Origin of the sequence: Dickeya ananatis, assembly GCF_019464615.1 — a bacterium.
Taxonomy (GTDB): Bacteria; Pseudomonadota; Gammaproteobacteria; order Enterobacterales; family Enterobacteriaceae; genus Dickeya; species Dickeya oryzae.
This window is the reverse complement of record NZ_CP040816.1, coordinates 634,388-748,382: the sequence shown is the minus strand read 5'-3', so window position 1 is coordinate 748,382 and position 113,995 is coordinate 634,388. Positions and strand designations below refer to the sequence as shown.

Annotated in this window: 116 protein-coding genes, 7 tRNA genes, 1 other RNA gene and 1 pseudogene (2 of these 125 cut by a window edge); 49 read left to right on the top strand and 76 right to left on the bottom strand. The window is 53.2% G+C overall.

Annotated elements, in window-relative coordinates:
* The 9 genes from FGI04_RS03370 to FGI04_RS03330 all read right to left on the bottom strand — a co-directional run.
* Positions 1 to 1,158, bottom strand: partial view of a phage tail protein gene (locus FGI04_RS03370; RefSeq protein WP_407336262.1) — the 5' portion only. Its footprint begins 114 nt before the window's first position; only the first 1,158 of its 1,272 coding nucleotides appear in the window; the start codon lies at positions 1,156 to 1,158; its stop codon lies beyond the left edge, outside the window.
* Positions 1,159 to 1,734, bottom strand: coding sequence for a phage tail protein (locus FGI04_RS03365; protein WP_407336261.1), 576 nt, complete (start codon positions 1,732 to 1,734; stop codon positions 1,159 to 1,161).
* Positions 1,727 to 2,839, bottom strand: a complete 1,113-nt coding sequence (locus FGI04_RS03360; protein WP_407336260.1) for a baseplate assembly protein — start codon at positions 2,837 to 2,839, stop codon at positions 1,727 to 1,729. The genes FGI04_RS03365 and FGI04_RS03360 overlap by 8 nt, the downstream gene beginning before the upstream one ends.
* A complete protein-coding gene (locus tag FGI04_RS03355) occupies positions 2,830 to 3,177 on the bottom strand; it encodes a GPW/gp25 family protein (RefSeq protein ID WP_407336259.1) in 348 nt (115 codons plus the stop codon). The genes FGI04_RS03360 and FGI04_RS03355 overlap by 10 nt, the downstream gene beginning before the upstream one ends.
* Before the next feature lie 46 nt (positions 3,178 to 3,223).
* Entirely contained in the window at positions 3,224 to 3,808 is a 585-nt protein-coding gene (locus FGI04_RS03350; protein WP_407336258.1) for a phage baseplate assembly protein V, read from the bottom strand.
* Entirely contained in the window at positions 3,805 to 4,905 is a 1,101-nt protein-coding gene (locus FGI04_RS03345) for a phage late control D family protein (RefSeq protein ID WP_407337383.1), read from the bottom strand. The genes FGI04_RS03350 and FGI04_RS03345 overlap by 4 nt, the downstream gene beginning before the upstream one ends.
* A 62-nt stretch (positions 4,906 to 4,967) precedes the next feature.
* Positions 4,968 to 5,180 carry a tail protein X gene (locus tag FGI04_RS03340; protein WP_407336257.1) on the bottom strand — a complete coding sequence of 71 codons (213 nt, stop codon included), beginning with the start codon at positions 5,178 to 5,180 and terminating at the stop codon, positions 4,968 to 4,970.
* Positions 5,181 to 5,183: 3 nt separating this feature from the next.
* A complete protein-coding gene (locus FGI04_RS03335; RefSeq protein ID WP_407336256.1) occupies positions 5,184 to 6,071 on the bottom strand; it encodes a phage tail protein in 888 nt (295 codons plus the stop codon).
* Positions 6,071 to 8,545: a phage tail tape measure protein gene (locus FGI04_RS03330; protein ID WP_407336255.1), complete on the bottom strand. Its 2,475-nt coding sequence runs from the start codon at positions 8,543 to 8,545 to the stop codon at positions 6,071 to 6,073. Before FGI04_RS03330 ends, FGI04_RS03335 begins: the two co-directional genes overlap by 1 nt.
* A 41-nt stretch (positions 8,546 to 8,586) precedes the next feature.
* Here FGI04_RS03330 and FGI04_RS03325 point away from each other — a divergent pair, with 41 nt between their 5' ends.
* Positions 8,587 to 8,865, top strand: coding sequence for a hypothetical protein (locus tag FGI04_RS03325; RefSeq protein ID WP_407336254.1), 279 nt, complete (start codon positions 8,587 to 8,589; stop codon positions 8,863 to 8,865).
* Here FGI04_RS03325 and FGI04_RS03320 read toward each other — a convergent pair.
* The 23 genes from FGI04_RS03320 to FGI04_RS03210 all read right to left on the bottom strand — a co-directional run bounded on the left by FGI04_RS03320 (position 8,828) and on the right by FGI04_RS03210 (position 24,138).
* The gene (locus FGI04_RS03320) at positions 8,828 to 8,974 is read right to left on the bottom strand and encodes a GpE family phage tail protein (protein ID WP_407336253.1); all 147 of its coding nucleotides are present in this window, start codon (positions 8,972 to 8,974) and stop codon (positions 8,828 to 8,830) included. The genes FGI04_RS03325 and FGI04_RS03320 overlap by 38 nt on opposite strands.
* The gene (locus FGI04_RS03315) at positions 8,925 to 9,245 is read right to left on the bottom strand and encodes a phage tail assembly protein (protein WP_407336252.1); all 321 of its coding nucleotides are present in this window, start codon (positions 9,243 to 9,245) and stop codon (positions 8,925 to 8,927) included. Before FGI04_RS03315 ends, FGI04_RS03320 begins: the two co-directional genes overlap by 50 nt.
* 121 nt (positions 9,246 to 9,366) lie before the next feature.
* Positions 9,367 to 9,888, bottom strand: a complete 522-nt coding sequence (locus tag FGI04_RS03310; RefSeq protein ID WP_024105325.1) for a phage major tail tube protein — start codon at positions 9,886 to 9,888, stop codon at positions 9,367 to 9,369.
* On the bottom strand, positions 9,888 to 11,309 hold the full coding sequence (locus FGI04_RS03305) for a phage tail sheath subtilisin-like domain-containing protein (protein ID WP_407339984.1): 1,422 nt from the start codon (positions 11,307 to 11,309) through the stop codon (positions 9,888 to 9,890). The genes FGI04_RS03310 and FGI04_RS03305 overlap by 1 nt, the downstream gene beginning before the upstream one ends.
* Entirely contained in the window at positions 11,299 to 11,523 is a 225-nt protein-coding gene (locus FGI04_RS03300; protein WP_407336251.1) for a hypothetical protein, read from the bottom strand. The genes FGI04_RS03305 and FGI04_RS03300 overlap by 11 nt, the downstream gene beginning before the upstream one ends.
* Positions 11,520 to 11,987 (bottom strand): Gp37 family protein, encoded by a 468-nt coding sequence (locus tag FGI04_RS03295; protein WP_407336250.1) that lies wholly within the window; start codon positions 11,985 to 11,987, stop codon positions 11,520 to 11,522. Before FGI04_RS03295 ends, FGI04_RS03300 begins: the two co-directional genes overlap by 4 nt.
* A complete protein-coding gene (locus FGI04_RS03290; protein WP_407336249.1) occupies positions 11,987 to 12,445 on the bottom strand; it encodes a gp436 family protein in 459 nt (152 codons plus the stop codon). The genes FGI04_RS03295 and FGI04_RS03290 overlap by 1 nt, the downstream gene beginning before the upstream one ends.
* A gap of 1 nt (position 12,446) precedes the next feature.
* A complete protein-coding gene (locus FGI04_RS03285) occupies positions 12,447 to 12,803 on the bottom strand; it encodes a DUF2190 family protein (protein WP_407336248.1) in 357 nt (118 codons plus the stop codon).
* 10 nt (positions 12,804 to 12,813) lie between these two features.
* Positions 12,814 to 13,749 carry a major capsid protein gene (locus FGI04_RS03280; protein ID WP_407336247.1) on the bottom strand — a complete coding sequence of 312 codons (936 nt, stop codon included), beginning with the start codon at positions 13,747 to 13,749 and terminating at the stop codon, positions 12,814 to 12,816.
* A gap of 17 nt (positions 13,750 to 13,766) precedes the next feature.
* The gene (locus tag FGI04_RS03275) at positions 13,767 to 14,855 is read right to left on the bottom strand and encodes a peptidase (RefSeq protein ID WP_407336246.1); all 1,089 of its coding nucleotides are present in this window, start codon (positions 14,853 to 14,855) and stop codon (positions 13,767 to 13,769) included.
* A 194-nt stretch (positions 14,856 to 15,049) separates the two neighbouring features.
* A complete protein-coding gene (locus FGI04_RS03270) occupies positions 15,050 to 15,499 on the bottom strand; it encodes a phage virion morphogenesis protein (RefSeq protein WP_407336245.1) in 450 nt (149 codons plus the stop codon).
* Entirely contained in the window at positions 15,496 to 16,317 is an 822-nt protein-coding gene (locus FGI04_RS03265) for a phage head morphogenesis protein (RefSeq protein ID WP_407336244.1), read from the bottom strand. Before FGI04_RS03265 ends, FGI04_RS03270 begins: the two co-directional genes overlap by 4 nt.
* Positions 16,298 to 17,791: a DUF935 domain-containing protein gene (locus tag FGI04_RS03260; protein ID WP_407336243.1), complete on the bottom strand. Its 1,494-nt coding sequence runs from the start codon at positions 17,789 to 17,791 to the stop codon at positions 16,298 to 16,300. Before FGI04_RS03260 ends, FGI04_RS03265 begins: the two co-directional genes overlap by 20 nt.
* Positions 17,791 to 19,395 carry a hypothetical protein gene (locus FGI04_RS03255; RefSeq protein WP_407336242.1) on the bottom strand — a complete coding sequence of 535 codons (1,605 nt, stop codon included), beginning with the start codon at positions 19,393 to 19,395 and terminating at the stop codon, positions 17,791 to 17,793. Before FGI04_RS03255 ends, FGI04_RS03260 begins: the two co-directional genes overlap by 1 nt.
* A complete protein-coding gene (locus FGI04_RS03250) occupies positions 19,392 to 19,949 on the bottom strand; it encodes a DUF3486 family protein (protein ID WP_407336241.1) in 558 nt (185 codons plus the stop codon). The genes FGI04_RS03255 and FGI04_RS03250 overlap by 4 nt, the downstream gene beginning before the upstream one ends.
* The gene (locus FGI04_RS03245; protein WP_407336240.1) at positions 19,949 to 20,260 is read right to left on the bottom strand and encodes a hypothetical protein; all 312 of its coding nucleotides are present in this window, start codon (positions 20,258 to 20,260) and stop codon (positions 19,949 to 19,951) included. Before FGI04_RS03245 ends, FGI04_RS03250 begins: the two co-directional genes overlap by 1 nt.
* A complete protein-coding gene (locus FGI04_RS03240; RefSeq protein WP_039558121.1) occupies positions 20,253 to 20,585 on the bottom strand; it encodes a hypothetical protein in 333 nt (110 codons plus the stop codon). Before FGI04_RS03240 ends, FGI04_RS03245 begins: the two co-directional genes overlap by 8 nt.
* Positions 20,582 to 21,223: a hypothetical protein gene (locus FGI04_RS03235; RefSeq protein WP_407336239.1), complete on the bottom strand. Its 642-nt coding sequence runs from the start codon at positions 21,221 to 21,223 to the stop codon at positions 20,582 to 20,584. Before FGI04_RS03235 ends, FGI04_RS03240 begins: the two co-directional genes overlap by 4 nt.
* On the bottom strand, positions 21,207 to 21,935 hold the full coding sequence (locus tag FGI04_RS03230) for a transglycosylase SLT domain-containing protein (protein WP_407336238.1): 729 nt from the start codon (positions 21,933 to 21,935) through the stop codon (positions 21,207 to 21,209). Before FGI04_RS03230 ends, FGI04_RS03235 begins: the two co-directional genes overlap by 17 nt.
* A gap of 1 nt (position 21,936) precedes the next feature.
* Positions 21,937 to 22,281 carry a putative holin gene (locus FGI04_RS03225; RefSeq protein WP_407336237.1) on the bottom strand — a complete coding sequence of 115 codons (345 nt, stop codon included), beginning with the start codon at positions 22,279 to 22,281 and terminating at the stop codon, positions 21,937 to 21,939.
* A gap of 78 nt (positions 22,282 to 22,359) precedes the next feature.
* On the bottom strand, positions 22,360 to 23,079 hold the full coding sequence (locus FGI04_RS03220) for a hypothetical protein (protein WP_434964877.1): 720 nt from the start codon (positions 23,077 to 23,079) through the stop codon (positions 22,360 to 22,362).
* 39 nt (positions 23,080 to 23,118) lie between these two features.
* Positions 23,119 to 23,700 carry a hypothetical protein gene (locus FGI04_RS03215; RefSeq protein WP_407336233.1) on the bottom strand — a complete coding sequence of 194 codons (582 nt, stop codon included), beginning with the start codon at positions 23,698 to 23,700 and terminating at the stop codon, positions 23,119 to 23,121.
* Between the two features lie 15 nt (positions 23,701 to 23,715).
* Entirely contained in the window at positions 23,716 to 24,138 is a 423-nt protein-coding gene (locus FGI04_RS03210) for a helix-turn-helix domain-containing protein (RefSeq protein WP_407339990.1), read from the bottom strand.
* Positions 24,139 to 24,230: 92 nt separating this feature from the next.
* Here FGI04_RS03210 and FGI04_RS03205 point away from each other — a divergent pair, with 92 nt between their 5' ends.
* The 15 genes from FGI04_RS03205 to pemA all read left to right on the top strand — a co-directional run bounded on the left by FGI04_RS03205 (position 24,231) and on the right by pemA (position 36,271).
* Positions 24,231 to 24,410: a BcepMu_gp16 family phage-derived protein gene (locus FGI04_RS03205; RefSeq protein ID WP_016941489.1), complete on the top strand. Its 180-nt coding sequence runs from the start codon at positions 24,231 to 24,233 to the stop codon at positions 24,408 to 24,410.
* A gap of 51 nt (positions 24,411 to 24,461) precedes the next feature.
* Positions 24,462 to 24,767 carry a helix-turn-helix domain-containing protein gene (locus FGI04_RS03200; protein ID WP_038907909.1) on the top strand — a complete coding sequence of 102 codons (306 nt, stop codon included), beginning with the start codon at positions 24,462 to 24,464 and terminating at the stop codon, positions 24,765 to 24,767.
* 15 nt (positions 24,768 to 24,782) lie between these two features.
* A complete protein-coding gene (locus FGI04_RS03195; RefSeq protein WP_407336231.1) occupies positions 24,783 to 25,709 on the top strand; it encodes a DUF3102 domain-containing protein in 927 nt (308 codons plus the stop codon).
* Positions 25,710 to 27,476 carry an integrase gene (locus tag FGI04_RS03190; protein WP_407336230.1) on the top strand — a complete coding sequence of 589 codons (1,767 nt, stop codon included), beginning with the start codon at positions 25,710 to 25,712 and terminating at the stop codon, positions 27,474 to 27,476.
* Between the two features lie 17 nt (positions 27,477 to 27,493).
* Positions 27,494 to 28,645 (top strand): ExeA family protein, encoded by a 1,152-nt coding sequence (locus tag FGI04_RS03185; protein ID WP_407336229.1) that lies wholly within the window; start codon positions 27,494 to 27,496, stop codon positions 28,643 to 28,645.
* Positions 28,646 to 28,647: 2 nt separating this feature from the next.
* On the top strand, positions 28,648 to 28,908 hold the full coding sequence (locus FGI04_RS03180) for a hypothetical protein (RefSeq protein ID WP_407336228.1): 261 nt from the start codon (positions 28,648 to 28,650) through the stop codon (positions 28,906 to 28,908).
* 49 nt (positions 28,909 to 28,957) lie between these two features.
* Positions 28,958 to 29,227: an HI_1482 family protein gene (locus tag FGI04_RS03175; RefSeq protein WP_407336227.1), complete on the top strand. Its 270-nt coding sequence runs from the start codon at positions 28,958 to 28,960 to the stop codon at positions 29,225 to 29,227.
* Positions 29,228 to 29,241: 14 nt separating this feature from the next.
* Complete coding sequence (locus tag FGI04_RS03170; RefSeq protein ID WP_407336226.1) at positions 29,242 to 29,853, top strand: DUF3164 family protein; 612 nt, start codon at positions 29,242 to 29,244, stop codon at positions 29,851 to 29,853.
* Between the two features lie 83 nt (positions 29,854 to 29,936).
* Positions 29,937 to 30,236 (top strand): nucleoside triphosphate pyrophosphohydrolase family protein, encoded by a 300-nt coding sequence (locus tag FGI04_RS03165; protein WP_024105296.1) that lies wholly within the window; start codon positions 29,937 to 29,939, stop codon positions 30,234 to 30,236.
* Complete coding sequence (locus FGI04_RS03160) at positions 30,220 to 30,930, top strand: DUF2786 domain-containing protein (protein ID WP_407336225.1); 711 nt, start codon at positions 30,220 to 30,222, stop codon at positions 30,928 to 30,930. Before FGI04_RS03165 ends, FGI04_RS03160 begins: the two co-directional genes overlap by 17 nt.
* On the top strand, positions 30,931 to 31,362 hold the full coding sequence (locus FGI04_RS03155; RefSeq protein ID WP_407336224.1) for a gp16 family protein: 432 nt from the start codon (positions 30,931 to 30,933) through the stop codon (positions 31,360 to 31,362).
* Positions 31,359 to 31,736, top strand: a complete 378-nt coding sequence (locus FGI04_RS03150) for a Mor transcription activator family protein (RefSeq protein ID WP_016941478.1) — start codon at positions 31,359 to 31,361, stop codon at positions 31,734 to 31,736. The genes FGI04_RS03155 and FGI04_RS03150 overlap by 4 nt, the downstream gene beginning before the upstream one ends.
* Before the next feature lie 443 nt (positions 31,737 to 32,179).
* On the top strand, positions 32,180 to 33,337 hold the full coding sequence (locus FGI04_RS03145; protein ID WP_407336223.1) for a polysaccharide lyase: 1,158 nt from the start codon (positions 32,180 to 32,182) through the stop codon (positions 33,335 to 33,337).
* A gap of 77 nt (positions 33,338 to 33,414) precedes the next feature.
* Positions 33,415 to 35,073, top strand: coding sequence for a pectin acetylesterase PaeY (paeY, locus tag FGI04_RS03140; protein WP_407336222.1), 1,659 nt, complete (start codon positions 33,415 to 33,417; stop codon positions 35,071 to 35,073).
* 100 nt (positions 35,074 to 35,173) lie between these two features.
* Positions 35,174 to 36,271, top strand: coding sequence for a pectinesterase PemA (gene pemA / locus FGI04_RS03135; protein ID WP_407336221.1), 1,098 nt, complete (start codon positions 35,174 to 35,176; stop codon positions 36,269 to 36,271).
* Positions 36,272 to 36,351: 80 nt separating this feature from the next.
* On the opposite strand, the gene glnB is transcribed toward pemA, so the two are convergent.
* The 5 genes from glnB to purL form a co-directional block, all read right to left on the bottom strand.
* On the bottom strand, positions 36,352 to 36,690 hold the full coding sequence (gene glnB, locus FGI04_RS03130; RefSeq protein WP_012768836.1) for a nitrogen regulatory protein P-II: 339 nt from the start codon (positions 36,688 to 36,690) through the stop codon (positions 36,352 to 36,354).
* Positions 36,691 to 36,775: 85 nt separating this feature from the next.
* Entirely contained in the window at positions 36,776 to 38,113 is a 1,338-nt protein-coding gene (gene glrR, locus FGI04_RS03125) for a two-component system response regulator GlrR (RefSeq protein ID WP_342700182.1), read from the bottom strand.
* A complete protein-coding gene (gene qseG, locus FGI04_RS03120; RefSeq protein ID WP_407336220.1) occupies positions 38,110 to 38,895 on the bottom strand; it encodes a two-component system QseEF-associated lipoprotein QseG in 786 nt (261 codons plus the stop codon). The genes glrR and qseG overlap by 4 nt, the downstream gene beginning before the upstream one ends.
* Before the next feature lie 2 nt (positions 38,896 to 38,897).
* Complete coding sequence (locus FGI04_RS03115) at positions 38,898 to 40,331, bottom strand: sensor histidine kinase (protein ID WP_407336219.1); 1,434 nt, start codon at positions 40,329 to 40,331, stop codon at positions 38,898 to 38,900.
* Between the two features lie 713 nt (positions 40,332 to 41,044).
* Entirely contained in the window at positions 41,045 to 44,932 is a 3,888-nt protein-coding gene (gene purL, locus FGI04_RS03110) for a phosphoribosylformylglycinamidine synthase (protein ID WP_498067678.1), read from the bottom strand.
* Between the two features lie 275 nt (positions 44,933 to 45,207).
* On the opposite strand from purL, the gene mltF reads away from it, so the two are divergent.
* Positions 45,208 to 46,665: a membrane-bound lytic murein transglycosylase MltF gene (gene mltF / locus FGI04_RS03105; RefSeq protein ID WP_407336218.1), complete on the top strand. Its 1,458-nt coding sequence runs from the start codon at positions 45,208 to 45,210 to the stop codon at positions 46,663 to 46,665.
* A 73-nt stretch (positions 46,666 to 46,738) separates the two neighbouring features.
* Here the strand turns inward: mltF and tadA are convergent, their stop codons facing one another.
* From tadA to FGI04_RS03090, 3 genes are all read right to left on the bottom strand, one after another.
* Positions 46,739 to 47,251 carry a tRNA adenosine(34) deaminase TadA gene (gene tadA / locus FGI04_RS03100; protein WP_342700178.1) on the bottom strand — a complete coding sequence of 171 codons (513 nt, stop codon included), beginning with the start codon at positions 47,249 to 47,251 and terminating at the stop codon, positions 46,739 to 46,741.
* The gene (gene murQ, locus FGI04_RS03095) at positions 47,251 to 48,189 is read right to left on the bottom strand and encodes an N-acetylmuramic acid 6-phosphate etherase (protein WP_342700177.1); all 939 of its coding nucleotides are present in this window, start codon (positions 48,187 to 48,189) and stop codon (positions 47,251 to 47,253) included. Before murQ ends, tadA begins: the two co-directional genes overlap by 1 nt.
* 128 nt (positions 48,190 to 48,317) lie before the next feature.
* A complete protein-coding gene (locus tag FGI04_RS03090; protein ID WP_012885740.1) occupies positions 48,318 to 48,659 on the bottom strand; it encodes a tryptophan synthase subunit beta in 342 nt (113 codons plus the stop codon).
* A gap of 760 nt (positions 48,660 to 49,419) precedes the next feature.
* Between FGI04_RS03090 and FGI04_RS03085 the strand changes: the two genes are divergently transcribed.
* On the top strand, positions 49,420 to 51,603 hold the full coding sequence (locus tag FGI04_RS03085; protein ID WP_407273891.1) for a type I secretion system permease/ATPase: 2,184 nt from the start codon (positions 49,420 to 49,422) through the stop codon (positions 51,601 to 51,603).
* Complete coding sequence (locus FGI04_RS03080; protein WP_407336217.1) at positions 51,590 to 52,426, top strand: beta-barrel domain-containing protein; 837 nt, start codon at positions 51,590 to 51,592, stop codon at positions 52,424 to 52,426. Before FGI04_RS03085 ends, FGI04_RS03080 begins: the two co-directional genes overlap by 14 nt.
* Positions 52,427 to 52,436: 10 nt before the next feature.
* Here FGI04_RS03080 and FGI04_RS03075 read toward each other — a convergent pair whose 3' ends face one another.
* Complete coding sequence (locus tag FGI04_RS03075; RefSeq protein ID WP_342700174.1) at positions 52,437 to 53,954, bottom strand: sensor domain-containing protein; 1,518 nt, start codon at positions 53,952 to 53,954, stop codon at positions 52,437 to 52,439.
* Between the two features lie 782 nt (positions 53,955 to 54,736).
* Positions 54,737 to 55,528 carry a cyclic-guanylate-specific phosphodiesterase gene (pdeH, locus tag FGI04_RS03070; RefSeq protein ID WP_342700173.1) on the bottom strand — a complete coding sequence of 264 codons (792 nt, stop codon included), beginning with the start codon at positions 55,526 to 55,528 and terminating at the stop codon, positions 54,737 to 54,739.
* Positions 55,529 to 55,875: 347 nt separating this feature from the next.
* On the opposite strand from pdeH, the gene FGI04_RS03065 reads away from it, so the two are divergent.
* Positions 55,876 to 56,136 carry a YfhL family 4Fe-4S dicluster ferredoxin gene (locus FGI04_RS03065; protein WP_019845901.1) on the top strand — a complete coding sequence of 87 codons (261 nt, stop codon included), beginning with the start codon at positions 55,876 to 55,878 and terminating at the stop codon, positions 56,134 to 56,136.
* A gap of 28 nt (positions 56,137 to 56,164) precedes the next feature.
* Here FGI04_RS03065 and acpS read toward each other — a convergent pair whose 3' ends face one another.
* The 11 genes from acpS to rpoE all read right to left on the bottom strand — a co-directional run bounded on the left by acpS (position 56,165) and on the right by rpoE (position 65,614).
* Positions 56,165 to 56,545 (bottom strand): holo-ACP synthase, encoded by a 381-nt coding sequence (gene acpS, locus FGI04_RS03060; protein ID WP_342700172.1) that lies wholly within the window; start codon positions 56,543 to 56,545, stop codon positions 56,165 to 56,167.
* On the bottom strand, positions 56,545 to 57,276 hold the full coding sequence (pdxJ, locus tag FGI04_RS03055) for a pyridoxine 5'-phosphate synthase (protein WP_342700171.1): 732 nt from the start codon (positions 57,274 to 57,276) through the stop codon (positions 56,545 to 56,547). The genes acpS and pdxJ overlap by 1 nt, the downstream gene beginning before the upstream one ends.
* A gap of 72 nt (positions 57,277 to 57,348) precedes the next feature.
* A complete protein-coding gene (recO, locus tag FGI04_RS03050) occupies positions 57,349 to 58,083 on the bottom strand; it encodes a DNA repair protein RecO (RefSeq protein WP_407336216.1) in 735 nt (244 codons plus the stop codon).
* An 11-nt stretch (positions 58,084 to 58,094) separates the two neighbouring features.
* Positions 58,095 to 59,000, bottom strand: coding sequence for a GTPase Era (era, locus tag FGI04_RS03045; protein ID WP_019845897.1), 906 nt, complete (start codon positions 58,998 to 59,000; stop codon positions 58,095 to 58,097).
* A complete protein-coding gene (gene rnc, locus FGI04_RS03040; protein WP_012885750.1) occupies positions 58,997 to 59,677 on the bottom strand; it encodes a ribonuclease III in 681 nt (226 codons plus the stop codon). Before rnc ends, era begins: the two co-directional genes overlap by 4 nt.
* 184 nt (positions 59,678 to 59,861) lie before the next feature.
* Entirely contained in the window at positions 59,862 to 60,830 is a 969-nt protein-coding gene (gene lepB, locus FGI04_RS03035; RefSeq protein WP_016941798.1) for a signal peptidase I, read from the bottom strand.
* A gap of 15 nt (positions 60,831 to 60,845) precedes the next feature.
* Positions 60,846 to 62,645 carry a translation elongation factor 4 gene (gene lepA, locus FGI04_RS03030; protein ID WP_342700170.1) on the bottom strand — a complete coding sequence of 600 codons (1,800 nt, stop codon included), beginning with the start codon at positions 62,643 to 62,645 and terminating at the stop codon, positions 60,846 to 60,848.
* A gap of 261 nt (positions 62,646 to 62,906) precedes the next feature.
* Positions 62,907 to 63,377, bottom strand: coding sequence for a SoxR-reducing system protein RseC (gene rseC, locus FGI04_RS03025; protein ID WP_407273894.1), 471 nt, complete (start codon positions 63,375 to 63,377; stop codon positions 62,907 to 62,909).
* Positions 63,374 to 64,324 carry a sigma-E factor regulatory protein RseB gene (rseB, locus tag FGI04_RS03020; RefSeq protein WP_023640494.1) on the bottom strand — a complete coding sequence of 317 codons (951 nt, stop codon included), beginning with the start codon at positions 64,322 to 64,324 and terminating at the stop codon, positions 63,374 to 63,376. The genes rseC and rseB overlap by 4 nt, the downstream gene beginning before the upstream one ends.
* The gene (gene rseA / locus FGI04_RS03015; RefSeq protein ID WP_407273896.1) at positions 64,324 to 64,989 is read right to left on the bottom strand and encodes an anti-sigma-E factor RseA; all 666 of its coding nucleotides are present in this window, start codon (positions 64,987 to 64,989) and stop codon (positions 64,324 to 64,326) included. The genes rseB and rseA overlap by 1 nt, the downstream gene beginning before the upstream one ends.
* Before the next feature lie 49 nt (positions 64,990 to 65,038).
* Positions 65,039 to 65,614 carry an RNA polymerase sigma factor RpoE gene (rpoE, locus tag FGI04_RS03010; protein ID WP_016941793.1) on the bottom strand — a complete coding sequence of 192 codons (576 nt, stop codon included), beginning with the start codon at positions 65,612 to 65,614 and terminating at the stop codon, positions 65,039 to 65,041.
* A gap of 355 nt (positions 65,615 to 65,969) precedes the next feature.
* Here rpoE and nadB point away from each other — a divergent pair, with 355 nt between their 5' ends.
* On the top strand, positions 65,970 to 67,574 hold the full coding sequence (nadB, locus tag FGI04_RS03005) for an L-aspartate oxidase (protein WP_407339992.1): 1,605 nt from the start codon (positions 65,970 to 65,972) through the stop codon (positions 67,572 to 67,574).
* Positions 67,575 to 67,678: 104 nt separating this feature from the next.
* Here nadB and trmN read toward each other — a convergent pair whose 3' ends face one another.
* On the bottom strand, positions 67,679 to 68,440 hold the full coding sequence (gene trmN / locus FGI04_RS03000; protein WP_407336215.1) for a tRNA(1)(Val) (adenine(37)-N(6))-methyltransferase TrmN: 762 nt from the start codon (positions 68,438 to 68,440) through the stop codon (positions 67,679 to 67,681).
* Between the two features lie 146 nt (positions 68,441 to 68,586).
* On the opposite strand from trmN, the gene srmB reads away from it, so the two are divergent.
* The gene (srmB, locus tag FGI04_RS02995; RefSeq protein ID WP_016941790.1) at positions 68,587 to 69,939 is read left to right on the top strand and encodes an ATP-dependent RNA helicase SrmB; all 1,353 of its coding nucleotides are present in this window, start codon (positions 68,587 to 68,589) and stop codon (positions 69,937 to 69,939) included.
* A gap of 227 nt (positions 69,940 to 70,166) precedes the next feature.
* Here srmB and grcA read toward each other — a convergent pair whose 3' ends face one another.
* Positions 70,167 to 70,550, bottom strand: coding sequence for an autonomous glycyl radical cofactor GrcA (gene grcA / locus FGI04_RS02990; protein ID WP_012885760.1), 384 nt, complete (start codon positions 70,548 to 70,550; stop codon positions 70,167 to 70,169).
* A 405-nt stretch (positions 70,551 to 70,955) separates the two neighbouring features.
* Between grcA and ung the strand changes: the two genes are divergently transcribed.
* Positions 70,956 to 71,645: a uracil-DNA glycosylase gene (gene ung / locus FGI04_RS02985; protein ID WP_038905280.1), complete on the top strand. Its 690-nt coding sequence runs from the start codon at positions 70,956 to 70,958 to the stop codon at positions 71,643 to 71,645.
* Between the two features lie 126 nt (positions 71,646 to 71,771).
* On the opposite strand, the gene FGI04_RS02980 is transcribed toward ung, so the two are convergent.
* Together FGI04_RS02980 and FGI04_RS02975 are read right to left on the bottom strand one after the other, a co-directional pair.
* Positions 71,772 to 71,847: transfer RNA gene (locus FGI04_RS02980), tRNA-Ala, on the bottom strand.
* Positions 71,848 to 71,893: 46 nt separating this feature from the next.
* Positions 71,894 to 71,969 (bottom strand) — tRNA-Ala (locus FGI04_RS02975).
* 268 nt (positions 71,970 to 72,237) lie between these two features.
* On the opposite strand from FGI04_RS02975, the gene FGI04_RS02970 reads away from it, so the two are divergent.
* Positions 72,238 to 73,506: an O-acetylhomoserine aminocarboxypropyltransferase/cysteine synthase family protein gene (locus FGI04_RS02970; RefSeq protein WP_407336214.1), complete on the top strand. Its 1,269-nt coding sequence runs from the start codon at positions 72,238 to 72,240 to the stop codon at positions 73,504 to 73,506.
* Positions 73,507 to 73,638: 132 nt separating this feature from the next.
* Here the strand turns inward: FGI04_RS02970 and gltX are convergent, their stop codons facing one another.
* Entirely contained in the window at positions 73,639 to 75,054 is a 1,416-nt protein-coding gene (gene gltX / locus FGI04_RS02965) for a glutamate--tRNA ligase (RefSeq protein ID WP_342700165.1), read from the bottom strand.
* 318 nt (positions 75,055 to 75,372) lie between these two features.
* On the opposite strand from gltX, the gene FGI04_RS02960 reads away from it, so the two are divergent.
* The 6 genes from FGI04_RS02960 (at position 75,373) to FGI04_RS02935 (ending at position 76,731) form a co-directional block, all read left to right on the top strand.
* Positions 75,373 to 75,448: transfer RNA gene (locus FGI04_RS02960), tRNA-Val, on the top strand.
* Positions 75,449 to 75,492: 44 nt separating this feature from the next.
* Positions 75,493 to 75,568 (top strand) — tRNA-Val (locus tag FGI04_RS02955).
* Positions 75,569 to 75,608: 40 nt separating this feature from the next.
* A tRNA-Val gene (locus FGI04_RS02950) sits at positions 75,609 to 75,684 on the top strand.
* 7 nt (positions 75,685 to 75,691) lie between these two features.
* A tRNA-Lys gene (locus FGI04_RS02945) sits at positions 75,692 to 75,767 on the top strand.
* Between the two features lie 46 nt (positions 75,768 to 75,813).
* Positions 75,814 to 75,938: non-coding RNA, RtT sRNA (locus tag FGI04_RS02940), on the top strand.
* A gap of 358 nt (positions 75,939 to 76,296) precedes the next feature.
* Complete coding sequence (locus FGI04_RS02935; protein WP_342700164.1) at positions 76,297 to 76,731, top strand: DoxX family protein; 435 nt, start codon at positions 76,297 to 76,299, stop codon at positions 76,729 to 76,731.
* Between the two features lie 46 nt (positions 76,732 to 76,777).
* On the opposite strand, the gene FGI04_RS02930 is transcribed toward FGI04_RS02935, so the two are convergent.
* The 7 genes and pseudogenes from FGI04_RS02930 to dgt form a co-directional block, all read right to left on the bottom strand.
* Positions 76,778 to 77,770 carry a sulfate/molybdate ABC transporter ATP-binding protein gene (locus FGI04_RS02930; protein WP_342700163.1) on the bottom strand — a complete coding sequence of 331 codons (993 nt, stop codon included), beginning with the start codon at positions 77,768 to 77,770 and terminating at the stop codon, positions 76,778 to 76,780.
* Positions 77,760 to 78,644, bottom strand: a complete 885-nt coding sequence (gene cysW / locus FGI04_RS02925; protein WP_342700162.1) for a sulfate ABC transporter permease subunit CysW — start codon at positions 78,642 to 78,644, stop codon at positions 77,760 to 77,762. Before cysW ends, FGI04_RS02930 begins: the two co-directional genes overlap by 11 nt.
* A gap of 17 nt (positions 78,645 to 78,661) precedes the next feature.
* Positions 78,662 to 79,474 (bottom strand): sulfate ABC transporter permease subunit CysT, encoded by an 813-nt coding sequence (gene cysT / locus FGI04_RS02920; protein ID WP_342700161.1) that lies wholly within the window; start codon positions 79,472 to 79,474, stop codon positions 78,662 to 78,664.
* A 97-nt stretch (positions 79,475 to 79,571) separates the two neighbouring features.
* Positions 79,572 to 80,582 (bottom strand): sulfate ABC transporter substrate-binding protein, encoded by a 1,011-nt coding sequence (locus FGI04_RS02915; protein WP_029456390.1) that lies wholly within the window; start codon positions 80,580 to 80,582, stop codon positions 79,572 to 79,574.
* Positions 80,583 to 80,878: 296 nt separating this feature from the next.
* A pseudogene (locus tag FGI04_RS02910) lies at positions 80,879 to 82,036 on the bottom strand (CdaR family transcriptional regulator).
* Between the two features lie 204 nt (positions 82,037 to 82,240).
* The gene (degP, locus tag FGI04_RS02905; RefSeq protein ID WP_342700159.1) at positions 82,241 to 83,692 is read right to left on the bottom strand and encodes a serine endoprotease DegP; all 1,452 of its coding nucleotides are present in this window, start codon (positions 83,690 to 83,692) and stop codon (positions 82,241 to 82,243) included.
* A 164-nt stretch (positions 83,693 to 83,856) separates the two neighbouring features.
* Entirely contained in the window at positions 83,857 to 85,374 is a 1,518-nt protein-coding gene (gene dgt, locus FGI04_RS02900; RefSeq protein ID WP_342700158.1) for a dGTPase, read from the bottom strand.
* Between the two features lie 182 nt (positions 85,375 to 85,556).
* On the opposite strand from dgt, the gene mtnN reads away from it, so the two are divergent.
* Together mtnN and btuF are read left to right on the top strand one after the other, a co-directional pair.
* A complete protein-coding gene (gene mtnN, locus FGI04_RS02895; RefSeq protein WP_342700157.1) occupies positions 85,557 to 86,258 on the top strand; it encodes a 5'-methylthioadenosine/S-adenosylhomocysteine nucleosidase in 702 nt (233 codons plus the stop codon).
* 55 nt (positions 86,259 to 86,313) lie between these two features.
* A complete protein-coding gene (gene btuF, locus FGI04_RS02890) occupies positions 86,314 to 87,147 on the top strand; it encodes a vitamin B12 ABC transporter substrate-binding protein BtuF (RefSeq protein ID WP_342700156.1) in 834 nt (277 codons plus the stop codon).
* Between the two features lie 134 nt (positions 87,148 to 87,281).
* On the opposite strand, the gene erpA is transcribed toward btuF, so the two are convergent.
* Positions 87,282 to 87,626, bottom strand: coding sequence for an iron-sulfur cluster insertion protein ErpA (gene erpA, locus FGI04_RS02885; protein WP_012885775.1), 345 nt, complete (start codon positions 87,624 to 87,626; stop codon positions 87,282 to 87,284).
* 79 nt (positions 87,627 to 87,705) lie between these two features.
* Positions 87,706 to 89,103 (bottom strand): H(+)/Cl(-) exchange transporter ClcA, encoded by a 1,398-nt coding sequence (gene clcA, locus FGI04_RS02880; RefSeq protein ID WP_407321669.1) that lies wholly within the window; start codon positions 89,101 to 89,103, stop codon positions 87,706 to 87,708.
* A 177-nt stretch (positions 89,104 to 89,280) separates the two neighbouring features.
* Here clcA and hemL point away from each other — a divergent pair, with 177 nt between their 5' ends.
* On the top strand, positions 89,281 to 90,561 hold the full coding sequence (hemL, locus tag FGI04_RS02875; RefSeq protein WP_407336213.1) for a glutamate-1-semialdehyde 2,1-aminomutase: 1,281 nt from the start codon (positions 89,281 to 89,283) through the stop codon (positions 90,559 to 90,561).
* A 64-nt stretch (positions 90,562 to 90,625) separates the two neighbouring features.
* Here hemL and mrcB read toward each other — a convergent pair whose 3' ends face one another.
* Both mrcB and hrpB read right to left on the bottom strand, forming a co-directional pair.
* Positions 90,626 to 93,160 carry a bifunctional glycosyl transferase/transpeptidase gene (mrcB, locus tag FGI04_RS02870; protein WP_407336211.1) on the bottom strand — a complete coding sequence of 845 codons (2,535 nt, stop codon included), beginning with the start codon at positions 93,158 to 93,160 and terminating at the stop codon, positions 90,626 to 90,628.
* Positions 93,161 to 93,263: 103 nt separating this feature from the next.
* Positions 93,264 to 95,750, bottom strand: a complete 2,487-nt coding sequence (gene hrpB, locus FGI04_RS02865; RefSeq protein ID WP_407336210.1) for an ATP-dependent helicase HrpB — start codon at positions 95,748 to 95,750, stop codon at positions 93,264 to 93,266.
* 204 nt (positions 95,751 to 95,954) lie between these two features.
* Here hrpB and thpR point away from each other — a divergent pair, with 204 nt between their 5' ends.
* The 9 genes from thpR to panD all read left to right on the top strand — a co-directional run bounded on the left by thpR (position 95,955) and on the right by panD (position 103,040).
* Positions 95,955 to 96,488, top strand: coding sequence for an RNA 2',3'-cyclic phosphodiesterase (gene thpR, locus FGI04_RS02860; RefSeq protein WP_342700151.1), 534 nt, complete (start codon positions 95,955 to 95,957; stop codon positions 96,486 to 96,488).
* A gap of 10 nt (positions 96,489 to 96,498) precedes the next feature.
* The gene (gene sfsA, locus FGI04_RS02855) at positions 96,499 to 97,218 is read left to right on the top strand and encodes a DNA/RNA nuclease SfsA (RefSeq protein WP_407321677.1); all 720 of its coding nucleotides are present in this window, start codon (positions 96,499 to 96,501) and stop codon (positions 97,216 to 97,218) included.
* Between the two features lie 168 nt (positions 97,219 to 97,386).
* On the top strand, positions 97,387 to 97,842 hold the full coding sequence (gene dksA, locus FGI04_RS02850) for an RNA polymerase-binding protein DksA (RefSeq protein ID WP_012768782.1): 456 nt from the start codon (positions 97,387 to 97,389) through the stop codon (positions 97,840 to 97,842).
* A 92-nt stretch (positions 97,843 to 97,934) separates the two neighbouring features.
* Positions 97,935 to 98,843 (top strand): tRNA glutamyl-Q(34) synthetase GluQRS, encoded by a 909-nt coding sequence (gene gluQRS, locus FGI04_RS02845; protein WP_407273908.1) that lies wholly within the window; start codon positions 97,935 to 97,937, stop codon positions 98,841 to 98,843.
* A 68-nt stretch (positions 98,844 to 98,911) separates the two neighbouring features.
* Positions 98,912 to 100,315 carry a polynucleotide adenylyltransferase PcnB gene (gene pcnB / locus FGI04_RS02840; RefSeq protein ID WP_407337380.1) on the top strand — a complete coding sequence of 468 codons (1,404 nt, stop codon included), beginning with the start codon at positions 98,912 to 98,914 and terminating at the stop codon, positions 100,313 to 100,315.
* Positions 100,312 to 100,800, top strand: a complete 489-nt coding sequence (folK, locus tag FGI04_RS02835) for a 2-amino-4-hydroxy-6-hydroxymethyldihydropteridine diphosphokinase (protein WP_342700148.1) — start codon at positions 100,312 to 100,314, stop codon at positions 100,798 to 100,800. The genes pcnB and folK overlap by 4 nt, the downstream gene beginning before the upstream one ends.
* 169 nt (positions 100,801 to 100,969) lie before the next feature.
* Complete coding sequence (gene panB, locus FGI04_RS02830) at positions 100,970 to 101,764, top strand: 3-methyl-2-oxobutanoate hydroxymethyltransferase (RefSeq protein WP_342700147.1); 795 nt, start codon at positions 100,970 to 100,972, stop codon at positions 101,762 to 101,764.
* Between the two features lie 15 nt (positions 101,765 to 101,779).
* On the top strand, positions 101,780 to 102,634 hold the full coding sequence (gene panC / locus FGI04_RS02825; protein WP_342700146.1) for a pantoate--beta-alanine ligase: 855 nt from the start codon (positions 101,780 to 101,782) through the stop codon (positions 102,632 to 102,634).
* A gap of 25 nt (positions 102,635 to 102,659) precedes the next feature.
* Positions 102,660 to 103,040: an aspartate 1-decarboxylase gene (panD, locus tag FGI04_RS02820; protein ID WP_012768777.1), complete on the top strand. Its 381-nt coding sequence runs from the start codon at positions 102,660 to 102,662 to the stop codon at positions 103,038 to 103,040.
* Positions 103,041 to 103,112: 72 nt separating this feature from the next.
* Here the strand turns inward: panD and FGI04_RS02815 are convergent, their stop codons facing one another.
* Both FGI04_RS02815 and FGI04_RS02810 read right to left on the bottom strand, forming a co-directional pair.
* Positions 103,113 to 103,883: an ABC transporter permease gene (locus FGI04_RS02815; protein ID WP_038905304.1), complete on the bottom strand. Its 771-nt coding sequence runs from the start codon at positions 103,881 to 103,883 to the stop codon at positions 103,113 to 103,115.
* Positions 103,880 to 104,803, bottom strand: a complete 924-nt coding sequence (locus FGI04_RS02810; RefSeq protein WP_038905306.1) for an ABC transporter ATP-binding protein — start codon at positions 104,801 to 104,803, stop codon at positions 103,880 to 103,882. The genes FGI04_RS02815 and FGI04_RS02810 overlap by 4 nt, the downstream gene beginning before the upstream one ends.
* 127 nt (positions 104,804 to 104,930) lie before the next feature.
* Here FGI04_RS02810 and can point away from each other — a divergent pair, with 127 nt between their 5' ends.
* Positions 104,931 to 105,572 (top strand): carbonate dehydratase, encoded by a 642-nt coding sequence (can, locus tag FGI04_RS02805; protein WP_012885789.1) that lies wholly within the window; start codon positions 104,931 to 104,933, stop codon positions 105,570 to 105,572.
* Between the two features lie 43 nt (positions 105,573 to 105,615).
* Here the strand turns inward: can and hpt are convergent, their stop codons facing one another.
* Positions 105,616 to 106,149 carry a hypoxanthine phosphoribosyltransferase gene (gene hpt, locus FGI04_RS02800; RefSeq protein WP_038905307.1) on the bottom strand — a complete coding sequence of 178 codons (534 nt, stop codon included), beginning with the start codon at positions 106,147 to 106,149 and terminating at the stop codon, positions 105,616 to 105,618.
* Between the two features lie 146 nt (positions 106,150 to 106,295).
* Between hpt and FGI04_RS02795 the strand changes: the two genes are divergently transcribed.
* Together FGI04_RS02795 and FGI04_RS02790 are read left to right on the top strand one after the other, a co-directional pair.
* Positions 106,296 to 106,766, top strand: coding sequence for a GNAT family N-acetyltransferase (locus tag FGI04_RS02795; protein ID WP_342700142.1), 471 nt, complete (start codon positions 106,296 to 106,298; stop codon positions 106,764 to 106,766).
* A 153-nt stretch (positions 106,767 to 106,919) separates the two neighbouring features.
* A complete protein-coding gene (locus tag FGI04_RS02790) occupies positions 106,920 to 107,273 on the top strand; it encodes a hypothetical protein (RefSeq protein WP_407273911.1) in 354 nt (117 codons plus the stop codon).
* A gap of 111 nt (positions 107,274 to 107,384) precedes the next feature.
* Here the strand turns inward: FGI04_RS02790 and FGI04_RS02785 are convergent, their stop codons facing one another.
* The gene (locus FGI04_RS02785; protein ID WP_407273912.1) at positions 107,385 to 108,452 is read right to left on the bottom strand and encodes an ABC transporter ATP-binding protein; all 1,068 of its coding nucleotides are present in this window, start codon (positions 108,450 to 108,452) and stop codon (positions 107,385 to 107,387) included.
* Between the two features lie 7 nt (positions 108,453 to 108,459).
* Positions 108,460 to 110,067: an ABC transporter permease gene (locus tag FGI04_RS02780; RefSeq protein ID WP_407336208.1), complete on the bottom strand. Its 1,608-nt coding sequence runs from the start codon at positions 110,065 to 110,067 to the stop codon at positions 108,460 to 108,462.
* A gap of 232 nt (positions 110,068 to 110,299) precedes the next feature.
* Between FGI04_RS02780 and FGI04_RS02775 the strand changes: the two genes are divergently transcribed.
* The 3 genes from FGI04_RS02775 to speD all read left to right on the top strand — a co-directional run bounded on the left by FGI04_RS02775 (position 110,300) and on the right by speD (position 112,444).
* Positions 110,300 to 110,647: a YacC family pilotin-like protein gene (locus FGI04_RS02775; protein ID WP_012885795.1), complete on the top strand. Its 348-nt coding sequence runs from the start codon at positions 110,300 to 110,302 to the stop codon at positions 110,645 to 110,647.
* Between the two features lie 108 nt (positions 110,648 to 110,755).
* Positions 110,756 to 111,619 (top strand): polyamine aminopropyltransferase, encoded by an 864-nt coding sequence (speE, locus tag FGI04_RS02770; RefSeq protein WP_342700138.1) that lies wholly within the window; start codon positions 110,756 to 110,758, stop codon positions 111,617 to 111,619.
* 30 nt (positions 111,620 to 111,649) lie between these two features.
* Entirely contained in the window at positions 111,650 to 112,444 is a 795-nt protein-coding gene (gene speD, locus FGI04_RS02765) for an adenosylmethionine decarboxylase (RefSeq protein WP_016942103.1), read from the top strand.
* Positions 112,445 to 112,601: 157 nt separating this feature from the next.
* Here the strand turns inward: speD and FGI04_RS02760 are convergent.
* Both FGI04_RS02760 and dnaQ read right to left on the bottom strand, forming a co-directional pair.
* Positions 112,602 to 112,678 (bottom strand) — tRNA-Asp (locus FGI04_RS02760).
* A 130-nt stretch (positions 112,679 to 112,808) separates the two neighbouring features.
* Complete coding sequence (gene dnaQ, locus FGI04_RS02755; RefSeq protein ID WP_019846489.1) at positions 112,809 to 113,543, bottom strand: DNA polymerase III subunit epsilon; 735 nt, start codon at positions 113,541 to 113,543, stop codon at positions 112,809 to 112,811.
* On the opposite strand from dnaQ, the gene rnhA reads away from it, so the two are divergent.
* Positions 113,497 to 113,995 carry the 5' portion of a ribonuclease HI gene (gene rnhA / locus FGI04_RS02750; protein WP_029456420.1) on the top strand. 68 nt of this gene lie beyond the right edge of the window, so 499 of the gene's 567 nt are visible here — the first part of the coding sequence; it begins with the start codon at positions 113,497 to 113,499; the stop codon falls past the right edge of the window. The two genes, dnaQ and rnhA, sit on opposite strands and share 47 nt — an antisense overlap.

Sequence of the window (113,995 nt, the reverse complement as noted above, 5' to 3'; positions counted from 1 at the left end):
TCCCACGCCGCCAGACATCAGAACACCATTGGGATAGCCCTGACTTGTAAAATTGACAGTGTTTACTGAACTGTCTGGGTCGGCATACCCGATACCGATATACACCCCGACGCTATCCGCATCACTACCGTTGTAATCCATTGCACCGGTTCGTAACGCTGTTGCACTCTGCTTGCTGATAACTGCACGTCCACTATCGACCCCGCGCCCATCATCCCAGCCGCGAATAAATTCGCCGCGCAGGTCCGGCAACACACCTGACGGGTAGACCTGAGCCAAACGCGTGTACACCGTTTTATCAAACGCCTGACCGTTGCATTTCAACCAGCCAGCCGGGGCCGTAGCCTGTGGCCACGGCAGTGGGATACCAACAACTTCACTGATATCCAGTTTTTGAGATAAACCCACTGTTGCAAAAGCGGTCGTTGCAATCTGGCTAGTATTGGTTCCCGGTGCAGCCGTGGGCGCTATTGGCGTGCCTGACAATATCGGGGAGACAAAATTTAGCCCAGTGGCATACTGTGTCGAGCTTGAACCGCCAAAAATGTCCCACTCGCCATTCCCCCTGGAAACGAGGTTGATGCCAGCCCCTGGCGGCAGCGACATGCTTGCAAGCGACCCGAAAATCGGGCCGCCGTATATGATATTTGCACCGCTGGTCGCAATTGTCTGAGACGTCGTTGAGTAGTTAACAAACTGGATGGTCTGCCCCAGAGCTACGACATCCCCCGGCGGCAGCGTGGTTGTGAACGTCGAGCTGCCGGTCATATAGACCAGCGACCCAGCAGCCGCTGGCGTTAGCGTGTTCGAGCCAGTCACTGAGTTCACACCGGACAGCGAGAATTTCGCCGCGTGCAGTGCGAACATGTTCGCAATTTGCGTTGATGTTGTGCCAAAACTCGCAGTCGGCGCAGTTGGTACACCAGTTAATGCCGGGCTAGCTAGCGGCGCATATTGCGGATGTGGATTTGCCGCTGTTGCATGTTGAGTCAGCGCATTTCCTGTTTGCTCGGCCTGCTGCTTCAGATATGCAGTTCTGTTTGCCAGTTGATTTGCCTGGCGGTTAGAAATGCCTCCCGGCCCACCCATTACGGGGTCTGAGGTTTCGAGCTGATAGATGCCGTCTACCCACGATATCGTTTCTGTTAACTCTGCCATCTAGGCGCTCCCGTAGTTGTAGCTGTTATCGTGATTGGCACTGCTGTTGTAGCGGATTGGGGCTGCGGTATATTCGATGCTGGCCAGCTTGCAGCGGGCCGGGGCAATCATGTTGAGCGTGTTGCGAAGTTGCTGCGCCTGGTCGTTTGTGATCGGCTGGCTCATTAGTACGCGGTAAATCGGCCATGCAGAAGAATCGCCATACACCATTAGACCATCGTAGTTGCGCTGGCCGTCGTAATTCAGCCTGCCGATGTGCTCAATCAGTTCGACTTCACCGAACCCCAGGCTGCGGAAAACCTGCCGGATGGCCCAGGGTGTGCCTTTAAAACGATGCAGTTCGATGGCGGTCTTGATCATCGACCGGCGTGCATCATCTGATTCCGCCAGCTCCCAGCCATCGCCTTTCAGCGAGAACTGATCTGCAAGCGCATCAAGCGCACTCTCATTAACGATATCGACCAGATACACCATCAGCACATCGAGACCCAGGTCATCAAATCGGCTGGTGAGATTGGCAAGCGCCGACAAACTGACGTCTGCCGCGATAACTGGCGGTAGCTGCATATCAGTCATCAGACCCCCCGCTGACGTTAATCGTGATACCCGTACAGTTGGCCCATTGGTGCTCTGCGACGGCCAACGATGCGACTGGTGACGCAACCACAACGTCATACACCCCGTTTACGGACAGCACTGCGATCAACTGACTGAGTACGATGTCGTTACCCAGCGTTGCGGTTTTCGTTGTTACCCATGCCATAACCGCGCTTTCTGCTGCCGTTTTCACCGTGTCTGCCAGTTCGCCGCGCCGAATAACCAGCGATGCCCGGATTTCGTAATTGACAGACACAGGGGCTGCAACAGAAACCGTATCGGTAAGCGGTCGCACTTTTTCGTCAGAGCAAATGCTTTCGACAAGCGAGAGAACGGCATCTGACGGCGTGCCGCCTGACATCAACGGATACAGCGCAACGGTGCCAGGAACCGGCGAAACCACAGCGACATCAACAATGTCCGGGTGTGCGCTCATGGCGTGATAACGATAGGCCAGCCGCGACCCGGCAGTGCTGAAAGCCTCAGGTGCCAGCATGATACGTTCACGCAGATGATCATTAGACTCGTCATCTGACCCACCACTGCTTGCAGTCAGGTTTTTGACTGTGAAATCCACATCATCCACTTCATCCAGCAGTGTGCTGACCTGCGCCGGTTGCCAGCCATTGCCGATGGTTCCGGCTTCCGTGCATGTTGCAGATACGGTGACGGAGAGCTGTCCAGCCTTCAGCACCACGTCAGTATCAGTCGCAAATATCACGCTGTCAGACGCGCTGACGCGAGTTCCAGCCGGAATGAGCACATCTGTCAGCAACGCGGTATCAACAGTAAATAGCAACTGCTTAATAATCGCAGCGATGGCCGACAGTCGGTATGTGCCAACCAGCTCGCCCAGATAATCCAGCATTGGTGCGTCGGCATACCGCACCAGGTTCTGCTTTGCAGCATTCTGAATTGCACTGCGCAACAACATTTCCCGGTACGCGATAATGTCCAGTAACAGCCGCTCAGCCTGGGCCGGATAGAGTGTTTTGCCGCTGTCTGCTTCATACTTCGCAATCATCTCTGCGGTGATTGCGTCTGCATCACGTTCGATGAAAACCGGCTCTGTCGTTACCGCCATAAGATATCTGTCCCCGTATCAGTACCTGTCGTGGTTTGCCACTGAACACGTAACGTCAGGTGTTCACCGTCAACCGTCGGTTTGACGGCCAGCAGCTTGCAACGCGGCTCCCAACGCTTTATTGCCTCAACGGATTCACGAACGACGTGCGGAATAGCGCGGTCAATTGGGTAATCAATATAAAGATGGAGATTGCTGCCAAACTCTGGTCGATGTGGATCACTGCCGCGCGGCGTGCGCAGAATGATGCTGATGGCCTGGGCAATATCGTCGGCCCCCTCGACCAGTTCGCCGGGGTTTTTGAGCTTCGGTTGCCAAAAAACAGAGTTCGTATTCATAGGGGGCAGTATCGCCCCCGGAGAGATAGCCGGATATTAAACGACTTTAATGAGAGTGGTGATTAGAGTTGCCACCAGCATCCATTACGCTGCCAGTGGCATTGATACTGCCGTCAACACTCACGTTCCCATGAATGACTGCCGCAGCACCACCACCGCCGGAACCGGCAAGCCCACCCTGGTATGTCAGTTTCCCTTTCACCAGCACATTGCCGGTCATTTCGGTTTCTGGTGCATCGAGTGTGACTTTCTGTGTTCTGACCGTCACATCTGCTGCACATTCAATCACGATATGCTCAATGCCGCCGTTAATCGTCAGCGTGTGCGCCTGCCTGTCATAGTAGAACGCTGCGCCGTCGGCGTGCGTCACACCCCGCGCCTCAGCGTTATTGACCGGCGGCGTATCGACGCTGGAATAGACCGCGCCGAGGATCACACCGTCTTCGCCGTGCTCATCAAGCAGCACTTTGACTTGCTCGCCCACGTCCGGGAGCCAGTAGTCTTTATTGTTTCGCGTGTTGCGCTGCACCACATCCAGCCAGCCGGTACGCATGTTATCCAGCTCCGGCAGACGAACTCGGGCGCGGCATGTCGCAGGGTCAACCGCGCTGACTGTACCAGTGCGCATCATTTCTTCTTCTCCTTGACGGTTGTGGACGTCGTGCCATCCGGGTGATACACGGTCAGTGTGGTCTTTTTCTTCGTCTTCGTCCCCTTGGTCAGCGGCCCGCGCACAATCTCCATTTCTGACACGTAACCGTTACTGCGCGTCAGCGTATGGCGCACTGCATTCAGCAACCAGTCCCCAGAGAACTTGCCGAACCCAACGAGCGTGACCTTATTGCCAGCCACCAGCGTAACGGCCCCCATCACGGTGATTTGCCCCTGTTCCTGGTATTCATTATGCGAATTCAGCGCGGCAGTAGCTTTACGTTCAGCCGTATCCTGATTGCTCGCCCGGCCATTGACTTTCAATGTGTCGGCGCTGGTGGTGTCGGCGTGTGTTTTGGCGGTCTTGGCCGTCTTTGTGCTCTGAGATACTGAGCCGTCCGCTTCATACACCACCAGTTTCTTGTCGCTGGCGTTCTGATGCTTCAGCTTTGCCGACTTATATACCTGGTTGATTGTGTCGCGCAGCGAATAGCTGGCGATATCTGTTCTGGCCAGCGTCATCACGCTCGGCAACCCGCGCAGTGTATCGAGATGAGAAAATACAATCTGTGTGGCCGTCACTTTGACTGCGTAGCCGTACTCTTTGCCGAGCCGTTTCAGGAAAGCAACATCGGTTTCATTATTCTGTGTCACACGGTCTAACTTGATAGGTTCAATGCTGCCGACCAGTTTCAGCTTGTGCTTTTTAGCGATGCGGCTGGCAATCGCGCCGAGCGTTGTGTTCTCAAATCCACGGTTTGATTTGGTGCGCAATGCCGTATTCACCGACGTCGCAACACCCTTTATAGAGACAGTTGACGGCGGGCCACGGCTTTCAATCTCGTCGATTGAAAAGGTGCCGCAATCCAGCATCTTTTCGCCGAGGTAGCCCATTTGTAGCGTCACGGTATCGCCTTTTCCCGGATACCACTGGTTTTCCCATTTCCCGTCTACGTCCTCCAGCTCGACTTCTATCGTGTCTGATTCGCTTTTGATGTTGTCTGTATAGGTCACGCGCAGCACATAGGGTGCAATATCTTGGGTAATGTTCTTCTTCAGATACGTCAGGGAAAACATCGGTATCAGCACATCACGTGCAGTATCGGATTGCTGTCGCTGCTGTGTCGTCGTTGTCGTCGTTAACGTAGCCACGGCGGGGTATCCTCCACGTTGTTGACGTCGGCCTGCTCGATGACGGGAATGGCAAGCACGATACCGGAAGGCAATACGGGCGTGATGGCCACATGCGGGTTGGCGGCAATAATCCGGTCATACCCCATAGGGTCGCTGTAATAGGTGTACGCGATGCTGTCCCAGCGTTCGCCAGCCTTTGTGATGTGTTCGATAAACATCGCTTAAACCCTCCTGGTGGCGATAGCCGAAGCCATACGGCTAATCGTCGGGGATGACGCGCTCATCATGCTGGTCGCTGACCCGAGCTGCATGCTCACTTCATTCATCGTTGCCGCGATGTTCCCGCTACCTACACCCATCAATGATGACCGTGCATTGTTGACGAATGACAGCGCCTGGCTTGACGAACGGACGGCGCGGGCGGCATCGGGGAACGCGCCAGTGACTGACGACAAAGCGGGAATGGAGTTAGAGAGCGGCGTGGCGACACCGCCCAGTTGAGTCATCAGCCCTGGCACGCGAGCTAATGCAACCGTTGGATTGGTCGCCATCTTTTGCACAAGACGAACGGTGCTGGTTGCTGTCTGTAACGCTGACTGCGCATTACGCGCATAACCGACGGCAGAGCGAACCATGGATGCCATGCCGGAGGGGGCAGCGGCAGTGGACTTTGCTACTGCCTTGGTATTCGGCACGGTTTGCGCGATGGCCGGGGCTTTGAGCGGCTTTTTCGGGTCGCCGACGTACTCACGCAGTGTCACCTGGGCATTTAAGGCCAGCACATTGCCGGAACGGTCGGTCTGCTCACTGGTCGCTCGAACGTCAGTCACCACAAACCAGCCGCGATAGTCGCCATTGCCGAACACAAGCGCCTGTGCTTTATGGGTGCGCATCAGATTTCTCAGCCGGGCCAGCTCAGTTTCCGGCGTGCAGTACAGCCAGTTAAACACCAGGCTAATGCTGATTTCGTCCAGTTTCTCACCGATGAACTGCAAACGGGGTTTGCCCATGATTAAGGCGTGCTCGGCATAATCAACGCCAAACTGGGCTTCAAACCCATCCCAGTAAGTAATCAGCTCAAACTCAATATCACCTAACACAGCAAACATCAGGCATACCCCCGGCGTTGTTGTTCTGCGACGATGCGCTGCAACATCTTCTCCAGCTCGTTGAGTGACAGATTTAGCGCACGGGCGATATCTGGCGAACCGCCATTTTGCGGCTGGCCGTTGATGTTAATGGTTGGCGAGAATGACACTTGGATACCCGGAGCCGATGCAGTACCTGACGCAGCATTATTGCCCCGGCGCAAATTAGCTGGGTCAAAGGACTGCGCAGAAGCAGGAAGTTTGGGCATGTCAGGTGTCAGCTCGGTTGCAAGACGTTGCCCAGCGGCGGCGGCAAGCGGGGTACTGCGGCTGATGCCAATCGCTGCACCCTGCGCAATATTGTCACCGAACCCCATAAACACCCGGCTGGGAGAGTGAATACCTAATTTCTCAGCAAACCAGCCCTTGATGTTGTCGCCCAGCTCGCCGACTTTCTCTTTGGCCTGATCCCAAGTTCGGCTAATACCGTTGACCAGCCCGTGGATCATATTTGCGCCGAAATCGGTAAACTTTTCGGGAATATCAATGCCGAAATATTTCAGCACAGCAGACATGGCGCGATAAAACACGCCAATTGGCGACCAATCGATGATTAGCTTCGTGATACTGCCGATCCCCCCCGAGAACGCCGCCCGCGCTTCCGCCCAGATTTTTTTGAAGAACGCACTAATCGGTTCCCAGTAGCGGTAAATGAGATACGCACCGACGGCAATACCGGTTATTAATAATCCGATGGGATTCATTAATAGCTCTCGGCCCATAATTAAGACCGCACGCCCGACCAATGTAATACCGCGTAATAATGTGCTGCCTAAAATCCGGCCAAGAGTCATGGCAGATTTTGCCAGATTGCCGAACATGCTGATCCACTGGCGAGCACGACCACCGGCGCTGAATGCCAGCCGCAATAGCGTCCATTTGGAGTGCAGCAACATAACACCCTTGTAGGTATCAACAATCGGGGATAACAGCAGATTCATCCCCAGCCTGGCACCAATCAAACCCGCTTTAAACGCCAGTAATCCTGCTGCACCGGTGACGATATTTTTCACCAGTACCGGGTTTTGAGATATCCACTGTCCCAATTGATCCATCAGGGGAGTAATGGCAGAACTGACCGAAATTAGGGCCGGGCGCAATGATTCACCCAGACCAATCGCTGAATCATTTGTTGCTATTTTGCTGCGCCGCCATTGCGCGTCTAATGTGTCGTTTTGTGAGTCGAAATCTTTATCTATTGAGCCTTGCGCCTCTTTACTACCCATCCCAGCTTTTGTTTTCTGATAATCATCCCACCGTTGCCGCATTGCTAATAAATGGTTCACGGTTTGAATATCAGTGAATATTTCGGCTAAACCGAAAGACTCCATTAATTTTTGCTGGCCGTCTTTGTCACCTTGTTTACCCGCTTTTTCCCACTGTTTCAGGAATGCATCACCTTTTCCTTTTACAAACCTGTCGGCAATCATCAGTGATGTTTCATATTGCGAGAAGCCCTGTGCGACATAGCTCTGCATCGATTTTTGATAATCGACCCCGGCTTTCGCATATTTTGAAATTGTGTCGCTGCGGTTCATTGCTGCCAGCCAGTTACGCATATTTGTCGCCGCTTCGCCTTCTGTGCCAGCGCCTTCACGGCCGACTTCGAGCGATGCAATAATCTGCGACACAGCTTCTTGACCGTATATCCCTTTTGCAGCAAATGCAGTCGCCATTTCCGGTAAATACTGCGCCAAATCTTTCAGCTCAAACCGTCCAGATTTCGCACCAAATACGGCGCGGTTGAACGCTTCTTTCATTGCGGCATCGCCAGATATTTTTAGCGACTCAAACGCCAGGCTCATTTTTGCCAGATCGTTGATGTTGGCTTTTGATGCTGTTGCGGTTTTCCCCAACAGATTCATGAAGCCTGATGCTTTGACTGGTTCCATCCCTGCCGCAACCAGCGTATTCATTCCTTCCATCAGCGTTTCCTGAAGCTGATTCGCCTCTTTTGCTGATTTGCGCAGGACATGGCCTATTTTCGTTTCTTGATCACGAGATAGATCGCCAGTCACAGAGATATCACGCAACCCAGATTCAAATGATGCGTACTTTGTGACGGCATCCATCACTGGGGCTGCTGCCGTTCTGGCCATCGCATAGGTTTCGACGCCCTGACCATAGAGCGCCATGCGATTTGTTTTTGCCGAATCGCTCATTGCAGCAGCCGACTGCAACCGCTTTTGCTGCTGTTGCAGTTGATCAAGTGTTCTGCCAACCCGCTGTAAATCAGCGTTCAGACGTTGAGCACTGCGTGAACCAACCTGGCCATATCGCTCCACGGCACGGGTCAGTGTGTTCTGCCGCTCAGTGAGCTGGCGTGAGACATCGCCAAGCGAATCAAGTGTGCGGCGCGTGCCGGACATCGCAGAGCGAAACGCACCGGATATCGCCCCGCCGATAATGACGCCTATTGAGAACTCGGTAGCCACCGTCTACACTCCATTTATTCAGTTGATACGGGATTACAGATATGGAAAACGCGCTGACGCTATTGAAAGGACTACTGGTGACAGCGATTGGCGGCCTGTACATCTATCTGCTGGTGCGGTGGGGCATCTATACCGCCCACACCAGTAGCGATACCCTGATGTGGGTGGTGATGATGCTCGTCGGCGCAGCGGTGCTGCCTGTAGCGATGGTGCCGGTTATCTTTATCCTGCAACCCGTTATAGCCCTGCTGTCCATAGTGTTTGCCGCTATCAGCGCGCTGGTCAGCCGCCTGAATCGTCGTCGCCGTTCTCACGCTTAATCTGCTGGCTGGCTATTTCCAGCCAGTCCTCAAACTCTTCCACCTCCAGCGCGTCTAATTCACTCGGTTGCCAGCGGAACCACCTCGCCAGCACCCCCTGCGACTGCATCAGCGTCCTGGGGTTGTTTAGCCAATCCAGTGAGTTGCTGAAATCGTTTCTGCAACTCCAGATAATCACCCAAATCCATACCATCAAAATCTTCAGGCACAAATCCAGAGGAACGGGCGATCAGCAGATCGTCCCAGTCAGCAGGCTCAGCACTGACCTTGCGCACAGCTTTCAGGTCTTTGACTTGCAGGCGTCGTAGCGTCAGCGATTCGATACGGACGCCAGCCGCAGTGGTGTACGGGATAGAAAGAGGGAAAATGACATCAGACATGTGGTGCTCCTGAATAAAAGGTTGGTATTCAGGAGCAGTATGCGCAGCAGGCTGTAAGCCAGATATTAAAGGGATTTAATGAAGAAAGGAGGGAAACCCTCCTTTATATATAGCGGGGGAATTACCCCCCGATGTTAATACGATAGTCAGTCAACTGGTCAACACCGCCGACCCTGAAGATATTCGCCAAATAATCGAGTTCCAGTAGTTCTTCGCCGTCCAATACCTGCTTGATGTACGTGCAGGTAAACGAGCTGGAGAACTCAGCGTTCTCATGCTGTTTGAATGTCCCTAACGGATTTTTTTTAAACATGATTGTCAAATAGGTGACCAGCGCCACTTCATCAATGCGCCCCTGGCTACTGTAACGCTCAACGTTAGAGCGGCACTGTAACGATAACGAACTGTACGGGTTTGCGGCAGACAGCATCGCATCACGATAGAAGCTGTTCCACTTGATTTCGCCCTCCAGCTTGTCGAACCCGGACGGCAGTTCGACTTTGCCCACCATCCCTAACGCCTTGTGCTCTTGCATTGTCATGGTGACGTCCGGCAATTTCACTTCTTCTGCGCGGCCCAGCAGGTTCGTGCCGTTCAGGTAAATGTTCGCATTAGTGATGCGGTTAACTTCAATCTTGGCCATTAGCTGTCACTCCCGGATGTCAGGTTTGCCAGGTATTCAGAGGTGATCTCCGTCTCGAACGTCAACCTCTCCAACGGTGGCGGCGGCGTAAACTTATAGCTGAGTAGCAGATGCCCGGATGACAGTTCGGTTTCTTCGTTCCGTGTCGAGTCATACCAGCACTTAAACCCCAGCAGTGCGCCGTCGCCAATTAACTTACGACCGTAAGCATTAACTGACTCCGTCAGCGAGTCGATAAGCGCCTGGGTGATCGGCATATCGATATATGGCAGGCTGAAATACCGAATCGACTCGTTGATCACATCCGCTGTCCTGCGCACGTTCTCAAAGTTCTTCATGTGCGTCACGGTTGGCCAGGCTGCCGAACGGTTCCCCCACAGGCGCAACCCTGTGCCGTAGGAATTGAACACGGTGGTAATGCCTTGCTCGTTCAGCAAATTGACCTCGCAACTCGGGTCATCAATCATCGCTGTCAACTGGCGCTCAGCGCCGGTAATGCCCTGGATTTCCTGGTTAGAACTGCTCCACCAGAAACCCATTTCCAGGTCAACCTTGGCACGCAAACCAGCCGCCCGCTGGCTCAGTGGCTCCAGCCGTTCGGCATTAGTCGCTGAGTCGTACACTTTGACGTGTGGATAAAACAGTCTGACCCGCGATGAGCTGGTGTTGAAATTGATGGTGCCAGCAGGGCCGCGCCCGGTGATCACTTGCTCGTATGTCGTGCCGATAGGTGCATCAACATATGCCATCGCCCCTAATTTTTCGGCAAGTGCTTGCAGCTCGACGCGGATACTGTTCTGTGTGCAGTAAACTGGTGCCAGCAGAATCTTTGCAAAGAAGCCGTATGCGTTATAGGTATCGTGCAACAGCTTCATACCTGTTCGATTTCCCGCTGCGTTGACGGCACCGATGATGTCTGCGGCGGTCACTTTCGTCGGGTCGGCGTAGTCGTAACTCGCCAGCGCCGTATCGATGGATTTATTCAACCGTGTAATGACGCCCGTCTGTTGATCCAGCGTGTAATCCGTATCGAGTACATACGGTGCAGAACCGGCGTCTTTCTTCAGCACAAGACTGGCCACAACGGGATTAGCCAGCGTTACAGAACCGTTGCTGTCGAACGTTACCGGTTCATTATCCACATGCGTTTTATGCACTGCCGGGTCGAGCACGTTGATAACAAGTACAGTGCCTGCCGCATGATCATAAATGGCATCCAGCGCCTGGGGTATCGTGAACCCTGTCAACTGACCGCCGAATTTCGCCGCCGCGGTGTCAGAGGTGCACAGCGTGACGGTATTGACCGGCCCCGCTGGCGCAGTGCCGATTAACCCGATGACGGCGGATTTTACGGCTTTGACGACGCGAGCGCCGGTTTCAACTTCTGTAGTTTCGACACCGTGAAGATAGTTAGCTGCCACTGTTCACCTCGTCTTTTGTCTTGTCTGTCTGCCGGTTTTTAGCCAGTGCGACAGGTTGGTCATCAATCTGTGTCAGGTGCTGCAATGCGACCAGCGTTTTCACGTAGTCGTTATCAGGCGGCAGCAAGACGTCTTTGCCGGGCCACAGCAGCACTTCAGTGCCGTCGGCAAGCGTGACGCCTGACGCCGGGCCGGTGTAGCGATAGTTTTTCATTCGTCCTGTTCCTCTGTATCAATCCCCGCCAGTAACGGGCCGTCAGGGAGATCGGTGTCTTCAATCAGTACGGCTTCGGTCGCGAAATCGAGGGCGTACTGCCACAACCCGGCGACGTTGCCGATAAATACATCCCGCACCAGCCAGATTTTCCGGTTGCAGCCTGGCGGCTTGTAACCGCACAGCACCCGGCGTAATACATCCAGTACCGCCACCGCGCCCTGGCGACCATTAAGCTGTCTGAATACTACCGTGGCGTTAAACGTCACGGTTTGGGCCTGCAACATCGCACCGATGTCTTCCGGCTTGCCGAACCTGGAACCGGCGTAGCTCACCAGAACCGCCCCGGTAGGATGGTTCAGCCGGTAGTCCGCCGGTTTCTCTGGGAAATACTCAATGTGCAACGTGGGCAGTTTTTCGCGCAGCCGGGATACCACGGCATCCACAATCGGTGAGACGTCCATCAGAATTTATCCAGTACGCCGTTACGTCCACCAAACGTGGGCTGACGCCCACGCACCCTGAACTCACCACGCTCTGGCGCATCGGTGCCGGTTGACTGCAACCCGAGCGTCAGCTTTGCATCACGTATCTGTTCAAGCTGTTTCAGCGCCGTTTTGTAATCATCCGCCACCAGGTCAGGCATCGCACCTTCCGCCCGACGGGTATACAGCCGGTAGCGAGTCAGCGTCACAGCAATGTCGCGCAGCACGGTCGGAATTTCGGCCAGCGGCAGGGTGTACCGCCCGCGCAGATGGGCGTCAATCAGCTCATCGGCATAGCGGACAGCGCTGTCAATGACTGTAGTATTCACTGGCAACGTTTCACCGTACATGGAGCCCGTAGCCATCTCGTCATTGGTCAACTGAATCAGCGTCGCTTCCGGCACAAGTTCGAGTAAATCCGCAAGGGTGCAGTACATGTCACACCCCGCGCAGGATACGGATGATGTCGCCCTCGGCGGTCGCCGCATCCAGTGCGATGCCGTTCGATACACCGGCAGGCGTTTCACCGGCAGCAGCGACTTGCGGGATAGCACGGGCGCTGGCGTCGGACTGGACAGCCTGGCCGCGTGCGATAGCTGCACCGGCTTCAACGGCAATAATCCCCAGCACATTGACCGGTATTGCCGTATCGGCATCACCGTCCACCTCAGCCACACCGAGCGCAATCGCCCCGGCCGCACACGGGGCATTATCTGCCCCGACAAACCGCTGTGCGGTCAGCGCGGCGGTGGCCACGATGGTGGTGGTCAAAACAGGTTGCTGTGTTGCACTCATGATGCCCCCGTTATTTCAGAATGTTGGTAAGGAGATACCCGGCATCGCCACCAACTACCGCAACTTTGTAGATATCGGTATACCGGCAGTAATTCACTTTGCCGCCCGCGCCGTTGTATTTATCGACAACCGGCATACCACGGCGGCGGAAGGTGTAGCCGAAAGAGGGTTCATTCTCGTCAGCACTTTCCGCCCCGGCGGTAACCGGTGCGACGTAATGCAGCATCAGTGAGTCACCCCAGATGTCAGACTGGTCTTTCCCGACAGCCGGGGAACTGACAGCGCCACCGACCAGCACTTTCGGGATATTGAAAATATCCGCCAGGATCTGCTCGGTGATGCGTTTACGTTCATTGGCCCCGATCTGCGCCTGGATAGCGGGGTGATAGCGCAACGCAGCCATGACGCTTGCGCCGAGTGTCATCACATTTGGACGCACTCCCATCGCGTTCCTGACCGCCTCAATGCCCTCTTCGATCAACGTGACGGGCTGGCCCTTACCACCCGCCCAGCGCTCTGCTGCCGCGAGTGATTTCTTTGACTTGTCGAGGTAGATTTTCGGGTCTTGCGCCAGGCGTGCCGCATACAGCTCGCGCTTTAAGTCGATACCGTTCGTTGCCCGGCGGGCGGCTTTCGCTTCTTCGTTGAACAGCGATTCCGCCTGTTCACGGTAATCAACCGGTGCCGCCAGGTCGTGCTCGTTCAGCACGATATCCATCGAGCTGGATTTCTCGCGCAGCAGCACGTTACTTTCCGCCCCGATAGCACGCTCGGTGTCGTACTCGACGAACGCCCCTTTCCCGAAAAGCGGCACGATAATGCCTTCTTTCTCGGCCAGAACGACCGGAAACAGGTTTTCGCCAATAAAGGCAGCATTGCGATACCCGCGTGCGACTGATGTCAGCACCGGGTCAACGATGCGTTTGCCTCTCAAATAGTCAGACATAGTTTCCTTTCCTTAAATTACAGGCAGCGGGTGACAGCAGCGTCGTAGCTGATGCCTTCGGCTTTAGCGAGTGCCTTAGCCTTGTTGTGCAGAGCCAGCCGAGCCGGGTCGGCTTCGGCGAACTCGGCTTCGACAGGTACGGCATTGTTGTCTTGCACACGCACCTTAGTTGCGCGCTCACCAAACAGCAGCACAGGCGTAGCGCCACTCAGCAGGTCTTTGAACGCCGTCGCAAGCGGTCGGGTCACGTCGCCTTCGGAGAACTCCATCGGCGTGGCGCCCGTTGAAACCGCATCCAGCAGCGCGACAACCACCGACTGTGCAGCCGGTGCCAGTGTGCCGTTCGCCACCAGAGTTTCTGCAAACGCCGCATTGCTGGTGTGAACCGTTTCCTGACGACGCTGCGCATCCGCTTTCGCCCGCGCGTCCGCGTCGGCTTTCAGCCGGGCGTTTTCGGCCTGCATCGCTTTAATTTCTTCTTCTGTCACTGTCGAATCCTCGTTTGATGGTAAATGTGGCGGCTCGCTAAACGCCGCCGGGGGGACTTTCGCGGCTTCATCGCGCAGGGCATCCAGTTGCCAGGGCGGCAACACCGTGTCTGCGTCTTCCAGACCGAACTTGCTGATGATGAAATCGCGCAATCTGCTGAACAGGCTGGCACTGGTCATCAGCCCCCAGTCTGCAAATTCCACAACGCCGGTTTCCTGCTCACCGAACGCCGCAGAGCGCAGTCCTTTGATTGACGGTGGCTGTGCGCCGAGAAAGCCAACGTGACGCAAATACAGCACGCCCGGTTTCGGGTTGTTCGGGCTGTCCGGGAGATAGAACGACGCGGAGATTTTTTTATAGCGCCCGGCGGTGACCAGCTCGGCGAACTGGGGGTCAACCTGCGCCGGTTCGGCCAGCAGGTCACTGCCCGTTGCCGACAGTGACGCGACCCAGCCATAGGCGGGATCATCCGTCTTCGGATGGCCCACCACAATCGGCGCTTCATGCACTGCCGAGTCATAGGCTGCTGCACACGCAGCCAAATCAGCAGGCGTAAACGGCAATGTCGTGCCGTGCATGTCGGTATGGGTGCCGGATTTGAAAATGTGTAAAGGCATAACACCGTCCTGTTTTCGTTAAACAGGGTCAGTGTCATCGATGGTGAGAAAAACGGATTTTAATGGCGTTTAGAAAACACTACCACATGGCGAGGTGAGAGGTGGGCAGAAAGCCAGCCTGTAAAGGCTTTATAAAGGATTTTCAGCCCGTATTGCCAGCACGCAGCACATCTGCGTACCGGCAATGCGAAAAATCAACTATGAGCCGCTGATTCCAGGTGCCGCTGTATCGTATCGAGAACCGAGCGGACTGTCTCAGGTTGCAGCTCACCGTCGGCATCAATCGGCAGGTACGGACGGGCAGGTAACTCGACCGACTCATTACGGCCAGTCTTGCCGCCAAACTGATGGATAGCGGCATAGACAACATTGGTGCCGATAGTCGCATGACTGGAATCATAGTCTGTCGATACTGACGCAGCCAGCCTGCCCGTGTCTCTCAGCGTCTGACCACTGCGGTCTTCTGCGGCCAATGACACCAGCCACTTCGGTCGCCCCTCATCGCCAAAATTCAGTGCAGTTTCAGTCTGCAACGTTCCGGAAATTTTACGCATCGCCGGGGTCATGTCGGTTGCCGCCATCTCCAGCGCACGCAACCCGCGCCGCAGCTCGCGGTCATTGATAGTGACAGAGACAGTACTCATGGTGTTAACTCCTGTTTTGCCAGCCCTGACAACGGGCCACGATACCGAGCGAGGTCAGGCCGGTACGCCGCACCCGGCGCATATGACCAGCCGACATCCGTTGACACCTCATGACCACCGCTTTTGAAAGTAGCGACCTGCTGCATTTCACCGGTTTTTTCGCTGACCAGTTTCAACGACCAGCCCATCATGTTGGCAGACTCAATAACCTTCAGGCCACGCGCCCGGATATCATCACGACTCAGTGCAATCACCGAACAGCGACAGCGCCACCCATTTGGCGGATAGAACGCCTGCCAGAACGGGTCATCGAACCTAAATACTTTGCCGTGCAGTTGCAGGTGGCTCTTCCGTGTATGGCTGTCGTTGATGCCGGTATACATCCAGAACGGACGGTCATCGACGTTTTCCATCTGCTCGGCCCAGCGGCCCGCACTGTAGAGCACAGACATATTGGTACGGAAGATGGTATCGAGCCGCCACGGGCTACCCTGCTGAATAGTGACCGGCTCACCCGTCACCGGGTCGGTCGTGTCTCGCGGCCCCCACCAACCTTTGCGCTGCAAAACAGGCTCAAGCTCCTTGCGGAACCAGTTGCCGGTCTTGCCCTCGTCCAGTGCCTGTTGTAAGGCGGCGCGGATATCTTCAAGGATATCCAGCCGGGTGACTTTGGCCACGGTGAACGCCCTTGCGTGGGCCTCCTGCCAGACTTCTTCCCAGTCCCAGCTAATCGCAAACCCTTTTTTACGCAGATACTGCATTGCACGCTTCGGCGGCAGGGTCATGCAGTACGCCAGGTCAGCCGCTGTTGCGCTCATGCAGCCGCCCCCAGATGTTAGCAACGAACAGAACCCTGGCCAGCCGCTCTTGCAGGTCATCACTGCCCATTTGCGGATACAGCTCAGCCAGTTCACCGAGCAAATCAACCGGACGAACGCCCGCCTGAACCCGCTCAAACAGCGGAGCCAGCACCGGCTCAAGCGTCGTAGTCAGCGTGCCCCCGTTCATCAAAATATCCAGTGCCTCATCCAGCGTATCCTGTGCGGTCATGTCAGCGGCCACGGCTTCGGCAAATTCGGGGGGGAGTGCCCCGGCCACCCCGGCAGCAGGCGTCTCGTCGATGTCGCCGTCCTGAAGCTGGTATTGCCGTTTCCAGTATTGTGGGGTGAATTTCGCCCCGGCACGGCTCAGTTTCTCGTCTCGCGTGGCGAGCACATCATCAACGGATTCCTGTTCCCACAGTTGATAAACGGGGCTGTCAACGCTACCGAAATTCAGCTCAACCACCCAGCGGATCATCTGGTTGATAGCACCTGTCACGATATCGGCATCACCGTCGCGGATATCCGCCGTCACTTCCAGTCCGGCCTGGGCGCTGGCTTTATTGCTACTGGCTTCTGTCGTCTGGTTCTGCCCCAGCAGCGCCATCGCAATTTCACTGCGTGATTCCCGGATCAGGTTCTGGAAAATCTCGCTGGAATCAGATTTGCCCGCCGCTTCTTTGATGTCCACGGACGAGTCATCCGGGATGGCAGCCACCGCGTCTTCAATCATCGCTTCCAGTGAATCCAGCAGCGTGTTGATTTCACTCTGAGCTGTACCGCGCGGGTGTTTGCCGATGACCCACGGCGAACCATATTTCTCAGCAAACCGCACCCAAAACTTCCAGCCGCCTTTCTTGAACGCCACTGGCCAGAAACACATCGACAAATCCGGGAAACCATACGGGTTGTCATAGCTGGCGTCCTGCCGGGGCAGCAGGAATTTGTACTGTGGTACGGCTTCACCATTCAGCCCCGCATCCCGCGCCCGGAAACGTAACTGGTTGGATGAATCGAACATGAACCATTCCGGCGGCTTGCCAACCACATCAGACACCGACCAGGCTTTCGCACTGCGTTGCCACATCAGTTCGCACGGCTGATAGCCGTAGAGCACAGCGTCCGTCATCTCGCCGATAATGCGCGACACATCCAAATCAGCCAGCATATCGCGCACAAAGTTAAATACCCGCACCGGGGCTGTGCCGCGCTCCAGACCGCGTTCCAGCGCTTTCACCGCCGCCTTCCGCCGACGAATACAGCCGCCGACCAGCGGGTCGGTGCGCAGTTCCCGATAGATTTTGATATCGCGCCCTTGCGCCTTCAGGATTGGGTCGGGGTTTGGCAGATACATGCCGAATGCAGCGAAATCCATTGACCGCTCACGCCCGGCAATCTGCGCTGTCAGCGACTGGCTCGGCTCGGCGAAATTGACAAATTCAGTGGGGGACACCCAGATGCCTCGTGCCATTAGTAATTCTCCAGTAAACGGGTGGACGAACGGCGGCGGCGTGAATTGACGGTGACCGGGCCAGCATTCATTGCGACAGAGGCATACCATGCTAAAACCAGAGCAATAGCCGTATCGCCATGACGATATAACTCAGGGTCTTTTAAATCTTCTTTACGAACTGGGGAAACCATCGGGATGCCGTCAATATCTTCGATGCTATGTAAATCCTGCTTCACGTTGTCGTCAGCGGGTACTGTGATCACACCATCCTCAAATGCTTGAATCAGCTTTGGCATCCATGTCCCATACCAGGAACGGTTGAGGTTAATCTGGGCGATACGATTTGTGCCAAATTCATCGGCAGTATATTCAGCCAGCGTTTGGCCAGGCCCAGTTGCATCCATTGCTCCCGTAAATCGTTGCAATGTGCGCAGTAAATACCAAAGAATTTGTTCCTGTTGTCGTGTGGGAACTTTATGCATTTCAATGATGAGTGGAACCCGTCGGTACAAATTGGGCATCACTGCCAACAATACGACGGATGAAAAATCACGGTGGCGGGCAAAGTCTTCACCTACGGCATAGCGCAGAGTCGGATCAAGTCTGGCAATAACTGGCTCCAGGTAACGAGTAATCCAGTCTGTTGCGAAGGCTTCACGCTCCTGACGAGACTTAGTAGAAAAGTCATCATCCAGAGTCAGGCGTAGCACTACCCGATCATTACCAGGAGGCATGGCCGCTTCAATCCAAATACCAGGAATACAAATACCGTTTCCGTCACGAGGTATTGCATCCAGCTCCTCGCGCATAGCTGCTTTTCTGGGGCCATAGGCGTTACGGATACGGCTGTACCACGCAGATTTCGCTTCGAGAGTGGGTTCTTCCCCCTTCATGAAACACACACGCTCAAACAGACCGTTCGCGACAGCATCATCAAACGTCACGGTATAGACCGCTGCGTCGTCCCCATAAAGCCCTTGCTCAATGTCGGTTACGAATGTATTGAACGGATTGGAGCGCCCGTTGTGTGAAGAGATAACAACGATACGCCCTCCCCAGATCAACAAAGCGGTAGCGGCGTCCAGCACACCCTGGACATCCTGATGGAATGCAGCCTCATCAATGATGACCATACCCTGCAAACCACGGATGTTAGCGGGTCGGGATGAAAGTGCGACAACCTGAAAACCGGAAGCATACCGGATTCGGTAAGCGGTTATACGGCGGGTATTTCCCTCGTCATCCTGATCTTCAAACAGAAACTCTTCGATTTTTGAGACAGAATCAGCTTGCTGTTCGGCAATGACGCGGGAAAATTTCGCGCAATAGCCAATGAACTCCAAACCTTTTTCTTTGGTATCGCCAATGTAATATACATCCATACCACCGCTGTTCTTTCTGGCCGCAGACGTCAGAACGGCATCAAAACCAAATGAGAACGTTATCCCGGTACGACGACCTTTTGGTACAGCCAGGATAGACTTCCGAATTTTCAATACACTCACCTGATGGGCCATCAAGACACCATCTGTCATAGGATTGAAACTTTCGGGAATATCTCTGGCTCGTGGTGGCAGCTCTTCCCATTCAACGATTCGTAATGTGCTACTGAGTTCTTTCATCGTATGCCCAGAACCTTCTCACGCCAGAATCGAACTTGCTCTTCACCCAACCCCTGGGCTTTCGCTGCTTTATCCAGCGCGGCAGCCTGTTCACGCAGTAATTCTTCGCGGGCTTCACGCCGAATATCAGCCTGGTACTTTTTGAGGTTGACGGAGGCACGCGAAAGTGTGGCCACGTTTTTTGCAACTTTCGACAAGAGAGCGACACGCTCCTTATGATCAATCTCTCCCTCTTCAGCTTCCTGCAACTGGACGATGCTCTCGAACAGCTCGGTCTGTATCAGCGCTATCACCGCTTCCGAACGCGCATCCTGATCATCAGTTGCACCCTCAGTCAGCATCCGGGCGGCTTCAGTTGCTGAACGAATTGCCGCAAAACGGCGCTCGATTTTCTGGCCATAACGATGGATGGCCGACCGGCTGATAACGTAACCCTGTTCACGCAGCAGGCTCTCCAGTTCGGCATAGCCACTGAAGCCCGATTCGGTCAGCGCACGCTCAAGCCAGCGGCGGGCATCATCCGGCAGTTTGTCGATAGTGCTGCGTCTGGCCATCACTCACTCCAGTATTTTTCCGGGCGGGCGATACCCGGCCCGCATTCCACGGTGTACTCGACGATATCAACGCCCAGGCGTGTCAGGTCTGCAAACCAGTCACCACTGGGGCGCTTGGTCAAATCGACCATCTTGCGGTCTGACAAGTAATCCAGCTCCCGGCGCAGTTCCAACGGGGTGGTATCCGGGTAAATAGCCTGCGCTACATCCAGTAACAGTGTTTCACTGGCGGTGTACGGCCGAGTTTTGTTGAGTGCAACCAGCAAACTCCAGCGCAGTCCCTCTCTGCGTGCACGGGCGATATCAACCATGTTGTCCTCCATTCATTCGGTGCTGTTGCACTAGTTCCAGTTTGTTGTAAACCGCATCCAGTTTGGCCTCGATCACCGTCTGTCCACGGATGTAATCCTCACGCCGGACATAGGTAACCGGCAGATCGGCGCGGAACTCCAGGAATTCACGCTCCAACCGCTGCCAACCTTTTTCGCTCTGAGAACGGGCCTGCTCCAGCGCACCAAAACGCTCGTTCAGGCGCTGTTCTATCTGCGCTAGCAGAATTTTTCCGGCAGCAAATACAAACCCTAAAAAACCCAGCAACAGGCCTACTAATTGCCAGAACTCGACTTCAATTTTCATTTTCCCTTCCTGTTTTGTAGCGCCTTGATGTAATCCAGCAGGCCGTTAATCTGCGCCACTAATTGCTGGTAGCGCTCGCCGGTGTCGATGCCGTGTGCGAGGACGTCGCGCTGTGTGACGCCTGATTCGCGTAACCGGGCGTCAGCGGAGCCAGCGGTTGCGGGCGCGTCGCCAGGCCAGCCGGTAGGGGCGGCAATTCCTGTTCCAGCGTCGAGACCAAAGGCGGCGTTGTATTGCTGCACGAAGCCAGCAGTAAACACGCACTGCACAGGGTGAGCCTGGCCGCGAGCATCAATCCAGAGTTGGGTAACATCGTCGATTTTCCTCTTCAGGTTTTCGTTCTGGGTACGCAGATTTTTAGTGACTGTGAGGTACTTCTGCTCGGCGTCATTCGCAGTCTGCACCTGCTGCTGGTAGCGCTGCTGTAATGCGACCAGCGCAGCGTTATCCCGCTCCGCGTGCTGCTGGGCCTGCCGGGTGTAGTCGGCCTGCAATGTGGCCAGCGCCGCTTTGCCCTCTGTCTCAGCCCGTGTAAAACCCTGCTGATAGCCGCGATGATGGATAAAACCCAACGCGACCAGCACGGCTGCGATGCAGAGCAGCAATTTCCAGGGAAGATTATTAAGCCCGGTCAACACAGCTACGGCCTCCCCAGGTGAGATAGCGCGGAGCCAGTTCCAGCAGAATGCGCTGCGGATAATGGCGGTTCTCCCGCCAGGCGGCGGCATGACGCCCGGCGTTAACGGTAGCGACCTGGCTGAACCAGCGCTGACTGTCCAGCCCGCGCTGGGCAGCCAGCTTCTGGTCGCGCTGTACCCAGCCCAGCCCGCCGTTATAGCTCGATAGCGTCATGGCCATCCGCTCGCAACTGTTGGCAGCACTGATGCGCTGCCAGAGCCAGCGGTCATAACTGGTCAGCGCCCGGATGGCCCACGCTGGGTTAAACGGCTGATTAGCTGCCAGGGCGGGAATAGCATTGCTGATCCACTCTGAGGTTGTCGGCATAAACTGCGCCAGGCCGCGAGCGCCAACGGGCGACACCGCTCGCGGGTTCCAGCCGGATTCCTGATGCAACTGGGCGGCAAAGTCAGCAACTGGGGCATTCAGCCCCCAGTCGAGGCGGGCGTTACGGATCACGTCGTTGCGGTATTGCTGTGCGGCAGCGGGCAGCTGTGCGGCATGAGCCTGGCTGAAGAAGCCGCCACACCAGAGCAGCCAGGCAATCACCAGATTGGCCACAAGCTGCCACCAGAAGCTGTATTTATCGTTGCGTGGTTCGCCATGTTTTATGGCTGTTACGCCCAGACCAAAGGCGAGCAGAATGATGAAAGTGATTTGCGGCCAGCCCATATTACAGCCCCATTGCCACAGCGAGACACACCGCCGCAACGATGATCGCCCGGCGAATCAGCGCAGCGGCAAACACCATGTGATGGCCGGGTTTGATGGGATACAGGCCGATATCCATCAGCGCGGGTTCGTGTTTCAGGTACTGGCCGATGGCTGCTTTGGGAAATAGCGAACGGTCAAGCCAGTACCCCAGCACTGCGGCAAGCGTAATCAGGGCGATTTTGTAGATGACGACGGGGAGTTGTTGCGGCGATACCAGTGCAATCACAGCCAGCAGCAGAACGGCGGTAATCTGCCAGCCGAAAAGACGCTCCAGACGTTTGATGCGGAATTTTTTGAGGTTCATAGCTGTCTCCTTTTATGTAGTGGAGACAGCATGACGGATTGTGTTACGTGGGGATTTTAAAGGGCATTAGGATAGTATTTATAATGGTTCAGCCGTGAGCAGGTTCCCTATCTCTTCACTCTTAACCAATGTGAATTTTATATTATTTAATATTTTAGATGCATCCCCAGATTCCTTTTTAAACAAGTCCAATACTAAATTCGCTGGCACTCCCGTGCCCAACTCGTTTTTACCCAGTAGTGCAGAATAGGCTGACGTTGCGATAGCAAACACATGTAACCCTGACTCTGCTGTGCCATCACCTGACAGCATCAATACTACACCAGCTAGTTTCCCATTCGATTTTGATACTGTTCCAACAATAGCAAGCCGATCATTAAACATGTAGTTAAACGTATCGTTAACCGGACCGGACGTAATAACCACTTTCAGCTTAAATGGTGATTGCAATTTGACCAGATTGGTATTCATGCGCTTCGCAAATTCTTGTGGCGTGATGTCGAAATATTTCTCTGGTTTTTTGACTGTATCGGCTTCAGCCTGCTCTGCTGGTGCTGGTGCTGGTGCTGGTGCTGGTGCTGGTGCTGGTGCTGGTGCTGGTGCTGGTGCTACTTTCTCGTTGGGTACATTAGGAATGACAGCTATTAAGAATGCGAAGGCAGCAACAAAACCCACACAAATACCACTGGCCTTGCTTAACCAGATTTTGTGACCTTTATTTATAAATCTGCGTGAAAGATACTTCGCGACAAAAACCCAGATAATGATAAAACCTATGAAAATAAACAAATCTTTCATAAAAATCCTTGTATCGATTATGTTTTACTCATCTAACAGCTATCTGAATAAGAATGACGAAAAAAAACCAGCTAGAAAGATGACAATAAATAATTTCGGGTACGACATGACGACTTTCTGCCATGGGGCACCCAGCTGTATCGCCCGTTCCTGGTAATGGGGCGAAGGTTCGTTATCGAAAAAATTAAATACAGCCTGTAACTGCTCGCGTGATAAATCATTGAGCATTTTTGTACCAAAAGTGCGCAAACAAAACCGATCACGCGCCACACTTTTGTTTTCTGCGGTTAACCGCAAAATCTCTGCAACTAAGCGCTTACACTCACGAGCTTGTTTTGCATCTGCCAAGCGCTTCTCTAAATATATCTCGGCTTTATGGAATTTTTGGGTTGTGATGAAGTGAACGCTACGCACATCAATATGAGCGTGAACAGCTCGCCAGAGGTCTTTTTTAGCCTCACCACTGATAGCGCTAATTTCATCTAATAGCTGGTGTAAACGCTGGCGCTGTGCTGGCAGCAATTGCTCATCTTCGGATACAGGCTCATTCTGATGATGAATGTTGATAATATCCCTGGCAGAAAATTGCCCGTTTGCTGTTCCATTAAACTCCTGATGCATCTAATCCCTCTGTGCTTAACGATTTTTTTTATTTTTTATCACGCCATTATTGATTATCTGGTTACCAGCAACTTGACCAGTAATGTCGCCATTAAATACCTGCCCATTAGGTGTGTGCGACGACACTCCAGCCTGCAATGCTGCCAACGCTGCTGCTTTGACTGCGAGTGGGGCATTGCGGAAATAACCCAACATCTCTTGTTCATCAGACGTCAGTTCTGGGCCATCCCCATCGCCAGTTAACAACCATGTGGGATCCACACCAAATTCTCTTAGTAGGCGAAGAATGACTAACGCATCTGGTGCGCGATCACCAGCCTCGTAGCGAGAAACACTTTTCCGTTCAATGCCTAGTCTGGATGCAAACTCAGTCTGAGAAAGATTTCCACGCACTTGACGAATTCGCACACCAATCGAAGCAAGCTCTAAATTATCCATGATACCCATTCGGTCCCTTGACTATGTACCCAATCGGTCGCATAATCTAACACATATCAATCAACAATCATTGCACAATCGGAGGCCATAACATGACGCCCGAACAGGTGAAACAACGCTTTCAGCAACACGGCATCACAGTCACCGCATGGGCCGCAGAAAACGGCTATTCACGCGAAGCGGTATACCGCGTTCTCAACGGCTTCGTAAAAGCCCGCTACGGCAAATCACACGAGATTGCAGTCAAGCTCGGCCTAAAGCCCGCAGCCTGACACCTTCCATTATAGGAAACAGATTATCACATATTAGAAAAAGGGGAATGTATGAGCAAACTGAACGTTTCCAGCGCTGGCACCCGCATTCTCAAGGTGTTTAAAGCCCTGAAAGGCCACACCCTCACGGGGCTGTCAAACAGCGAGTTAGCCGCTGCGTTAGACGACTCGCCAGCCAATATTAACCGCGCACTGAATACGCTGATCGAGGAAGGGTTAGCGCAAAAACTGGACAACGGACGCTTTGCCCTCTCTATGCAGACACTGCAAATAGCCCACGCGCACGCCAGCGAAGTGGCGCGTGCGCAGGACAGAATCAACGAAATGAACCAGCGCCTTCTCGCTGGCGGCCGCTAATAAGGAACAAGAACGATGGCACGTACAAAACAAGAACCGTCTCAATTAGTGGAAGACGCTCCGTTATCGGGCGAACTGAATGTAAAACTGAATGCAATGACCGAACACCGGATGCAGGTTATGCAGCAATTTGGTGATGGCCTGCCGTATGAACGTGATCGCATCATCCACGAAGCGCGTTTTTATATGGCGCAATCTGCGGAAGCCATGCTGGAGGCGGGTAAGAGACTGGTAATTCTCAAAGAGAATGAGCCTCATGGCGACTTTATTGAGATAGTTGAATCTCAATTGTCTCTGTCAAAGCGTACTGCACAGGTAATGATGCAGGCGTCTCTCAAATATCTTTCACCAAAACTTGAGTCAAAAGCGCAAGCGCTTGCGCTTTTGGGTAAAACGAAGCTCTTTGAGTTAATGACCGAAAGTGATGAAGAACTTATCGAGTTAACTGATGGAGGCACTATCGCTGGAATGACACTCGACGATATCGACCGCATGACCAGCCGGGAACTGAAAGCCGCTCTGCGCGAAGCCCGTGAAACCAACGCTGCACAGCAGCGCGTGCTGGCCGATAAAAACGAGAAAATTGACACACTTTCAACAAAGCTGGAAAAGAAATCCCGTCTCCAGCCCCCCAAGCCTGACGAGGAAGTCAAGCGCCTGCGTACCGAGGTTGCAGGCGTTGCTACCGATGCCGAATCGGCGATTACAGTTCGACTGGCCAATGCGTTTGAAACGCTTGTCGCCTATTGCGCTGAAAACTTTATTGATGTCCCCAAAAACTTTATGTCTGGGTTGCTCTGCGAGCTGGAAATGCAGGTTCGCTCTCTGCGGGAAACGTTTGACCTGCACGATTCGCCCACAGGTACTGACAGACCTGCATTTCTGGATGAACCCGAGCCGCAGATACAAAAACCGGACTGGATGAATAGCGAGGAAGCATAAATGAGTGCTGCCCTGCTCGAAAAACTGGTGGCCATCGCCCGCGCCGCCCGCGAGGCGGGGCACGGTGGACGTGGCGCTATTTATGACGCTGCCTGTGTGGAACTTGGGATGTCACGCGCCACGCTGTTACGCAAGATTAAGGAGGTCACAGTGACGGATAAACGCAAAAAGCGTACTGACGCCGGGCAAAGCACCCTGACGCGTGACGAAGCCGCCGTGATATCTGCCACACTGATGGAAGCCACCCGTAAGAACGGCAAGCGGTTGTATAGCATCGCGGATGCCGTTGAAGCACTGCGGGCCAACGGCATGATTACGGCAGGCCGCCTGGATGAATCCACCGGTGAGTTTATCCCGTTATCTGAAACTGCTATCAGCCGCGCCCTGCGCGGTTATGGATTGCACCCTGACCAGTTAAGCCAACCCGCCCCGGTGACTGAGATGGCCAGCCTCCACCCCAACCACGTATGGCAAATCGATGCCTCGCTCTGCACGCTGTACTACCTCAGCAACGGCAATCAGGGTTTGCAGGTGATGGACAGCGCCAAATTTTACAAGAACAAGCCGGGTAATGTGGCTCGTATCGCCAGTGATCGGGTATGGAGTTATGAAATCACTGACCACACCAGCGGCTGGATCTACGTCGAGTATGTGATGGGCGCTGAATCCGGCGAGAACCTGTGTTCTGTGTTGATTAACGCCATGCAAGAGCGCAGCGGTGCCGATGTACTGCACGGCGTGCCAAAAATCCTCTACCTCGACCCCGGCTCAGCTAACACCGCTGGTATGACAAAGAACCTGTGCCGGGCGCTGGGCATTGATTTGATGGCGCACAAGGCCCATGCGGCCCGCTCTACGGGGAGTGTTGAAAAGGCGCGTGACATTATCGAACGCAAGCTGGAACCGGGCCTGAAGTTCCAGCCTGTATTTAGCCTGGATGAGCTGAATACACTGGCAAAGAACTGGCGGGGGCATTTTAACGCCACCGCTAAACACAGCCGCCACGGTAAAACCCGCACCGACGTCTGGCTAAAAATCACCGCAGAGCAACTGGTAAAAGCGCCATCCATCGAAGTCTGCCGCGAGCTTGCTGTGGCAACGCCGGAAGAGCGCAAAATCACGCCAAAACTTCGCGTTTCATTCCGGGGCATTGAATACGACGTGTCTACCGTGCCCGGCGTGATGGTGGGCGAGAAATTGTTGATCACCCGCAACCCGTGGCGCACTGACGCTGCTCAGGTGGTGCTGACTGGCGCAGATGGCCATGAAACGTTTTTCCTGGTTGATGAAGTCACCAAGAACGAATTCGGTTTCGCTGATTCCGCTGCCGTTATCGGCGAGCGCTACAAAGCCCAGGCGGACACGCCCGCTCAGACAGCAGCCAAGCAACTGGAACAGTTGGTGACAGGTACAGATAACGCCACCGACGCGGCAGCAGCACGCAAGGCGAAGGCGCTGCCGTTCAGCGGAAAACTTGACCCGTATAAACACATCGACGACGCCACGCTGCCGACATTTATGCCGCGCCGTGGTCAGGCATCAGATGTGCGCGGGCCGCGTATTGAGCAACGTCCACTGACCCACGTTGAAGCCGCAAAAGCCCTGCGCGAGAAGTTCGCTGCCAGCGGCCATAACTGGACGCCGGAACACTACCGCAAGTTGGTTGCTCAGTACCCGAATGGCGTACCTGAAGACCAGTTGGATGATGTTGTGTCATCACTGATGGCTCCGGCATCCAACGTTATCAACATCGTCAACGGCAACTAAAAGAAAGGGGGGTGAGCATGTTGGTACTGAAAGAACAATTGAAGAATGCGCGACTGCCGCAGGCCGTTGTCGCAAGAGGAATCGCAGTGTCAGAGGCCACACTTGCACAAATTCTTAATCACGACCAGTGGCCACGCACCAACACCGGGGAAATCCGCCAACGTCTGACAGCCTTTCTGTCGGCTAATGGCATTGAAACACAACGTAGTTTTGATGCTGTGCAGGACGGCACATCCCGCACAGCAGATACAACAGATCTCACAACGGAGGAGAATATGTTACTCAAAAAACAGGTGCTGTTTCCAGCGACAAAAAAGGCATTCGGATTGTTTCGCGATCCGTTCGCTGACGACGCCATGCAGGGTGCCGACGATGTGTTTACTACGCCTGATATCCGCTATGTGCGCGAAGCGCTTTACCAGACCGCCAGGCATGGCGGTTTTATGGCGGTTATTGGTGAGTCTGGCGCAGGCAAATCGACACTGCGCCGTGACCTTATCGAACGCATCAACCGCGAAAACGCGCCAGTGATTGTCATTGAGCCGTACATCATTGCGATGGAAGACAACGACGTTAAAGGCAAGACGCTGAAAGCCGCCGCCATTGCAGAAGCGATTATCAACACCATCGCCCCGCTGGAGGGTGTCAAGCGGTCGCAGGAGGCACGCTATCGTCAGTTACACCGTGTACTGAAGGACAGCAGCAATGCGGGCTACAGCCACGTTCTGGTGATTGAGGAGGCCCATAGCCTACCCATTCCGACATTGAAGCACCTCAAGCGTTTTTTCGAGCTGGAAAGCGGGTTTAAGAAGTTGCTGTCAATCGTGCTGATTGGTCAGCCCGAACTGGCTACAAAGCTCTCTGAACGCAATATGGAGGTGCGTGAAGTCGTCCAGCGCTGTGAAGTGGTTGAACTGCTGCCACTCGACAACAGCCTGGAAGAGTTCCTGACGTTCAAGCTGGCCCGCGCCGGGAAAAAGTTGACCGACATTATTGATGCCAGCGCTATCGACGCCATCCGTGCACGGCTGAGTAATCAGCTCGGCGGGCGCAAAAGCGTCAGCCTGCTGTATCCGCTGGCTGTCAGCAATCTTGTGATAGCAGCGATGAATCTGGCTGCCGATATCGGCGTTCCGGTAGTTAATGCGGACGTAGTGAAAGGAATTTAATCATGGGAAAAATCGTCATCAGTATTGAGCAAAAAAGCGAAGACATTCTGGCGAACGGCATGATGGATGTAGATATCGCGATTACCACCACAACAGAGGCAGCGAAAAATGACAACGCTCTGGTGTTGCTCATGATGTGCCTGATTCACGAAGGACTGCCCGCGCTCACTCGCGCTGCCAATGCACAGTTATTGCGCCAGGTTCAGTCAGTAAAATTAGTAACAGAAACCGGAACAGAAACGGACAGGAAAAATTATCACTGAGCGAGGTAAATATATGGGCCTCAGTAAAGTAATCACAGAGGGTCAGAAAATGAAGTCGATTCCCAATATTACAGAGCAGTTGTCCAACGTACAGGAAGCCATGGTTTTGTTACGCGCTATGAATGCTACCGTCCAAAGCGTAATGATTAAGGGAAATAAGCCTGTCATTCGCATCGCCAGGAATGTTCATTGTGAAACGATGATTAACAGTGGTGAAGCCCGCTATGTGTTGGTTGGCCATGCTAGTAATGGTCATTTTCGACAAGGGGAGTTTGAGCGAAATGGTTGTCGTATTATCTGGTCCGAATCGTTGCATTAATAAGGAGTTATATCATGACTGGTATTAATAAAGCAGAGTACATGCCAGACCGTAAGGGGCGTTTAGTCCCGATTAATCAGATATCTGATTATGATTTGGCAATGGACTCTTTTGTCAAAGAGCAGGTAGCTGCTGCGAAATTAAAAAGCGCTGAACTGACGACATTCAAAAACCGGGCATTCAATGAGTGTTACGCATGGCTGGATCTGGTCGCGGAGAAATACGGGCGTACTCGTGGTGGAGCCAAAGGTAATGTGTCATTCAGCAGTTTTGATGGCAGTATGCAAATCACAATTAAAGTACAGGATTCATTGACATTTGGGCCTGAATTACAGATTGCAAAAGACCTGATTGACGAGTGTGTCACTGAGTGGTCTGAGGGAGCTAACGACAACTTGCGAGCGCTAATCACTGATGCGTTTCAGGTAGATAAAGAGGGGCAACTTAACACAGGACGCATACTCTCTCTACGGCGCATCAAAATCGATGATGAACGCTGGCTGAAAGCCATGGATGCAATTTCCGAGTCATTACAGGTTGCAGTATCCAAAACCTATATTAATTTCCGAGAAAAAGATGCTAGCGGAAAATTGATAAATATACCTCTGGATATAGCTGCCATCTAATTAGTTAAACATAATTTAAATTTTATTTCGGCATCAGTGTCGTGGGTTTCTGCATGTCGAAATCACCCTGAGTGAGGTAAGAAATGAAAGGCATTCCATTAAATAACCGCTCGTCGTTATATCAACTGGCATTGCAGAAGTTCGGGCCTGAATCTCAACTGCTGAAACTGATTGAGGAGGCGGCAGAACTGGCCGCCGCCGCATCACGCAATGTCAACGGCCTCGGTAACGAGGTCGATATGGCCAGTGAAATGGCAGATGTCGAAATTATGATCGAGCAATTCCGTCTCAACGGGCTGGGTAAGTTAATTGACTTCCAGAAGCAGAAAAAGCTGGAGCGTCTGGCAGAACGACTGGGGGTGGGATATGTCGGACAGCAATAAAGAAAAATACCTGGAAAAAATTAAGAAGCTGTTGAATCTGGCACGCCGGAGCACAAACGAAAATGAGGCGGCAAATGCCATCAGCCAGGCACAAAATTTGATGCGTGCTCATGGACTGAATGAATCAGATATTGACCTTATGGATATAAAGGAATCCGGTAGTAAGGATTCACCGTCTCACGCCGAAAAGTTACCACAATATGTGGTGTATCTGTCCAACTTACTGTGCCACGCCTTCGGCGTGCACTGTTACTACACTCAGTCGTTTTTAGGGAGATCCGTTGTTTTTTATGGTCCGAACGAAAGGCCGCAGATTGCTGCGTATGGTTTTGATGTCTTAACCCGTCAACTGCGCGGGGCCAGGACTGATTACATCGCATCCCTGCGCAAAAGCATCAAACGCAGCACCAAGATCAATCGTGCCGACCAGTTCTGCGAAGGGTGGATATCTGGAGCGTGGAAGGCAATCAGCGCCTTCTCAGTTAATGAACGAGAGAAAACCCTGATGGAATCCTATCGCAAGATAAAACTTGAAGGCGATGGTTTCAGTACGCTGAAAAGCCGTGAGGCTAAGAAATGCCGGGGGGATGAAGACGCTCGCTGGGCTGGGTATCAGGCAGGCAAAGAAGCCAAATTGCATCATGCGGTTAATGGCGCGGGGCAGGATGCTGTGGCGAAGATTGAGAGAAAATAGATGAACAAAACCCAGTTAATTAAGCTCATTCATATCGCCAAGCGTGATTTGCGCATCGACGATGATACCTATCGCCAGGTTCTGGCCAACACGACAAAGAAAAACTCTACGCGGGACATGACAGTCCCGCAGTTAGTTGTGGTACTTGAAGCGATGAAAAGACGTGGTTTCAAGGTTAAGCCCGCTAAAAAGGCTGTAACTGGCCGCAAACTGGACGATGCGCCCCAGTCTCGGAAAATCCGGTCTTTGTGGCTGGAAATGGCAGATAAGGGCATTGTCCGTGATCGCTCTGAGGCCGCCCTAGCGGCGTTTGTACGACGGGAAACCGGTATTGATGGTTTGCAATGGCTTAATTCAGAACAGGCCAGCCATGTAATTGAGAAGCTGAAGAAGTGGCAACATCGGGAACTCAACGCGAGGAAAGTATCATGAACGGTGATAACAACTTCCGCAGCAAGGGGCCAGAATTGCTTATTGAACTGGCGCAGCATACAGCAATCACAGCTCGTGAAGTCGTTGATACAATCAGCCCTGAAGTGGCGGAGCAGATCGGCGAGGCTGTAGCAAGCAAGATGATGCAGGTGTGGGGCGGGCAAAATGTCTATTTCCCTATGGGCATGGCATGGAAAGTCAGCCAGCGCGACCGCCAGATTTTCGCTGCGTTCAATGGCCATAACCATCACGAACTGGCGCGTCAATTCGGATGCTCGCTGCAATGGGTATACAGCGTTGTGAAACGTGTCAGAAAAGAAGAACTGGCGCGGATGCAAGGCAGGTTGTTTGACGATGACCAGGACGCGGAATAACATTCACTCGACAGGCCGAACACAAATTTTCTCTGAATTTTTCGACGGCCTGATTTTTTCACATGCTGAAAGAGAATTACACTAACCATCCTATCTCTTCCCACTTCGACCCGGTTTATCCCATAATTTATCTCACAGGTTTGGTATTACTTATCTCACTTCTCATCATTTGCCACAGACAAAAACACCAAAGTATATCACTGAATTTAATGGAAAAATTAATTCAACATCTATTAGCAAAAGTTACCGGTCTCGATCACACTTTAGACAAAATTAATAAGTCTCATAAAAAAAACGAGATTTTGATCTCAAAAAACACAATCAAAAATGCTTAAAAATCCGCCTTGCCGAAGGACAAAATGGCATTTCATTTTTTCACAAACGGTTTTTCGATTTTAAATAATACACTTTGGATTAGCGCCTACAGCGCAAGGAAACGGTCTATGAATAACTCTCGTGTGTCTTCTGCAGGAAAAAAAAGTTTACTGGCAGCGATCATTGCTACTGCGATGGTGACTTCCGCTGCTCACGCCGCAGCTTTGCAAACCAGCAAAGCGACCGAAGCCGCTTCCACCGGCTGGGCGACACAAAACGGCGGTACGACTGGCGGTGCTAAAGCGGCATCAGCCAAAATTTATGCCGTGAAAAGTATCAGCGAATTTAAAGCCGCGCTGAACGGCTCAGATTCCGACCCCAAAATCATTCAGGTAACCGGCGCGATTGATATCAGCGGCGGCAAAGCCTACACCAGCTTTGACGACCAGAAGGCCCGCAGCCAGCTCAGCATTCCGTCCAATACCACCATTATCGGTATCGGCAGCAATGGTAAATTCACCAACGGTTCGCTGGTTATCAAGGGCGTAAAAAACGTTATCCTGCGTAACCTGTATATCGAAACGCCGGTAGACGTCGCACCGCATTATGAAACCGGTGATGGCTGGAACGCCGAGTGGGATGCATCCGTTATCGATAACTCAACCAACGTCTGGGTTGACCATGTCACCATCAGCGATGGCAGCTTCACCGACGACAAATACACCACCAAAGATGGCGAAACCTATGTGCAGCATGACGGTGCACTGGATATCAAGAAAGGCTCTGACTACGTTACCGTTTCCAACAGCCGTTTCGAACTGCACGACAAAACCATTCTGATCGGCCACAGCGACAGTAACGGTTCACAAGATTCCGGCAAACTGCGCGTTACCTTCCACAACAACGTGTTTGACCGCGTAACCGAGCGTACTCCGCGTGTGCGCTTTGGTAGCATCCACGCTTACAACAACGTCTATCTGGGCGACGTGAACGCGAAGGTTTATCGCTACTTGTATAGCTTTGGTCTGGGCACCAGCGGCAGCATTCTGTCTGAAGGTAACTACTTCAACATCTCTAATTTGAAATCAAATTGTGATGTAGTGAAGTCTTTCAACAGCAAAGTGCTCTCTGACAATGGTTCACTGATTAATGGTGGCGCGGCCGGGTTAAACAACTGCAGCTTTACCACTTACAAACCCACTCTGCCGTACAAATATTCGGTTCAGAGCATGACAAGCAGCCTGGCTAACACCATCACCAGCAGCGCAGGCTACGGCAAACTGTAATTCCCTTGCCGACAACAGCGGCCACTCCATCGAGTGGCCGCTTATTGCATCAATCGCAGGCAGAAGAGGTCACTACCATGTTTACCACTACCTGGCAACGGACGCTTTTTCTCAGCACGCTGCTTTGTTGTATGCCCTCTGCTTTTGTGCTGGCTGCAGTCACCGTACCGGACACCCCGTCGCCTTCCACGCAGCCGGTGTTGACTGGCACGACACTTGCTCCCAACACGCTGATTAGCGGTCAGGTGATGTATCGTGACATACGCTTTCCAGCCACCTTGCTTATCAAAGACCAGCGTGGCGCAGAGCACAGCCTGAAAACCGATATCCAGGGGCGATTTTATGCCGATGTCTCTTCAATGGTCACACCGCTACGCCTGTCCGTCATTGAAGCCGGTGGACAAAATTGCCTGACGAGTAATCAGCTTCGCGCCGTTTGCCTGGGCGCACTGGTACCTCAGTTGCGTGACGGTCATGAAAATCGAATCAATATCAATCCGCTGACCGATCGTATTTTATCTGACGTCGCCGCGTCGGCCGGTTATATTGGCCCGCAGCAACTGCTCAATGCCACCACGCTGCCACCCTTGTCAGTCGCCTCCTGGGAAACCGCTTATCGTGAATTCCATACCGGGTTTGATGATGCACTGAAACAGGCGGGCATTCCCGACCCCACCCAGTTCGATCCATTAACCTATCCGAACTCCCTGACACCGGCCTTTACGAAGATCCTCCAGGTAACTAACCATGCCCGTAATTATCACAATGATAGCGGCGAGGCTGGTCACACGGTACTGACCGATATTGGGTTCCACCCGATTGTCGGACTAAACGCCTCCGGCAGTTATGAACCCTTGGATCTCGCCAGTGCCAGCCAGCAGCGCAAAGCGCTGGAACAGGCTCGCACCCGTATTTTCATTGTGAGCGACTCAACGGCGGCAACCTACGAGAAAGCGCGCTTTCCGCGTATGGGCTGGGGACAGGTGTTTGAACAACAACTGCGTCCAGACAGCCATGTCGCCGTCGTCAACGGTGCTCGTTCAGGACGCAGTTCACGCGATTTTTATTACGAAGGGTGGTTCCGTCAGATGGAGCCATTCATGCGGCCAGGTGATTACCTGTTCATCGGTATGGGACATAACGATCAAAACTGCGATAGTCAGAAAGCCGTTCGCGGAGCCGCCGATGTCGCCAACCTTTGCACCTACCCCAACAGCGCGGATGGCAAACCGCAGTACCCACAAGGTAAACCGGATATGTCGTTCCAGATTTCGCTGGAACGCTACATCCATTACGCACGGGCGCATCGTATGATGCCGGTGTTGTTGACCCCAACGGCTCGAGTTAAAAACGCTGACGGAAAAAATGGAACACCGGCGGTTCACAGTCATCTGACAAAACAGAACAAAGCTGGCGGTTATGCCTTTGTTGGCGATTACAGCCAGACCATCCGCGATACCGCCAGCAAGAACAAGGTACCGCTATTGGATGTAGAAACCGCAACACTGGTACTGGCGAATCAAGGTGATGGACAGCAGTGGCAACAATACTGGCTGGCCGTCGATCCAGATCGCTACCCTTATTACCGTAATCAGGCTGGCAGCCTGACCCAACCTGATACCACCCATTTCCAGCAGAAAGGCGCGCAGGCGGTCGCGGCGATAGTCGCAGGCCAGATCAAAGCGACCCCTTCATTACGGGAATTGGCCGGTAAGTTGCAGGCAACTGCTCAGTAACACGGAGAAATCACGTTTTAGGCAAAGCAACGTTTTATTGGATGTTATCTGTTCATAAAACATCTGGACTTCTATCACCTACCACTAAAGGAATATGTGTATGTTAAAAACGCTCTCTGGAACCCTTGCGCTGTCGTTGATGGTCGCCCTCAGCGTTCATCAGGCTCAGGCCGCCACCACCTACAATGCCGTGGTGTCGAAAACCACCAGCGACGGCAAAACGTTTAAAACTATCGCCGATGCTATCGCCAGCGCACCGGCTGGCAGCTCGTCATTTGTCATTCTGATCAAAAATGGCGTCTATAACGAGCGCCTGACCATTACCCGTAATAACCTGCATCTGAAAGGGGAAAGTCGTAACGGCACCGTTATCGCCGCAGCGATAGCCGCAGGAACGCTGAAGTCGGACGGCAGCAAATGGGGAACAGCAGGCAGTAGCACGGTGACCATCAGCGCCAAAGATTTCAGCGCCCAATCACTGACTATCCGCAACGACTTTGATTTCCCGGCCAACCAGGCAAAAAGTGACAGTGACAGCACGAAAATCAAGGATACTCAGGCCGTTGCGCTTTACGTGACCAAAAGCGGCGACCGCGCTTACTTTAACGATGTGAGCCTGGTCGGCTATCAGGACACGCTGTATGTGTCTGGCGGGCGCAGCTTCTTCTCCGACTGTCGAATCAGCGGCACCGTTGACTTTATCTTTGGCGACGGCACGGCCTTGTTCAATAACTGCGATCTGGTTTCACGCTACCGCGCCGATGTGAAAAGCGGCGTTTCTGGCTACCTGACCGCGCCCAGCACCAACATCAACCAGAAGTATGGTCTGGTGATCACCAACAGCCGCGTAATTAAAGAAAGCGACTCGGTTCCGGCGCAGAGCTATGGGCTGGGACGTCCCTGGCATCCAACAACGACCTTCTCTGATGGACGTTACGCGGACCCGAACGCCATTGGACAGACGGTATTCCTGAACACCAGCATGGATAACCATATTTACGGCTGGGACAAGATGTCTGGCAAAGACAAAGACGGTAATACCATCTGGTTCTATCCGGAAGACTCCCGTTTCTTCGAGTACAAGTCTTATGGTGCTGGTGCAGCAAAAAGCTCAGCTCGTCGGCAGTTGACCGACGCGCAGGCAGCAGAGTACACCCAAAGCAAAGTACTGGGTGACTGGACGCCAACACTCCCCTGACCGATTACCTTATTGCTGATACCAAACAGCCAGCCGATAACGGCTGGCTGTTTTACTTTCGGCACATCGAAAGTAACCGGTCAGATAGCGGTTTCATCCTCTTCACCGGTACGGATACGGATCACGCGGGCTACATCAAACACAAAGATCTTGCCATCACCGATCTTACCGGTCTGTGCCGTATTCATGATCGTTTCCACACAGGTATCCACGATATCGTCAGACACCACGATCTCGATTTTTACTTTCGGCAGAAAGTCCACCATGTATTCCGCACCACGGTACAGTTCGGTATGGCCTTTCTGGCGCCCGAATCCTTTTACTTCTGTTACGGTCATCCCGGTGATGCCGACTTCAGCTAACGCCTCGCGTACATCATCCAGTTTGAACGGTTTAATAATCGCATCAATTTTTTTCATGGTGAAATCCTAATCATCACTATGTAGCGGCAAGAGCCAGCACGGCGAAATCATGATCGGCCATGCAATTCACAATAACTTAACACTATTCTTTAAAATCGTTGGCGTCCAGTTCGTGCCGCGCCAACAATTTGTAAAATTCGGTACGGTTACGCCCGGCCATACGTGCGGCCTGCGTGACGTTGCCTTTCGCAATTTGCAGCAATTTTCGCAGATAATTGAGCTCAAATTGGTTACGCGCTTCAGCAAACGTAGGTAACGCCGTATTTTCCCCTTCCAGCGCCTGTTCTACCAGTGCGTCACCAATGACCGGCGCACTGGTCAGCGCGACGCATTGCTCAATGACATTGACCAGTTGCCGCACGTTGCCAGGCCAACTGGCCGCCATCAAGCGTTTCATGGCATCAGTCGAAAAGCTGCGCACAAAAGGCTTATGCCGGGTCGCGGCTTCACGCAGCAAATGGTTCGCCAACAGCGGAATATCTTCTGCGCGTTCATTCAATGCCGGAAGTTTGAGATTCACCACATTAAGGCGGTAGTAAAGATCCTCACGGAACTCGCCTTTTTCCATCGCCTTGGGCAAATCCCGATGCGTAGCGGAGATGATCCGCACATTGATATCCTGATCCCGGTTACTTCCCAGTGGCCTGACCTTGCGCTCTTGCAACACACGTAGCAGCTTCACCTGCAGTGCCAGCGGCATATCACCGATTTCATCCAGAAACAGCGTCCCGCCTTCCGCCGCCTGAAATAACCCTTCGCGCTGGCTGACAGCACCGGTAAAAGCGCCTCTGGCATGGCCGAACAATTCAGATTCCAGCAGAGGCTCCGGCAACGCACCGCAGTTGATGGCGATAAATGGCCGTCCCGCACGCGGGCTGGCGGCATGAATCGCCTGTGCCAGAACTTCTTTCCCCGTACCACTCTGGCCGTTAATCAACACGCTGACATCTGACTGAGCCACCATTTTGGCTTGTTCGAGCAGACGTTGCATAATTGGGCTACGTGTCACTACCGCGGCGCGCCAGCTTTCATCGCTAGTTGGCGGTGAAAGCTTGAGCGCATCATCAATCGCTTTATACAACGCATCACGGTCGACCGGTTTCGTCAGAAAACTGAACACCCCTTGCTGTGTTGCCGCCACCGCTTCAGGAATAGACCCGTGAGCGGTTAGAATGATCACTGGCATGCCCGGCTGATTCTTCTGAATTTCAGCAAACAACGCCAATCCATCCATTTCATCCATGCGCAAGTCGCTGATCACCAGATCAATTTTTTCCCGCAGCAGCAATCGCAGCGCTTCCAGACCACTGGTTGCCGTAATCACGGTAAATCCCTCGCTGGTCAGACGCATCCCCAGTAATTTCAACAGACTGGGATCATCGTCTACTAACAGCAAGGTGGCGGATTTTCTGGTGGTCATTCGCTTTTCATTCCTTTTTTCGCCACAGCAGGCGGTGTTTCACTCTCAGCGCTTTTCCCCCGACGGCTTTCACCATCAGGCAAATCCCCCTGTGTCGGTTTACGCGATGACAGTTGGCGTTCAATATCGGTCAAATTTTCCAGCTTACGCGTTGTGGTTTCCAGTTGTGACTGTAATTGCGTCTGCTGCTCGTGCATCGCTTCCAGCTGTTTATCGCTGTTTTCCAGCGTACGCTGAAAACGCTGGCGCTCATCCGCCAGGGTCAATATCAGATTCTGTTTATCCAGCCAGACCTGAAACAGCGGCAATAACGTCAGCGGCACATTCAACCGCTGACGATTCAGTTGTTCAATAATCTGCTGACGTTCTTGCGGGGTGGTTTCGGCATTGTCGAGCAAGATGGCCTGACGGAATAACCCACTCCAGTCATTTTCACCGACCAGCAGCGTCTGTTGCCGGGCCTGCATCGGCGTCATACGTGAAGCACACTCCATGACGCGCAACCAGTACAGCGCATTATTCATCGCCTCGGTGTTGTGAAGCTGCCACACCTGCTCACATGGCATGGTGCGATAGTCTGCAACTTGTGCTTTAGGCGGGCTGACGATTTCAGCCTCTCGCCGACCAACAGGGGGGTTATCACTGTCCTGAGCACAACCGGCAAGCAAAAACAGCAAGGGCAAACCGGTCAGCAGTTTTTTCAGCGCGGCAATCACCTCCAGGCCAGGTAACAGCACCACCAGGCTTCGTAACGGCAGAAGGCTCAACAACCGTGCAATCATGGTTAATTCTCAGTGTTTAATGGTAATTCAATACGGAAACAGACATCGGCATACTCCACCGCCACCAGATTCAGTTCACCCTGCATGCGGCGGATACAATCCTGTGCAATGCTTAACCCCAGACCACTGCCTTTTACCGCACCTTTACGCTGGTGGGCTCCCTGATAAAAAGGTTCAAAGATCATACTTTTGTCTGATTCAGGAATGGGAGTACCGCTGTTAGCGACGTCAATCTGAACCCGGTTCTCTATCTGGCGGCTGCGGATCCAAATGTTACCGGATTCCTGACCATAGTGCACCGCATTGGAATAGAGATTATCCATCACCCGCATCAATAATGTCGTTTCCGCCCGACACGTCTTCACATTCAATTCGACATGCGTTTGCATCAGCTTGCTGCGAGCCGGTAGGCTATGAGCGGCAACCACCATATTCACGATGTCGTTGACATCTACCTGCTCCAGTCCAGCCGGTGCATCCGCCAGTTTACGGTTGTAGTCGAGCAATTGTTCGATCAGTTGCTGCAAGTGGCGGCTACTATTATCCAGAATCGCGACCACCTCTTTCTGGTCGTCCGTCAGCGTGCCCACCACCTCATCAGCCAATAACGCCGCGCCTTCACGCAGGCTCGCCAGAGGCGTTTTTAGCTCATGGGACAAATGACGCAAAAACTCATGACGTTGCGCTTCAAGCCAGGAAAGGCGCTCACTTAACCAAATGATCCGCTGTGCCAGGGAGCGAATTTCCGTCGGCCCCCTAAAATTGACGAGCTGACCTAGCGGACGACCTTCCCCCAGCCGATTAATCATTCTCTCGACGCCTTTCACCGGCCCGATGATCATACGGGTAAACAGCACCACCAACAGCACACTGACCAGAAACAACACCAGTGCCTGCCAGCCGAAGAAACGGCCACGCTCAGCAATATCCTGCTGCAACTGCTGTCCTCGTGAGAAAATGACTTCACGTGTGGCTTGTACCATCTGAGCATTGGTACGAGAGAAGTTATCCAGTACGGTAATAGACGCGGCTGCCGGGCCGTTGTTCTGGCAACGGATATCGGTCAGTTCCGTCAGGTATTGCCGCAGGTTTTGATAATAAGAAGGGTCAGGCAAAATCGGCGCATGCACATCCAGCATCTGGGAATACTGCTTACGCTGATTTTGATACAGCTGCGACAAGGTCTGATCGCCCAGCACGCAGAACTGACGATAACTGCGCTCCATGCTGATAGCCGTACTGGTCATGGCTTCGCTGCGCCGTGCATCAGCCAGTGTGGTGCTATTGATCCCCGCCGCCTGTTCACTGAGGTGATCCAAACTCTCATAGGCCTGATAAGCCAATACCAGCAACGGCAACAACACCAGCAGGAATGCCATGATGACCAATTGCCGCAAAGAGCGTGGAAAAAAACGCCAACGTTTCAACGAAATCATATCGTTACCTGCGAAAGTACACCGTCTGATACCTCGCCCGCCATTGTACGCGTTATCAGTATCAGCTCAAATGCAGACCATCAATATCCTGGGAAGACGGCCGCAATCATGCCATGCAACCTTGCAACATGCGGTAGCCAGAAAGGAACGAGCGCACAATAGGCGCTGGGAGTGACACAGTGACGTCGCCCTAAAAACAAAACCCGGTCACACAGTAACTGTCTGACCGGGTCTCTGAATAGGCGGTGCCTCACTCAACGTGTCGCCCGATGTCTGATAAAGCCCAAAGGCAGTTATCAATAATGTTGGACGATAGGCACCTTATCTTTTGGCATCATTCCGGGTGTTATGAGCATGTCTGTTAGATTGGCATCATAACCAGTTGAATGAGCAGCGCACCCATTATGCACTCATCGTGCCAGTTATCAACAAAAATCACCAATTTATTGAAATAAAAGAAAAAATAAAAACAACACAGCGAAGATATTAAAAATACGGCCTGAACTGTTCCCATTATTCTTCCGCTATTCAGTGAAATCAGGCCTTTTTGTCGCTAAAAAAAGACACCCCAATGCCCATTAAAAATAATATTTTAGAATCAATAGAATAAATGTCACCTTTTGGAGACAAGCTATCATGCCGTTGTCGCTGATTTGAGACAAAAAAAGAAAGGGGCCAAAGCCCCTTTCTTATCAACAGAGTATGTGAACACATCACCCCAACTGGCGGCGAGCATTACGGAACATACGCATCCACGGGCTATCTTCGCCCCACTCTTCCGGGTGCCATGAGTTACTCACGGTACGGAACACGCGTTCCGGGTGTGGCATCATCACCGTGGCGCGTCCACTCACGCTGGTCACCGCCGTGATACCGTTCGGCGATCCGTTCGGGTTAGCCGGGTAATCTTCCGTTGCCTGACCATAATTATTCACGTAACGCAGTGCCACCAACTGATGCTGTTCCAGCGCAGACAAATGACTGTCGTCACGGACTTCTACACGACCTTCGCCATGCGATACAGCGATCGGCATACGGGAACCCGCCATATCCTGCAGGAACAATGATGGGCTGCTGGTCACTTCCACCAGGCTGAAACGCGCTTCAAACCGGTCAGATTTATTACGAACAAAACGCGGCCAGTGCTCTGCCCCTGGGATCAGCTCACGCAGGTTGGACATCATCTGACAACCGTTACAGACCCCCAGCGCCAGCGTTTGCGGACGCAGGAAGAATGCGGCGAACTCATCACGCACCCGATCGTTGAATAGAATGGATTTCGCCCAGCCTTCACCCGCCCCCAGCACGTCACCGTAAGAGAAGCCACCACACGCAACGAGCGCCTGGAAGTCTTGCAGATTACGGCGACCAGCCAGCAGATCACTCATATGAATATCAATGGCATCAAACCCAGCGCGGTGGAACGCCGCCGCCATTTCTACATGCGAGTTGACACCTTGCTCACGCAAGACCGCCACCTTCGGACGCGCCTGACGGCTGATAAATGGTGCGGCAATGTCTTCGCGCAGGTCGAAAGTCAGTGCAACATTCAGCCCCGGATCGTTGTCATCAGATTTCGCATGGTGCTCTTGATCCGCGCACTGTGGATTATCACGCAGGCGTTGCATTTGCCAGGTTGTCTCTGCCCACCAGTTACGCAGCGTAGTACGACTTTCGTGATATACCACATCGTTACCACTGTGAATGATGAAGTGGTTGCCCGCTTCAGCCTGTCCCAGATAGTGCACGCACTCTGCCAGACCTTGTTCAGCCAACACCTGTTCGACTTCGGCACGGCGAGCAGTTTCTATCTGGATAACAGCCCCCAGCTCTTCGTTGAAGAGCACGGCCAACGCATCTTCGCCCATAGAACTGATGTCGGCTTTAACGCCACAATGGCCGGCAAACGCCATTTCAGCCAACGTGACCAACAAACCGCCGTCTGAACGGTCGTGGTATGCCAACAGTGCCTTGTTCGCCACCAATGTCTGCATTGCATTGAAGAAGCCAGCCAGTTGTGCCGGATTACGCACATCCGCCGTTTTACGACCCAGTTGACGATAAACCTGAGCCAGCGCTGTCGCGCCCAATGCGTGATGTCCGGCACCCAGATCGATCATCAGCAGTACGTTGTCTTTGTCGGTACGCAACTGCGGTGTAACGGTATGGCGTACATCTTCTACGCGGGCAAACGCAGAAATCACCAGCGATAACGGCGCAGTTACCGATTTATCTTCGCCATTTTCCTGCCAGCGGGTTTTCATCGACATGGAGTCTTTACCCACCGGAATCGTCAGTCCCAACGCCGGACAGAGTTCTTCACCAACAGCCTTCACCGCCTCGTACAAACCAGCGTCTTCGCCCGGATGCCCGGCCGCTGCCATCCAGTTGGCAGACAATTTTACACGCTTCAGGTCGCCAATATGCGTCGCGGCAATGTTAGTCAGCGCTTCGCCTACCGCCAGACGTGCCGATGCGGCAAAGTTACGCAATGCCACCGGCGCACGTTCGCCGATTGACATCGCTTCACCGTAATAGCTATCCAGGCTGGCAGTTGTCACAGCGCAGTCCGCCACCGGTACCTGCCATGGCCCAACCATTTGGTCACGCGCCACCATTCCGGTCACCGTACGATCACCGATGGTGATGAGGAAGGTTTTCTCCGCCACCGCAGGCAAGTGCAGCACGCGTTCAACCGCTTCCGCCAGATAAATGCCTTCACGGTTCAGTGGGGTGCCTTCGACGTCTTTACGCTCGACATCACGCAGCATTTTCGGCGTTTTGCCCAGCAGTACGTCCAGCGGCATGTCGATCGGCTTATTGTTGAAGTGGCGATCACTGAGTGTCAGGTGCTGTTCTTCCGTCGCTTCACCAATGACGGCATAAGGCGCGCGCTCACGGTGGCATATTTCATCAAACAGCGCCAGTTGTTCCGGTGCCACCGCCAGCACGTAGCGTTCCTGTGATTCGTTGCACCAGACTTCCAGCGGGCTCATTCCTGGCTCATCGTTCAGAATATCGCGCAGTTCGAAACGACCACCACGGCCACCGTCGCTGACCAGTTCCGGCATGGCGTTGGACAGGCCACCAGCACCGACGTCATGGATAAACAGGATCGGGTTCTGCTCGCCAAGCTGCCAGCAGCGATCGATAACCTCCTGACAACGGCGCTCCATTTCCGGGTTATCACGTTGTACCGAGGCAAAATCCAGATCCGCGTCAGACTGGCCTGATGCCATAGACGATGCGGCACCGCCCCCCAGACCGATATTCATTGCAGGCCCGCCCAGCACAATCAACTTGGCGCCAATGCTAATTTCGCCTTTCTTGACATGTTCCGCACGGATGTTGCCGATCCCACCTGCCAGCATGATAGGTTTGTGATAACCGCGTACTTCAACGCCGTTATGGCTGTCTACCGCTTCTTCATAGGTACGGAAATAGCCGGTCAATGCCGGACGACCAAATTCGTTATTAAAGGCCGCGCCACCCAGTGGGCCATCAGTCATGATATCCAACGCGCTGACAATGCGGTCCGGTTTACCAAAATCCTGCTCCCAGGGCTGAACAAAACCGGGAATACGCAGGTTAGATACCGAGAACCCGACCAGACCAGCTTTCGGTTTCGCACCTCGCCCAGTAGCGCCTTCATCTCGGATTTCACCGCCGGAGCCAGTCGCGGCACCCGGCCACGGTGAAATAGCCGTCGGATGGTTATGGGTTTCCACCTTCATCAGGATATGTGCCTCTTCCTGATGGTAGGCATAAGCGCCTTGTGGGTCAGGGAAGAAACGGCCCACAGCCGATCCTTCCATCACTGCCGCATTGTCCTTATAGGCAGACAACACATAGTCCGGTGTATGCTCAAAGGTGTTTTTGATCATCTTGAACAGCGACTTCGACTGTGTTTCACCATTGATGACCCAATCGGCATTGAAGATTTTATGGCGGCAGTGCTCAGAATTCGCCTGAGCAAACATATAGAGTTCGATATCGGTTGGATTGCGCCCCAGTTTAGTAAAGGCCTCCAACAGATAATCCATTTCGTCATCAGCCAGCGCCAGCCCCAAACGCAGGTTGGCCTCCTCCAGCGCCGGACGGCCCTGCAGCAGAATTTCTACCCGCTTAAGCGCGGTCGGCTGGTGCTGAGAGAACAGCAGGTTAGCCTGTTGCAGGTCGTCAAAGACGCTTTCCATCATGCGGTCATGGAGCAGTGCAGCCAGTTCTTTCCACTGAGCATCACTCAATGTCGGCGCATGAATGTAGAACGCCAGGCCACGTTCCAGACGACGAATTTTCTGCAGGCCACAATTGTGCGCAATGTCGGTAGCCTTGGAAGACCAGGGAGAAATGGTGCCCGGACGCGGGGTCACCAGAATCAGCCGCCCGGTAGGCTCATGCTCAGCGAGAGAAGGCCCGTACTTCAGCAGGCGGCTCAGTCGTGACTGTTCTTCATGGTTTAGCGGAGCGTTCACATCGGCGAAGTGGACGTATTCGGCATAAATGTCGCTAACGGGCAGTTGGTATTCCTTGCACCGGGCCAACAGTTTATTGATACGGAAAGCCGATAAGGCCGGTGAACCACGCAGTATTTCCATCATCTAAATTTCTCTCGTCTTCGAGGCACCGGAGACAGTGCGTCAGGGCGCTACAGGGGGGAAACGCGGGCTATTATAGAGAATAGTGACGCGTGACGAAACCGTTTGCGTAGCGATTGTTAAACATTGCAGAGGTTCTGTGGTCAAACAATAGACAAACGAATAACAGTTGCACACTGGCGGTTTGTTAAGCAAAATGCCCCCCGACTCTGGGACAGACGTAATAAGAAACTGCCGTTACAGACAGACAGGCCGACTGGCCGCCGAGAGACAACTCATTGAAGCGTTTAACGATAAATTATGTTTTCATCGGGGTAATCGCTTTGCTGTTGACGCTGGCACTGTGGCCAAATATTCCCTGGCGCAGTCATCAGGACGTCCAGTTAAGGCAAATCCTTTCACGTGGCGAGCTACGCATCAGCACCGTGACCTCTCCGTTGACCTATACCCTCAGCAACGGTTCCCCCACCGGGCTGGATTATGAACTGGCCAAGCGATTCGCCGACTACCTCGGCGTGCGGCTGGTGGTTTCGGTGCGTCAAAATGTTGACGATTTATTCAGCGATCTGGATAACGACAATGCCGACCTGTTGGCGGCAGGCCTCATCTATAACCAGGAGCGTCTGAACCGCTTCCAGGCGGGACCTTCCTATTATTCGGTATCGCAGCAACTGGTCTACCGTATGGGGAGCGCTCGTCCCACCTCGCTGGACAAGTTACAGGGCAAACTGACCGTACTGTCTGGCTCGGCACATGCCGCTACCCTACGTGATCTCAAAGCCGAAAAATATCCGCAACTGAGCTGGGAAGTTGCCACCGATGTCTCTGAACTGGATCTCCTAAAACAGGTAGCGGAGGGGAAACTGGATTACACCATCGCTGACTCAATCAACATTGGTCTGATGCAGCGAATCCACCCGCAGTTGGCGGTGTCATTCGATCTCAGCGACGAAGAGCCGGTGACCTGGTATATGCGGCAAAACCGTGATGACAGTCTTTCTGCCGCACTGCTCGACTTCTTTAGTCAGGTGATGGAAGACGGCACCCTTGCCCGTCTGGAAGAGAAGTATCTGGGGCACGTTGGCGAATTCGACTATGTGGATACCACCACGTTCCTCAGCGCTATCGACAACACATTGCCGGGTTTACGCCCGCTGTTCGAAAAATACGCCCGGGAAATAGACTGGAAACTGCTGGCGGCGATTTCTTATCAGGAATCGCACTGGAACCCGCTGGCTACCTCGCCAACCGGGGTACGTGGTTTGATGATGCTGACGCGCAATACTGCTGAAAGTCTGGATGTGGTCAACCGGCTCAATCCAGAGGAAAGCATTCGCGGCGGTGCCAGATATTTAAGCCAAATGATGCAGCAAGTCCCTGCCACCATCCCAGTGGACGAACGTATCTGGTTTGCGCTGGCAGCCTATAATATGGGGTACGCGCATATGATGGATGCCCGTAAGCTGACAGAAAAACAGCAGGGAAATCCGGACAGTTGGGCAGACGTTAAAATACGCCTGCCAATGTTGAGCCAAAAACGCTACTACTCCCAAACCACCAGCGGTTATGCGCGTGGTCAGGAGGCCTACGACTATGTGGAAAATATCCGACGCTACATGGTCAGTCTGGTGGGGTATCTTTCAGAGAAAGAAAGCCGGGCGTTACAACAACAACTGGCTGGCAGTGCCTACCCTGCCATACCACCAGAGCAATTGACCGCCACACGCTCCCGCTAACCGGTTCCTGCCAACCCTGTTCATAAGGTTCAGGTCGCTACGGTTCGGACCTTGTTATTCTGCGCGGCCCCATTCAAGCGGAAGTATCATGTGAAGTATCACGTCCAGCGCGCGCTTCACGCTGCTGCTGGCGGCGCATACGGAAAAAACGACTCAGCAGTTCTGAGCACTCTTCAGCCAACACACCGTCGGTTATGGCTATTTGATGATTCATTCCTGGATGACGCAAAATATCCACCAGCGAGCCAGCGGCTCCCGTCTTGGCATCCGCTGCGCCATACACCAGTCGACTGATACGACTATGAATCATGGCACCGGCACACATCACGCATGGCTCCAGCGTGATATACAAGGTAGTGTCTAGCAGGCGATAGTTCTGCAACACTTGCCCCCCTTGCTGCAATGCCATGATCTCTGCATGGGCAGTGGGATCATGACGACCGATCGGCCGATTCCAGCCCTCGCCAATCACCTGAGTCCCCTGCACCAACACCGCGCCAACCGGCACTTCACCTTCATCCCAGGCTCGTTGTGCCAGCGACAAGGCGTGGCGCATCCAGAATTCATCATCCATCGGACTACTCATTATTCCCCTTGGTTTTTCGCATTTTCTTTATATAACGCATCACGCAGGTACCCGTCGCTCTGCGCTAACCGTTGTCTGGCCTGTTGTGCATCACATCCTGCCACCACCATGACTATCGCCGGTTTGACGTCATAATCGGTTTGCGCCAGACACCGCTGTGCCGTTTCCCGATCAATCCCCGTGGCCTCCATCAAAATACGACAGGCTCGATCGACCAGTTTTACGTTGGTGGCTTTCACATCCACCATCAGGTTCTGATATACCTTACCCAGTCGTACCATCGCACCGGTGGAAATCATATTTAATACCAGTTTTTGTGCTGTACCGGATTTCAGCCGGGTGGAACCGGTTAACACTTCAGGCCCCACCAACGGAGAAATCGCAATCTCCGCCTCTTGTGCAATCGGTGAATGGGGATTGCAGGAAATGGCAACGGTACGGCAACCTAACGTCCTGGCATAACGTAAACCACCAATCACATAGGGTGTTCGCCCTGAGGCGGCAATGCCAATGACGATATCGCGAGAAGTCAGCGTCAGCGCAACCAAATCCGCTTCACCGAGTGCGGGGTTATCCTCTGCCCCTTCCACCGCCTTTAGCAACGCGCCGGGTCCGCCGGCAATCAACCCCACCACCACTCCATGCGGCACGCCAAAGGTAGGTGGACATTCGGATGCGTCCAGCACCCCAAGGCGGCCGCTGGTACCCGCCCCCTGATAAATAATTCGACCTCCCACCTTCAGGCAATCTGCAGCCGCATCCACCGCCTGAGCAACAGCGGGAAGGACCTTGCGCACCGCTTCCGGCACCCGGTGATCTTCCTGATTGAACAAGGAGACCATTTCCAACGTGGACAACTGATCCAAATTCATGGATGCAGGATGACGTGTTTCCGAAACCAGCGTACCAAAATCGATACTTTTCTCATCATTTACCATTATCAGCCACCTTGATTAGCTGTCTGCTCCGTGTCGTCGGCAGGTACTCATCACTCTGCCGTTTGTCGGACCAATAAAAAACGGCTTGCAAGGTAACTGGCAAGCCGTTTTGTCGGTACTTATCAGCATCAGAAGATTTTATCTTCATCCTCACGGATCAGTGACTCCAGATTACCCAGTTCTTCACGCGCCCGTGCCCGGTTGATGAGTTTAAGCTGCGCCGCCGCTGGAAAATCCGTGATATTAATCTGTCCTTTGGTGATCAGCACCTGAATCAAGTCTTCAAGTACACGTACCATTTCCAGATCGCTGCTGCGCAAGCGCTCGATTTTAGCCAGAATAGCCCGCTGGTTATGTAACCATGCCGCTGCCTCGACTGAATTATCCGGCAGTTCACCATTCATTTCCGGAAACGGCGATCTTTCTACCCTGATAAGATGCCCGTTGCTGTCACGCAAAATGTAAAACATACCAAGCCCTTTTTTATTAGCAATAGAAGAGAATCCCACGACAGGAGGAACCTCCGCTCTTGATTAGGATTTCATTTTATTACCACGCTGCAAGCCGATAGACATAACGGCCTCAAACACACGCCCACGGTGCATGTACATGGTTGCACACTGGCACAACTTTGCTAAGCCCGTCTTACTGCCTGTGTCTACCAGAGGATACCGACACGAGAATCCATCGTCTTCACCCGAGCAAGGCAGCCGCATCAATGGATAACACACTGCCGCTGGATGGCGTTTGTCACGCCGCACGTGCGATATACCCTGCGAAGAAGCCTGACGGTGTGACTACGATTTTCTATCGCCACACCGTCAGGCCACCTATCAGAATGGCATTTTCGCCATCACCCGGCAAGCTATCCAGGATACTATCCGCCCGCTATTCACGTTTCGAGTAGAGTCGATAGCTCGCTAAAATGAGATCAATACAAGAGTTAACGGGCGTATTATATCGCATCAAAATGTCAGTTATATTGACCAATACCCGAGAGTTCGAACTGAGCAGAGGAACCGGCCGACATCTTTCTGCGTCGTCAAACGGCCTGATACAACTGAAATGAAAGGTTGCGCCTGGTAAGGTTCGCCATGAATAATGCTTGCCAGTCAACACCAGAAAAAACAACAAAATCAGGCCATATTGCTCACTTTTGTTTATTGTTATTTTTTATCTGTGATCGCCTTGCCTGCAAGCAGTCACGATAGCTAAGGAATGTGCAGTGACATGAATACGCACCATGAGCAGCCACCAGGCGGAGAATGTCCGCATTCTCTACAACATCAAGATCCTCGCGCCCGTCATGATGATCCCTTGCTGGATTGCCTGTTGGCTTTGTGTCAATTGCAGGGGAAGCCGACCAGTCGTGCTACACTGACGGCAGGATTACCGCTGGAAGATCTGCGTTTATCCACCAGTCTGCTGCCCCGTGCTGCAGCGCGTGCCGGTTTGCGCGCCCGCATACTCAAACGTTCGTTAAACGCGATACCCAGCATGTCACTACCAGCGATGTTGCTACTGCGTGAAGGTCGAGCTGCCATCCTGCTGGGTTGGACTGAAGACGGCAATGCCCGTCTGATGACCGGCGAAACCGAAGGCGGCGAAATCATGGTCGACCACAATACGCTGCAGCAGAACTATCTGGGATTGGTCATGTTCGCGCAGCCGGCTCATCGTTTCGATGCCCCGATGGCGACACGACTGGCACGCAGCAAAGCCTGGTTGCGTGACACACTGAAACTGTCTCGCCCTCTTTATCTTGATGCCATCGCCGCCAGCCTGCTCATCAACATCATCGCGCTATTCATTCCGCTATTTGTTATGCAGGTCTACGATCGGGTTATCCCCAATCAAACGACAGCCACCTTATGGGTGCTGGCTTCCGGCCTGGGTATTGCACTGGTATTCGACCTTATTCTGCGCATCTTGCGCAGCGTCTGTCTGGATATTGCAGGTAAAAAAACCGATTTAATTCTTTCTGCCACGCTATTCGAACGGCTGACCGGCATGATGCGCCCAGCGTTCCCGGCACGAGTCGGCGCTGTAGCGCATCGGGTGCGGGAGTTTCATGCCCTGCGTGATACGTTATCGTCACAATCGCTGGGTAGCCTGATAGACGTTCCCTTCTCGCTACTGATGTTGATCTTACTCGGCATCTTAGGTGGCCAACTACTTTGGGTACCATTACTGACGATACTACTGGTATTGGTGATTAACTGGCTGTTTCAAAAACCCATACTGATAGCACAAGTCCATTCCCGCCAACTAACGGATGAACGCCAGGCGCTGTTGACCGAGACACTGAGTGGGTTAGACGCCATTAAAATCAATAACGCAGAAGGCGAACGCCAGCACCAGTGGGAACACATCAGCGGTGAGATTAGTCGACTGGAGTTAAGGGTGAAAACGTTGTCAGCCTGCGCCTTGCATCTGACACAAGCCTGCCAACATCTCGCCAGTGTCATCGTGATAGTCGTTGGAGTCTACCAGTTGCAAAACGCCCAATTGACGCTGGGTACGCTGTTTGCCTGTTACCTGCTCAATAGTCGTGCATTGCTGACCCTGGGGCCGATATCCGAGTGGGTTATCCGCTACCAGCACGCCAGGTTAACGCTGGAAGAAACCCAGGAATTGATAATGCTGCCGCAAGAACGTAGCGAACAACACTCTGCGCTAAAACGAGAAAACATCCAGGGTGGTATCGAATTTCGCGACGTCACGTTTAGTTACCCCGAACAGAAAAACCGAGCTCTGATCGATATTAACTTGTCTATTCGCCCGGGTGAAAAAGTCGGCATCATAGGCCGAACCGGCTCGGGGAAGAGCTCGCTGGAAAAGTTGATCGTCAACCTCTACCCTCCCACCCACGGCAACCTGTTGATTGACGGTGTCGATGCACGCCAGCTCGATGTCGCCGATCTACGCCATCATATCGGTTACGTGCCGCAGGATATCCATCTCTTCAGCGGTACGTTGCGGGATAACCTTATTTGTGGTGCCCGCTACGTTGAGGACGACGCCATGCTGAAAGTCGCCGATATCGCGGGTGTCAATGATTTCGCCCGGTTACACCCGGATGGCTATAACCTGCAGGTTGGCGAGCGCGGAATGAACCTGTCGGGTGGCCAGAAGCAGGCGGTAGCGATTGCCCGTGCTCTGCTGCTTAATCCACCTATCCTGGTTCTGGATGAGCCCACCAGTGCGATGGATAACAGCAGTGAAGATCGCTTTAAACAGGCCCTGCAAGCCATCCTTACCAACAAAACATTGTTGCTGGTGACACACCGGGTATCCATGCTGACGCTGGTGGATAGACTGATTATCGTGGATAAAGGACGTATTATCGCCGACGGCCCCAAAGCCATCGTGCTGGATGCATTAAAGAAGGGGCAGATCAATGCGTCTCGCTAAATTCACTCGCTATTTCAACACGTATTTATCCAACCACCACCAGCAGGACTCGCACGCACTGCCCGCAGTCGGTGAGGCACTGGTGGAAGATACGCCCCGCCTCATTCGGCTATCGATCTGGATTATGTTGGTCTTCATCATGTTTCTGGTTGGTTGGGCTGGCATTGCACAAGTAGATGAAGTCGTCAGTGCGACGGGAAAGACGCTCAGCCAATCACCGCAATACCGGGTCCAGGCAACAGTCACGGGTGAATTGAATGAGCTATACATCCGTGAAGGGCAAATCGTTAACATCGGCGACCCACTGATGCGACTGGATCATAGCCCACAACAGGAAAAAGCCTCAGTAAATACCCCGGATGAGCTGTCACTGGTCGTATCGCCCGTGCGGGGTATGGTCAAACATATTTTGGTCGATACCACTAATGGGCAAGTGTTACCGGGCCGCACATTGGTGGAAATTACGCCGCTGGATGACAAGCTACTGATAGAAGCCCGAGTCCCGTTGAAGGATATGGCGTTCTTACGCCCGGGCCAGGAGGCGGTCATCACTTTCGCCGCCTATGATCACACCACATTTGGCAGCCTGAAAGGGTATATCGAACAGATTAGCCAGGATGCAATGACAGACCCAGCCGGTAACAGCTTCTATCTGGTTCGGTTACGCACGCAGAGCAACTACCTGGGGACTATCGACAAACCACAACTGATCCTTCCTGGCATGGTAGCTCATGTGGATATTATTACTGGCAGGAAGACATTGCTCAGCTATCTGCTAAAGCCAATACGACAGGCCCGGATGGAAGCCTTGCGGGAGAGATAACGCCTCGGCGCTACTGATGTGTATTCAGGTCATGGTAGATTTGGGTTTGGCTTCGTCCTAATGCCTTCGCCTGATACATTGCCGCATCTGCGTTGATGGCTAATGTCAGCGAATCAGTTCCATGTTCGGGATACAGCGCGATCCCAATACTGCATGAAATATCCAGTTTCTTGCCCTCAATATAAAAAGGTTCGTTAAGGGCATGGTGAATCTTGTCCGCAACATACAACGTATTCTCGACTTCTTTGATCCCCTGCAGCAGAATAATAAATTCGTCACCGCTACGGCGGTACACCGTATCCGTTTCACGTACCGCACCACGCATACGCGCCGCCGCCTCTTTGAGCAGTAAATCCCCGGTCGCATGGCCGAAGGTATCGTTAATCTGCTTAAATTTATCCAGATCGAGGAACATTAGTGCGATCTTCCGGCCTGTCTGCCGTGACAACTGGATAGCCTGCTCCATCTGCTCAGCGAAGGTCAGTCCGTTAGCCAGCGAGGTCAGAGAATCGTAATGAGCCAGCTGCCGGTAGTGCTCTTCACTACGACGCAGCATATCAATCGCCCGATAACGCTCGATGGCGACAGCCACCAGCTGTGCTGATTTCTCAATAGAGGCGATTTCATCCTCCGTTGGGGAATACACTTTACGGTGATAAACACTCAGTACCCCCAGAATCTCCTTGTTCTGCCCGAAGATGGGCTCAGACCAGCAAGAACGCAGGCCAGCATACAATGCCAGACCTTTATACAACGTCCAATGCGGATGCGTGGAGATATCCTCGGCAATCACACGTTTACCTGAGTACGCAGCCGAACCAAACGACGCCGCCCCATCGGCAATTTTCACGTTGTGAATCGCATTCTTGTAAAAGCCCGGCAAACTGGGCGCAGACCCCAACGTCAGGCATTTCTTTTCCTTATCAACCAGCAGCACGGAACAGACGATCCGCCCAGGGTTTTTCTCCTCAACGCTGAAGATGATGGCGTCCAGGATATCTTTCAGCGGCGCACCGCTCGAAAGCAACTCCAGCGCACGGTTATAAGAGTTGTCATGGTGTTCCTGAGTCTTGCGCTCAGTGATATCCATTTTTATGCTGACGTACTGAACCGCATCGCTGGCTTTATTATATATTTTGACGATGCTGGCTTTTTCCCAATATAACTGCCCGTTTTTCTTACGGTTGACGAACTCGCCGTTCCAAATCTCGCCTTTATTGAGGGTAGACCACAGTTCTTCATACACGCTGGCGTTGGTCATGCCCGAACTTAATATATTGGTTTTACGACCGATCACTTCTTCCGCTTCATAACCCGACATCATGGTGAACTGACGGTTCACATACACGATTTCGCAGCTTTCATTAGCGATCATAATGGATGATGGGCTGTACTCGGCGGCAAAGAACACCATATTCAGGAAGTCTTGCTTTTTTTGTTCTGAGTCGGCTTTTTCCTGGAATTTACGGCTTCTTGCAGTAGAAATCCCTAAGAGCACTATTAATAGGGTTATTATAATTTCATACACAATAACACTCTCCTCAGGCCCGGAGCGGTCCTGAACGAACAAATCGCATCACTGAAGACGAAAAATCCCGGTAATAACTCCCCTCGTATGGATTTTCAGGGTTGGCACATTTCCGGAGAGTAGAAAGGATGAATGAAAAAACTATCCAGCTCTGCAGGACAGGTTCATAGCCATAAAAACGACAGCATAAAGCCTCCATTATATCGCTGTGTGCAGACCTAAATAATAAAATCAAGAGAATTAGCTTAATCAGTTATATTAATGATCGTTATAGACATAAGCCTGGCTAATATTTTGATACAGCTCTTTACAGATTTCGTAGCGCAGTATTTTGACTATCAATTTTTCGTAAGCAAATCAATTATACCGATAAGTCACATCATTTTAATCAAAAAAAACTATCACCAGACGATTTTTGATCGTTGGTAGCAAACATTTATTTTTTTGTATTTGCAAATCAAATGGTTATATCTTTAAGGTTTAGCCAGTTCTTTCTCTTATGATAGCTGATTTTTTCAGCTATCATCACAGTTTCCCTATTCAGAAAACAGCGCCTCGGCCACATAAAACACTATATTTATATAAAAAACAAGGCATAAAAAATGAAAAATCCATGGCTAGCAATCTAATCATTTATTTTATACGGTATATTTTTGGAAGATGAATTTTTCTTTTCCCCTCAAGGGATTAATGAGCCGGAGATAGGGTTTGTGGGAGTTGTGAGGACTTACTCTAATCAAATAAGCAGTAGTGACTCAGGCAGGAATATTAAGCAGGCGTAATTACAGCTCTGAACGGAGATCTTCCATATTTTCAAATGGTTGAGGTCGAGACAGGAAATACCCTTGGGCAGCAGAAGCATTGGATTGCCTGACTATCTCCCACTCTTCTTGCGTTTCAACCCCTTCAATTACCACATCATTACAGTAAGTCGCAATCAAAGAGACCAGCGATGGGAACAGCTTTCTGCCCTCTTCGCTTTGTAGCAGCATAATGAAAAGCTCACGAGCAATCTTGATGCAATCGTATTTTACTTGCGCCAACGAGGAAAAATTCGCTACACCGCAGCCGAAATCATCCAACCAGAGCTGGTTCGCTTCGGGGAGTGACGCCAGCACGTCATGGGGCAATACAGCCAGACTTTCAACTAACTCAAAACGTAGCCAGGGCATGGTCGCCAGCAGTGCTTTAGCCTCGCGACTTTCCTGCAAAGCCAGTAGGGTCTGACCATCAATATTCACGGAGGCGCGTAACCCATCACGAACAAAGCGGTCGTGCCACTGGTTAAGTAGCTGAAGCTGTTCAATAACAATTTGCAAGCGTTCTTCAACACTCAGGCGGGCAAAATACTGTTCTGGAGATAAAAACGTCTGCGGCATGGATGGATGAAAAACGGCGGTCAGTAACTCAATGCCCATTAAACGACCTGACGTGCGATAAATGGGCTGAAATCTGTATCGCCGATGGCAGCCGTGACAGTAATCAGCATCTGTAAGCAGTGCCTCCCCGGAAATAGAGGCTGCAGAGCCGGGCTGATTAAAGTGACTGTTTTGCTGCACTATGTGTTCCGCCATTGAAGGAGATGCTTACAGATCAAGTATACCACATGCACGCATGAGTTTATCGGCCTCACCCCGACAATCTTCATCTGGGTTGACTGTAATGCAAGTTACAGTACAAAGCGAATATGACGGACACATTGCATGGGAATTTTTGTTTTTTTATATCAAAAAGCTATGAGAAATTATGCACTACAATCGCATAATAGTGATTAATGTCTTTGTCGTATAGTCCGTCAATCAATCGAATAAACTCGCTTTTTGAGCCCTTCTCTAGCGGCATTGTTTATACCATAACCACGCTGTGTAACTGGCCCGTAGAAGAGTATAATCGGCGGCTGATTGATGAAAGGAAAGAAGACATGGCGCTACTGATTACCGCGAAATGCATTAACTGCGATATGTGTGAGCCGGAATGCCCCAATCAAGCCATCTCGATGGGGGATGAGATCTATGAAATTGACCCACTACGCTGTACCGAATGCGTCGGGCATTACGATACGCCGACCTGCCAAAAGGTCTGCCCTATCGACAACACCATTATCAAAGACGCGAATCACCCAGAAAACCACGAGCAGTTGTGGGAAAAATTTGTCCTGTTGCACCATGCCGACCAGCTGTAATACCCGCTCAGCATAATGCCATTCAATTTTACCCTTCGATAATCACCGTAGCACAAGCGTAGTGTCGCTCATCCGCCAGCGACACATGCACATGCTGCACTCCCAAGGCTTGCGCCAGTTCAGCGGCGCGCGCCAGAAACCGCAAACAGGGTTTACCCAACGCATCATTTGCCACTTCAAACTGGGCAAAGGCCAAACCATCGCGAATGCCGGTGCCCAACGCTTTGGCAGCGGCTTCTTTAACCGCAAATCGCTTAGCCAAAAAGCGAATCGGTTGAGAGTGAGATTGATACTGTATCCATTCCTGGGGACTGAGCACTCGCCGAGCCAGGCGATCGCCGGAACGACCGACGATCGCTTCAATACGGGCGATTTCAACAATATCCGTACCGAGACCCAAAATCGCCATTAGCGACGAGCTTCCCGCATCAGCGTTTTCATCTCAGCCACCGCCGGCGCCAACCCGCTCATCACCGCACGCCCGATAATCGCATGACCGATATTCAGTTCATGCATTTCCGGCAGCGCCGCAATCGGCAGGACATTATGATAAGTCAGACCATGACCGGCATTAACCTTGATGCCACGAGACGTCGCATAGGTCGCCGCATCGCGGATGCGTTCAAATTCCTGTTGCCGGGCCACATCGTCTTGTGCATCAGCATAAGCACCGGTATGAATTTCAATATAAGGTGCACCACTGGCAACGGCGGCATCTATCTGTGTGCGATCGGCATCGATGAATAACGAAACCTGAATCCCCGCTTCACGTAATTGCGTTACCGCCGATGTGATGCGCGCAAGCTGCCCCGCTACATCCAGCCCGCCTTCCGTCGTCACTTCCTGACGTTTTTCCGGCACCAGACAGCAAAAATGCGGTTTCAGCTCACAGGCTATCGCCAGCATTTCATCCGTTACTGCCATCTCCAGATTCATGCGGGTCTGGATGGTCTGACGCAATAAACGCACATCGCGATCGGTAATATGGCGGCGATCCTCACGCAAATGCACGGTGATACCGTCTGCTCCCGCCTGTTCTGCGACAAATGCCGCCTGAATCGGATCGGGATATGCTGTACCACGAGCATTACGCAGGGTGGCAATATGATCGATATTTACGCCCAACAACAACTCAGCCATGATCCATCCTTCAATAATTAAGTCTTCGCCGCAGTGTACACCCCGGCCAGCGCTGGCGGTACCCGGCCGGTTCTAGATCTTTTCACCCGGTACCGCTTTATAGGGTTTCGGCATGAACTGGCGAAACAGCTCCCGACTCTTCAGTGGTTTGCCACCAAGATAAGGTTTCAGCGCCATACGAGTAAAACGTTTGGCGGCACGCAATGTATCGGTGTCGGGAAACTCTCTTGACGCCAGCGCCTGCAATTCACGTCCGGTAAAGCTGACGTTATCTACCACCAGGCTGGCAATAAAGCCTTTCTCTGAACGGTAACGATAGGTCATGGTATCAGCAACGGGTTCGCCGCTACCGGCACAGTGCAGAAAATCGACGCCATAACCCAGATGCTCCAGCAACGCCAACTCGAAACGACGCAATGCAGGTTCTGGCGATCCGTTGGTGGCAGCCAATTGTTGTAAACAGTGGAGATAATCGAAAAACAGGGCGGAATAATTGGTTTCCAGCTCCAGTACGCGCGTCAGCAGCTCGTTCACATACAAACCGCTATAGAGCAGTGAACCACTCAACGGCAATGCGAGAGAAACAGGCTCAGCGTTACGAAGCGTTTTCACTTCACCTCGCCCGCCCCAGCGTACCAGCAGCGGTGTAAAGGGTTGAAGCGCCCCTTTAAGACTGGAACGCCGCGCCCGGGCACCTTTTGCCAGCACCCGCACACGGCCTTCATTCTCAGAAAACAGATCCAGCAACAAGCTGGTTTCACTGTAAGGTCGCCCATGCAAGACAAATGCGCGCTGCCAGCCTTCCATCGGCGTATGCCTTACAGGTCGTCAATGTAACCCAGGCTACGCAGCGCACGCTCATCGTCCGCCCAGCCAGATTTAACCTTCACCCACAATTCCAGATGAACCTTGGCCTCAAACATCTGTTCCATATCCTGACGCGCTTCGATACCGATGGTTTTAATCTTGGTACCTTTATTGCCAATCACCATCTTTTTCTGGCCTTCACGCTCTACCAGAATCAGGCCATTGATGTCGTAACCACCACGTTCGTTGGCGACAAAACGCTCAATCTCCACCGTCACTGAGTACGGCAGTTCTTCACCCAGGAAACGCATCAGCTTTTCGCGAATGATTTCCGATGCCATGAAACGTTGTGAACGGTCGGTAATATAGTCTTCCGGGAAATGGTGAATGGCCTGCGGCAGATGCTTACGCACAATCGCGGCGATGGTATCGACATTAGTGCCTTTCTCTGCAGAGATCGGTACCACATCGAGGAAATTCATCTTTTCACTCAGCATTTGGATATGCGGCAGCAGCTTCGTCTTATCTGTGACGTTATCCACTTTATTGATAGCCAACAGCACCGGCGTTTTCTGATCGCGCAGCTTGTTCACTACCATTTCATCATCGTCAGTCCAGTGGGTACCTTCCACCACGAAGATGATCAATTCCACGTCACCGATTGAACTACTGGCCGCCCGGTTCATCAGGCGGTTGATAGCGCGTTTTTCTTCGATATGCAGTCCTGGGGTATCCACGTAGATAGCCTGATACGGCCCTTCGGTGTGGATCCCCATAATACGGTGACGCGTCGTCTGCGGCTTACGCGAGGTAATAGACACCTTCTGCCCCAACAACTGGTTCAGTAGGGTGGATTTACCGACGTTCGGTCGGCCAACGATCGCGACAAAGCCGCAGTAGGTCTGTTCTTCGCTCATTCAAGCTCCAGCTTTTTCAGGGCCTGTTCCGCCGCAGCCTGCTCGGCTTTACGACGGCTAGACCCAGTACCCACTACCGGCTCACTAAACCCGCTGACCTGGCAATGAATAGTAAATTCCTGATCGTGCGCCTCGCCACGTACCTGCACCACCAGATAGGTCGGCAACGGTAAGTGGCGTCCCTGCAAGAACTCCTGCAGGCGGGTTTTCGGATCTTTTTGTTTGTCTCCAGGGCTTATTTCATCCAGACGGGTTTGATACCACGACAGAATAAGCCGCTCGATGGTCTGGATATTACTGTCCAGAAATACACCGCCGATTAATGCTTCGACGGTATCCGCCAGAATAGACTCACGGCGGAAGCCACCACTTTTCAATTCACCAGGACCAAGGCGCAGACATTCGCCCAATTCGAACTCTCGGGCAATTTCCGCCAGTGTATTACCGCGCACCAGCGTTGCACGCATCCGACTCATATCACCTTCATCCACGCGGGGAAAACGGTGATAGAGCGCATTGGCAATAACGAAACTCAGAATGGAATCCCCCAGGAACTCCAGCCGCTCGTTATGTTTACTGCTGGCGCTACGATGCGTCAGTGCCTGCAATAAAAGGTCATATTGTTGGAAAGTATAGCCCAGCTTTTTTTGTAAACGATTTATCAGGATGGGGTTCATGTGCTACCAATAGATCTATAATGCCTTTTTTAAACAACAGCATACGGAACAGCCCTGCCTTGCCACTACACTTAAGTCAAAACTGTTTCGTTTGCAGTGGCTCCCGCCCGGGAGCCAGCATTTATTATTCAGAAATATTCTACAACGGAAGTCGCAAATATGCTGCGAGTTTATTTACATTCGATTAATGAATCCCACCAATGCGACTTAAACGCACACCTGTGGGCCATTCACCTTCCTGTTTTTCAAAACTCATCCAGATAGCCGTCGCTTTACCCACCAGATTTCTTTCTGGAACAAATCCCCAATAACGGCTGTCGGCACTGTTATCGCGGTTATCCCCCATCATGAAGTAATGACCTGCGGGCACCACCCAACTACCCAGAGGCTGACGGGGTTGTTGATAATACATTCCCAGTTGGTCCTGAGCGCCGGGTACAGCGAGAATATTGTGCGTCACATCGCCCAGCGTTTCCTTGCGGGTCGCCATGCGAATGCCTTCGCTTTTCTGGCCCACCGGAATCTGATAGAAACCGCTGGTCATCTCACGCCCGCTACCGCTAAACGTCTGTACAAAATCGCTGGGTTCAACGTTGCTATAGGTCACCGGTAACGCACTGGTACAGCTCGACTTATCGCCACATCCCGGCTGGATGGTAACCTGCTTGGCGATAGGGTCATAACTCACACGATCACCCGGTAACCCCACCACACGTTTGATGTAATCCAGACGCGGATTTTCCGGGTATTTAAAGACCGCGATATCGCCACGCTTCGGATGCCCGGTTTCAATCAACGTCGTTTGCGTTATCGGATCCTTGAGACCGTAAGCAAATTTTTCGACCAGAATGAAATCCCCGATCAGTAACGTTGGCATCATCGAACCGGAAGGGATCTGAAACGGTTCGAAGATGAATGAACGCACGACAAACACCAACGCCAGTACAGGAAAGACTGACGCGAACGTTTCTACCCACCCCGGCTGTTTGATGCTGCTCGCCAGCGCTTTCTCGTCGAGAGCACCACCAACCTGCTGGCTCAATGCAGAAATCTTGGCACGCCGAGCCGGCGCCCATTTGAACCGCTCCAGACACCAGACAACGCCGGTCACCAGCGTTGCCAATGCCAAAATCAGGGCAAACATATTGGCCATGCCAACTCCTCAGGGTTATTTGCTTTCTTTTCCAACATGCAGAATGGCCAAAAACGCTTCCTGCGGCAGCTCGACATTCCCTACCTGCTTCATGCGTTTCTTCCCTTCCTTCTGTTTCTGCAGCAGTTTCTTCTTACGGCTGACGTCGCCGCCGTAACATTTCGCCAGAACGTTCTTGCGTAGCTGTTTGACGGTGGAACGGGCAATAATATGGTTGCCGATCGCCGCCTGAATCGCGATGTCGAACTGTTGGCGTGGAATCAAATCTTTCATTTTTTCCACCAGCTCACGACCGCGATACATCGAATTATCACGGTGGGTGATCAGCGCCAGCGCATCCACACGTTCGCCGTTGATCAACACATCCACACGTACCATGTCTGATGCCTGAAAATGTTTGAAACCGTAATCCAGCGATGCATAACCACGTGAGGTGGACTTGAGGCGATCAAAGAAATCGAGTACTACTTCTGCCATCGGAATTTCATAGGTCAGTGCCACCTGATTGCCGTGGTAGACCATATTGGTCTGCACGCCGCGTTTTTCCACGCAAAGGGTGATCACATTACCCAGATATTCCTGCGGCAACAGCATATGACACTCGGCTATCGGCTCGCGCAGTTCTTCGATGTTATTGACTGGCGGCAGTTTGGACGGACTGTCGACATAGATAACCTCGTTGCTGGTGGTTTTCACTTCGTACACCACCGTCGGTGCCGTAGTGATCAGGTCAAGATCGTATTCACGCTCCAGACGTTCCTGAATGATTTCCATGTGCAAAAGCCCCAGGAAACCACAACGGAAACCAAAGCCCAGCGCGGTAGAACTTTCCGGCTCGTAGAACAACGACGCGTCATTCAGGCTGAGTTTACCCAATGCATCACGGAACGCTTCATAATCGTCGGAACTGACCGGGAACAAACCGGCATAGACCTGCGGTTTGACCTTTTTAAAGCCCGGCAGTGGTGTGTCAGCAGGCTTACGCGCCAGCGTCAGGGTATCGCCCACCGGTGCACCCAAAATATCTTTGATGGCACAGACCAGCCAGCCAACTTCACCGCACTGCAAGGCATCGCGGTCCACCTGTTTAGGGGTGAAAATCCCTAAACGCTCAGCGTTATACACCTGGCCGGTGCTCATGACTTTGATTTTATCGCCTTTACGCAACGTACCGTTTTTAATACGGATCAGCGATACCACTCCCAGATAGTTATCAAACCAGGAGTCGATAATCAGTGCCTGCAACGGCGCTTCCGGGTCGCCTTCCGGCGGCGGAATATCACGCACCAGACGTTCCAGCACATCCGGCACACCGACGCCGGTTTTGGCAGAACAGCGCACCGCATCGGTCGCATCGATACCCACGATATCTTCGATTTCCTGGCTGACGCGATCAGGATCTGCCGCCGGCAGGTCAATCTTGTTCAGCACAGGCACCACTTCCAGATCCATTTCGATCGCGGTATAGCAGTTAGCCAACGTTTGCGCTTCAACCCCTTGCCCGGCGTCCACGACCAGCAATGCGCCTTCACAGGCTGCCAGTGAGCGGGAAACCTCATAGGAGAAGTCGACATGTCCGGGGGTATCGATAAAGTTGAGCTGATAAGTCTGGCCGTCGGAAGCCTTGTAATCCAGCGTCACACTCTGAGCTTTGATGGTAATACCACGCTCACGCTCCAGATCCATGGAGTCCAGCACTTGCGCCTCCATTTCACGTTCGGACAAGCCACCACAAATTTGGATGATGCGATCAGAGAGCGTCGACTTACCGTGGTCGATGTGAGCAATAATGGAGAAATTTCGTATATGCTTCATTATAAAAGTTTTTCTACCTTGGTATTTCTGAAATTCTTGCCGAACGGCATGCGCAATGTGATGACAGCCATAGCTACTGTCATATACCTGAATCGCAGCATTCTACATGCCATACGGAGGAAAACCTAGTCATGGCGCATCGAATCAATTTCTTGATTATGGCAAGGTTATGGATGAGAAGATGAAAGCAGAGGTAAAAAGTCATTAAAGGGAAAAAAGCAAACCGGCCACCAGCCTGCTACCCTGCTGGCCGCCTGCGTTTCAACGTTCCGGCGTCATATCGGTTCGCAGTAGATTTTCAGGCAAAGAAACCTGCAGAATCACCGGCTGATAACGCTGATTATTGCTAATTTTCGCAGATAAACGCTTTACCAGAGCGAAACTCACCGCCACGCCGACAAAGGCGCCGATGACTGTTGCCGGTTCGTTCTCCAGCCAGTATTGCATCAGCGTGGCCCCCAGCATCAGCCCCAGCAACGGCAGCAGATAAACCAGCATTGCCGATCGCAGCAGGCTGGACTCCGCCAGACCGATTTCCACCCGTTGACCGGGTGACAAAGGCTGCGAATACGCAACGCTCAGTTGGTGTGTTGGTGCACCACCAATCTGATTCAGTAAGCCGGTGCCACATGATGTATGGGACTGGCAACTCTGACACCCGGAGCGTTGTTCGCAATGCAACACGGCGATACCCGACTGCCACGATACCACCGTCGCCCATTCTTTAATCATGGCTGCGCCTTGAAGAGCACGTTATCCGCAATACGTTTGGCGGTTGCCAACGGCAACTCACCAATCACCGTGATCTCACGGTTATTCCGTACTTCGGTATGGATAGTTCTGCGCCCCAACGAGGCATTCTGGTCAGGATGGTTTTCCCCTACCGGACTGATATTAACGGAAAAGCTGAACAAACCATCACTATAAAGACGCGATTCTGTCAGACCAGTCACCCCCGGTAGAGGACGCTGACTGCGCGACACTTCTTCAACACCAACCGGCAGCCACTCCGGCGTCCAGTTAAAATCGGCAACAGACGTCGTAGAAATACTGAGAGACGGCGGCTGACTGACTTTATCGAGCGGTTTCATGGCTAGCTGCACATTTTTATCCACCGTGACAGAAATCGCCCGGAACTGCTCTAGCAACTCGCCATTCTGATCGAGCAGATCGACCCGCAATGGCAGGCGAGACTCCGCATCAAGACAGACGATATAACTGAAACGCGTGCCATCCCGCGAGACGATCCTCACGACATCACCCTGGCGATCAGCCAGACGGATACGACCGGTAGGAATAAAGTCGTAATAAGCAGACAAACGCTCAATGTTGGCGAAAATCAGTGCCGGCAACGAATCGACGATGTGATCGCCAGATAACGTGAAAGGTTCGGCATCCGCTTCGAAATAGCTAATATCGCCACCACGCTGAATCACTTCGCGCTTCGGACCATCCAGATGAATAAGTTCAGCCAGCGTTTCGCCATTTTGTACCGAATGCCGGTAGCGCAATGACTCAATGCCCTGACGGGAAACATTGATGTAGTAAATTTCGTAATTTAATGATCGGCTGGCGCTGCTCATCTGCTGCAACAACGCCCCGGAATCACTTGCCGGGGCGAGGGAGGAATAAGACAGGCTGCCCAGCAATACACATGCGGCAAACCAGAAGCGCTTCATTACTGCGGCTGAATTCCTAATGACTGAGTACCAGGCACCTGTACGGCGGCCTGTTGCTGGCTCCCTTGCTGCTGCAACTGGAGCTGATCAGAATGCACACGGCGCTGCAGTTCGTAATCCTGCAGCAGCGCATTAATACGCTCATGCTGTGCCTGCATCTGACGCTGTCCGGCATGCGCTACGCTATTTTCCGCAGGCACGCTCAGACTCACTGGAGAAGCGGAGCCCCCCATCACCGGTAACGTGCTCAATACCGGCGTGTTTTCCGCCATAGTATCGCTAACGACGTTGCTTTGCTGGTAGTGCTGAACACCAACAATCACTGCCAGCGAAACGCACGCGGCCACACCAATTTGTGTCAGATGACTGGCGAGTGGACGGACTTTGTGCCAGAACGGCAACGCCTGCCAGGACTGAGGATGCGGCTGAGATTCCGGCTCGGTTTTCGTTTTAAACGGAACCGGTTCCTGTTCGAGGGCGGCAGCCACACGCGAAGCGATATCAACCTGCATCAGCGTTTCACTGATATCCCCTCGTAACGTGTCACGTACCAGATGGTAACGCTGCCAGCTTTGCTGCAATGCATCGTCTTTGGACAAGGCACCCAGCAGCGCATTATCCACTGCCTCACCATCCATTAAAGCGGAAAGTTTTTCTTTCTGCATAACTTCACCTTACCTTGTCAAACCCGTCATGAGTAACGTTAAGAACAAGCTAACGCTGAATAAGCGGTTGCACTTTATTATCAATCGCTTCCCGTGCGCGGAATATGCGCGAGCGAACTGTACCGACCGGGCAATCCATGATGTCGGCGATCTCCTCATAACTCAGCCCATCCAGTTCACGCAACGTAATTGCCAGACGTAAATCTTCGGGCAATGACTCGATAGTATGGAAAACGATCCGTCGTAACTCTTCAGACAACATTAAATTCTCAGGGTTCGATATTTCTTTCAACGCGCTGGCACTTTCGTAATTTTCAGCGTCGTTCGCATCCACATCGCTGGAGGGAGGACGTCGCCCCTGAGCCACCAGATAATTCTTCGCCGTGTTCACGGCAATGCGGTACAACCAGGTGTAAAAGGCACTCTCGCCACGAAACGACTCCAGCGCGCGATAGGCTTTGATAAACGACTCCTGCACTACATCGGGTACATCCCCAGAGGGAACGTAACGCGATACCAGACTCGCCACTTTATGCTGATAACGAACGACCAGTAAATTAAACGCTTTTCTGTCGCCTTTCTGGACCCGCTCAACCAGCACCTGATCCGCTAACTGCTCGCTCATCCGAGATCATGTCTCCCCAAAACCGTGTCGCCACGCCTAAGTCATGTACTGCCAGCCATATATCTGAAATCGAGCAAGCATCGGCTTGGAGTCTTTTAATGTCATAAAGTTCCACTACACGACGCTTTTTTTGCATCCTGTCGGATACCTGCTGCGTGTCACCGTGCTGCTCTGTGGGGTTTTATTCTCATGACGTTCCCCAACCAATGGGCAAATCATACGTCAAAAGCCCGTTGCTGGCACCCCGTTCCACCTTTTTACACCCACAATGTTTAATACACTAAACACATGCGTGCATTTAAGATAAATATTGTGCTAGATTCAAAAATACCGTTTTATAAATTAAACAACGATCATGATGTCTTCAGTTACAGACTACCACTGTGATGTGCTGATTATCGGCAGCGGAGCCGCTGGATTATCACTGGCGCTACGTCTGGCGCCCCATGCACGTGTCATGGTGCTGAGTAAAGGCCCGCTTAGCGAAAGCGCTACGTTCTATGCACAAGGCGGGATAGCCGCCGTCTTTGATGAAACCGACAGCATTGATGCCCATATCAACGATACCCTGATTGCTGGCGACGGTTTATGCGACAGGGAAGCGGTCTCGTTTATTGCCCGTAACGCGCGTCATTGCGTGCAGTGGCTTATCGATCAAGGCGTGTTATTCGACACCGAACCCGCACCGCATGGCGAAGCACGCTACCACCTGACACGCGAAGGCGGCCATAGCCATCGCCGTATCCTGCATGCGGCAGACGCCACAGGCAAAGCGGTAGAAACCACGCTGGTGAGCCAGGCGAAACAACACCCCAATATTGTCTTGCTGGAACGTTGCAATGCGGTGGATTTGATCACCTCCAGCAAACTCGGCTTGCCGGGCCACAAACGGGTTGTCGGCGCTTATTTGTGGAGCCGCGAAAAAGAGCACGTTGAATCCTGCCGCGCCAAAGCCGTGGTGCTCGCCACCGGCGGTGCCGCCAAAGTTTACCAGTACACCACCAACCCTGATATTTCCTCCGGGGACGGTATCGCTATGGCCTGGCGGGCGGGCTGTCGGGTAGCCAATATGGAGTTTAACCAGTTCCACCCGACGTGTTTGTATCACCCACAGGCCCGCAATTTTTTGCTGACCGAAGCGCTGCGGGGTGAAGGTGCCTGGTTAACCCGGCCAGATGGCAGCCGCTTCATGCCCGATTTTGACAAACGGGCAGAACTGGCACCTCGTGATATTGTCGCCCGGGCTATCGATCATGAAATGAAACGTCTGGGCGTAGACTGCATGTATCTGGATATCAGTCATAAACCCGCGGACTTTATCACGCAGCACTTCCCAACTATCTACGAAAAGTTACTGTCACTGGGCATTGATCTAACCCGGGAACCTATTCCTGTTGTTCCAGCAGCGCATTATACCTGTGGCGGCGTCGTGGTTGACCAGCAAGGGCGTACCGATCTGGACGGCCTGTATGCCATTGGCGAAGTCAGCTATACCGGGTTGCATGGTGCGAACCGTATGGCCTCGAACTCACTGCTGGAATGTCTGGTATATGGCTGGTCTGCCGCCGAAGACATTTTGCAGCACTTACCCGAAAAAACACTGGTGGAATCGCTGCCTCGCTGGGATGAAAGCCAGGTAGAAAACTCGGATGAAAGGGTCGTGATTCAACATAATTGGCACGAGCTGCGGCTATTTATGTGGGATTATGTCGGCATTGTGCGCACCACCAAAAGACTGGAGCGTGCACTGCGGCGTATCACGCTGCTACAGCAGGAAATCAGTGAGTATTACGCCCACTTCCGTCTCTCTAACAATCTGTTAGAACTACGCAATCTGGTTCAGGTCGCGGAATTGATTGTGCGCTGTGCGCTGGAGCGTAAAGAGAGCCGGGGGTTGCACTACACGCTCGATTATCCAGAACGTTCGCCAAACCCACACCCCACGATACTTCATCCTTAATGCATAACTCAGTGCCTCTGCCGGGTCTCCCCCGGCAGACTCCCTTCACCTACCGGGCAACAAACGGGCTACTCAGGAGAGCGTTTCCCTTCCAGCATCCCTTTTCACATCGACAAATAAAAATCCCGCGTCAAGGCCTGAAAAGACGACGAATATTGGCGGTCGTCATCACGAATGATTAACGACGTTCGATTCACTGCTATCGCGCTTATCTCCGACTCGCCTCCACGCCGCAGTGACAGCAGCACCCGATTGACCGGCCGACTCGCACTGTCCGCCACATCGACGCGGATATCAGCACGCCATGCCAACTGTTGTGCCAGCGTTAAGAAATCTTCCGCCCCATTTACCGGCAACACGACACAAAATCGCCCCTCAGGCGCCAGTAGCCGACTGGCGCAATCCAATAACGCGTCATGCGTCAACGTGGTGGTATAACGCGCCTGTGCACGCTGGGTCGATGCGCAATCCACACCGGGGGGAAAATAGGGCGGATTACTCACGATCAACGAGTAACGCGACGCTGTATCCCGAGCGTAGGCCAGAATATCGGCCTGATAAATTCGTATAGCATTAGCCCAGGGTGACAATGCCACATTGTCTGCCGCCTGCGCACTGGCGGCGGCATCCAGTTCTACACCGTCTATAGGCACCTGCCCACCACTGCGTTGCGCCAGCATTAAGGCCACCAGACCGGAACCACAGCCGATGTCGAGTATCCGCGTTTCCCGATGCAGTGGTGTCCATGCGCCCAGCAACACGCCATCGGTTCCCACTTTCATCGCGCAACGGTCATGCGCGACAAAAAACTGTTTAAAAGTAAATCCTCCGGCGCGCGGAGCCGGTGTATGCTGCTGGAAGGTCATTGCTATGCCGTGTTTATGCCGTATTGTTGTCAAACCGCGGTTAGCATAGGAGAAACGCCCGCCCGGGAAAAGTGGCGAATGCCGCTTAAACAGATGAACAACCCCGCCAATGCGTCTATAATCAGCGCCCCGAACAGAGGTAGACCATGACTGCGACCAATTTTTCCGAGTTTGATCTTGATGACAGCCTGCTTGACGCCTTGCGCGACATGGGCTTCAGCCGTCCGACCGCCATTCAGGCCGAGGCAATTCCTCCGGCGATGGAAGGGCGTGATGTACTGGGCTCCGCACCGACCGGAACCGGCAAAACCGCAGCCTATCTGCTACCGGTTTTACAACACCTGCTGGATTTTCCGCGTAAAAAATCCGGCCCGCCGCGGATCCTGATCCTGACACCGACCCGGGAACTGGCGATGCAGGTGGCCGATCAGGCTCGGGCATTGGCGGCTCATACTCATCTGGACATTGCGACCATCACCGGCGGGGTGGCTTATATGAACCACGCCGAGGTGTTTAGCGAAAATCAGGATGTGGTTGTCGCCACGACGGGTCGTTTATTGCAATACATCAAAGAAGAGAATTTTGACTGTCGTGCAGTAGAAACCCTGATTCTGGATGAAGCAGACCGCATGCTGGACATGGGGTTTGCGCAGGACATCGAGCATATTGCCGGTGAAACTCGCTGGCGTAAGCAGACCATGTTGTTCTCTGCAACGCTTGAAGGGGATGCTATTCAGGATTTTGCCGAGCGACTGCTAAACGACCCTATAGAAGTGGAAGCCGAACCGTCGCGGCGTGAGCGTAAAAAAATCCTGCAATGGTATTACCGTGCCGACGACATTCAGCACAAGACCGCGCTACTCAGCAACCTGCTCAAACAACCGGATGTCACGCGTTCCATCGTATTTGTGCGCAAACGTGAGCGAGTGCATGAACTGGTAGACTGGTTGCGATCTGCTGGCATCGAGTCCTGTTACCTGGAAGGAGAAATGGTGCAGGCCAAACGCAATGAAGCCATCAAACGATTAAGTGAAGGCCGTGTGAAAGTGCTGGTTGCTACAGATGTCGCCGCACGCGGTCTGGATATTCAGGATGTCAGCCACGTGTTCAACTTCGATTTACCCCGCACGTCTGACGTTTATCTGCATCGCATTGGCCGTACCGGACGAGCGGGTCGTAAAGGCTGCGCTATCTCGCTGGTCGAGGCACATGACTATCTGCTGCTCGATAAAATTGGTCGTTATCTGAACGAGCCATTGAAAGCGCGTGTCATTGATGAATTACGCCCGAGTACCCGTGCGCCAAGCCCCAAATCTACTGGTAAGCCATCGAAGAAAGTGCTGGCTAAGCGCAAAGAGCAGAAAGAAAAAGAGAAAGAAAAGCAGAAGGCGAAGGTCAAGGTGCGCCACCGCGATAGCAAAAATATCGGTAAACGTCGTCAGCCCAGCGCCAAAGCGTCAGCGGAACAACCGAAAGAAAAACCCGCGGATAATACCTAAAGCAAGTGTGTTGACCGTTAAACCACACAGGGAGCCAAATGGCTCCCTGTGTTTTTAGGGACAACTGAAAATCAGCGTCAGGCTATTGATACCTGCTAATCCCGCCCCATAAAAAAACATGCCGGGCACATTGTATGACCGGCATGGTTTGTATAACGATGGCTTGTATAACGTATGTTCAGGTGAAGCTATCGTTCTTCGCCTGACTCTCTGTTTTGTCGACGTACTTACAGGCTTTCAGTAAAGGTACGGGCGATGACATCACGCTGTTGTTCAGGCGTCAGCGAGTTGAAACGAACGGCATAACCCGACACACGAATGGTCAACTGCGGGTATTTTTCCGGGTTCTTCACTGCATCTTCCAGTGTTTCACGACGCAATACGTTCACGTTCAGATGCTGGCCCCCCTCAACGCGCACTTCCGGTTTGATTTCCAGCGGTACTTCGCGATATTCGAACTGCCCCAGATCGCTGATAGCCACGATTTGATCTTCGTTAAACTCCGATTTGGCACAGACACAACGCGCCTGAGATTTCTCTTCATCCAGCAGCCAGAAAGAGTTAACCAGGGCATTGTTATTTGCTTTGGTGATTTGAATACCTGTAACCATTATTGCCTCCGTTAAGCGGCGTCTATTGAACCGAATACAAAATCCACGATTGATAACAAACTGCCAGCAACGTTAACGCCAGCGCAAAACCAATCGAATCTGACTCTCTGTATACCAGCCCTTCCCCTCTCGCTCTTTGATGCAGGTCAATTTTAACCACCCACCAACTGAAGGCCTGCGCATAATTAATTGTTTTATATCAATTTCCATCAAATCTCACGATGCAATTATTTTTGTAAATTTTAAAAAAAATTCGCAATCCACCATTTGCCAGCAATAAAAGGTAGCGAATAATTTTCCCTCTGCCGCGTTTGACGGTAATCTTAGTCACCTGGATTGATGAATCAGGCTGAACCTGCACACCCAGGTTGTCGCCATTTACCCGATTGAGCAAAGAGCCTTGCCATGACCACCTCCCTGACCTGGCACGATGTGCTGGCCCAAGAGAAAGAACAGCCTTACTTTGTTAACACCTTGTCGTTTGTCCATCAGGAACGTGCGGCAGGCAAGGTTATCTATCCGCCACAAAAAGATGTCTTTAACGCCTTTCGCTTTACTGAGTTTCACGACGTCAAAGTCGTGATTCTGGGGCAGGACCCGTACCACGGTCCGAATCAGGCGCATGGGTTATCGTTTTCAGTGCGCCCGGGCGTGCCGGCTCCGCCCTCTTTAGTCAATATCTACAAAGAGCTGGCTAACGATATTTCTGGATTTGAAATACCCTCCCACGGCTTTTTACAAAGCTGGGCGCAGCAAGGCGTGATGCTGCTGAATACCGTACTGACGGTGGAAGCAGGTAAAGCACATTCACACGCGAATCTGGGTTGGGAAACGTTCACCGACAAAGTGATAGAGAATCTGAACGCACACCGGGAAGGGATCGTATTTCTGTTGTGGGGGTCTCATGCGCAGAAGAAAGGCAGCATTATTGATACACAACGGCACCATGTTCTGAAAGCACCGCATCCGTCGCCGTTATCCGCGCATCGTGGTTTTTTAGGATGCCATCATTTCTCGAAAACCAATCAGTTGCTGGAGCAACAAGGGGATTCGCCCATCGACTGGACGCCCCGTTTACCAGAAAACGTCCAATAGCGAGTTCGTCATTGCCTTTGCTGGTCAGAGGCAATGACGCATCATCTGGCAGAAGCAGAAAAGCAAAAATTGATTGAATCGTAAGGAAACAAAAGGAAGTAATAAGGGAAGTACTGCGAAGAAATATGGTGGAGCTAAGCGGGATCGAACCGCTGACCTCTTGCATGCCATGCAAGCGCTCTCCCAGCTGAGCTATAGCCCCACACCTGATGATACTATCGATAACCAGACCTTTTGGGATGAAGGTTTGGTGGAGCTAAGCGGGATCGAACCGCTGACCTCTTGCATGCCATGCAAGCGCTCTCCCAGCTGAGCTATAGCCCCGTATCGACACGGTATCGTGTGAACGGGTCGCATGATATGCAACGCCCCTACCCCTGTCAACGCCAAAATCCATTTATCCGATCAACCGCTGAAAAAGCCGTCAACGCAGAACGCCAGGTGTCATACAACAACGCACGTTTTATCCCAAAGGCAAAAAACGCCGCAAATCAAGCGCGTTTGCTATTAGCTTATGACAAAAAAGTTTTTCTTACTTTTCACAAAACCCTTAACAATGCGTCATTATTTCATCTACCGGAGTTTTCCAGACATGAAAGATGCCACACTCGCGCTACACCATGGTTTTACCTCCGACCCCGTCACCAAGGCCGTGGCCGTGCCGATTTACCAAAATGTCGCCTTTGAATTCGAGAATGCGCAGCACGGCGCGGATCTGTTCAACCTTGCCGTCCCAGGTAATATCTATACGCGGATTATGAATCCCACCAATGATGTGCTGGAACAACGCCTGGCTGCATTGGAAGGTGGCATTGCGGCGCTGGTGGTTTCTGCCGGTAGTGCCGCCATTACTTATGCGATTCAAACGCTGACCCGTCAGGGTGACAATATCGTGTCGACCCCACAGTTATATGGCGGCACCTATACCCTGTTTGCTCACATGCTACCAAGCTTTGGGGTGGAGGTCCGTTTTGCAGCGGATGACTCGCCGGAAGCTATCGCAAAACTGATTGATGATAAAACCCGGTTGGTCTACTGCGAAAGTATCGGCAATCCGGCGGGCAATATTGTCGATATTGAAGCGCTGGCACAAGTTGCCCACCAGCATGGCGTACCGCTGGTCGTGGATAACACCGTTGCCTCGCCAGTACTGTGCAAACCGATTGCCTTCGGTGCAGACATCGTCGTGCATTCGATCACGAAATACGTTGGCGGTCACGGTAACTCACTTGGCGGTGTCATTGTGGATGCCGGTACATTCCCCTGGTCGCAATACCCTGAAAAATACCCGGGTCTGAATCTCCCTGAAGCGGCCTATCATGGCGTGGTCTATACCGAGACATTCGGCCCAGCCGCTTTTATTGCCCGCGCCCGCACCGTTCCACTGCGCAACACCGGTTCAGCGCTCGCCCCCATGAATGCCTTCTTATTACTGCAGGGGTTGGAAACACTGTCGCTGCGCATGGAGCGACATGTGGAAAATGCCAAAAAAGTGGCGGAATACCTGCAATCGCACCCCAGCGTAGCCTGGGTCAGCTATGCTGGCCTGCCGAATCACCCGCATTACGCGCTGGCACAGAAATACATGAAAGGTACCCCGTCTGCCATTCTGTCGTTCGGCCTCAAAGACGGTTACGACGCGGGTGTACGCTTCTATGACGCCCTGAAAATTTTTAAACGTCTGGTCAATATTGGTGATGCCAAATCGTTAGCTTGCCACCCGGCATCGACCACTCATCGCCAGATGACACCAGAAGAACAGGCTAAGGCCGGCGTTAAACCGGAAATGATTCGCCTGTCAGTCGGCATCGAAGCAATAGAAGATTTACTGGACGACCTGAATCAGGCACTCAATGCCTGATATTCCGGCTGCGTCACGGTAATCAATCGCCTTCATTTTCAAAATGATGGCGATTGCAAGAGTGGATACTGGACGTAAAAAAAACCCTGGCAAGCCAGGGTTTTGAAGAATCACTATCTCGACAATAGACGATTATTGCTGAGCCTCGCGCTCACTGATAAACGCCAGTGCCCGCTCGATACGCGCCAGTGTACGTGACTGACCGATAGCATGCACCGTCACATCCACGCCCGGAGACTGGCCCGCGCCGGTTACCGCTACACGCAACGGCATCCCTACTTTCCCCATCCCCTGCTGCAATTCGTCGGCTGTGCCCTGAATAGCATGGTGAATAGTTTCTGGTGTCCAGTCAGTGATGGCAGCCAGCTTGCTGCGAACCAATTCCAGCGGCTGACGCGCTACCGGACGCAAGTGTTTCTTCGCGGCATCAGCATCGAACTCAGCAAACTCTTCATAGAAGTAGCGACAGGACTCGGCAATTTCTTTCAGCGTCTTGCAGCGCTCACCCAGCAATGTCACCAGTTCGCTTAACTGAGGACCAGTACGGGTATCAATACCGGCCTGCTCGATATGCCACGACAGATGGGTCGCCACGTATTCCGGCGGCAGATGGTTAATATAGTGGTGATTCAGCCACTGCAGCTTTTCTGTATTAAATGCACTGGCGGATTTACTGACAGCATCCAGTGAGAACAACTGCTTCATCTCATCAATAGAGAAAATTTCCTGATCGCCGTGAGCCCATCCCAACCGCACCAGATAGTTGAGCAATGCTTCCGGCAGATAGCCATCATCACGGTATTGCATCACACCGACGGCACCGTGGCGCTTGGACAGCTTCTTACCGTCGTCGCCCAAAATCATGGAAACGTGCGCGTATTCCGGCACAGGTGCACCCAGCGCTTTGAGGATATTGATCTGACGCGGCGTATTATTGATATGGTCTTCACCACGAATAACGTGGGTGATCCCCATATCCCAGTCGTCGATAACCACACAGAAGTTATAAGTCGGTGAACCGTCGGTACGGCGGATGATCAGATCATCGAGCTCAAGGTTGCTGAATTCAATCGGCCCGCGAATACGGTCATCGAAGATCACCGAACCATCCTGGGGGTTACGAAAACGCACCACATGCGGTTCATCATCAGCATGGTGTTCATGAGAATCACGGCAGCAGCCGTCATAGCGCGGCTTATCACCGTTAGCCATCTGCTGTTCACGCAGCGTTTCCAGACGTTCTTTAGAGCAGTAGCATTTGTAAGCCGTACCGTTTTCCAGCATTTGATCGATGACCGCGTTATAGCGATCAAAACGCTTGGTCTGATAGTACGGGCCTTCATCCCAGTCCAGATTCAACCAGTTCATGCCATCCATAATGGCGTCAATCGCCTCTTTGGTCGAACGCTCCAGATCGGTATCTTCAATACGCAAAACAAATTCGCCGCCATGATGACGGGCAAACAACCAGGAATACAGTGCGGTACGGGCACCGCCAACATGAAGATAACCAGTCGGGCTGGGCGCAAAGCGGGTTTTGATTTTCATTGGGATTACGGCCTTAATTAGACAGCAACGGTCGGTTAACACCAACCAGGATTCCGGACTGCGCCCCGCCATCAAGGGTGCGCGCTGTCAGCGCGAGACACAGCCTGCTTAAAGTGGGCAATATTCTATCACTCCCCCTCGATTCCTCAACGCCATAACCGCGTCGAGGCCAGTCTCTTCGCGCTAAAATGCGCAGGGATTCAACGATAACGCCCAGAAATACGACATATCGACTAATTTTACAACGAACGACCATTTTCGTTTTAAAAAGCGTTGACTCATAGTCAACTATCCCTATAATGCGACTCCACACAGCGGGGGTGATTAGCTCAGCTGGGAGAGCACCTCCCTTACAAGGAGGGGGTCGGCGGTTCGATCCCGTCATCACCCACCACTCATTAGAGTGCCGCGCTGTGTAAAGTAAGAAGATTTGAGATTGGGTGATTAGCTCAGCTGGGAGAGCACCTCCCTTACAAGGAGGGGGTCGGCGGTTCGATCCCGTCATCACCCACCAATCTCATACCAGCTGTCTTCTTACGATGAAGTACAGAAGTGGGTGATTAGCTCAGCTGGGAGAGCACCTCCCTTACAAGGAGGGGGTCGGCGGTTCGATCCCGTCATCACCCACCACTTCTGCGGGTCGTTAGCTCAGTCGGTAGAGCAGTTGACTTTTAATCAATTGGTCGCAGGTTCGAATCCTGCACGACCCACCACCGCTAAATGCATCACCTTCCACAATTATTCACTCTGATGCTTCATATGCACACGATGTTGTGCAGGTGAGAACCTGCGTTCAGGCTCGAGTCGAGCAAAGCGAGACAACAGCGCATCGCGCTGGCCCGAAGGGCGAGGCCACTGGCCGAGTCATCCTGCACGACCCACCACCGCTAAATGTATCACCTTCCCCATTTATTCACACTAATGCTTCATACGCACACGATGTTGTGCAGGTGAGAACCTGCGTTCAGGTTCGAGTCGAGCGAAGTTATGCGATCTTACTCTCTGCGTTTATCCCTGTTTCTTATATCCCTCAACATCCTCTGTCTCCCGACTAAAAATCATCCCCACAATCAACCAATATTCCCCTTTACTCATTCAAAGGCGCTCCACCCGTTACAGCCTGCGCGGATTATCGGGCAAAATTTTTGATAAGGAGCGTCAAATGTATTGGTTTTTTATTCTGCCACCAAAAGATGACACTAGGTGACGTAATAAAACCTATTCCTAATTAAGGGTAAGACGATGATAGCGAAAGCCAATAAATTTTTTACCGGTTTAACCAACCATCCTGATGGCGGCAAACTGTTGTTGCGTTTGACCGTCGGCATTCTGTTGCTATTCCACGGCGTTGCCAAAATCCAAAATGGCGTAGGTTGGATCTCAGGTATGCTGGCACAGCATGGTCTGCCGGGCTTTATTGCCTACGGCGCCTATATCGGCGAAGTACTGGCTCCGATCCTGATTATTCTCGGCGTATTAACTCGCCTTTCTGCCGCTGTGGTTGCATTTAACCTGTTGGTCGCAACGCTGCTGGTCACGCTGGGTAAATTGTTTACCGTCACCAATGTGGGGGCGTGGGGATTGGAAGGGGAAGCGTTTTATTTCCTGTGCAGCCTGGTCATTATGCTGCTGGGCAGCGGCCGCTACTCCGTAGTGACCAATGAAGACTACCGTTAATTGACTCACATCTCTAAAAAAACGCCCTGACGGGCGTTTTTTATACTCAAATTTCCCAGTCATAGTTATAACGCTTCGGCTTGAACTGTACGACATCGCCACGGTGTAAATCGGTCAACACCGCGTCATCATGCGCTACTTCCGCTTCAATCAGTTCATTATTGCCATCCACCTTCAGAACCAGACGCGTCAACGCCCCCAACGGGCGAATGTCTTTCACCACCACCGGCTGGAAATCAGCCTGCGTCTGTTTTGACAACGCCACTTCATGCGGACGGAACTGAATCACCTTGTCATGACCTGCGAGCTTCAACCGGTTGCTGTCCCCGAGGAAATTATAAACAAACTCGGTAGCCGGACGGTTATACACCTCATCAGGCGTGCCAATCTGTTCAATCACGCCTTTGTTCATCAGTACGATACGGTCAGCCACTTCCATCGCTTCTTCCTGGTCATGGGTCACAAATACCGATGTCAGGTTGATGTCTTCATGCAGGCGCGATAACCAACGGCGCAGTTCCTTTCGTACTTTTGCATCAAGCGCCCCGAATGGTTCATCCAGCAGCAAAATTCGCGGCTCCACAATCAACGCCCGAGCCAGTGCAATGCGCTGGCGCTGCCCGCCGGATAGCTGTTCCGGGTAGCGATCCGCCAGCCACTCGAGTTGGACCATATTGAGCAGTTCGCGAACTTTGGTGTCGATATCGCGCTTCGATGGACGTATCGCCTTCGGCTTCATACGCAAACCAAACGCCACATTGTCAAACACCGTCATATGACGGAACAGCGCATAATGCTGGAAGACGAAACCGACATTACGGTCACGCACGTCGTGCCCCGATACGTCTTCACCGTGGAACACAATATTGCCGCTGTCCGGCGTTTCCAGACCAGCAATAATACGCAGTAACGTAGTTTTACCGCAGCCCGATGGCCCTAATAGCGCCACCAGCTCACCACTCTGAATCGACAAATTGATCTGATTTAGGGCCCGGAACTGACCGAACTGCTTGTTAACGTTGTGAACTTCAATGCTCATTACCGGCCAGCTCCTGTTGTTTCTCTTGTTGTTTCGACAAATGCGCTTCACTCCACTGACGCAGCAACAGCACTACCAGCGACATCGCCAGCAGCAAAATCGCCACGCTGAATGCAGCAACAATGTTGTACTCGTTATAAAGAATCTCGATATGCAACGGCAAGGTGTTGGTCAGACCGCGAATATGGCCCGATACCACGGAAACCGCGCCAAATTCCCCCATGGCGCGGGCAGTGCACAGCACCACTCCGTAGATCAGCGCCCATTTCACATTCGGCAACGTGATATGCCAAAACATCTGCCAGCCATTGGCACCCAGCAGTCTGGCTGCTTCCTCTTCCTGACTCCCCTGCTGCTCCATCAATGGGATCAATTCACGCGCCACATACGGCAGGGTGACGAAAATCGTGGCCAGTACAATGCCGGGAACGGCATACACAACTTCCAGATTATGCTCCGTCAGGAATGGATATAGCTTGCTCTGTGCACCAAACAGCAACACATACATCAAACCCGTCACGACCGGCGATATGGAAAAGGGCAAATCCAGCAACGCCAGCAACAGCGATTTGCCCCGGAACGCAAACTTGGTTACACACCAGGCGATAGCCAGCCCGAAGACCATGTTCAGCGGTACCGAAATCACCGTTGCCAGCAGGGTCAGCTTAAGCGCAGAAACCGCATCCGGCTCGGTAATCGCATTCCAGAACGCACTGATACCGTTATGCAGCCCTTGCGTAATCACCATCACCAGCGGCAAGACCAGAATCAGAACAAATACCAACCAGGCCAACGCCGTCAGCACATAAAACGTTGTCGGACGCTTAGCGGTGGACGGGCGCTCCGCCACAGGCGCAGAAATACTGTGATCCATGCTCATCCTTTATACTTCTATAACGAGGGTTGAATGCGCCGCTGCAACAGGTTAATCAGCAACAGCATGATAAAAGAGACCACCAGCATGAACACACCGATACCGGTCGCGCCTTTGTAATCGTACTGGTCCAGTTTGGAGACGATCAATAACGGCAGAATTTCTGTCTTAAACGGAATATTCCCGGCAATAAATACCACCGATCCGTACTCCCCCACACCGCGTGCGAATGCCAGCGCAAAACCAGTCAGCCAGGCCGGTAAAATGGCCGGTAACAGAACGTGTCGGAAGGTCTGCCACGGGTTTGCGCCCAGGCAGGCAGACGCTTCCTCCACCTCTTTGGGAATATCTGCCAGTACCGGCTGTAAGGTACGCACCACAAACGGCAAGGTGACGAAGATAAGCGCCAGCGTAATACCAATCCCCGTATAAGCAATGCGAAACGGAAACAGCGAACCGATAAGACCATGTGGGGCATACAGTGACGTCAGTGCAATCCCGGCGACAGCAGTAGGCAAGGCAAACGGCATATCGATCATCGCGTCGATAATTTTCCGGCCAGGAAAGGTATAACGCACCAGCACCCAGGCCAGCAGCGTGCCCAGAATACCGTTGACGAAGGCCGCCGTCAGTGCAGAACCAAAGGATAATTTCAGAGAAAACAGCACATGACGACTGGTGATAAGCTCCCAAAACTGGGTAAGCGTCAACTGACTGGCATACAAGAACATAGTGGCCAACGGAATCAGGACAAGCAGCCCCAGATAGGTAAGGCTAAAGCCCAGAGTCAGACCAAAACCGGGAATTACCGGTGAAATACGTCGCGACATAACAAGCCTTTCAATGAAAAAACACGGATTGCCGACTCAGACAACCAACATGGCAAAACCGCCCCGATGGAGGCGGTTTTGACGGTCAGGATACCGTTTATTTATTAATCTGTTTGAAGATAGCGTCGAACACCCCGCCATCATCGAAGAACTTGGGCTGCGCATTTTTCCAGCCGCCAAATTCATCATCGATCGTCACCAGCTTCACGGGTGCAAACTGGGACTTAAACTCCTCGGCAATTTTCGCATTGCGTGGGCGGTAAAAATTCTGCGCGATGATACGCTGCCCTTCGTCGCTGTAGAGGTAGTTCAGGTAGGCTTCTGCCTGTTTGCGCGTGCCTTTGCGATCCACCACTTTATCGACTACCGCCACCGGCGGCTCCGCCAGAATGGACAGGGACGGCGTGACGATTTCCAGTTGGTCGCCACCCTGCTCTTTGAGCGACAAATACGCCTCGTTTTCCCAGGCAATCAGCACATCACCCAACTGACGCTGCACAAAGCTGATGGTCGCGCCACGCGCACCGGTATCCAGCACCGGCGCATGCTTATAGAGTTCGGTCACGAATTTTTGCGCGCTTTCATCGGTTCCGCCCGGCAAGTGTTTAGCATAGGCCCAGGCAGCCAGAAAGTTCCAGCGAGCACCACCAGAGGTTTTCGGGTTCGGCGTGATCACCTGCACATCCGGCTTAATCAGGTCATCCCAGTCTTTGATATGTTTCGGGTTACCTTTGCGCACCAAAAAGACAATGGTCGAGGTATAAGGCGTGCTGTTATCCGGCAAACGCGCCTGCCATTTCGGGTCAATCAATGGCTGATTCAGATTAAGCGCATCAATGTCACCAGCCAGCGCCAACGTCACAACATCCGCCTGCAAGCCATCAATCACCGAGCGCGCCTGCTTACCTGAACCGCCATGGGAATTTTTCACGGTAATCGTTTCGCCGGTGGTCTCTTTCCAGTGTTTGATAAATGCTGCGTTATATTGCTGATAAAACTCACGGGTCGGGTCATAAGACACATTCAACAATTCCGTAGCAGCCGACGCTACCCCCGACAATAACAACGCGGCAGTAGCCAGCGACCATCCCAAACGACGCATTGACATTATGATGATTCCCCTCAAAGTCTGCCCGTTGCTTGCGCGAGCGATCAAAAAAGCCCAGAGACCCGTTGACGGTTATCCTGCTACCGGCACAACGGCCAGACCGCACCACGGCGGCCAGTGTTATCTATGAGAGGGACAATAGAGGATAAGGCGGAGGGGAAAAAATACTGTTTCGAGATAATTTATGCTCTCGGGTTATATTATTGAGGGCTTAACAGCGCTTTTGAATCTAAGGTAAGCGGCAGGCCTGTAGCCTGCCACCTGTCATCGTTAGTGATGGTATGCGAGGGTACAGCTTACTGCTCTTCATCCAGTTGCAGAGCAATATACAACAATAGCCGATCGTCAAAGTTGCCCAAATCCAACCCGGTCAGTTCAGATATCCGATTGAGGCGATACTCCAGCGTATTGCGATGTACAAATAGCGCCTTAGCCGTTGCCCCCGGCTGTACGTTGTTGCGAAACTAGGCGTTCAGCGTGCGGCGCAGTAAACCATTGCTGTCCATCGCCTTCAGCCTGGCTAACGGCCGAACCAGTTCGTTGGCCTGCCAACCACCACGTAAGCTATCAAGTAGCACTGGCAGCATCAGATCCTGATAGAAGTAACTGCGCTGGGTCGGCATACGTTGTTTGCCGACGCTCATGGTGGTGCGGGCGGTTCGATAGGAACGGGCAATACTGCCGGGGCCAGTAAAATAGTTACCCAACGCCACCCGTACCCGTAACCGGCTGCTTTCTTCCATACGCGACAACAACGTATCGACGCGACGTCGATGCTCTTCAGCATCCCAGCGGCTGTGGTTGTTGAGCGCGGGCTTCAGCACCACCATTTCCGTCAGTGAGACTATCGCGATCAGATTGTTGCGCTCCGGCGTCGTCAGCAGTGTCTGCAATTGCTGTAACTCCGCCATGGCACTGTCCACCCCTAACTGGCCGCTATCCACCTCAACCACGGCCGCCACACGCGGCTGATTCAGGTCGATACCAAGGCGTTGCGCCCACTCCATCAACGCAGGCGAGAGGTCATCCGTACGAATCAGGTTCAGTACCAGTTCTTCCCGTAAGCGGCTGTCCTGCGCCAGCATGTGCAGCAATCGCGCCTGTTCTAGCATCATCTCGGCCGTCATGCACACCAGTTCGCCGTAATGGCGTAACTGCCCAGGGTTACCCGTCAGACCAATCACACCGACGATTTCGCCGTCGATTTTTAGCGGCAGGTTGATACCGGGCCGGACGCCATGTAAATGACGCGCGACTGCGTCATCAATATCCACCACCCGTCCTTGCGACAGCACCAATAGCGCACCTTCATGCAATTCCCCAATACGCTCGCGATCACCACTGCCAATAATTCGCCCACGTGCATCCATCACATTGATATTACTATCAATGATTTGCATGGTACGTGCGACAATCTCCTGTGCCAGTTTGTCATTCAGGTGGTATGACGCCATATCAACCTCAAGGGATAGAGACAACCGCACCAGCATAACGCTGGGTATAGCGCCAGACATTGTGCAAATGAACAAAAACTGGGGGATCACACAGGAACTGTGGAATAACTCACAAAACAAGCGAAAAAAACATGACCGGGTGGTGATCATCCGGTCATGTTTCTGGTCAGGCTATTGAATTAATAGCATTAATGAACCAACAGATTATTGAATCAACAAATACAGGTCACTGCCACCGCGGCGAATATTCAGCGCCAGCACCGGCGGCTTGCTGTCGATAATCTTGCGCAATTCACCGATATTTTCGACCGGTTGCTGGTTCACACCGAGGATCACGTCATCAGGTTTCAGGCCAATCTTCGCTGCGGCGGAATTCGGTTTCACCTTCTCGACTTTCACGCCTTTCTGCCCGTCCACCTGCGTATTACTCAACTCGGCCCCTTCAATCGCGGAGTTCAGATTACCGGATTCGACCTGCGACTGCGTGCTCTGCTGCAGCGTAACGTCTACCGAGAGCGGCTTCCCATCACGAATCAGCCCCAGCGTCAGTTTGCTGCCTACCGGCAGTGAACCAATCTGGGCACGCAGCGCGGAGAAGCTACTGATGGTCTTCCCGTTCATCGACACGACCACATCCCCGGCTTTAATCCCAGCCTTGGCAGCGGCGGAATTCGGCTGCACCTGGCTGACGAAGGCCCCACGCTGAGCATCCACCTTCATGGCTTTGGCGATATCGGAATTGAGTTCGGTGCCTAAAATCCCCAGTTCGCCACGTTTCACTTCACCGTATTCGACGATCTGACTAACCAGATTCTTCACAATATTACTGGGGATAGCAAAACCGATACCGATGTTACCGCCACCGGGGGCGAGGATTGCCGTGTTCAGGCCTATCAATTCCCCATTGAGGTTGACCAGCGCACCACCGGAGTTACCCCGGTTGATAGCCGCGTCGGTCTGAATAAAGTCTTCATAGTTTTCAATATTCAGGCCACTGCGCCCCAACGCGGAAATGATCCCGGATGTCGCGGTTTCCCCCAAACCGTAAGGGTTACCGATAGCAACCGCATAATCCCCCACACGCAGTTGATCAGAATCCGCCATCTTAATCTCCGTCAGGTTGCGGAAATCTTTCAACTGAATCAGCGCTACATCCGAGCGTGGATCCTTACCAATCACTTTCGCGTCGTATTTACGACCGTCATTGAGGCGAACCTGAATTTTATCGGCGTTTTCCACCACGTGGTTATTGGTGACGACATAGCCTTTGGCCGCGTTAATAATGACCCCCGCCCCTAATGCCTGGAACTCCTGTTGCTGTGGTGCATTGTCTGCGCTACCGTCATCGTCATCATCGCCGCCCTGACACATCGGCGATGACTGGAAAGGTGATCCCTCCTGACAGAAAGGCGAATTATCACCGAAGAAGGGCTGCATTTGCGGCGGCACCTGGGCACCCTGACTGGCCGTGGTATGCCCTTGCACAGAGATATTCACCACTGAAGGCATCACTTTCGACAACATGGGGGCCAGACTCGGCAACTGGGCGCTGGACGATGACACCGACTCAGCGGCAGTAGCAGTGGCTGGCAGCGTCCCCACCGCTATCGCCAGACTCAGCGCTAACGCGCTCAACATCAATGATTTTTGTTTCATAGCGATATGTCTCACAATTCAGTCAACGAGAGAACTCTGACAGCCATTCACAGCGGTCAGGAGCAGTGAGTCCACTATGCGCAGCTGCGCCTATTCTGTGCAAGATGGTGAAGGGTAAGGAAATATTGTCCATATTTACAAAACTCTGACCGTCTTCACCTGCATCAATCCACCGCCATCAAGCGACGATATTCATCGTAAGCGTACAAATCGGTCATCCCGCTGATGTAATCGAGAATCAGCCGGGCACGGTAGTAATACTCCCACACCTCTTGCTCTTTATCGGATAGCGCCGCCAGAGAACGGGTCGCCTCGCGGTAGGCATGACAATGCTTGCTGGAGAGCTTGTGGTATAACCGGGTTTCGATGGGATAACGCTTGTGGGTATCGTCCGCAACTAACTGGCAGAAATCGCGGTACGGCATGTTCAGCAGCGGGCTATAAATCTCCAGCAAACCACTGATGATGCGATCGCCCTGTAGTTCAAGTTGCTCGACCTCATGATGATTAAACACGAACTTTCTGGCGACATCTTTAAAGATCTTTAATAATCGCCCGTAGTCGTCTTTCTCTTCTTCCAGCAACGAATGGTTGAAACTTCCCTCATAAATCGCTGGCAGATTGTCGATAAAACGCCGCGTGGCATAACGCACCATCGTATTCACGGTGTTGACCCGCAACTTCATGAAAAACTGGTCACTTTCGCTACGCCCCGGCAAGTGTTGCCGCTCTTCATAGGCTAAATCGACAGTACGGCTGAAGACGTCTTTCTCCGCCCGTTCTCCCCAGGCTTCTTCCAGACGGTGATAAAGCTGCTGATAGGTGATGATTTTCTTTTCTACCGCATCTTCCAGATCGGCAATGCAGTAAGAAATATCATCCGCCGCCTCCATGATGTAGGTCAGCGGGTGACGGTGAAACTCCGCCATATTCAGTTCACTGCGTAACTGCTGCACGAACGCCTCTTCCGACAGGTAAAACCCGACCTTTTTCATCAGGTAACTGTACGCAGACGGTGTTGACTGCGCCCAGTAAGCCGGTTTGGTGTACTTCAAAATACAGCCGATCTGGGCATAGGTCAGATTGAGCTTCAACAGCGAATGCACTAGCCGGATCGCTTGAGCATTGCCTTCAAAGTTACTGAGATCATGGCGGATACGGTCACGCAGTGCGTTCAGTTCTGCACTATCTTGCTCATCGAATTTCAGACAAGACACCAGACAGGGATCAGGCTGTGAATCTTGCGTTTTTTCTCCCGGTGATAAGCGTTGCCTGAACCAGTTATTGATCGCCGCCTCGCCGAAATGCCCAAACGGTGGATTGCCGATGTCATGCATCAGACACGCCATTTCCACCAGACTCTCGAACGGCGTTTCCAGTGGCTCCAACCCCAGCGCCTCCAGTTGCCCGCTTTTACGCAACTGCCGGAAAATCTCTTTGGCGATATAGCGACCGACCTGTTGTACCTCCATGGAATGGGTCAACCGGGAACGCACCGCGGCGTTACGCTCCAGCGGAAATACCTGCGTTTTTTGCTGTAGCCGACGAATAGCCGCAGAGTTAATGATCCGCCCGCGATCGCTCTCAAACTCCTGCACAATGGCATACTCGTCCTTTTTGTCCTTTTTCCTGCCAAAGCGTCGCTGGAAACTGAGTTTGGTTGAGAAATCGATAGCAGACATACTGTTCTCCATGTAATGCCCTGATCAGAGGGGCCTGCAAACACGCGGCGTATAACTGACGTGTGTTGGTACGGGTATCACCTCAGTGATAGCACGTCCCCGAGCAGGTGTACAATCGCTGCCCGCCTTAAGCCGTGATAGACTAAACTTTTGTGACTTTTGACAAATTGGTGGGGACCCCTATGAAAGTTGGCATTATCGGCGCAATGGAACAAGAAGTAACCCTGTTAAGAGAGCAGATCCAAAACCGCCAGACCTTCCAGCGCGCGGGCTGCGAAATTTACAGCGGCCAGTTGCACGGCGTGGAGGTGGCCTTGCTGAAATCCGGTATCGGTAAAGTATCCGCCGCGCTGGGTACTACGCTGCTGCTGGAACACTGCCAGCCGGATGTGGTGATTAATACCGGTTCCGCTGGTGGTCTGGCGTCATCACTCAAGGTAGGGGATATCGTGGTTTCCGACGAAGTGCGTTATCACGACGCGGATGTCACCGCGTTTGGTTACGAACCCGGCCAGATGGCGGGTTGCCCGGCCGCGTTTGCCGCCGATGAAAAGCTGATCACGCTGGCACAGGGAGCCATCAGCCAGTTACAGTTGAACGCCGTACGCGGGCTGGTCGTCAGCGGTGATGCCTTTATCAACGGTAAAGCGCCGCTGGAACGTATCCGTCACACGTTCCCACAGGCCATCGCTGTAGAAATGGAAGCCACGGCCATCGGTCATGTTTGCCATCAGTTTGGTGTACCTTTTGTTGTGGTACGTGCCATTTCCGACGTTGCTGATCAGGAATCACACCTCAGTTTCGACGAGTTTCTGGTTACCGCCGCTCAGCAGTCAACCAAAATGGTGGAAACCATGCTGCAGGCACTGGCGCAAAGCTATTAATTGCTGCCTCCGGGGCTACCCACGCCCCGGTTCGTTTATCTTCGAGACCCGCGCCGTGACATCCTTTTATTCTCTCATACGGTATTCTCGCATCCTGTGGCTGTTGGTCCTGTTATGGCTGTTACCCTGTCGGGCTGAGCCGGTAGCGCAGCGTGTTGTTAGTCTGGCACCACATGCTACCGAAATGGCGTTTGCCGCCGGGCTTGGCGAACAACTGGTCGGCGTCAGCGCCTGGTCCAATTATCCGCCAGCGGCTGAACACATCGAACAGGTCGCCAACTGGCAGGGCATCAATCTGGAGCGGATTCTGGCATTAAAGCCGGATTTGGTACTGGCATGGCGAGAAGGCAATGCCCAGCGCCCCCTGGAGCAACTGGCGTCATTCGGCATCCACATTCTGTACCTTGACCCCACTACACTCGATGACATTCCGCGCCAGTTAGACATGCTGGCGCAGTACAGTCCGCATCCGGACCAAGCGCATGAAGCCGCCCAGCAGTTTCGTCAGCAACAACAATCACTGGCACAGCAATATAGCCACCGTACACCGGTACGGGTGTTTTTGCAGTTTGGCAGTCAACCGCTGTTTACGTCATCGCAGGCAACATTACAAAGCCAGGTTATTAGCCTGTGTGGTGGCAGTAATATATTTGCCGACAGCCCAGTGCCCTGGCCACAGGTCAGCCGCGAACAGGTGATTCGACGTCAGCCTCAGGTCATCGTTATCAGCGGTCCACCCGCTGCGGTAGAGCAGGTCAAAGCCTTCTGGCAACCGCAACTGAACCCTGACGTCATCGCAGTTAATGAGGATTGGTTTAGCCGCACAGGCCCACGGCTGATGTTGGCAGCAGAACAGCTGTGCCAACAATTCGCCGCCCGGCAAGGCTGACTACCATCCACACCCGCTGGAGTACCGACATAAAAAAACCCGTACGCCAGTCAGGCCACGGGTTTTTCTTATATTCCCGCCATACCTCAAGTTGCAGGACAACTCGAATTATTTAGGGTATGGACGAGCTATTGTCAGATACTGAAAGAGGAACCACATCCACAGGTGGTTTTGGCGTTCGGGTTCGTTACCACAAAACGCGAACCTTCCAGCCCTTCGGTGTAATCCACCGAGCCGCCGATCAGGTATTGCAGACTCATCGGATCGACCACCAGGGAGACCCCTTGTTTCTCAATGGTCATATCACCGTCGTTAACCTTATCATCGAAGGTGAAACCATACTGGAAGCCACTGCAGCCGCCGCCAGTGATGTAAACCCGAAGTTTCAGTTCCGGATTCTCTTCATCGGCAATCAGGAGTTTCACCTTATTAGCTGCCGCATCGGTAAACTGCAGGGGCAGTGCTACATCATCGCTCATTTTTTTACTCCCAATCAATACCGGGCGGAATTCAACAGCCCTCATTATCGTTTTATTATCCAACAGCACCCGACAACGTTCAAGATTTGATACCAGCACCGGTTTCGGCCGTTAGTGCTTCTTGCTGCGCCTGACGCTCCAGTGTGCGCGCCAGAATACTCGAGTAAAGCGGCTTACCACCAAGGAACTGTGCCACCAGCGTCGCGCCAAGGCACGTAATGATCATCGGTAAAATCAGCTGATAGTTGTCCGTCATCTCCAGAACCAGCACGATACCGGTCAGCGGCGCGCGAACCGATGACGCGAACAACGCCCCCATCCCCGCGACGGCAAAGGTTCCTGCACCAAGTCCCCAGTCGGGAAAAATATGTGCGCATACCATACCAAACGCAGCCCCCAGCAACGTACCCAGCGACAACATGGGAGCAAAAATCCCCCCCGGCGCGCCGGAACTAAAGCAGAGCAAGGTCATCCCGACCCGGGCCAGAAAGATCACCAGCAGCATCCCGACCCCATAGTGCTCCGCCGCCGCAACCGGTATCAGCGTAAAGCCGCCGCCCGTCGCATCGCTGAATGCCAGCGTCAACAACCCAGATATCCCACCTACCACCAGCCCGGTGAGCAAAAATCGCGGCAGTGAATGGCCGTGAAAGCGCAAAAAACGCGCCTGTGCCCCCAGCACCAACACATTGAATATCACCCCGACAGCACCAAACAGAATGCCAAGCAACAGATATAACCCCAGTGTTCCCACTGGTGCGGACGGCAGTTGGCCCACATTGATCACCGCGTGATCGCCTTCCAGCAACCGATAGACGATGCTGGACATAATCACGCCGATAAATACCGCTTTGATGGAAATCAGGTTGTAGCGAAACTGCGGGCGCATCTCTTCAATAATGAACAAGATACCAGCCAGTGGCGCATTGAACGCGGCGGACAAACCGGCGGCCGCGCCTGTCGCCAGCAGTGAATGCCGGACATCCCCTTTACGCGCCGGGAGCAACGCCGCCACCATACCGCCAATATTTCCGCCCAGTTGTACCGTCGGCCCTTCACGCCCCAGCACCATACCGGCACCCAGCGTTCCAATCCCACCGAAGAACTTCACTGGCAGCACCCGCCACCAGCGTACCGGGCGCAAATCTTCTAACGCCCCCTCGATTTCAGGGATACCAGAGCCACCAGCTTCCGGCGCAAATCGACGCACCAGCCCGTAACCCGCCGCTGCCAGCAGAGCGGATATCACGATACTCAGCGGCCACACCCAGGCACTACCAGACAAAGACGACAGCGAGGACACCCGCCAGTGCTGTACGGCATTGACCACCTGATTGAACCCCACCCCGACCAGTCCAACCAGCGTGCCGGTCAACGCGGCCATCACTAAGATGTAGAAAGGGGTTTTATCACGACGAACAAGTTGTCTGATAGCAGCGCGACGTACCGCCGCAGGCAAAGAAAAGGAAGAATGCATGACAGTAAATCAACGTTAATATCACGGACAAGGCTCTCATTTTAGTCGTGTAGCGACGTACTTGCCCAGCAGGAATACTGATGGCGGAAAGCTAAAGTGTGTCCGGCGATTTCACAACGCGAAACAGACGATTAGAATGGGCGTCACTCGCTATGCAAATCCAATCAGGAAGCCGCAATGAATAAATCTGAAAGTCTGTATGCCGCCGCCCGTCAACTGATTCCCGGTGGGGTTAACTCGCCGGTGCGCGCCTTTAACGGCGTTGGAGGCGTTCCCCTGTTCATTGAACGGGCGGAAGGCTCAAGACTCTACGACGCGGATGGCAAATCCTATATCGACTATGTGGGATCCTGGGGGCCGATGATTCTGGGCCACAACCACCCGGCCATTCGTCAGGCGGTGATTGAAGCCGCTGAGCGTGGCCTGAGCTTTGGCGCGCCGACCGAAATGGAAGTGAAAATGGCGCAACGGGTGACCTCGCTGGTACCGGGCATGGAAATGGTGCGCATGGTGAACTCCGGCACCGAAGCGACCATGAGTGCTATCCGTCTGGCGCGTGGTTTCACCGGCCGCGACAAAATCATCAAATTTGAAGGCTGCTATCACGGCCATGCCGACTGCCTGCTGGTGAAGGCAGGTTCCGGAGCACTGACGCTGGGGCAACCCAACTCTCCCGGTGTACCGGCTGATTTTGCCCGCCATACCCTGACCTGCACCTACAACGATCTGGACTCGGTACGTGCGGCATTTGAACAGTATCCGCAAGATATCGCCGCGATTATCGTCGAGCCAGTCGCGGGCAACATGAACTGCATTCCACCTCAGCCAGAGTTCCTGCCGGGGCTGAGAGCATTGTGTGACGAATTCGGCGCGCTGCTGATCATCGACGAAGTGATGACCGGTTTTCGCGTGGCGTTAGGCGGTGCACAGGCGCATTACGGCGTACGCCCTGACCTGACCTGCCTTGGCAAAATTATTGGCGGCGGGATGCCGGTGGGCGCGTTCGGTGGGCGCCGTGATGTCATGGAAGCACTGGCACCAACCGGCCCGGTTTATCAGGCAGGGACACTGTCCGGCAACCCGATCGCGATGGCCGCTGGTTTCGCTTGCTTGAGTGAAGTGGCTAAACCCGGCGTTCACCAGACACTGACCGAGCGGACGACGCAACTGGCAGAAGGTTTGCTGGCAGCCGCGAAAGCACAACACATCCCGCTGGTGGTAAACCATGTCGGTGCCATGTTTGGTATCTTCTTTACCGACGCGGCACAGGTGACCTGCTATCAGGATGCGCTGAAGTGTGATGTGGAACGATTCAAACGCTTCTTCCATCTGATGCTGGATGAAGGCGTCTACCTGGCGCCGTCGGCGTTCGAAGCCGGTTTTATGTCGCTGGCACACAGCCCAGAGGATATCGAGCACACGATAGCGGCCGCTCGTCGCTGTTTTGCCGCCCTGTAAGCAAACACCAGAAAAAATACGCCCGGCAAGCCGGGCGTATTACTCACTTATCTGCGGCGGGTCGTTACTGCCCGAACATCTGTTTGATCCAATCAGGAACGCTGCCACCATCTTGTTGCTGGCTTGGTTGATTTGGCTGACCCGGCTGACTTGGCTGCGGCTGACTCTGGCTGCCCGACGATGTGGCTGGCGACTGCACCACCTGCTGCTGGCTGGCCTGACACAGCGCTTGCGGATTATCTGTCCACACCGGCAATGCCCGGCCCGCGCTACCATTACAGATAAAGTTGCCGCTGCTATCCACCGTCATGGTGGTAATGCTTTCCGGCGGTGTCAGCATCAACGGTAGCGGCGTCTGGTTTTCCAGATAGCGACGATAGATGGTCAACGCCCCGTTGGCCCCGGTGAGTTTCGCCGGGCCGTTGTTATCACGTCCGACCCAGGTGATCACCACTTCTCTGCCATCGACGCCCGCAAACCAGCTATCGCGCAAATCGTTAGTGGTACCGGTTTTCCCCGCCAGATGGTAATTGCCGAATTTCACCATCAGCGAACGCGAAGTACCACGCTCCACCACCTGTTGCATGCCGTACAAGGTCAGGTAAGCCGCCTGTGACGGCACCACCCGTTCAGCCTGTGGGAAGCTCTGATACAGCACCTTACCGTCTTCAGCAATCACCGAGCGCAACGCCGAAAGCGGCGCGCGGCTGCCACCGCTGGCGATAGTCTGGTACTCCTGCGCGACTTCCATCGGCGTCAGGCTGATAGCACCAAGCAGCATCGCCGGTACCGGCTGAATCTGGTTCTGCGGGATCCCCAGTTTCTGTAGTGTATCGCTGATCTGATCCAGCCCAACGGCCATCCCCAGATTGACCGTCGGGACGTTGAGTGAATTCGCTAGCGCATCCACCAACATCACCCGACCACGGAATTCGCGATCATAGTTTTTCGGCTCCCAGATGGTGCCGTTCGGCTGTTTAAGCGCAATCGGCTCATCCGGCAGGATGGTATTCAGACGGTAACGATCCGGCATACTGAGCGCGGTCAGATACGTCGGCGGCTTCGCCAGTGAACCAACCGAACGACGCGCCTGCATGGCACGGTTAAAACCAGCAAACTGCGCATCGGAACCGCCCACCATCGCCCGGACCTCGCCGCTGAAGCGATCGACAATCACCATCGCCGATTCCAGGTCCTTAACACCGCGCGCGGCGCGCAGTGCAGGGATGCCGTCTTCCACCGCTTTTTCCGCCGCATCCTGCGACACCGGATCCAATGTGGTGAAGATTTTCACCCCAGACAGATCGTTCGCCTTGTCACCCAGCCGCTGCTGCAATTCCTGGCGCACCATCTGCATAAATGCCGGTTGCGGGCTTATCACACCGCCTTTCGGCTGCACGCCTAACGGACGCGCACTCAGCATGTTATACAGGTCTTCGTCGATGACCTGCTGGTTCTGCAACAGCTTCAGCACCAGATTACGGCGCTCCAGCGTGACCTGTGGATTACGCCACGGGTTGTACAGCGACGCCCCTTTTACCATTCCCACCAGCATCGCCTGCTGATCGAGGCTCAGCTCGTCTACCGGACGTCCAAAATAGTAAAGACTAGCCAGCGGGAAACCGCGGATTTGATCGTTACCACTCTGACCGAGATACACCTCGTTCAGATACAACTCCAGAATGCGATCCTTGCTGTAACGGTAGTCCATGATCAACGCCATATAGGCTTCGTTGGCTTTACGCCACAACGAGCGCTCGTTGGTCAGGAACAGGTTTTTCACCAACTGCTGGGTCAGCGTACTGCCACCTTGCACTGCCCGGCCCGCCGTCAGGTTGGCTATCAACGCACGGCCGATGGAGTAGAAGCTGATACCGTCATGCTCGTAGAAATGGCGGTCTTCGGTGGCGATCAGCGTTTGCACCAACAGGTCGGGGAAGCCGGAACGCTGAACAAACAGCCGCTGTTCACCGTTTGGCGATTGCAGCATGGTAATCAGCTTCGGATCGAGCCGGAAGAAGCCGAAATTACGCTGATTGTCCATGTTTTGGATCTGCGACAGCCGATCGCTGCTGAAGATCATCTTGGCGTGGATCTGCCCTTCTTTGCCATCCGGGAAATCGAACGGACGACGCAGAATTTCAATGCTGTTGGCCTGCACCGTAAACTCGCCCGGACGGGTAATCCGGCTCACATCACGGTATTGCATGCCTTCCAGCAGCGTTATCATGTCTTTCTTGCTATAAGGCATACCGGGCTCAAGGCTGACCATGCGGCCATACACCGCCGCTGGCAATTGCCATACCTTGCCGTCGATACGACTGCGGATTTCTCCGTCGAGGTACACGCCGTAAACCGACATCACCACCACGAAAATCAGGAACAGCCGGATAAGCCACCCCAGCCAGCGGCGCTTTTTACGTGGCCGCTTGCTCATGACCTCTTCCTCGTCATCCTCGTCATAGTCGTCTTCATACTCATCGTCATAATCGTCGTCGTAGTCATCATCCCTGCGACGGCGCGTCGCTTGCCTGCGAGGGGGAGTGTGTCGTGACGCACTACGTTTGCGCCCGATAGGTTCGCGGTCATCCCGAGACATTACAGTGACATCTCCATCAGGTTACTGACGGCTCAGGGTTACTCACCATGGCCGTCTACTCTGTGTCTCCCACACCACACAAGGAAGGGGGAAACATCTGAAATTAGGTGTTCTGGTATTTTCTGGTACGCCGCGTTGGCGCCGTATTCGCCGGATCATCCGGCCAGACATGTTTGGGGTAGCGCCCTTTCATTTCTTTTTGCACCTCGCGGTAAGCCCCATTCCAAAACGCCGCTAAATCACGGGTTATCTGCAATGGCCGCATCGCCGGAGAAAGCAATTCAAGCACCAGCGCGACTCGCCCCTCCGCCAGTAGCGGGCTCGCCTGCTCACCAAACATTTCCTGCAACCGAACCGCCAGCACCGGGGGCTGATCCACCTCATAGCGGATCGGTAAATGGCTACCACCAGGCGCGGTATAATGACTGGGCAACGCACTCTCCAACCGCTGACGTTGCGGCCAATCAAGCAGCCGCCACAGTGCCTCACTCAGGTTGACCTGGTTGAGCGTACGGCGATCCCGCACACCGTTTAACGATGGCAACAACCACTGTTCCAACGATGCCAGCAAAGCAGCGTCATCCACCGCAGGCCATGCCACCTCCGGCAACCACTGCCGGGCGCACAGCAGACGCTGACGCAACTGTTGTGCCGGTTCATCCCAGTTCAACACCGACAGCCCTTGTTCGCGCAGCCAGTTAAGCATCGCCTGCTGCAATGCCTCGTCCGAGGGTTTTGCCAACGGACGGGAGGACAACGTCAGGCTGCCAATATGCGTTCGCAGGCTGGCGCGCAGGGTACCTTTTTCTTCGTCCCAGTGCATCAGATTCTGTTCAGCCACCAGTTCCGGCCGCTGCCGTACTAACGTGTCGATATCCACCGGCAATGCCAGTAACACACGCGCATCCGCGCTGTTCAGGCTTTGCATCAGTACCGGGGCCAACAGCCATTCTGAGGCTGCCAACGCCTCATCCACCGGCAAACTGGCACCGGTACCGTTCGCCAGTTGATAACGTCCATCCTGACCGCGTCGTCGGGCGAGGCGATCGGCAAACCCTATCGAGAGTAACCATGCCGCCAGGCCCTCATTCACCTTACCTGAAGCCTTACCCACACGGCGCGCCAGTTGTTGCGCCCGGCGTTGCCAGTGGCCAGCAGGTCGATGCAGAGCATCGAATAAATTGGGGTAGCCTGCGCGTGGCGGCTCTTCGATAATTGCCGCCAATAATGCCGCCGTCGCCAGTGCATCGTCGTCCTGCCCGGCGGCATGCAACATCGCCGCCAGTCGAGGATCGCAGCCCAACGCGGCCATCTTACGCCCATCAACCGTCAGACGCTGTTGCGTATCGCACACGCCCAGTTGCAGTAGTAAACGCTCAGCCGCCAGCAACGCCGGTTGAGGCGGACTATCCAGCCAGTTGAGTTGAGCGACATCATGACAACCCCATTGCAGCAGATCCAGCCACAAACCGGACAGGTCGCTGTGCAGAATTTCAGGCTCACTTTGCGCCGTGGCGCGTTCGGCCTGCTCGCGGGTGAACAAATGCCAGCACACGCCCGGCTCAAGTCGTCCGGCACGCCCGGCACGCTGCACCATGGATGCCTGACTGATACGCTGTGTCGTCAGCCGGGTCAGACCGGTTTTAACATCAAACAACGCCACCCGCTCCAGCCCGCAGTCCACGACCACTCGAATCCCCTCAATGGTGAGACTGGTTTCAGCAATGTTGGTCGCCAGCACCACTTTGCGCCGCCCGACGGCGGCTGGAAGAATCGCCTTTTGTTGCTCTGCCAGCGTCAGCGCGCCATAGAGCGGACACACATCGACCTGACAAACCACCTCGTCAGGAGCCACGTCGGCCGAGAGTGCGTTTTCCAGCAGTGTCTGCACCCGCTTGATTTCCGCCACACCCGGCAAAAATACCAGTAATGAACCGGCTTCGTCCTGCAACAAACGATAAACGAGTCGGGTGGTGGCCTCTTCCAGTCGCTGCTGCGAGCCGACCGGCTGGTAATGTCGCGCAACCGGCCATGAACGCCCTTGCGACGATACGCTAAGCGAATGAGGTAATAAGGAAGCCAGACGGGTATTGTCGAGCGTGGCGGACATAATCAATAGCTTCAGGTCATCACGCAGCCCTTGCTGGACATCCAACAGCAACGCCAGCGCCATATCCGCCTGCAAACTGCGCTCATGAAACTCATCCAGCATGACCAGCGAAACACTCTCCAGCGCCGGATCCTGTTGCAGCATTCGGGTCAGAATACCTTCTGTCACCACCTCCAGTCGGGTTTGGCTGCTCACCCGGCTTTCTGAACGCATACGGTAACCGACAGTCTGCCCAGGCGTTTCGCCAAGCCACTCCGCCAGCCGGAAAGCCACACTTTTAGCGGCCAGCCGACGAGGTTCGAGCATAATAATGCGACCGGGAAACTCGCACCGCTGTAATAACTGCAACGGTAACCAGGTCGATTTTCCTGCGCCGGTCGGCGCGTGCAGCAACACCTGCGGTACGGTATGCAACGCCTGGATGACCTCATCCACGACGGCGCTGACAGGGGGTAGATTCACATAACGCTCCGTCACCATACAGTCCCATTCACTGACGTAATCATCATCATTCGTTATCTGTGGTGCTCAACACACCATCAATGAATAAAGAGAAAGAACACCCCACCGCTCATCAGGACATGACGATAAGAGGCAAAACGCCGCCTTAACTTTATTCGGCTGGCATTAACTTTATTTGGCAAGCATTGTAGCATCGGAACCCCGCAGAACAGAGAGATTGCCATGACGCCAACCCGCCGCCTGTTTTTTGCCCTTTCGCTACCAGACGAGGTCAGCCAGCAGATCGTGCACTGGCGTGCAACGCAATTTGCTCACGATGCCGGACGCCCGGTGGCGGCCGCGAATCTGCACCTGACGCTGGCCTTTCTCGGTGAAGTTAGCGAGGCCAAAATGCAGGCATTAATGACACTGGCAGGTCGCATCCGCCAGCCAGCATTCACCCTGAATCTCAACGATGCAGGACACTGGCCACGCCCTGGCGTGGTATGGCTGGGCTGCCGCCAGGCACCACGTGGCTTATTGCAACTGGCGGATATGCTGCGTTCACAGGCGGCGCGCAATGGCTGTTACCAGCCAGCGCAACCTTTCCACCCGCACATTACGTTGCTGCGCGGCGCTACCCGCGCGCTGTCGCTTCCCGCCGCCACATTCAACTGGACGGTACAGGCCGAGCAATTCTTTCTTTATGAATCATCCACTGAAACTGGGCGTACCCATTATCGCCCGCTTGCCCACTGGCCGTTGCTGACAGCCTAAGAGACCATTCATGCAATTTTCCCCACCGCTGCGCCCGGCCACGCTGCTTAAACGCTACAAGCGATTTCTGGCCGATGTGGTCACCCCCGACGGCACCACTCTGACGTTACATTGCCCCAATACCGGGGCGATGACAGGCTGTGGCACGCCTGGCGATACTATCTGGTATTCCACATCCGATAACCCTAAACGCAAGTATCCTCACACGTGGGAACTGACACAAACCGCGCAAGGGCACTGGATTGGTGTTAACACCTTGCGGGCGAATCAACTGGTGCTTGAAGCGCTGCAAGCCGACAAACTTCCGGATTTAGCAGGTTACACCACTATCCGCACCGAAGTGCGCTATGGTTCAGAAAACAGCAGGATAGATCTGTTATTACAGGCAGAAGGACGTGCTGACTGCTATATTGAAGTCAAATCAGTCACATTATTGCAACATGGATGTGGTTACTTTCCCGATGCGGTGACCCTCAGGGGACAGAAGCATTTGCGGGAACTGCAACAGATGGCGTCACAGGGTTGTCGCGCCGTATTGTGTTTCGCCGTACTGCACTCTGGCATCGGCCAGGTTTCAGCGGCGCAACACATTGACCGACATTACGCCGAATTATTACAACTCTCACGGCAGCAGGGGGTTGAAATTCTGTGTTACGGTACCCATATCAGCCCGGATAGCATGACGCTAACAGGGCTGTTGCCGTTCAATAACGTGACGTCAGCGAGCTAATTCTGCCACGCGTTATGTATTATCTGATGGGATTATGTCGTTCCTCACACTTTGTCAGGCCAGTGTCGGGAATCATTGCCAACCACACCTCCATCTGTTATTTATAGCGGCCTGTTTTTCCCCCTCGGGGGATCGATACTGCGTGTCGTGTTATGTAGGAGAAGCAACATGCAAGAAGGGCAAAACCGTAAGACATCCTCTCTGAGCATTCTCGCAATTGCCGGAGTGGAGCCGTACCAGGAGAAGCCGGGCGAAGAATACATGAACGACGCTCAGCTGGCTCACTTCAGGCGTATTCTTGAAGCATGGCGCAATCAACTCAGGGATGAAGTCGATAGAACCGTATCGCACATGCAGGATGAAGCAGCTAACTTTCCAGACCCGGTAGACCGTGCCGCTCAGGAAGAAGAATTCAGCCTTGAGCTGCGCAACCGCGATCGTGAACGTAAGCTGATCAAGAAGATTGCCAAAACACTGCAGAAAATTGAAGACGAGGACTTTGGCTATTGTGAGTCCTGCGGCGTGGAAATCGGCATCCGCCGTCTGGAAGCACGTCCCACCGCTGATCTGTGCATTGACTGCAAAACACTGGCCGAAATCCGCGAAAAGCAGATGGCTGGATGATATCGTCCGGCGGGAAAGCCTACCGCCCTACCGCCGGATCTTTACTGATTATGGCCCGTCACCCTTCATCCTGACCGGCACGATATCGCCGTATGTCTGAATCTCTCCCGTATGTCGGACGCTTTGCGCCCTCACCTTCTGGCGATCTCCATTTTGGCTCCCTGATAGCCGCATTGGGCAGTTACCTGCAAGCTCGTGCCTGCCAGGGTCGCTGGCTGGTGCGTATCGAGGATATCGACCCACCGCGCGAAGTACCCGGTGCCGCTTCCCGTATTCTCCGTCAACTGGAACAGTATGGCCTGCTGTGGGATGGCGAAGTGGTGTATCAGTCTCAACGCCATGAGCGTTATCGTGCGGTGCTGGCTGAATTGCAGCGTCAGGGGAAATGCTATTACTGTACCTGCACCCGACAACGCATCCAACAAAACGGCGGCTACTACGATGGCCACTGCCGTGATCGCGGATTACCCCCAGATAACGCCGCGTTACGTCTTCGCCAGACACACCCCGTCCTGCACTTTCACGATCGCCTGCGTGGACGGATTGATGCCGACCCGATGCTGGCGAAAGAAGATTTTATCATCCATCGTCGTGATGGCTTGTTTGCCTATAATCTGGCGGTGGTGGTGGATGACCACGATCAGGGCGTTACCGAAATCGTACGTGGCGCAGACTTGATTGAACCGACGGTGCGGCAGCTATCGTTGTACCAACAGTTGGATTATCCGGCACCAGACTATGTGCATCTACCGCTGGCGCTTAATACCGACGGCAATAAGCTCTCCAAGCAGAATCACGCACCGGCTTTACCTGATGGTGACCCTCGGGCCGTACTGGTGCAGGCTCTGGCTTTTTTGCACCAGCCTTTGCCGACGCACTGGCGTGATCTTGAAAGGGACGCCTTGCTCGCATGGGCCATAGCACATTGGTCACTGGCGATGGTCCCTGTCGAAGCCGCTCTTACATCGCCGGAAATAACATCAGCATTCTCAAAGGGCTGAGGGTGAGCTATGATTAGCCGCTATTTTTTGTTGTACCGCTAAATTTTCAATGATTATCGAGGTGTATTATCTTTACCCGGGTAGCTAATTTTTGCCGCAAGGTACTGAATCGTGAGAATGAGCCCGTCAGTGTGGACAATCCGCCGCAGGCAATGACAGTCATTCCTCGCGACCAGCATGCCATTTCACGCAGTGACATTAGTGAGAATGCGCTGAAAGTACTGTATCGCCTGAGCAAAGCGGGCTATGAGGCTTATCTGGTAGGCGGCGGTGTCCGCGACCTGCTGTTGGGCAAAAAGCCCAAAGACTTCGATATTACCACCAACGCCACCCCGGAACAGGTTCGCAAATTGTTCCGTAATTGCCGGCTGGTGGGCCGACGTTTCCGTCTGGCGCATGTGATGTTTGGCCCGGAGGTGATCGAGGTCGCCACATTCCGCGGTCACCATGAGCTGCATCAAGAGCAGGAAACCAAGAATGCCGCCCAGCAAGGCCACAACGGCATGCTGCTGCGCGACAACATTTTCGGCACCATTGAAGAAGACGCCCAACGGCGCGACTTCACCATCAACAGCCTCTATTACAGCATTGCTGACTTCACCGTGCGGGATTACACCAACGGCCTGAACGACCTGCGTCAGGGATTGATTCGCCTGATTGGCGACCCGGAAACCCGCTACCGTGAAGACCCGGTACGTATGCTCCGTGCGGTACGCTTTGCCGCCAAACTCGGTATGCGCATCAGCCCTGAAACCGCCGAGCCGATTCCTCGTCTGGCCTCGTTGCTGCACGATATCCCACCGGCGCGGTTATTTGAAGAATCGCTGAAGCTATTACAGGCGGGCCACGGTTACCCCACCTACCAGTTACTGTGCGAATACCAGTTGTTCCAGCCCCTGTTCCCGCTGATCAGCCGTTATTTTACCGCGAATGGTGAAAGCACAATGGAACGGATGATCGTGCAGGTCTTGAAGAATACCGATCAGCGCATCCAGAACGATATGCGGGTTAACCCGGCATTTCTGTTCTCCGCCATGTTATGGTATCCGCTGGTGGAGCATGCCCAGAAACTGACGCAGGAAAGCGGGCTCGCTTACTTCGAAGCCTTTGCGCTAGCCATGAACGACGTTCTCGACGAACAGTGTCGCTCGTTTGCTATCCCTAAACGGATTACCTCGCTTGTCCGCGATATCTGGCAATTGCAATTGCGCCTGTCACGTCGTCAGGGCAAACGCGCGTTTAAACTGATGGAGCATCCGAAATTCCGGGCAGCGTATGACTTGCTGTGTCTGCGGGCGGAAATTGAAAACCATCAGGAATTACAGCGTCTGGCACAATGGTGGGGCGAGTTTCAGGTAGCGGCACCGCCGCGCCAGCAAGTGATGCTCAACACGCTTGATGATGGCCCAACACCGCATCGCCGTTCTCGTCGTCCGCGTAAACGTCCAATTCACCGGGATAATAACCGATGACCTGCGTGTATCTGGCGTTGGGAAGCAACCTGTCCGAACCATTGCAGCAAGTACGTGCGGCGCTGCGCGCGCTGGACGCCATCACGCAAACCCGGCTGGTGCGTTGCTCGTCATTTTATCGCAGCCGCCCGCTCGGCCCGCAGGATCAGCCCGACTACCTCAACGCCGTCGCCGAATTACAGACCGGATTATCGCCAGAGGCGCTGTTGGACAACACCCAGCGCATTGAGCTGGAGCAAGGTCGGGTGCGCAAAGAAAATCGCTGGGGCCCGCGCACCCTCGATCTGGATATCCTGTTGTTTGGCGACCTGACGCTGCATACCGAGCGGCTCACCGTGCCGCACTATGACATGAAAAACCGCGAATTCATGCTCTACCCGCTAGCAGAACTGGCACCAGAGCTGGTGTTTCCCGACGGCGAACCCCTGGCAACTCGTTTGCAACACGTCCCCCGTAACGGCTTAAGCCTGTGGGACGAGCACTAAAACTCACCGTTTCGCCCCCTAACCAGAGTCAATCATGATGCGCGTCCGGCATCGGCTGGATGCCAATCGTCTGTTTTACAAATAGAAACAGACTGCTGTTCCTGATGCCTGCCTTCCATTAGAATGATTTCCCCTTGAATTGCCATTGAGTTGACTCAGGAAGGTTGCCATGAAAGCGACGACGATTTCCCACCTGCGCCAGTGGAAGCAGGAACAGAAAAAGTTCGCCACCCTGACGGCTTACGACGCCAGCTTTGCCCAACTATTTTATGAACAGGGAATCCACGTCATGCTGGTGGGAGATTCTCTCGGTATGACCGTACAGGGCCACGATTCAACCCTGCCCGTTACCCTTGATGACATGGTGTACCACACCCGTTGCGTCCGACGCGGTGCGCCATATTGTCTGCTGTTATCCGACCTACCCTTTATGGGTGCCACCACGCCAGAGCTCGCCTGTCAGCACGCCGCAGAACTGATGCGCGCTGGTGCCAATATGGTCAAAATCGAAGGCGGCAGTTGGCTGGCCCCCACGGTGCGTATGTTGACTGAACGTGCCGTCCCGGTGTGTGGACATCTGGGGCTGACGCCACAGTCAGTCAATATCTTTGGTGGTTATAAAGTCCAGGGCCGTGATGAAGCGGCTGCCAGCCAACTGCTGGAAGATGCCCTGGCGCTGGAACAAGCAGGCGCTCAACTGCTGGTGCTGGAGTGTGTACCAGTTTCGCTGGCGCAGCGGGTCACCGAGGCGCTGAGTATCCCGGTTATCGGCATCGGTGCAGGCAATGTCACCGATGGCCAGATTCTGGTCATGCACGACGCGCTTGGCGTAACCGGCGGGCATACGCCGAAATTCGCCCGCAACTTTATGGCGGAAGCGGCGGATATCCGTGCGGCTATTCGTCTGTACGTGCAGGAAGTCGAACAGGGAACCTTTCCTGATGAAAAATACAGTTTTATTTAACACAGGAGTAAGCGTGTGTTGATTATTGAAACGCCGGTGCTGCTGCGCCGTGAACTCCGCCGCTGGCGTCAGGATGGGAAACGCATCGCGCTGGTACCAACCATGGGTAACCTGCATGACGGCCACCTGACACTGGTGGATGAGGCCCGCGCCCGGGCTGATGTCGTTGTGGTCAGCATTTTTGTTAACCCATTGCAGTTCGACCGGGCGGACGATCTGGCTCGCTACCCACGAACCCTGCAGGAAGACTGCGAGAAACTGACGCGTCGTGGGGTTGACCTGGTCTTTTCCCCAGCGCCCGAAACCCTTTACCCTAACGGCCTGCAGCAACAGACGTTTGTCGAAGTACCGGGGCTCTCCCAGATGCTCGAAGGTGCGAGTCGCCCAGGTCATTTTCGTGGCGTCGCCACCGTTGTCAGCAAGCTGTTTAATCTGGTGCAGCCGGACATCGCCTGCTTTGGCGAAAAAGACTACCAGCAACTGGCTCTGATTCGTCAGATGGTGGCTGATATGGATTACGATATCAGCATCGTCGGCGTTCCCATCGTGCGGGCGAAAGACGGTCTGGCGCTCAGTTCACGCAATGGCTACCTGACCGCCGAAGAGCGCCAGCAAGCACCGCAACTCTATCGCATCATGAACGAGGTGACGGCGCAATTATCCAACGGCGACCGACAAATTGATGATATGCTCGCCAGAGCATCAGAAGCGCTGCGCGATGCCGGATTCACGCCGGACGAACTCTTTATCCGCGACGCAGTGACGCTGCAACCGCTCACCATCGACAGTACTTCTGCCGTGGTGCTGATGGCTGCCTGGCTGGGTAAGGCGCGCCTGATTGATAACCAACAGGTGGATTTGACCACCTGATTTTTCCAACCAGAGTGACAGACCGATGATTCGAACCATGCTGCAAGGTAAGCTGCACCGGGTAAAAGTAACCCAGGCAGATTTACATTATGAAGGGTCCTGCGCCATCGATCAGGATTTTATGGATGCCGCCGGTATTCTTGAATACGAAGCGATCGACATATACAACGTGGATAACGGCCACCGCTTTTCCACCTACGCGATCGCCGCGGAGCGCGGCTCCCGCATCATTTCCGTCAATGGGGCGGCAGCACGCTGCGCTTGCGTCGGCGATAAGCTGATTATCTGCTCCTATGTGCAGATGCCGGATGAACAGGCCCGTACCCATCATCCTAAAGTCGCCTATTTTGGTGATAATAACGAACTGCAGCGTACCGCTAAAGCCATTCCCGTGCAGATAGCCTGAGCGCATCAGCGCGGATAAAAAAAGCGAGGCAGAAACACCGCCTCGCTTCACCTTAACCAACAGAAACGTGTCTTAACTGCGCAGCCCGCGCCCACGTTCAATCAGCCACCAGCTCACGCCATAAAACACCACGATGAAGGCCAGCAGTACTACCAATGTCAGCGGCAACGGCACGTCATGAATGCCCAGGAACCCAAAGCGAAAGCCGCTTATCATATATACGATCGGATTTAGTTTGGACACCGCCTGCCAGAATGGCGACAGCAATGACAACGAATAGAATACGCCCCCCAGATAGGTGAGCGGTGTCAGCACGAAGGTAGGGATCAGACTGATGTCATCAAACGTTTTGGCAAACACAGCGTTGATCAACCCTGCCAGCGAAAATAACATCGCGGTCAGCAACAAGGTCACCACCACCATCCACCAGGCATGAACCTGTAACGGCACAAAGAATAGCGATACCGCCGTCACCAGCACACCAACGCAGATACCGCGCGCCATACCGCCCCCCACATAACCGGCGATAATAATATGCGTCGGTACCGGCGCTACCAGCAGTTCTTCGATATTGCGCTGGAATTTGGCGCTGAAAAATGACGAAGCGACATTCGCATACGCATTGGTAATCACCGACATCATGATCAACCCTGGCACAATGAACTGCATATAGCTAAAGCCATTCATTTCGCCGATGCGGTTTCCGATCAGATTACCGAATATAATAAAATACAACGACATGGTGATCACTGGCGGCACCAGCGTCTGGATCCAGATCCTCGCGAAGCGGTTGATCTCTTTGATCCAGATACTCTGCAACGCCACCCAATATAACCCCATCATGCTTTATCTCCGTTGTTATTGAGCAGCGCGACAAACAGTTCTTCCAGACGATTAGCCTTGTTACGCATGCTAAGTACCTGAACCCCCTGAGCGCTAAGCTGGCTGAAAATGCCGTTCAGCCCCTGCTCTCTTCTGACATCTACTTCCAGCGTCGAGGTATCTACCAGGCGGTGTTGATACCCCTCCAACCGTGGCAACGCACTTTTCGCCGCCAAATCGAAAATGAAAGTTTCTGATTGCAACTTAGCCAACAGCGCCTTCATTGAGGTGTTTTCCACCAATTGCCCAGACTGGATGATGCCGATATTGCGGCACAACATTTCCGCTTCTTCCAGATAATGGGTGGTCAGGATGATAGTCGTCCCCTGCCCGTTGAGTTCTTTGAGAAATCCCCACATTGAGCGGCGCAATTCAATGTCCACCCCGGCGGTCGGTTCATCCAGAATCAGCAGTTTGGGCTCATGCATCAACGCACGGGCGATCATCAGACGACGTTTCATCCCCCCGGATAGCATACGTGCCCGCTCGTTACGCTTACCCCATAAATCAAGCTGATTGAGGTACTTCTCAGCGCGTTGCACCGCTTCGTGCCGCGGTACGCCGTAGTAACCAGCCTGATTCACCACAATTTGCATCACGGTCTCAAACGGATTGAAGTTGAACTCCTGCGGTACCAACCCCAATTGCCGTTTGGCATTCACGACATCCCGGTCCAGATCATGGCCGAACACCTGCACCCTGCCACCTGTTTTATTGACCAAAGAGCTAATGATGCCAATAGTCGTGGACTTGCCTGCACCATTCGGGCCCAGCAAGGCGTAGAAATCCCCGGCCTCCACGCGCAGATCGATACCTCGCAGCGCCTGAACGCCACCAGGGTATGTCTTAGTCAGATTCGACAATTCAAGTGCATATGTCATAGCTGAATGCATGCCTTCTTATCAGTTAAGCGGGCCCTGGTCGGACCCAGTTTTCGATTTCAAAACCCCTATGATTGCTCTATATTACCTTGCACCGCCCTTTTGTCGTTACAGGTCATTTACTTTCATGAAAACAATAGAAACGCTTATCGCCAATAACCAGCAATGGTCTGAAACGATCGTGAAAGAAGACCCCGATTATTTTGAGCGGTTGGCACTATCCCAACGTCCCCGTTTTCTGTGGATCGGCTGTTCGGACAGCCGGGTTCCCGCAGAAAGCCTGACCAGTCTGGAACCGGGTGAACTATTTGTGCACCGTAACGTGGCCAACCTGGTTATCCATACCGATCTTAACTGTCTGTCTGTCGTTCAGTACGCGGTTGAGGTTCTGGAAGTGGAACACATCATTATTTGTGGTCACTATGGCTGCGGTGGTGTACAGGCCGCGGTTGAAAACCCGGAACTCGGGTTGATCAACAACTGGCTGCTCCACGTTCGAGACCTGTGGTATAAGCACAGCTCATTACTGGGAGAATTGCCACCGGAACAGCGATTTGACAAACTTTGTGAAATCAATGTAGTAGAACAAGTGTACAACCTGGGCCACTCGACCATCATGCAATCGGCCTGGAAACGCGGTCAGAAAGTGACGATTCACGGCTGGGTTTACGGGATTCAGGATGGACGTTTACGCGACCTGGAAGTCACCGCCACCAGTCGCGAGACGTTGGAACAACGTTATCGTCGGGCGGTCTCGTCGCTGCTGTAATCATTCGCATCGCGCCCATGCGGTATGGGCGCGATTTCACGCTTTACTGCGGAATCACCTTTCCGATAAACGGCAGATGACGGTAGTGTTGCGCATAATCAATACCGTATCCCACCACAAACTCGTCCGGAATGGAAAACCCAACCCACTCTACCGGAACCGGGACTTCGCGACGTGATGGCTTATCCAGCAGCGTACAGATCGCCAGCGATTTAGGGGCGCGTAACTGCAAAATTTCCCGCACTTTACTGAGCGTATTACCCGAATCAATAATGTCTTCGACAATCAGCACATCTTTGCCACGGATGTCCTCATCCAGATCCTTGAGGATTTTCACATCGCGGGTCGAGCTCATACCACTGCCATAACTGGATGCGGTCATGAAATCCACTTCGTGAGAATGGTCGATGGCGCGGCACAGGTCGGCCATAAACACAAAGGATCCACGCAGTAACCCCACCAGCACCATGTCACTGGTGCTATCACGGTAATGTTCACTAATCTGGCGTCCAAGCTCAGCCACCCGCGTCTTGACCTCAAGCTCGGAGATCATGACTTCCACCGTATGTTTCATCATACTGACTACTCACCAAAAAAAGATATCCAGTATCGGCCACAGTGGCCATACTCCAGGGCAGACACGCAGCCAGGCTGGCTGTGCCGCCATTCATCACGGCGCGCAGTATAACAGAAAGCCGGCCTTACCCCACTCAAGGAGAGAACATGACATCGTTATCGTCTTCAGCGTCTGACAACACTATCATCCCCCCAGGCATCATCACTTACAAAGTGAATGACCCCATCACTGTCGATCAATTTATCCATCTGCTTAACCGAACCTCCTTAGGACCACGACGTCCGCTGGAACAGCGCGAGACCCTCGCGGGCATGCTGACACAAGCCGACCTGCTGGTGACAGCATGGCGAGGTGACGAACTGGTGGGTGTCGCTCGCAGCGTGACGGATTATCACTATTGTTGCTATATGTCGGATCTGGCGGTGGATGAAGCCTGCCAGCACGGCGGCATTGGCCGCCAGCTTATCGAACACACGGTCCGGCAACTCAAGCCACTGTGTCGCCTGATTCTGATTGCCGCACCGCAGGCCGTGGATTATTACCCCAAAATCGGCTTTGAGGCACACCCCAGTGCCTGGCATATTCTGGCAAAGGACTTTCTGGCTCTGAAGCCGTAAAGCCCGGCAGGCTTGATGATGGCAGTGAGAATATCAGTGCATTTATAAGAATGTGAAGATTACGTTATCACGGCATAAAACAGAGTAAAGCGCATTGCACTGTATCGGTGAAAGGTTTCTGATGGACGTCGGCCAACCGAAACGAGGTGTAACATGACAGTACTCACGAAAACCTGCCGTACCGCAGCGTGGATTGCCGGTATTTCACTGCTTTCGAGCTTGTCTGTAGCGTCTGCGCATCCTGAAAATGTGGATCCACGGTTACCGGACAGACAGGAAATGCTGCCACCGCCCCCCGGGTTCCCGCCCCCACCGCCTGCGTTACGTCCACCAGTGCCTGCACTGTATCAGGCGTCATTACAGGCGACCGACCCGGTGTTAGCCGCCAATAAGCTGGTCGCTAACGTGCCCCAAGGTAATGGTAAAACGTATGAAGTCAGCATCAGTGTAAGAGAGCTGCCACCAGAGCCGAATCCGGCACCGGTTGCCCCCGTCCCCGCCAAATGACCCGGCGCAGGGAGAGCACAGAGAGGGGAGCCGCATGGCGGTTGTTACCGTAGTGAGCGGGATAAACCACGTACCGGTCCCCTAACGGCAACGCGGGCCTCATCAGGCCCGCTATTCCTGAGCACTTACCGCAGATTGCGGCGGGAACAGAACCGGCTGATCAATGCGAATACTGAGTCGAACCGGTTGCCCTGGCTCAAACCAGTTACCACTTTGCACCTGGAGCGCCAGTTCATTAACCCGAATACGGTAAAAATTGCTGTTTCCCATGAATAACCGGTCCTCAATCACCCCCGGCCCGTCCTCATCAAGGGCAAGCGCGATTTCTTGCGGACGAACCAACCAGTCATATTGTGCGCCATGCGGTAATTTCAACGCCCGTGTTGCCTGATGCTCACCGAGAAAACTCTGCCATTGCCTGTCACCACTAATCTTCACTGGCAGGTAGTTGGTGTTCCCCATAAAACTCGCCACATAGCGGTTAACCGGCCGGTAGTAGAGATCAGCGGAAAATCCCTGCTGCACAATACCACCGTCATGGATCAGAATCAGATGGTCGGCAAACGCAAACGCATCCTCCCGGTCAGAGGTCGCAAATAGCGTGGCTATCTGCCGCTGCCGCAAGATTTGGCGCAATTCGCTGATCAATTGGTAGCGAAGCTGACTATCAATGGAGGAAAAAGGTTCATCCAGCAACAACAGTTTAGGCTGACACGCCAGCGCCCGGGCAATGGCGGCACGCTGATACTGCTCGCGAGAAAGTTCATGCGGGTAGCAACGGGTGAACGTTTCCAGTTGCATCACCCCCACCACATCCATCGCCAGCGTACTGATTTCTTCGGATGACTTACCACGTAGCCCAAAAGTAATGTTTTCCATCACCGTCAGATGGGGAAACAACACATCATCCTGAAACGCCATGCCGACTACGCCTGGCGAGACTTCACTACGCTGGGTTTGAGGAGGAGCGACCTTCTGACCCGCAATAGCTATTCGGCCTTTTTCCGGCGACAGCAGACCCGCTATCGATTTCAGCAGCGTGGTTTTACCATCACCACTGGCTCCCAGCAGGCACACCATCTCTCCCTCATGCACCGAAAAACCCACATTCTCTAATACAGAAACCGATGGATAGCCGCAACTGAGCGAGGTTATCGTCAGAATCTCCGGAGTCGTCATAACGTTCCTATCCTTCCATTCGCATCAATCGGGTGATCCCAAATAGCGGGATCATCCCCACACCGACCAGCATCAACGCAGGTGTAGCGACCAGCGGCAACCGTTCATCCATGATGAAACGGAACACATAAGTCGCCATGGTTTCCACCTCAAACGGCTGCAACAGCAGCGATGCATTCAACTCACGCAGGCTTTCGGTAAACACCAACAACACGCCAACCACCAGACAATGGCGTAACTGCGGCAAATAGACCCACAGCACTTGCTGTACAGGTGTATACCCCAGCGACTGACTGACATGATTCATCGCGCCCGGTAAACGGGAGATCCGAATTTGTAGCCGATCGATCAACAAACCGCTAAAGCGCATGCAGTAAGCCAGGATAAGCACCAGCACCGACCCCGCCCAGGGGTCATCCACCACGCCACCGGGCGAGGCGTGCCAGGCATCCAGTCCGAGGAACGGCACCAACAGCCCCATACCTAGCGCAGTCGAGGGTAACAAGCGGTTAATATTGACCCAGCGCAGTGGGTTACGGTAAGCCGGGTTGCCCGTTGCCTTGAAATCAAACGTACACACGACGGCCAGTCCAATCACCAGCAGTGTTGCGCAGGCAGCCGCCATCACACTACTGGTAAATGCTAGCAAGAATGGCAGGCTCCAGATCGGCGCATCAGACAGCACTGCCCAGCACACCAAGCGACCAACGGGTACGACAAACGCAATCACCACTAGCCCACAGCCGAGCAGTACCGTCAGAAAACGTGCCCACCCACGCAAAACCGGCAGGTCTTTTGGGCAAACGCTACCCAATTGTTGATAACGCAATTGACGTGCGCGACTGCGGCGCGCCTGAAACCATATCAGGAATACCAACGGCAGCAATAACGACATCAATAACGCGGCCGTCCTGTGCTGCGCTTTATCACGCCACAAGTCCAGACCCGCCGTCGTCACCGTCCGTAATGAGAAATAGGCGGAAATGCCGTAATCACCGAGTGCCTCAGAAGCCATCAGTACCATGCCAAGAGCGATCGCCGGGCGCGCCATGGGAAACACCACCCGCCAGAAAACCTGAGCACGGGTATGATTCATCAGCAAGGCGGCCTGCCGCAGGTTGACAGACTGTGACATCAACGCGGTACGCACCAACAGGTAGATATAGGGAAACAACACCAGCGCCAGACAGAGGCTGGCACAGCCCACCATCCCAACTTGATGCCAGAATGTCTGGGGTACGTGGTTCGAAGCAAATGATAGCGCGTAGAGCGTCTGTTTAACCGGCCCTTCGTACCCGAACAGGTCGCCATATACAGCCGCCAACAGGTACCCGGGCACCGCCAGCGGCAGCAATAATGCCCGATGTAGCCATACCTGGCCGGTAAAACGGTAATGTGACATCAACCAGGCCAAGGGCAGCGCAAACAGCAAGCTGAATAACACGCAACCAATCACCAGCATCAGCGAGTTCGTCCCATAAACGGGCAGAGCTTGCCATAACGCCAATACCGCGTTGCCGGGGGCGAAAAAGGCCATGCCGACGATAGTCACTAGCGGGAACAAAAGGATCACCGCCAACAGCACACTACTAATGCGCCAGATACCTGAAGTCATGAGAAATTGGTAAATTAAATTTAAACTGCACTATTAATATCAAAGCCGGGCGCTGGCGTCATGGTATCAATCGCCGATAAATGGCCGGTAATTATCCCATTGAACAAACAGCACCTCGTTTGACCCCTCCCAGCAGCCAATTACCGGATATCACGCTGATCTGAATAAAACTTGAAATCAGGGCCGGTAACTGTGATAACGTCATCTAATGAAAGATGAAACAGGTTAAATTATGAAACACTCCGCGCTGGTGCTGCTCCTGCTCTCATTGTTGGGCTTCTCCTCCGCCAGTAAGGCATTGAATGATTTCGAGGCAGAAGACCTCGCCGATCTGACCGCTATTTTCGTTTATCTGAAAAACAACTGTGGCTATAAAGACCTTCCCAACGATCAGATTCGCCGGGCGCTGGTTATTTTTGCCCAACAAAACCGCTGGGATCTCAGCAATTACAATCAGTTCGACATGATTGCGCTTGGCGAAGCCAGCTACCGAGATCTCAGCGGTATCGCCATCCCTACCCCGAAAAAGTGTCAGTCTTTGGCCCGGAACTCACTCAGTTTACTCGCCACTACACAGTAAAGCTTAAAATCCTCCGCATTGCGTGAAATTTGACCGTGCAAGCACCATGAGAGTTAGCTATCATAGCGCGCCAATTTTCATGGCTGTTATCGCGGAGGAAGCCCTAACATGTCCCGGAAAGAAATTTGGTATGAAACCCTGCATGCCAACTTCGGTCAGTATTTTTCAATAGACCAGGTGCTCTATCATGAAAAAACCGACCATCAGGATCTGATCATCTTCGAAAACGCGGCGCTAGGCCGGGTGATGGCATTAGATGGCGTTGTACAGACCACCGAACGCGACGAGTTCATCTACCACGAAATGATGACCCACGTTCCGCTGCTCGCCCATGGCAACGCCAAACGTGTGTTGATCATCGGTGGCGGCGATGGCGGAATGCTGCGCGAAGTCTGTCGTCACCGTAACATCGAGCAGATAACGATGGTCGAAATCGACGCGGGTGTCGTGTCGTTCTGCCGCCAGTATCTGCCCAATCACAGCGCTGGCGCTTACGATGACCCACGTTTTCGTCTGGTGATTGACGACGGTGTTAACTTCGTCAATGCCTGCCAGGAAAAGTTCGATATCATCATTTCCGACTGTACCGACCCCATCGGCCCTGGTGAAAGCCTGTTTACCTCGGACTTTTATCAAGGATGCGCACGCTGCCTGAACGACGGCGGGATCTTCGTGGCACAGAACGGCGTCTGTTTCCTGCAACAGGATGAGGCTGTTAACAGCCATCAGAAACTGAGCCACTATTTCAGTGATGTCAGTTTTTATCAGACAGCCATTCCCACATATTATGGCGGGATCATGACCTTTGCCTGGGCCAGTAATAACACAGCGTTGCGTGCTATCGACCAACAGAGCCTGCAACGACGGTTTGACGCAGCGGAAATCGTATGCCGCTATTACAACCCAGCCATCCATATCGGCAGCTTTGCCCTGCCACAATATTTACTGAATGCCTTGTCAGCGGCACGCTGATCACTGGCATCCATAAGGGGGTGAATTAAATTGCAAAAGCTGAAACTACATGGCTTTAACAATCTGACCAAGAGCCTGAGTTTTTGTATCTACGATATCTGTTATGCGAAAACGCCCGCCGATCGCGATGGCTACATCGCGTATATTGACGAGCAGTACAACGCAAACCGTCTGACAGAAATCCTGAGTGAAACCTGTTCCATCATTGGTGCCAATATTCTGAACATTGCTCGCCAGGATTATGAACCGCAAGGCGCTAGTGTGACCATTTTGGTCAGCGAAGAGCCGATGGATCCACGCGATGTGGATACCTCCGAACATCCCGGCCCCTTGCCGAATTCCGTCGTCGCACACCTTGATAAAAGCCACATCTGTGTGCACACCTACCCGGAAAGCCATCCTGGTGGCGGCCTGTGCACGTTCCGCGCGGATATAGAAGTATCGACCTGTGGTGTCATTTCACCGCTGAAGGCACTGAACTATCTGATCCATCAACTGGAATCGGATATCGTAACCATTGACTACCGTGTTCGTGGTTTTACCCGCGACATCAATGGCGTTAAGCATTTTATCGACCATAAGATCAACTCAATCCAGAACTTCATGTCTGACGACATGAAATCGCTCTATCATCTGATGGATGTTAATGTTTACCAGGAAAATATTTTTCACACCAAAATGTTGCTGAAGGATTTCGACCTGAAGCACTACCTGTTTAACGTCAGCCCTCAAGAGCTGAGCGCCGAAGAGCGTAAACGTATCACGGACTTGCTGTATCGTGAGATGCAGGAAATCTATTACGGCAGAAACATCGCAACCGTATGATCATCCACCTGAGGGCATATGCCCTCAGATTCCGGCAAATCTTCGCCCGTTATTCCTGACAAGATAAGTACGCGTCACCGCGCAAAGGTAAAGCATTGTATTTCTGCTTTAGGAACGAAAAAGCCCTGAACCAGATGATTCAGGGCTTCGGAATGATTGGCGGTGCGGACGGGACTCGAACCCGCGACCCCCGGCGTGACAGGCCGGTATTCTAACCGACTGAACTACCGCACCGCGCTATGCTCAGTGAGCGAGGTGAATACTACGGTCCGACACCGGTTGCGTCAACGCTTTTTATCACTAACCGCTTCTGTTTGCTTACATTTTCAGCGCAATGATGCCTTTGTGATCAAGACATCCTACCTCAGTTGCGCCACAGGCAACTGCCGCCTTTCTTCATAATTAAATCCAGCCGTTGTTCATGCGCCACCAACTCGTCATCACTGGCGTACAACACCGTCAACGCCGATGCTGGGCGTGAAATACGCTGTATGGTTTCGGCTTGCACTGTCTGCTGCTGACTCTCCCCTTCCATCGAAAAAGCCAGTGACGTTTGCCCGCCAGTCATCGACAGATAGACTTCAGCCAGAATCTCGGCATCCAGTAACGCGCCGTGCAGCGTGCGCTTGCTGTTATCTATCTGGTAACGGTCGCACAATGCATCCAGGTTATTACGCTTGCCGGGGAATAACCGGCGAGCCATCAGCAGGCTGTCGGTGATAGTACAGAAGGTTTCCGTTTTGGGGATGTCTCGTCCCAGCAACCGGAACTCATAGTCCATAAAGCCGATATCAAACGACGCGTTATGGATCACCAGCTCCGCACCGCGGATAAAATCGATAAAATCATCGGCAACCTCAGCATAAGTCGGCTTATCAGCCAGAAACTCATCGCTAATGCCATGAACATTATAGGCTTCCGGGTCTATCAGACGGTCCGGCCTAAGATAAACATGGAAATGACGCCCGGTCAGGCGACGATTCACCACCTCAACCGCACCAATCTCAATAATCTTGTGCCCTTCATAGTGAACCCCCAGCTTATTCATACCGGTGGTTTCCGTATCAAGAACGATTTGTCGTGTAATTGCAGTGCTCATCGGTTTCGTTTATGTCAGACTTATGCTTTTGACCATGAATAAGAGTCTACCAGAGATGCTAAAACAGGTTGAGATTTTCACCGACGGCTCCTGTCTCGGCAATCCTGGCCCGGGTGGCTACGGGGTGCTTTTGCGCTACAAGCAGCACGAAAAAACACTGAGCGCAGGCTACCGGCTAACCACTAATAACCGGATGGAACTGATGGCGGCGATCGTCGCACTAGAAAGCCTGACCTCGCCTTGTGATGTTACACTCAGTACTGATAGCCAATATGTCCGCCAGGGGATTACCAGTTGGATCCACAACTGGAAAAAACGCGGCTGGAAGACCGCTGAGAAAAAGCCGGTAAAGAACATCGACCTGTGGCAGCGGTTAGATGTTGCAATTCAGCGCCATACCCTGCGCTGGTTGTGGGTCAAAGGGCATGCTGGTCATCCAGAAAACGAACGCT

Excerpts from the sequence above, each read along its gene's own strand:
- FGI04_RS03365 (WP_407336261.1), bottom strand. The coding sequence starts at position 1,734 with ATGACTGATATGCAGCTACCGCCAGTTATCGCGGCAGACGTCAGTTTG.
- FGI04_RS03360 (WP_407336260.1), bottom strand. The coding sequence starts at position 2,839 with ATGGCGGTAACGACAGAGCCGGTTTTCATCGAACGTGATGCAGACGCA.
- FGI04_RS03355 (WP_407336259.1), bottom strand. The coding sequence starts at position 3,177 with ATGAATACGAACTCTGTTTTTTGGCAACCGAAGCTCAAAAACCCCGGC.
- FGI04_RS03350 (WP_407336258.1), bottom strand. The coding sequence starts at position 3,808 with ATGATGCGCACTGGTACAGTCAGCGCGGTTGACCCTGCGACATGCCGC.
- FGI04_RS03345 (WP_407337383.1), bottom strand. The coding sequence starts at position 4,905 with ATGTTTTCCCTGACGTATCTGAAGAAGAACATTACCCAAGATATTGCA.
- FGI04_RS03340 (WP_407336257.1), bottom strand. The coding sequence starts at position 5,180 with ATGTTTATCGAACACATCACAAAGGCTGGCGAACGCTGGGACAGCATC.
- FGI04_RS03335 (WP_407336256.1), bottom strand. The coding sequence starts at position 6,071 with ATGTTTGCTGTGTTAGGTGATATTGAGTTTGAGCTGATTACTTACTGG.
- FGI04_RS03325 (WP_407336254.1), top strand. The coding sequence starts at position 8,587 with ATGGAAAACGCGCTGACGCTATTGAAAGGACTACTGGTGACAGCGATT.
- FGI04_RS03320 (WP_407336253.1), bottom strand. The coding sequence starts at position 8,974 with ATGCAGTCGCAGGGGGTGCTGGCGAGGTGGTTCCGCTGGCAACCGAGT.
- FGI04_RS03315 (WP_407336252.1), bottom strand. The coding sequence starts at position 9,245 with ATGTCTGATGTCATTTTCCCTCTTTCTATCCCGTACACCACTGCGGCT.
- FGI04_RS03310 (WP_024105325.1), bottom strand. The coding sequence starts at position 9,888 with ATGGCCAAGATTGAAGTTAACCGCATCACTAATGCGAACATTTACCTG.
- FGI04_RS03300 (WP_407336251.1), bottom strand. The coding sequence starts at position 11,523 with ATGAAAAACTATCGCTACACCGGCCCGGCGTCAGGCGTCACGCTTGCC.
- FGI04_RS03295 (WP_407336250.1), bottom strand. The coding sequence starts at position 11,987 with ATGGACGTCTCACCGATTGTGGATGCCGTGGTATCCCGGCTGCGCGAA.
- FGI04_RS03290 (WP_407336249.1), bottom strand. The coding sequence starts at position 12,445 with ATGTACTGCACCCTTGCGGATTTACTCGAACTTGTGCCGGAAGCGACG.
- FGI04_RS03285 (WP_407336248.1), bottom strand. The coding sequence starts at position 12,803 with ATGAGTGCAACACAGCAACCTGTTTTGACCACCACCATCGTGGCCACC.
- FGI04_RS03280 (WP_407336247.1), bottom strand. The coding sequence starts at position 13,749 with ATGTCTGACTATTTGAGAGGCAAACGCATCGTTGACCCGGTGCTGACA.
- FGI04_RS03275 (WP_407336246.1), bottom strand. The coding sequence starts at position 14,855 with ATGCCTTTACACATTTTCAAATCCGGCACCCATACCGACATGCACGGC.
- FGI04_RS03270 (WP_407336245.1), bottom strand. The coding sequence starts at position 15,499 with ATGAGTACTGTCTCTGTCACTATCAATGACCGCGAGCTGCGGCGCGGG.
- FGI04_RS03265 (WP_407336244.1), bottom strand. The coding sequence starts at position 16,317 with ATGAGCGCAACAGCGGCTGACCTGGCGTACTGCATGACCCTGCCGCCG.
- FGI04_RS03260 (WP_407336243.1), bottom strand. The coding sequence starts at position 17,791 with ATGGCACGAGGCATCTGGGTGTCCCCCACTGAATTTGTCAATTTCGCC.
- FGI04_RS03255 (WP_407336242.1), bottom strand. The coding sequence starts at position 19,395 with ATGAAAGAACTCAGTAGCACATTACGAATCGTTGAATGGGAAGAGCTG.
- FGI04_RS03250 (WP_407336241.1), bottom strand. The coding sequence starts at position 19,949 with ATGGCCAGACGCAGCACTATCGACAAACTGCCGGATGATGCCCGCCGC.
- FGI04_RS03245 (WP_407336240.1), bottom strand. The coding sequence starts at position 20,260 with ATGGTTGATATCGCCCGTGCACGCAGAGAGGGACTGCGCTGGAGTTTG.
- FGI04_RS03240 (WP_039558121.1), bottom strand. The coding sequence starts at position 20,585 with ATGAAAATTGAAGTCGAGTTCTGGCAATTAGTAGGCCTGTTGCTGGGT.
- FGI04_RS03230 (WP_407336238.1), bottom strand. The coding sequence starts at position 21,935 with ATGGGCTGGCCGCAAATCACTTTCATCATTCTGCTCGCCTTTGGTCTG.
- FGI04_RS03225 (WP_407336237.1), bottom strand. The coding sequence starts at position 22,281 with ATGAACCTCAAAAAATTCCGCATCAAACGTCTGGAGCGTCTTTTCGGC.
- FGI04_RS03220 (WP_434964877.1), bottom strand. The coding sequence starts at position 23,079 with ATGAAAGATTTGTTTATTTTCATAGGTTTTATCATTATCTGGGTTTTT.
- FGI04_RS03215 (WP_407336233.1), bottom strand. The coding sequence starts at position 23,700 with ATGCATCAGGAGTTTAATGGAACAGCAAACGGGCAATTTTCTGCCAGG.
- FGI04_RS03210 (WP_407339990.1), bottom strand. The coding sequence starts at position 24,138 with ATGGATAATTTAGAGCTTGCTTCGATTGGTGTGCGAATTCGTCAAGTG.
- FGI04_RS03205 (WP_016941489.1), top strand. The coding sequence starts at position 24,231 with ATGACGCCCGAACAGGTGAAACAACGCTTTCAGCAACACGGCATCACA.
- FGI04_RS03200 (WP_038907909.1), top strand. The coding sequence starts at position 24,462 with ATGAGCAAACTGAACGTTTCCAGCGCTGGCACCCGCATTCTCAAGGTG.
- FGI04_RS03195 (WP_407336231.1), top strand. The coding sequence starts at position 24,783 with ATGGCACGTACAAAACAAGAACCGTCTCAATTAGTGGAAGACGCTCCG.
- FGI04_RS03190 (WP_407336230.1), top strand. The coding sequence starts at position 25,710 with ATGAGTGCTGCCCTGCTCGAAAAACTGGTGGCCATCGCCCGCGCCGCC.
- FGI04_RS03185 (WP_407336229.1), top strand. The coding sequence starts at position 27,494 with ATGTTGGTACTGAAAGAACAATTGAAGAATGCGCGACTGCCGCAGGCC.
- FGI04_RS03180 (WP_407336228.1), top strand. The coding sequence starts at position 28,648 with ATGGGAAAAATCGTCATCAGTATTGAGCAAAAAAGCGAAGACATTCTG.
- FGI04_RS03175 (WP_407336227.1), top strand. The coding sequence starts at position 28,958 with ATGAAGTCGATTCCCAATATTACAGAGCAGTTGTCCAACGTACAGGAA.
- FGI04_RS03170 (WP_407336226.1), top strand. The coding sequence starts at position 29,242 with ATGACTGGTATTAATAAAGCAGAGTACATGCCAGACCGTAAGGGGCGT.
- FGI04_RS03165 (WP_024105296.1), top strand. The coding sequence starts at position 29,937 with ATGAAAGGCATTCCATTAAATAACCGCTCGTCGTTATATCAACTGGCA.
- FGI04_RS03160 (WP_407336225.1), top strand. The coding sequence starts at position 30,220 with ATGTCGGACAGCAATAAAGAAAAATACCTGGAAAAAATTAAGAAGCTG.
- FGI04_RS03155 (WP_407336224.1), top strand. The coding sequence starts at position 30,931 with ATGAACAAAACCCAGTTAATTAAGCTCATTCATATCGCCAAGCGTGAT.
- FGI04_RS03150 (WP_016941478.1), top strand. The coding sequence starts at position 31,359 with ATGAACGGTGATAACAACTTCCGCAGCAAGGGGCCAGAATTGCTTATT.
- FGI04_RS03145 (WP_407336223.1), top strand. The coding sequence starts at position 32,180 with ATGAATAACTCTCGTGTGTCTTCTGCAGGAAAAAAAAGTTTACTGGCA.
- paeY (WP_407336222.1), top strand. The coding sequence starts at position 33,415 with ATGTTTACCACTACCTGGCAACGGACGCTTTTTCTCAGCACGCTGCTT.
- pemA (WP_407336221.1), top strand. The coding sequence starts at position 35,174 with ATGTTAAAAACGCTCTCTGGAACCCTTGCGCTGTCGTTGATGGTCGCC.
- glnB (WP_012768836.1), bottom strand. The coding sequence starts at position 36,690 with ATGAAAAAAATTGATGCGATTATTAAACCGTTCAAACTGGATGATGTA.
- glrR (WP_342700182.1), bottom strand. The coding sequence starts at position 38,113 with ATGACCACCAGAAAATCCGCCACCTTGCTGTTAGTAGACGATGATCCC.
- qseG (WP_407336220.1), bottom strand. The coding sequence starts at position 38,895 with ATGATTGCACGGTTGTTGAGCCTTCTGCCGTTACGAAGCCTGGTGGTG.
- FGI04_RS03115 (WP_407336219.1), bottom strand. The coding sequence starts at position 40,331 with ATGATTTCGTTGAAACGTTGGCGTTTTTTTCCACGCTCTTTGCGGCAA.
- purL (WP_498067678.1), bottom strand. The coding sequence starts at position 44,932 with ATGATGGAAATACTGCGTGGTTCACCGGCCTTATCGGCTTTCCGTATC.
- tadA (WP_342700178.1), bottom strand. The coding sequence starts at position 47,251 with ATGAGTAGTCCGATGGATGATGAATTCTGGATGCGCCACGCCTTGTCG.
- murQ (WP_342700177.1), bottom strand. The coding sequence starts at position 48,189 with ATGGTAAATGATGAGAAAAGTATCGATTTTGGTACGCTGGTTTCGGAA.
- FGI04_RS03090 (WP_012885740.1), bottom strand. The coding sequence starts at position 48,659 with ATGTTTTACATTTTGCGTGACAGCAACGGGCATCTTATCAGGGTAGAA.
- FGI04_RS03085 (WP_407273891.1), top strand. The coding sequence starts at position 49,420 with ATGAATACGCACCATGAGCAGCCACCAGGCGGAGAATGTCCGCATTCT.
- FGI04_RS03080 (WP_407336217.1), top strand. The coding sequence starts at position 51,590 with ATGCGTCTCGCTAAATTCACTCGCTATTTCAACACGTATTTATCCAAC.
- pdeH (WP_342700173.1), bottom strand. The coding sequence starts at position 55,528 with ATGGCGGAACACATAGTGCAGCAAAACAGTCACTTTAATCAGCCCGGC.
- FGI04_RS03065 (WP_019845901.1), top strand. The coding sequence starts at position 55,876 with ATGGCGCTACTGATTACCGCGAAATGCATTAACTGCGATATGTGTGAG.
- acpS (WP_342700172.1), bottom strand. The coding sequence starts at position 56,545 with ATGGCGATTTTGGGTCTCGGTACGGATATTGTTGAAATCGCCCGTATT.
- pdxJ (WP_342700171.1), bottom strand. The coding sequence starts at position 57,276 with ATGGCTGAGTTGTTGTTGGGCGTAAATATCGATCATATTGCCACCCTG.
- recO (WP_407336216.1), bottom strand. The coding sequence starts at position 58,083 with ATGGAAGGCTGGCAGCGCGCATTTGTCTTGCATGGGCGACCTTACAGT.
- era (WP_019845897.1), bottom strand. The coding sequence starts at position 59,000 with ATGAGCGAAGAACAGACCTACTGCGGCTTTGTCGCGATCGTTGGCCGA.
- rnc (WP_012885750.1), bottom strand. The coding sequence starts at position 59,677 with ATGAACCCCATCCTGATAAATCGTTTACAAAAAAAGCTGGGCTATACT.
- lepB (WP_016941798.1), bottom strand. The coding sequence starts at position 60,830 with ATGGCCAATATGTTTGCCCTGATTTTGGCATTGGCAACGCTGGTGACC.
- lepA (WP_342700170.1), bottom strand. The coding sequence starts at position 62,645 with ATGAAGCATATACGAAATTTCTCCATTATTGCTCACATCGACCACGGT.
- rseC (WP_407273894.1), bottom strand. The coding sequence starts at position 63,377 with ATGATTAAAGAATGGGCGACGGTGGTATCGTGGCAGTCGGGTATCGCC.
- rseB (WP_023640494.1), bottom strand. The coding sequence starts at position 64,324 with ATGAAGCGCTTCTGGTTTGCCGCATGTGTATTGCTGGGCAGCCTGTCT.
- rseA (WP_407273896.1), bottom strand. The coding sequence starts at position 64,989 with ATGCAGAAAGAAAAACTTTCCGCTTTAATGGATGGTGAGGCAGTGGAT.
- rpoE (WP_016941793.1), bottom strand. The coding sequence starts at position 65,614 with ATGAGCGAGCAGTTAGCGGATCAGGTGCTGGTTGAGCGGGTCCAGAAA.
- nadB (WP_407339992.1), top strand. The coding sequence starts at position 65,970 with ATGATGTCTTCAGTTACAGACTACCACTGTGATGTGCTGATTATCGGC.
- trmN (WP_407336215.1), bottom strand. The coding sequence starts at position 68,440 with ATGACCTTCCAGCAGCATACACCGGCTCCGCGCGCCGGAGGATTTACT.
- srmB (WP_016941790.1), top strand. The coding sequence starts at position 68,587 with ATGACTGCGACCAATTTTTCCGAGTTTGATCTTGATGACAGCCTGCTT.
- grcA (WP_012885760.1), bottom strand. The coding sequence starts at position 70,550 with ATGGTTACAGGTATTCAAATCACCAAAGCAAATAACAATGCCCTGGTT.
- ung (WP_038905280.1), top strand. The coding sequence starts at position 70,956 with ATGACCACCTCCCTGACCTGGCACGATGTGCTGGCCCAAGAGAAAGAA.
- FGI04_RS02970 (WP_407336214.1), top strand. The coding sequence starts at position 72,238 with ATGAAAGATGCCACACTCGCGCTACACCATGGTTTTACCTCCGACCCC.
- gltX (WP_342700165.1), bottom strand. The coding sequence starts at position 75,054 with ATGAAAATCAAAACCCGCTTTGCGCCCAGCCCGACTGGTTATCTTCAT.
- FGI04_RS02935 (WP_342700164.1), top strand. The coding sequence starts at position 76,297 with ATGATAGCGAAAGCCAATAAATTTTTTACCGGTTTAACCAACCATCCT.
- FGI04_RS02930 (WP_342700163.1), bottom strand. The coding sequence starts at position 77,770 with ATGAGCATTGAAGTTCACAACGTTAACAAGCAGTTCGGTCAGTTCCGG.
- cysW (WP_342700162.1), bottom strand. The coding sequence starts at position 78,644 with ATGGATCACAGTATTTCTGCGCCTGTGGCGGAGCGCCCGTCCACCGCT.
- cysT (WP_342700161.1), bottom strand. The coding sequence starts at position 79,474 with ATGTCGCGACGTATTTCACCGGTAATTCCCGGTTTTGGTCTGACTCTG.
- FGI04_RS02915 (WP_029456390.1), bottom strand. The coding sequence starts at position 80,582 with ATGTCAATGCGTCGTTTGGGATGGTCGCTGGCTACTGCCGCGTTGTTA.
- degP (WP_342700159.1), bottom strand. The coding sequence starts at position 83,692 with ATGAAACAAAAATCATTGATGTTGAGCGCGTTAGCGCTGAGTCTGGCG.
- dgt (WP_342700158.1), bottom strand. The coding sequence starts at position 85,374 with ATGTCTGCTATCGATTTCTCAACCAAACTCAGTTTCCAGCGACGCTTT.
- mtnN (WP_342700157.1), top strand. The coding sequence starts at position 85,557 with ATGAAAGTTGGCATTATCGGCGCAATGGAACAAGAAGTAACCCTGTTA.
- erpA (WP_012885775.1), bottom strand. The coding sequence starts at position 87,626 with ATGAGCGATGATGTAGCACTGCCCCTGCAGTTTACCGATGCGGCAGCT.
- clcA (WP_407321669.1), bottom strand. The coding sequence starts at position 89,103 with ATGCATTCTTCCTTTTCTTTGCCTGCGGCGGTACGTCGCGCTGCTATC.
- hemL (WP_407336213.1), top strand. The coding sequence starts at position 89,281 with ATGAATAAATCTGAAAGTCTGTATGCCGCCGCCCGTCAACTGATTCCC.
- mrcB (WP_407336211.1), bottom strand. The coding sequence starts at position 93,160 with ATGTCTCGGGATGACCGCGAACCTATCGGGCGCAAACGTAGTGCGTCA.
- hrpB (WP_407336210.1), bottom strand. The coding sequence starts at position 95,750 with ATGGTGACGGAGCGTTATGTGAATCTACCCCCTGTCAGCGCCGTCGTG.
- thpR (WP_342700151.1), top strand. The coding sequence starts at position 95,955 with ATGACGCCAACCCGCCGCCTGTTTTTTGCCCTTTCGCTACCAGACGAG.
- sfsA (WP_407321677.1), top strand. The coding sequence starts at position 96,499 with ATGCAATTTTCCCCACCGCTGCGCCCGGCCACGCTGCTTAAACGCTAC.
- dksA (WP_012768782.1), top strand. The coding sequence starts at position 97,387 with ATGCAAGAAGGGCAAAACCGTAAGACATCCTCTCTGAGCATTCTCGCA.
- gluQRS (WP_407273908.1), top strand. The coding sequence starts at position 97,935 with ATGTCTGAATCTCTCCCGTATGTCGGACGCTTTGCGCCCTCACCTTCT.
- folK (WP_342700148.1), top strand. The coding sequence starts at position 100,312 with ATGACCTGCGTGTATCTGGCGTTGGGAAGCAACCTGTCCGAACCATTG.
- panB (WP_342700147.1), top strand. The coding sequence starts at position 100,970 with ATGAAAGCGACGACGATTTCCCACCTGCGCCAGTGGAAGCAGGAACAG.
- panD (WP_012768777.1), top strand. The coding sequence starts at position 102,660 with ATGATTCGAACCATGCTGCAAGGTAAGCTGCACCGGGTAAAAGTAACC.
- FGI04_RS02815 (WP_038905304.1), bottom strand. The coding sequence starts at position 103,883 with ATGATGGGGTTATATTGGGTGGCGTTGCAGAGTATCTGGATCAAAGAG.
- FGI04_RS02810 (WP_038905306.1), bottom strand. The coding sequence starts at position 104,803 with ATGACATATGCACTTGAATTGTCGAATCTGACTAAGACATACCCTGGT.
- can (WP_012885789.1), top strand. The coding sequence starts at position 104,931 with ATGAAAACAATAGAAACGCTTATCGCCAATAACCAGCAATGGTCTGAA.
- hpt (WP_038905307.1), bottom strand. The coding sequence starts at position 106,149 with ATGATGAAACATACGGTGGAAGTCATGATCTCCGAGCTTGAGGTCAAG.
- FGI04_RS02795 (WP_342700142.1), top strand. The coding sequence starts at position 106,296 with ATGACATCGTTATCGTCTTCAGCGTCTGACAACACTATCATCCCCCCA.
- FGI04_RS02790 (WP_407273911.1), top strand. The coding sequence starts at position 106,920 with ATGACAGTACTCACGAAAACCTGCCGTACCGCAGCGTGGATTGCCGGT.
- FGI04_RS02785 (WP_407273912.1), bottom strand. The coding sequence starts at position 108,452 with ATGACGACTCCGGAGATTCTGACGATAACCTCGCTCAGTTGCGGCTAT.
- FGI04_RS02780 (WP_407336208.1), bottom strand. The coding sequence starts at position 110,067 with ATGACTTCAGGTATCTGGCGCATTAGTAGTGTGCTGTTGGCGGTGATC.
- FGI04_RS02775 (WP_012885795.1), top strand. The coding sequence starts at position 110,300 with ATGAAACACTCCGCGCTGGTGCTGCTCCTGCTCTCATTGTTGGGCTTC.
- speE (WP_342700138.1), top strand. The coding sequence starts at position 110,756 with ATGTCCCGGAAAGAAATTTGGTATGAAACCCTGCATGCCAACTTCGGT.
- dnaQ (WP_019846489.1), bottom strand. The coding sequence starts at position 113,543 with ATGAGCACTGCAATTACACGACAAATCGTTCTTGATACGGAAACCACC.